Origin of the sequence: Mycobacterium sp. 134 (assembly GCF_048282715.1) — a bacterium.
Classification (GTDB): Bacteria; Actinomycetota; Actinomycetes; order Mycobacteriales; family Mycobacteriaceae; genus Mycobacterium; species Mycobacterium septicum.
The window spans coordinates 2946971-3061215 of record NZ_JBLVUN010000008.1 but is presented as its reverse complement, the minus strand read 5'-3'; the positions used below and the strand labels follow the sequence as shown (position 1 = coordinate 3061215).

General features: G+C 67.8%; 106 protein-coding genes, 3 pseudogenes and 2 riboswitches (2 of these 111 running past the window's edge). Of the genes and pseudogenes, 53 read left to right on the top strand and 56 right to left on the bottom strand.

Annotated elements, in window-relative coordinates; all coding sequences use genetic code 11:
* A protein-coding gene (locus ACNQVK_RS19415; RefSeq protein WP_418030796.1) for a cytochrome P450 crosses the window boundary here: on the top strand, window positions 1-482 show its end. Its footprint begins 799 nt before the window's first position; 482 of the gene's 1281 nt are visible here — the last part of the coding sequence; its start codon lies beyond the left edge, outside the window; the stop codon is at window positions 480-482.
* A gap of 4 nt (window positions 483-486) precedes the next feature.
* Here the strand turns inward: ACNQVK_RS19415 and ACNQVK_RS19410 are convergent, their stop codons facing one another.
* The 6 genes from ACNQVK_RS19410 to ACNQVK_RS19385 all read right to left on the bottom strand — a co-directional run bounded on the left by ACNQVK_RS19410 (window position 487) and on the right by ACNQVK_RS19385 (window position 7179).
* Window positions 487-873, bottom strand: a complete 387-nt coding sequence (locus tag ACNQVK_RS19410) for a cupredoxin domain-containing protein (RefSeq protein WP_418030795.1) — start codon at window positions 871-873, stop codon at window positions 487-489.
* A gap of 97 nt (window positions 874-970) precedes the next feature.
* Entirely contained in the window at window positions 971-2197 is a 1227-nt protein-coding gene (locus ACNQVK_RS19405; protein WP_418030794.1) for an acyl-CoA dehydrogenase family protein, read from the bottom strand.
* A complete protein-coding gene (locus ACNQVK_RS19400) occupies window positions 2194-3537 on the bottom strand; it encodes a glutamine synthetase family protein (protein ID WP_418030793.1) in 1344 nt (447 codons plus the stop codon). The genes ACNQVK_RS19405 and ACNQVK_RS19400 overlap by 4 nt, the downstream gene beginning before the upstream one ends.
* Complete coding sequence (locus ACNQVK_RS19395; protein ID WP_418030792.1) at window positions 3534-4961, bottom strand: APC family permease; 1428 nt, start codon at window positions 4959-4961, stop codon at window positions 3534-3536. The genes ACNQVK_RS19400 and ACNQVK_RS19395 overlap by 4 nt, the downstream gene beginning before the upstream one ends.
* Before the next feature lie 109 nt (window positions 4962-5070).
* On the bottom strand, window positions 5071-6177 hold the full coding sequence (locus ACNQVK_RS19390; RefSeq protein ID WP_418030791.1) for a glycosyltransferase: 1107 nt from the start codon (window positions 6175-6177) through the stop codon (window positions 5071-5073).
* An 87-nt stretch (window positions 6178-6264) separates the two neighbouring features.
* On the bottom strand, window positions 6265-7179 hold the full coding sequence (locus ACNQVK_RS19385; RefSeq protein WP_418030790.1) for a dienelactone hydrolase family protein: 915 nt from the start codon (window positions 7177-7179) through the stop codon (window positions 6265-6267).
* Between the two features lie 67 nt (window positions 7180-7246).
* Between ACNQVK_RS19385 and ACNQVK_RS19380 the strand changes: the two genes are divergently transcribed.
* The 3 genes from ACNQVK_RS19380 (at window position 7247) to ACNQVK_RS19370 (ending at window position 10512) form a co-directional block, all read left to right on the top strand.
* The gene (locus tag ACNQVK_RS19380) at window positions 7247-8173 is read left to right on the top strand and encodes an SDR family oxidoreductase (protein WP_418030789.1); all 927 of its coding nucleotides are present in this window, start codon (window positions 7247-7249) and stop codon (window positions 8171-8173) included.
* 100 nt (window positions 8174-8273) lie between these two features.
* Window positions 8274-10064 (top strand): N-acyl-D-amino-acid deacylase family protein, encoded by a 1791-nt coding sequence (locus ACNQVK_RS19375; RefSeq protein WP_418030788.1) that lies wholly within the window; start codon window positions 8274-8276, stop codon window positions 10062-10064.
* Between the two features lie 31 nt (window positions 10065-10095).
* Window positions 10096-10512, top strand: coding sequence for a nuclear transport factor 2 family protein (locus ACNQVK_RS19370; protein ID WP_418034221.1), 417 nt, complete (start codon window positions 10096-10098; stop codon window positions 10510-10512).
* A 13-nt stretch (window positions 10513-10525) separates the two neighbouring features.
* Here the strand turns inward: ACNQVK_RS19370 and ACNQVK_RS19365 are convergent, their stop codons facing one another.
* From ACNQVK_RS19365 to bfr, 5 genes are all read right to left on the bottom strand, one after another.
* Complete coding sequence (locus tag ACNQVK_RS19365) at window positions 10526-10918, bottom strand: VOC family protein (protein WP_418030787.1); 393 nt, start codon at window positions 10916-10918, stop codon at window positions 10526-10528.
* Between the two features lie 28 nt (window positions 10919-10946).
* Window positions 10947-12326 carry a glutamine synthetase gene (locus ACNQVK_RS19360; protein WP_418030786.1) on the bottom strand — a complete coding sequence of 460 codons (1380 nt, stop codon included), beginning with the start codon at window positions 12324-12326 and terminating at the stop codon, window positions 10947-10949.
* Between the two features lie 29 nt (window positions 12327-12355).
* Window positions 12356-12838 (bottom strand): carboxymuconolactone decarboxylase family protein, encoded by a 483-nt coding sequence (locus ACNQVK_RS19355; protein WP_090433273.1) that lies wholly within the window; start codon window positions 12836-12838, stop codon window positions 12356-12358.
* A 41-nt stretch (window positions 12839-12879) separates the two neighbouring features.
* Entirely contained in the window at window positions 12880-14937 is a 2058-nt protein-coding gene (locus ACNQVK_RS19350) for a DHA2 family efflux MFS transporter permease subunit (protein WP_418030785.1), read from the bottom strand.
* 137 nt (window positions 14938-15074) lie between these two features.
* A complete protein-coding gene (gene bfr / locus ACNQVK_RS19345) occupies window positions 15075-15554 on the bottom strand; it encodes a bacterioferritin (protein WP_044518748.1) in 480 nt (159 codons plus the stop codon).
* A 243-nt stretch (window positions 15555-15797) separates the two neighbouring features.
* Between bfr and ACNQVK_RS19340 the strand changes: the two genes are divergently transcribed.
* Both ACNQVK_RS19340 and ACNQVK_RS19335 read left to right on the top strand, forming a co-directional pair.
* A complete protein-coding gene (locus ACNQVK_RS19340) occupies window positions 15798-16433 on the top strand; it encodes a fatty-acid--CoA ligase (protein ID WP_276128762.1) in 636 nt (211 codons plus the stop codon).
* Entirely contained in the window at window positions 16433-16648 is a 216-nt protein-coding gene (locus ACNQVK_RS19335) for a (2Fe-2S)-binding protein (protein ID WP_211154544.1), read from the top strand. Before ACNQVK_RS19340 ends, ACNQVK_RS19335 begins: the two co-directional genes overlap by 1 nt.
* On the opposite strand, the gene ACNQVK_RS19330 is transcribed toward ACNQVK_RS19335, so the two are convergent.
* Both ACNQVK_RS19330 and ACNQVK_RS19325 read right to left on the bottom strand, forming a co-directional pair.
* A complete protein-coding gene (locus ACNQVK_RS19330) occupies window positions 16645-17400 on the bottom strand; it encodes an enoyl-CoA hydratase/isomerase family protein (protein ID WP_418030784.1) in 756 nt (251 codons plus the stop codon). The two genes, ACNQVK_RS19335 and ACNQVK_RS19330, sit on opposite strands and share 4 nt — an antisense overlap.
* A 56-nt stretch (window positions 17401-17456) precedes the next feature.
* On the bottom strand, window positions 17457-18182 hold the full coding sequence (locus ACNQVK_RS19325) for a hypothetical protein (protein WP_418030783.1): 726 nt from the start codon (window positions 18180-18182) through the stop codon (window positions 17457-17459).
* Window positions 18183-18267: 85 nt separating this feature from the next.
* On the opposite strand from ACNQVK_RS19325, the gene ACNQVK_RS19320 reads away from it, so the two are divergent.
* Window positions 18268-20289 (top strand): FUSC family protein, encoded by a 2022-nt coding sequence (locus ACNQVK_RS19320; RefSeq protein WP_418030782.1) that lies wholly within the window; start codon window positions 18268-18270, stop codon window positions 20287-20289.
* 1 nt (window position 20290) lies between these two features.
* Here the strand turns inward: ACNQVK_RS19320 and ACNQVK_RS19315 are convergent, their stop codons facing one another.
* A complete protein-coding gene (locus tag ACNQVK_RS19315; RefSeq protein WP_418030780.1) occupies window positions 20291-20920 on the bottom strand; it encodes a PaaI family thioesterase in 630 nt (209 codons plus the stop codon).
* Between the two features lie 109 nt (window positions 20921-21029).
* Here ACNQVK_RS19315 and ACNQVK_RS19310 point away from each other — a divergent pair, with 109 nt between their 5' ends.
* From ACNQVK_RS19310 to ACNQVK_RS19300, 3 genes are read left to right on the top strand one after another with little or no spacing between them, the layout of a single operon-like run.
* Window positions 21030-22718 carry a tetratricopeptide repeat protein gene (locus tag ACNQVK_RS19310; protein ID WP_418030779.1) on the top strand — a complete coding sequence of 563 codons (1689 nt, stop codon included), beginning with the start codon at window positions 21030-21032 and terminating at the stop codon, window positions 22716-22718.
* Between the two features lie 36 nt (window positions 22719-22754).
* Window positions 22755-23234, top strand: coding sequence for a nucleoside deaminase (locus ACNQVK_RS19305; RefSeq protein ID WP_418030778.1), 480 nt, complete (start codon window positions 22755-22757; stop codon window positions 23232-23234).
* Window positions 23227-24534, top strand: coding sequence for an alpha-amylase family protein (locus ACNQVK_RS19300; RefSeq protein ID WP_418030777.1), 1308 nt, complete (start codon window positions 23227-23229; stop codon window positions 24532-24534). Before ACNQVK_RS19305 ends, ACNQVK_RS19300 begins: the two co-directional genes overlap by 8 nt.
* Here the strand turns inward: ACNQVK_RS19300 and ACNQVK_RS19295 are convergent.
* The gene (locus ACNQVK_RS19295) at window positions 24518-24958 is read right to left on the bottom strand and encodes a DUF1810 domain-containing protein (RefSeq protein WP_418030776.1); all 441 of its coding nucleotides are present in this window, start codon (window positions 24956-24958) and stop codon (window positions 24518-24520) included. The two genes, ACNQVK_RS19300 and ACNQVK_RS19295, sit on opposite strands and share 17 nt — an antisense overlap.
* 61 nt (window positions 24959-25019) lie before the next feature.
* Here ACNQVK_RS19295 and ACNQVK_RS19290 point away from each other — a divergent pair, with 61 nt between their 5' ends.
* The 4 genes from ACNQVK_RS19290 to ACNQVK_RS19275 all read left to right on the top strand — a co-directional run bounded on the left by ACNQVK_RS19290 (window position 25020) and on the right by ACNQVK_RS19275 (window position 31371).
* Entirely contained in the window at window positions 25020-27173 is a 2154-nt protein-coding gene (locus tag ACNQVK_RS19290; RefSeq protein ID WP_418030775.1) for an adenylate/guanylate cyclase domain-containing protein, read from the top strand.
* Window positions 27170-28570 carry a mechanosensitive ion channel domain-containing protein gene (locus ACNQVK_RS19285; protein ID WP_418030774.1) on the top strand — a complete coding sequence of 467 codons (1401 nt, stop codon included), beginning with the start codon at window positions 27170-27172 and terminating at the stop codon, window positions 28568-28570. Before ACNQVK_RS19290 ends, ACNQVK_RS19285 begins: the two co-directional genes overlap by 4 nt.
* Window positions 28571-28732: 162 nt before the next feature.
* Window positions 28733-29728, top strand: a complete 996-nt coding sequence (locus tag ACNQVK_RS19280) for an esterase family protein (RefSeq protein WP_418030772.1) — start codon at window positions 28733-28735, stop codon at window positions 29726-29728.
* Window positions 29729-29805: 77 nt separating this feature from the next.
* Window positions 29806-31371: a molybdopterin-dependent oxidoreductase gene (locus tag ACNQVK_RS19275; RefSeq protein ID WP_418030771.1), complete on the top strand. Its 1566-nt coding sequence runs from the start codon at window positions 29806-29808 to the stop codon at window positions 31369-31371.
* A gap of 9 nt (window positions 31372-31380) precedes the next feature.
* Here ACNQVK_RS19275 and ACNQVK_RS19270 read toward each other — a convergent pair whose 3' ends face one another.
* Genes ACNQVK_RS19270 through ACNQVK_RS19260 form a run of 3 tightly spaced genes read right to left on the bottom strand, consistent with a single transcriptional unit; the run spans window position 31381 to window position 33290 of the window.
* Window positions 31381-31581, bottom strand: a complete 201-nt coding sequence (locus ACNQVK_RS19270; RefSeq protein ID WP_418030770.1) for a hypothetical protein — start codon at window positions 31579-31581, stop codon at window positions 31381-31383.
* A 39-nt stretch (window positions 31582-31620) separates the two neighbouring features.
* Complete coding sequence (locus ACNQVK_RS19265) at window positions 31621-32367, bottom strand: SDR family oxidoreductase (RefSeq protein WP_418030769.1); 747 nt, start codon at window positions 32365-32367, stop codon at window positions 31621-31623.
* Window positions 32364-33290: an NADP-dependent oxidoreductase gene (locus ACNQVK_RS19260; RefSeq protein ID WP_418030768.1), complete on the bottom strand. Its 927-nt coding sequence runs from the start codon at window positions 33288-33290 to the stop codon at window positions 32364-32366. Before ACNQVK_RS19260 ends, ACNQVK_RS19265 begins: the two co-directional genes overlap by 4 nt.
* Window positions 33291-33380: 90 nt before the next feature.
* Between ACNQVK_RS19260 and ACNQVK_RS19255 the strand changes: the two genes are divergently transcribed.
* From ACNQVK_RS19255 to ACNQVK_RS19220, 8 genes are all read left to right on the top strand, one after another.
* Complete coding sequence (locus tag ACNQVK_RS19255; RefSeq protein ID WP_418030767.1) at window positions 33381-34019, top strand: VC0807 family protein; 639 nt, start codon at window positions 33381-33383, stop codon at window positions 34017-34019.
* Between the two features lie 28 nt (window positions 34020-34047).
* Window positions 34048-36375 (top strand): endopeptidase La, encoded by a 2328-nt coding sequence (gene lon, locus ACNQVK_RS19250; protein WP_418030766.1) that lies wholly within the window; start codon window positions 34048-34050, stop codon window positions 36373-36375.
* A gap of 194 nt (window positions 36376-36569) precedes the next feature.
* Window positions 36570-36668: riboswitch (glycine riboswitch) on the top strand.
* A 161-nt stretch (window positions 36669-36829) separates the two neighbouring features.
* Window positions 36830-38296: a D-serine/D-alanine/glycine transporter gene (gene cycA, locus ACNQVK_RS19245; protein ID WP_418030765.1), complete on the top strand. Its 1467-nt coding sequence runs from the start codon at window positions 36830-36832 to the stop codon at window positions 38294-38296.
* A 19-nt stretch (window positions 38297-38315) separates the two neighbouring features.
* A complete protein-coding gene (locus ACNQVK_RS19240; protein WP_211154560.1) occupies window positions 38316-38705 on the top strand; it encodes a nitroreductase/quinone reductase family protein in 390 nt (129 codons plus the stop codon).
* A gap of 1 nt (window position 38706) precedes the next feature.
* A complete protein-coding gene (locus tag ACNQVK_RS19235) occupies window positions 38707-39039 on the top strand; it encodes a TfoX/Sxy family protein (protein WP_418030764.1) in 333 nt (110 codons plus the stop codon).
* A 69-nt stretch (window positions 39040-39108) separates the two neighbouring features.
* Window positions 39109-39333: a hypothetical protein gene (locus ACNQVK_RS19230; protein ID WP_090433230.1), complete on the top strand. Its 225-nt coding sequence runs from the start codon at window positions 39109-39111 to the stop codon at window positions 39331-39333.
* 13 nt (window positions 39334-39346) lie between these two features.
* Window positions 39347-40222: an oxygenase MpaB family protein gene (locus tag ACNQVK_RS19225; protein ID WP_418030763.1), complete on the top strand. Its 876-nt coding sequence runs from the start codon at window positions 39347-39349 to the stop codon at window positions 40220-40222.
* 17 nt (window positions 40223-40239) lie between these two features.
* On the top strand, window positions 40240-40473 hold the full coding sequence (locus tag ACNQVK_RS19220; RefSeq protein ID WP_418030761.1) for a hypothetical protein: 234 nt from the start codon (window positions 40240-40242) through the stop codon (window positions 40471-40473).
* Here the strand turns inward: ACNQVK_RS19220 and ACNQVK_RS19215 are convergent.
* Window positions 40441-41139: a DUF998 domain-containing protein gene (locus tag ACNQVK_RS19215; RefSeq protein WP_418030760.1), complete on the bottom strand. Its 699-nt coding sequence runs from the start codon at window positions 41137-41139 to the stop codon at window positions 40441-40443. The genes ACNQVK_RS19220 and ACNQVK_RS19215 overlap by 33 nt on opposite strands.
* Window positions 41140-41193: 54 nt before the next feature.
* On the opposite strand from ACNQVK_RS19215, the gene ACNQVK_RS19210 reads away from it, so the two are divergent.
* The 5 genes from ACNQVK_RS19210 to ACNQVK_RS19190 all read left to right on the top strand — a co-directional run bounded on the left by ACNQVK_RS19210 (window position 41194) and on the right by ACNQVK_RS19190 (window position 47685).
* A complete protein-coding gene (locus tag ACNQVK_RS19210; RefSeq protein WP_418030759.1) occupies window positions 41194-41775 on the top strand; it encodes a hypothetical protein in 582 nt (193 codons plus the stop codon).
* A 9-nt stretch (window positions 41776-41784) separates the two neighbouring features.
* On the top strand, window positions 41785-42513 hold the full coding sequence (locus ACNQVK_RS19205; protein ID WP_418030758.1) for a DUF72 domain-containing protein: 729 nt from the start codon (window positions 41785-41787) through the stop codon (window positions 42511-42513).
* 11 nt (window positions 42514-42524) lie between these two features.
* Window positions 42525-43751, top strand: a complete 1227-nt coding sequence (locus tag ACNQVK_RS19200; protein ID WP_418030757.1) for an NAD(P)/FAD-dependent oxidoreductase — start codon at window positions 42525-42527, stop codon at window positions 43749-43751.
* 149 nt (window positions 43752-43900) lie between these two features.
* Window positions 43901-44545, top strand: coding sequence for a hypothetical protein (locus tag ACNQVK_RS19195; protein ID WP_418034220.1), 645 nt, complete (start codon window positions 43901-43903; stop codon window positions 44543-44545).
* On the top strand, window positions 44545-47685 hold the full coding sequence (locus ACNQVK_RS19190) for a helicase HerA domain-containing protein (RefSeq protein ID WP_418030756.1): 3141 nt from the start codon (window positions 44545-44547) through the stop codon (window positions 47683-47685). The genes ACNQVK_RS19195 and ACNQVK_RS19190 overlap by 1 nt, the downstream gene beginning before the upstream one ends.
* Window positions 47686-47706: 21 nt before the next feature.
* Here the strand turns inward: ACNQVK_RS19190 and ACNQVK_RS19185 are convergent, their stop codons facing one another.
* Entirely contained in the window at window positions 47707-49194 is a 1488-nt protein-coding gene (locus tag ACNQVK_RS19185) for an acetyl-CoA acetyltransferase (RefSeq protein ID WP_418030755.1), read from the bottom strand.
* 10 nt (window positions 49195-49204) lie between these two features.
* Window positions 49205-49357 (bottom strand): annotated as a pseudogene (locus ACNQVK_RS19180) (aldehyde dehydrogenase family protein); the annotation flags it as partial.
* Window positions 49358-49617: 260 nt separating this feature from the next.
* Here ACNQVK_RS19180 and ACNQVK_RS19175 point away from each other — a divergent pair.
* Both ACNQVK_RS19175 and ACNQVK_RS19170 read left to right on the top strand, forming a co-directional pair.
* A complete protein-coding gene (locus ACNQVK_RS19175; protein ID WP_418030754.1) occupies window positions 49618-51987 on the top strand; it encodes a phosphoketolase in 2370 nt (789 codons plus the stop codon).
* A gap of 52 nt (window positions 51988-52039) precedes the next feature.
* Complete coding sequence (locus ACNQVK_RS19170) at window positions 52040-52804, top strand: CPBP family intramembrane glutamic endopeptidase (protein ID WP_418030753.1); 765 nt, start codon at window positions 52040-52042, stop codon at window positions 52802-52804.
* A gap of 94 nt (window positions 52805-52898) precedes the next feature.
* Here the strand turns inward: ACNQVK_RS19170 and ACNQVK_RS19165 are convergent, their stop codons facing one another.
* The gene (locus ACNQVK_RS19165; RefSeq protein WP_418030752.1) at window positions 52899-53483 is read right to left on the bottom strand and encodes a CGNR zinc finger domain-containing protein; all 585 of its coding nucleotides are present in this window, start codon (window positions 53481-53483) and stop codon (window positions 52899-52901) included.
* A gap of 119 nt (window positions 53484-53602) precedes the next feature.
* Here ACNQVK_RS19165 and ACNQVK_RS19160 point away from each other — a divergent pair, with 119 nt between their 5' ends.
* Window positions 53603-54076 carry a hypothetical protein gene (locus ACNQVK_RS19160; protein WP_044518788.1) on the top strand — a complete coding sequence of 158 codons (474 nt, stop codon included), beginning with the start codon at window positions 53603-53605 and terminating at the stop codon, window positions 54074-54076.
* An 11-nt stretch (window positions 54077-54087) separates the two neighbouring features.
* Here the strand turns inward: ACNQVK_RS19160 and ACNQVK_RS19155 are convergent, their stop codons facing one another.
* The 5 genes from ACNQVK_RS19155 to ACNQVK_RS19135 all read right to left on the bottom strand — a co-directional run bounded on the left by ACNQVK_RS19155 (window position 54088) and on the right by ACNQVK_RS19135 (window position 58812).
* Window positions 54088-55113, bottom strand: coding sequence for a zinc-binding alcohol dehydrogenase family protein (locus ACNQVK_RS19155; RefSeq protein ID WP_418030751.1), 1026 nt, complete (start codon window positions 55111-55113; stop codon window positions 54088-54090).
* A gap of 12 nt (window positions 55114-55125) precedes the next feature.
* Entirely contained in the window at window positions 55126-55428 is a 303-nt protein-coding gene (locus tag ACNQVK_RS19150) for a GlsB/YeaQ/YmgE family stress response membrane protein (RefSeq protein ID WP_418030750.1), read from the bottom strand.
* Between the two features lie 239 nt (window positions 55429-55667).
* Window positions 55668-56693 (bottom strand): APA family fibronectin-binding glycoprotein, encoded by a 1026-nt coding sequence (locus tag ACNQVK_RS19145; protein WP_418030749.1) that lies wholly within the window; start codon window positions 56691-56693, stop codon window positions 55668-55670.
* A 239-nt stretch (window positions 56694-56932) separates the two neighbouring features.
* Window positions 56933-58027 (bottom strand): sulfate/molybdate ABC transporter ATP-binding protein, encoded by a 1095-nt coding sequence (locus ACNQVK_RS19140; protein WP_418030748.1) that lies wholly within the window; start codon window positions 58025-58027, stop codon window positions 56933-56935.
* The gene (locus tag ACNQVK_RS19135; protein ID WP_418030747.1) at window positions 58018-58812 is read right to left on the bottom strand and encodes an ABC transporter permease; all 795 of its coding nucleotides are present in this window, start codon (window positions 58810-58812) and stop codon (window positions 58018-58020) included. Before ACNQVK_RS19135 ends, ACNQVK_RS19140 begins: the two co-directional genes overlap by 10 nt.
* A 178-nt stretch (window positions 58813-58990) precedes the next feature.
* On the opposite strand from ACNQVK_RS19135, the gene ACNQVK_RS19130 reads away from it, so the two are divergent.
* The 3 genes from ACNQVK_RS19130 (at window position 58991) to ACNQVK_RS19120 (ending at window position 62082) form a co-directional block, all read left to right on the top strand.
* On the top strand, window positions 58991-59665 hold the full coding sequence (locus ACNQVK_RS19130) for an SDR family oxidoreductase (protein WP_418030746.1): 675 nt from the start codon (window positions 58991-58993) through the stop codon (window positions 59663-59665).
* Between the two features lie 18 nt (window positions 59666-59683).
* Window positions 59684-60610, top strand: a complete 927-nt coding sequence (locus tag ACNQVK_RS19125; protein WP_418030745.1) for an LLM class F420-dependent oxidoreductase — start codon at window positions 59684-59686, stop codon at window positions 60608-60610.
* Window positions 60611-60708: 98 nt separating this feature from the next.
* A complete protein-coding gene (locus ACNQVK_RS19120; protein ID WP_044518797.1) occupies window positions 60709-62082 on the top strand; it encodes an NAD(P)/FAD-dependent oxidoreductase in 1374 nt (457 codons plus the stop codon).
* On the opposite strand, the gene ACNQVK_RS19115 is transcribed toward ACNQVK_RS19120, so the two are convergent.
* The 8 genes from ACNQVK_RS19115 to ACNQVK_RS19080 form a co-directional block, all read right to left on the bottom strand.
* On the bottom strand, window positions 62079-62747 hold the full coding sequence (locus ACNQVK_RS19115; RefSeq protein WP_418030744.1) for an urease accessory protein UreD: 669 nt from the start codon (window positions 62745-62747) through the stop codon (window positions 62079-62081). The two genes, ACNQVK_RS19120 and ACNQVK_RS19115, sit on opposite strands and share 4 nt — an antisense overlap.
* Window positions 62747-63433 carry an urease accessory protein UreG gene (ureG, locus tag ACNQVK_RS19110; protein ID WP_418030743.1) on the bottom strand — a complete coding sequence of 229 codons (687 nt, stop codon included), beginning with the start codon at window positions 63431-63433 and terminating at the stop codon, window positions 62747-62749. The genes ACNQVK_RS19115 and ureG overlap by 1 nt, the downstream gene beginning before the upstream one ends.
* Window positions 63434-63462: 29 nt before the next feature.
* A complete protein-coding gene (locus ACNQVK_RS19105) occupies window positions 63463-64098 on the bottom strand; it encodes an urease accessory protein UreF (protein ID WP_418030742.1) in 636 nt (211 codons plus the stop codon).
* Window positions 64099-65820, bottom strand: a complete 1722-nt coding sequence (locus tag ACNQVK_RS19100) for an urease subunit alpha (RefSeq protein ID WP_418030741.1) — start codon at window positions 65818-65820, stop codon at window positions 64099-64101. It lies immediately after the preceding gene.
* Window positions 65817-66131, bottom strand: a complete 315-nt coding sequence (locus ACNQVK_RS19095) for an urease subunit beta (protein ID WP_418034219.1) — start codon at window positions 66129-66131, stop codon at window positions 65817-65819. The genes ACNQVK_RS19100 and ACNQVK_RS19095 overlap by 4 nt, the downstream gene beginning before the upstream one ends.
* Window positions 66132-66175: 44 nt before the next feature.
* Window positions 66176-66478 carry an urease subunit gamma gene (locus ACNQVK_RS19090; protein ID WP_418030740.1) on the bottom strand — a complete coding sequence of 101 codons (303 nt, stop codon included), beginning with the start codon at window positions 66476-66478 and terminating at the stop codon, window positions 66176-66178.
* Between the two features lie 60 nt (window positions 66479-66538).
* Window positions 66539-66940, bottom strand: a complete 402-nt coding sequence (locus ACNQVK_RS19085; protein ID WP_418030739.1) for a PaaI family thioesterase — start codon at window positions 66938-66940, stop codon at window positions 66539-66541.
* 156 nt (window positions 66941-67096) lie between these two features.
* A complete protein-coding gene (locus ACNQVK_RS19080) occupies window positions 67097-67867 on the bottom strand; it encodes an iron reductase (protein WP_276128807.1) in 771 nt (256 codons plus the stop codon).
* 224 nt (window positions 67868-68091) lie between these two features.
* On the opposite strand from ACNQVK_RS19080, the gene ACNQVK_RS19075 reads away from it, so the two are divergent.
* The 6 genes from ACNQVK_RS19075 to ACNQVK_RS19050 all read left to right on the top strand — a co-directional run bounded on the left by ACNQVK_RS19075 (window position 68092) and on the right by ACNQVK_RS19050 (window position 75111).
* The gene (locus tag ACNQVK_RS19075; protein ID WP_418030738.1) at window positions 68092-68508 is read left to right on the top strand and encodes a BlaI/MecI/CopY family transcriptional regulator; all 417 of its coding nucleotides are present in this window, start codon (window positions 68092-68094) and stop codon (window positions 68506-68508) included.
* A gap of 14 nt (window positions 68509-68522) precedes the next feature.
* A complete protein-coding gene (locus ACNQVK_RS19070) occupies window positions 68523-69494 on the top strand; it encodes a M56 family metallopeptidase (protein ID WP_418030737.1) in 972 nt (323 codons plus the stop codon).
* A gap of 51 nt (window positions 69495-69545) precedes the next feature.
* Window positions 69546-71000 carry an NADP-dependent phosphogluconate dehydrogenase gene (gene gndA, locus ACNQVK_RS19065; RefSeq protein ID WP_418030736.1) on the top strand — a complete coding sequence of 485 codons (1455 nt, stop codon included), beginning with the start codon at window positions 69546-69548 and terminating at the stop codon, window positions 70998-71000.
* 25 nt (window positions 71001-71025) lie between these two features.
* Window positions 71026-72462: a GuaB1 family IMP dehydrogenase-related protein gene (locus tag ACNQVK_RS19060; RefSeq protein ID WP_418030735.1), complete on the top strand. Its 1437-nt coding sequence runs from the start codon at window positions 71026-71028 to the stop codon at window positions 72460-72462.
* A 236-nt stretch (window positions 72463-72698) separates the two neighbouring features.
* Window positions 72699-74066 (top strand): hemolysin family protein, encoded by a 1368-nt coding sequence (locus tag ACNQVK_RS19055; RefSeq protein WP_418030734.1) that lies wholly within the window; start codon window positions 72699-72701, stop codon window positions 74064-74066.
* Window positions 74059-75111: a hemolysin family protein gene (locus ACNQVK_RS19050; RefSeq protein ID WP_418030733.1), complete on the top strand. Its 1053-nt coding sequence runs from the start codon at window positions 74059-74061 to the stop codon at window positions 75109-75111. Before ACNQVK_RS19055 ends, ACNQVK_RS19050 begins: the two co-directional genes overlap by 8 nt.
* A 9-nt stretch (window positions 75112-75120) precedes the next feature.
* Here ACNQVK_RS19050 and ACNQVK_RS19045 read toward each other — a convergent pair whose 3' ends face one another.
* Complete coding sequence (locus ACNQVK_RS19045) at window positions 75121-75735, bottom strand: helix-turn-helix domain-containing protein (protein WP_418030732.1); 615 nt, start codon at window positions 75733-75735, stop codon at window positions 75121-75123.
* A gap of 136 nt (window positions 75736-75871) precedes the next feature.
* Between ACNQVK_RS19045 and ACNQVK_RS19040 the strand changes: the two genes are divergently transcribed.
* The 5 genes from ACNQVK_RS19040 (at window position 75872) to ACNQVK_RS19020 (ending at window position 83037) form a co-directional block, all read left to right on the top strand.
* Entirely contained in the window at window positions 75872-76945 is a 1074-nt protein-coding gene (locus tag ACNQVK_RS19040; protein WP_418030731.1) for a zinc-binding dehydrogenase, read from the top strand.
* A 132-nt stretch (window positions 76946-77077) separates the two neighbouring features.
* On the top strand, window positions 77078-77935 hold the full coding sequence (locus ACNQVK_RS19035) for a 3-methyladenine DNA glycosylase (protein ID WP_418034218.1): 858 nt from the start codon (window positions 77078-77080) through the stop codon (window positions 77933-77935).
* A 78-nt stretch (window positions 77936-78013) separates the two neighbouring features.
* On the top strand, window positions 78014-80224 hold the full coding sequence (locus ACNQVK_RS19030; protein WP_418030730.1) for a malate synthase G: 2211 nt from the start codon (window positions 78014-78016) through the stop codon (window positions 80222-80224).
* A gap of 55 nt (window positions 80225-80279) precedes the next feature.
* A complete protein-coding gene (locus ACNQVK_RS19025) occupies window positions 80280-82571 on the top strand; it encodes a substrate-binding domain-containing protein (RefSeq protein ID WP_418030729.1) in 2292 nt (763 codons plus the stop codon).
* A 43-nt stretch (window positions 82572-82614) separates the two neighbouring features.
* Window positions 82615-83037 carry an EVE domain-containing protein gene (locus ACNQVK_RS19020; protein ID WP_418030728.1) on the top strand — a complete coding sequence of 141 codons (423 nt, stop codon included), beginning with the start codon at window positions 82615-82617 and terminating at the stop codon, window positions 83035-83037.
* A gap of 35 nt (window positions 83038-83072) precedes the next feature.
* Here the strand turns inward: ACNQVK_RS19020 and gcvP are convergent, their stop codons facing one another.
* From gcvP to secA2, 11 genes and pseudogenes are all read right to left on the bottom strand, one after another.
* On the bottom strand, window positions 83073-85904 hold the full coding sequence (gene gcvP / locus ACNQVK_RS19015; protein WP_418030727.1) for an aminomethyl-transferring glycine dehydrogenase: 2832 nt from the start codon (window positions 85902-85904) through the stop codon (window positions 83073-83075).
* Window positions 85905-86057: 153 nt separating this feature from the next.
* Window positions 86058-86156, bottom strand: a riboswitch (glycine riboswitch).
* Window positions 86157-86271: 115 nt separating this feature from the next.
* A complete protein-coding gene (locus ACNQVK_RS19010; RefSeq protein ID WP_036387126.1) occupies window positions 86272-86892 on the bottom strand; it encodes a MerR family transcriptional regulator in 621 nt (206 codons plus the stop codon).
* A 255-nt stretch (window positions 86893-87147) separates the two neighbouring features.
* Complete coding sequence (locus tag ACNQVK_RS19005) at window positions 87148-87642, bottom strand: bifunctional nuclease family protein (RefSeq protein WP_044518823.1); 495 nt, start codon at window positions 87640-87642, stop codon at window positions 87148-87150.
* A 123-nt stretch (window positions 87643-87765) separates the two neighbouring features.
* Window positions 87766-88511, bottom strand: a pseudogene (locus tag ACNQVK_RS19000) (MerR family transcriptional regulator).
* 3 nt (window positions 88512-88514) lie between these two features.
* On the bottom strand, window positions 88515-88994 hold the full coding sequence (garA, locus tag ACNQVK_RS18995) for a glycogen accumulation regulator GarA (RefSeq protein WP_090433156.1): 480 nt from the start codon (window positions 88992-88994) through the stop codon (window positions 88515-88517).
* Window positions 88995-89183: 189 nt separating this feature from the next.
* Window positions 89184-89579, bottom strand: coding sequence for a glycine cleavage system protein GcvH (gene gcvH, locus ACNQVK_RS18990; protein WP_036449745.1), 396 nt, complete (start codon window positions 89577-89579; stop codon window positions 89184-89186).
* A gap of 37 nt (window positions 89580-89616) precedes the next feature.
* A complete protein-coding gene (locus tag ACNQVK_RS18985) occupies window positions 89617-90564 on the bottom strand; it encodes a DUF881 domain-containing protein (protein ID WP_418030726.1) in 948 nt (315 codons plus the stop codon).
* A 1-nt stretch (window position 90565) separates the two neighbouring features.
* Window positions 90566-90898, bottom strand: a complete 333-nt coding sequence (locus tag ACNQVK_RS18980) for a small basic family protein (RefSeq protein ID WP_003882035.1) — start codon at window positions 90896-90898, stop codon at window positions 90566-90568.
* 28 nt (window positions 90899-90926) lie between these two features.
* On the bottom strand, window positions 90927-91826 hold the full coding sequence (locus tag ACNQVK_RS18975; RefSeq protein WP_044518828.1) for a DUF881 domain-containing protein: 900 nt from the start codon (window positions 91824-91826) through the stop codon (window positions 90927-90929).
* Window positions 91823-92452 carry a CDP-alcohol phosphatidyltransferase family protein gene (locus tag ACNQVK_RS18970; RefSeq protein WP_418030725.1) on the bottom strand — a complete coding sequence of 210 codons (630 nt, stop codon included), beginning with the start codon at window positions 92450-92452 and terminating at the stop codon, window positions 91823-91825. Before ACNQVK_RS18970 ends, ACNQVK_RS18975 begins: the two co-directional genes overlap by 4 nt.
* A gap of 9 nt (window positions 92453-92461) precedes the next feature.
* Window positions 92462-94807 carry an accessory Sec system translocase SecA2 gene (gene secA2 / locus ACNQVK_RS18965; protein WP_418030724.1) on the bottom strand — a complete coding sequence of 782 codons (2346 nt, stop codon included), beginning with the start codon at window positions 94805-94807 and terminating at the stop codon, window positions 92462-92464.
* Between the two features lie 98 nt (window positions 94808-94905).
* On the opposite strand from secA2, the gene ACNQVK_RS18960 reads away from it, so the two are divergent.
* Both ACNQVK_RS18960 and ACNQVK_RS18955 read left to right on the top strand, forming a co-directional pair.
* Window positions 94906-96837: an ABC transporter ATP-binding protein/permease gene (locus tag ACNQVK_RS18960; protein ID WP_418030723.1), complete on the top strand. Its 1932-nt coding sequence runs from the start codon at window positions 94906-94908 to the stop codon at window positions 96835-96837.
* Between the two features lie 32 nt (window positions 96838-96869).
* Window positions 96870-98783 (top strand): ABC transporter ATP-binding protein/permease, encoded by a 1914-nt coding sequence (locus ACNQVK_RS18955; RefSeq protein WP_418030722.1) that lies wholly within the window; start codon window positions 96870-96872, stop codon window positions 98781-98783.
* A 13-nt stretch (window positions 98784-98796) separates the two neighbouring features.
* On the opposite strand, the gene ACNQVK_RS18950 is transcribed toward ACNQVK_RS18955, so the two are convergent.
* From ACNQVK_RS18950 to ACNQVK_RS18925, 6 genes are all read right to left on the bottom strand, one after another.
* Window positions 98797-100284 (bottom strand): FAD-binding protein, encoded by a 1488-nt coding sequence (locus ACNQVK_RS18950; protein WP_418030721.1) that lies wholly within the window; start codon window positions 100282-100284, stop codon window positions 98797-98799.
* Window positions 100281-100775 carry a VOC family protein gene (locus ACNQVK_RS18945; protein ID WP_418030720.1) on the bottom strand — a complete coding sequence of 165 codons (495 nt, stop codon included), beginning with the start codon at window positions 100773-100775 and terminating at the stop codon, window positions 100281-100283. The genes ACNQVK_RS18950 and ACNQVK_RS18945 overlap by 4 nt, the downstream gene beginning before the upstream one ends.
* 104 nt (window positions 100776-100879) lie before the next feature.
* Window positions 100880-101542, bottom strand: a complete 663-nt coding sequence (locus tag ACNQVK_RS18940) for a hypothetical protein (protein WP_418034217.1) — start codon at window positions 101540-101542, stop codon at window positions 100880-100882.
* 188 nt (window positions 101543-101730) lie between these two features.
* Window positions 101731-102339 (bottom strand): LysM peptidoglycan-binding domain-containing protein, encoded by a 609-nt coding sequence (locus ACNQVK_RS18935; protein ID WP_409549651.1) that lies wholly within the window; start codon window positions 102337-102339, stop codon window positions 101731-101733.
* 297 nt (window positions 102340-102636) lie between these two features.
* Entirely contained in the window at window positions 102637-103548 is a 912-nt protein-coding gene (locus tag ACNQVK_RS18930) for a sterol desaturase family protein (protein ID WP_418030719.1), read from the bottom strand.
* A 29-nt stretch (window positions 103549-103577) separates the two neighbouring features.
* Window positions 103578-105140 (bottom strand): carboxylesterase/lipase family protein, encoded by a 1563-nt coding sequence (locus tag ACNQVK_RS18925; RefSeq protein ID WP_418030718.1) that lies wholly within the window; start codon window positions 105138-105140, stop codon window positions 103578-103580.
* 186 nt (window positions 105141-105326) lie between these two features.
* On the opposite strand from ACNQVK_RS18925, the gene ACNQVK_RS18920 reads away from it, so the two are divergent.
* From ACNQVK_RS18920 to ACNQVK_RS18910, 3 genes are read left to right on the top strand one after another with little or no spacing between them, the layout of a single operon-like run.
* Window positions 105327-106577: an acyl-CoA dehydrogenase family protein gene (locus ACNQVK_RS18920; protein ID WP_418030717.1), complete on the top strand. Its 1251-nt coding sequence runs from the start codon at window positions 105327-105329 to the stop codon at window positions 106575-106577.
* A gap of 56 nt (window positions 106578-106633) precedes the next feature.
* The gene (locus ACNQVK_RS18915) at window positions 106634-106969 is read left to right on the top strand and encodes a DMT family transporter (RefSeq protein WP_044518839.1); all 336 of its coding nucleotides are present in this window, start codon (window positions 106634-106636) and stop codon (window positions 106967-106969) included.
* Window positions 106969-107298 (top strand): DMT family transporter, encoded by a 330-nt coding sequence (locus ACNQVK_RS18910; protein ID WP_418034216.1) that lies wholly within the window; start codon window positions 106969-106971, stop codon window positions 107296-107298. The genes ACNQVK_RS18915 and ACNQVK_RS18910 overlap by 1 nt, the downstream gene beginning before the upstream one ends.
* Here ACNQVK_RS18910 and ACNQVK_RS18905 read toward each other — a convergent pair.
* From ACNQVK_RS18905 to ACNQVK_RS18895, 3 genes are read right to left on the bottom strand one after another with little or no spacing between them, the layout of a single operon-like run.
* Window positions 107242-108504 (bottom strand): MFS transporter, encoded by a 1263-nt coding sequence (locus ACNQVK_RS18905; RefSeq protein WP_418030716.1) that lies wholly within the window; start codon window positions 108502-108504, stop codon window positions 107242-107244. The genes ACNQVK_RS18910 and ACNQVK_RS18905 overlap by 57 nt on opposite strands.
* A 30-nt stretch (window positions 108505-108534) precedes the next feature.
* The gene (locus tag ACNQVK_RS18900) at window positions 108535-109443 is read right to left on the bottom strand and encodes an SDR family NAD(P)-dependent oxidoreductase (RefSeq protein ID WP_418030715.1); all 909 of its coding nucleotides are present in this window, start codon (window positions 109441-109443) and stop codon (window positions 108535-108537) included.
* Window positions 109440-110048 (bottom strand): TetR/AcrR family transcriptional regulator, encoded by a 609-nt coding sequence (locus ACNQVK_RS18895; protein ID WP_418030714.1) that lies wholly within the window; start codon window positions 110046-110048, stop codon window positions 109440-109442. Before ACNQVK_RS18895 ends, ACNQVK_RS18900 begins: the two co-directional genes overlap by 4 nt.
* Window positions 110049-110126: 78 nt before the next feature.
* On the opposite strand from ACNQVK_RS18895, the gene lysA reads away from it, so the two are divergent.
* From lysA to ACNQVK_RS18875, 4 genes and pseudogenes are all read left to right on the top strand, one after another.
* Window positions 110127-111404 (top strand): diaminopimelate decarboxylase, encoded by a 1278-nt coding sequence (lysA, locus tag ACNQVK_RS18890; protein ID WP_418030713.1) that lies wholly within the window; start codon window positions 110127-110129, stop codon window positions 111402-111404.
* A gap of 33 nt (window positions 111405-111437) precedes the next feature.
* Window positions 111438-113578: pseudogene (malQ, locus tag ACNQVK_RS18885) on the top strand (4-alpha-glucanotransferase).
* 79 nt (window positions 113579-113657) lie between these two features.
* Entirely contained in the window at window positions 113658-114068 is a 411-nt protein-coding gene (locus tag ACNQVK_RS18880; protein WP_418030712.1) for a hypothetical protein, read from the top strand.
* A gap of 97 nt (window positions 114069-114165) precedes the next feature.
* On the top strand, window positions 114166-114245 hold the beginning of the coding sequence (locus ACNQVK_RS18875) for a metal-dependent hydrolase (RefSeq protein ID WP_418030711.1). Its footprint extends 820 nt past the window's final position; the window shows 80 of its 900 coding nt (coding positions 1-80); the start codon lies at window positions 114166-114168; its stop codon lies off the right edge, out of view.

The following is a 114245-nucleotide window of genomic DNA, read 5'->3' as shown; positions in this document are numbered from 1 at the left end:
CCACGCGCAACGCCATCAGCCACGGTGTGCTCGCACTCACCCGGTTCCCCGAACAGCGCGAGAAATGGTGGTCGCGGTACGAGGAACTGGCCCCGACCGCGGTGGAGGAGATCGTGCGCTGGGCCTCGCCGGTGAGCTACATGCGCCGCACGGTCACCCAGGACACGGTGCTCGGCGGGACACCGTTGCCGGCCGGCGCCAAGGTGACGCTGTGGTACGGATCAGCGAATCGGGACGAGTCGAAGTTTGCCGATCCGTGGATGTTCGACATCACCCGCCATCCCAATCCCCATCTCGGATTCGGCGGCGGCGGTACACATTTCTGCCTCGGAGCAAACCTGGCACGTCGGGAGATCACCGTGGCGTTCGAGGAGTTGCACCGCCAGTTGCCCGACATCGTCGTGACCGAGGAACCCGACCGATTGCAGTCGCAGTTCATCCACGGCATCAAGCGCATGCCGGTGGCCTGGTCCCCCCGCTGAGGTTCTACCTGACCGTCAGCGTGCCCAGCATCGCCGGGTGATAGAGACAGTAGAAGGCGTACTCCCCCGCGTCCTGCGGAGCCGTCAGCGTCGCCCGCCCCTTGCCCTCGACGTGGACGTCGAACAGGCCCTTGGTCCGCGACGTCACCGAATGCTCGACCTCGTCGTTGTTGATGATCGTGATCTCGGTCCCCGGCGCGACGGGCCCGAGAGCGCTGAATCCCATGCCCTCGATCACGATGACGGGGCCCGTCGGGACCGACGTACCCGGGCTCGCGGTGACCGTCTCCGAATGCCGGTCGTGGCCGGCAGGCGAATTGGCTTGCCCGCACGCAACAGTCGTGCCGGCGAGCAAGACCACCGTCACGGCCAACACTGCAAGTCGAAACATCCGGACCCCCCTGAGATTCGTCCTGATTCAGGCAATTATCGGCCCCGTCAGGGCGCGATGTGCCCGAATCTGCCGATCCGGTGTATCGGGAGCAATCTCAGAAGTATCCGTTGGCCGGCGGCCAAACCCCGTTGACCGCGAAATTTCCTGCCGCATATGCCTTGTAGGCCAGCGGGTTATGGCTCGCCACCGTGCGGGCATTGCGCCAGTGCCGGTCCAGGTTGAGCGCCCGGGACGTGGCGGACGCGCCGCCGGTGTCGAACAACCGCTGGGCCGCCGAGAGCGTCAGCCGTTCGGCCACCAACTGCGCGCGGGCGACCGTGATCGCGGCCTCGGCCAGTGCCTGCCCGTCATGCTGGCGTCCACTGTCCACCACCGCGTCGATCGCCGCGGCCGCAGTGAGCACCAGCGCGCCCGCTGCCTCCGCGTCGGCCGCGATATCACCCACCGCCTGCAGGACGAACGGGTCGGTTGAGGCGCGGTCGGACAGGGAGTGCGCCGCGGGCCGGGCCTTGGTCCGCACATACCGCACGGCGTCGTCGAGGACGCCGTATGCGATGCCCGCGGCCACCGCGGCCAGGTACAGCTGCAGGAATGTGGTGCTGTGGCCCAGGTGATCCCCGTCGGACACCGTGGTGACCTCGTCAGGGTGCACCACCACGTCGGTGAACCGGGTACCGCCGCTGGCCGTCAGCCGTTGGCCGAACCCGTCCCAGTCGTCGAAGAGTTCGACCCCGGCGCGATCCGTCGGAACGATCGCCTGCAGGTCACGCCCTTCGGCATCCACCGCCGACACCGCGATGACGTCGGCGAACAACGATCCGGTCGAATAGAACTTGTAGCCGTTCAGACGAAGTACACCGTCCTCGTCCGCCAGCACCGTGGTGTCGGCACTCGACGGTGACCGGCCGGCCCCGTCGGTGATCGCGTTGCCGAACACCAGCCCGGCCTTGATCCGGGCGAACCAACGTAGGCGCTCATCCTCGGTGGCACGGTTGCTCAACAAGCGCTCGGCGTATCCGAAGTGAGCCCGCAGCGCCTGGGCGACATTGGAACTGGCGCGCGCGATCTCGATCACGGCGCCGGTCACGTCACGGACGCTGCCGCCGGGTCCGCCGTAGCGGGAGGGCACCCGCAATGCGAGCAGCCCGGCGGCCCGAAGGCGGTGCACCGCGTCGTACTGCAGCACCCGGTCCCGCTCGGCAGCCACATCACCGCGCCGAAGTTCGTCGACGATATCCGGAAGCCGGCCCAGCCGGTCGGCCACCGAACCGCCAAGCGGCTGTTCGTGTCTGGTCTCGCGTCCGTCCACTGTCGCGGTCATGAGGTGGCCAGATAACGTCGACGTTCCCAGTCGCTGACGTGGCGGGTGTATTCCAGCCATTCGCTGTGTGCGATCGCGGCGAAATCGTGCACGGAGTCGGGCCCCAGAATTTCGGTCACGGTGTCGTCCTGGGTGGCCAGGGCGATCGCCACGCCGAGAGACTCCGGCAGCGCCGTCCCCTTGGAATAGAGGTTGCCACCCTCGGCGACCGGTGGCGTGCGCTGGGCCCGGATGCCTGCGACCACGGCAGCCAGCGCCGAGGCCACCAACCAGTAAGGATTGGAATCCGAAGCACCACTGCGCAATTCGATGCGGGTGGCCGTGGGGTCGGCATCCACCAGGGATCGCACCGCCGCACTCCGGTTGTCCCGGCTCCAGGTCACTGTGGCCGGTGCGAACGAATCCGGCACGAACCGCCGGTACGCGTTGACCGAATGCGCGCCGAACAGGGTGATCGACGGCAGATGCTCGAGCAGCCCGGCGATCGACCACAGCGCCAGCTGATTCTCCTCGCCGCCCTGCGGCGCGAAGGCCGGGTCGCCGTCCCGCCACAGCGAGATGTGCAGGTGCGCCGAGCTTCCCGAGTGTTCGGTGAACGGTTTGGGCATGAAGCTGGCGATCTTGCCGTGTCTGCGGGCCACCTCTTTGGCCGCGTACTTGAGCCGGGCGGCATCGTCGGCGGCTTCCAGCGCGTCGGCGTAGATCAGGTTCGCCTCGACCTGTCCCGGGCCGTACTCGGTTTCGATCCCCTCCAGCCGGGTGAAGTCGGCAAGCGTCTGCTGCAGATCGGTGAGCAGCGGATCGAGGGCGTTCGCGTTCTCCAGTGAGTAGGCGTGGATGTCGGGCTGGAATGCCGACCCGTCCGGGTCGAGCAGATAGAACTCCAACTCGACGCCGACCTTGGCGGTGTAGCCGAGCTCGGCCAGCTGCGCGAGCACCCGCCGCAGTACCGCGCGGGGATCCAGCTGTGACGGGCTGCGGTCATGGGTGACGATGTCGGAGAGGACATGCCCGGTACCGCGGCGCCACGGCAGCGGCCGGAACGTCGACAGGTCCGGCACCGCGTGGACGTCCGGGTAGCCACCATTCCAATTGGTCAGCCGCAACCCGTCGATCACCGTGGCGTCGGTGTTCCACCCCAAAGATGCTTCGCAGAAGGCGAATCCGCTACCGCGGGCCCGGTCCAGGAAGCCCGCGGCCGGGATCCGCTTGCCCTGCGCGTGGCCGAGCGGATCACTCCAGCCGACCTCGACCTCGGTGATCGAGCCGTCCTGAATGCCGTGTACCGCATCGTCCTCGGCGGTCCGCGCCGCCACGCTCACCGCACCGTTGACCGTCATGAGGTGCTCCCGACCCGACGGCCCACGACCACACCGGCCGCGAAGGCGGCGACGAGCACACCGACGATCACCCAGGCCAGCACGCTGGAACCGCCGACCAGATCGTTGAGGTTGGTCAGGATCAGCACCAGCGCACCCAGCAGACCGGCCAGACCGAGCCCTGGGGCGATGCGCACCCGCCACAGTGAATGGCCGTGCCGGTCGCGAGCGAAGTAGACCAGGACCGCGACACTGGTGGCGATCATCAGGAGCACCACACCGACCGTCGTCGCCCCGGCGAACCAGGTGTAGAACTGGGCGGCCGGGTCCAGCCCGAACACCACCGCCAGCAGGACGCTGACCGCCACGACACCGGAGATCCACAGCGAGGCCTGATGCGGCGAGCCGTGCCGGTCGTGCGGTTGGCTCAGCCGCGCGGGGAGCACGTCGCGCTGAGAGAGCGCGAACACGTATCGCGACGCGACGTTGTGGAAGGCCAGGATGCAGGCGAACAGGCTGGTGAAGTACAGCACGGTGATGATGTCGGCGCCGGCCGCGCCGATGTAGCGGTGCGCGGTGTCGCCGAGGAAGGTGGAGCCCGAGTCGGTGGCGTGGGTGATGGCCTGCTCGTCGCCCCAACCCGAGATCAAGGCCCAGCTGGTGACCGCGTAGAACACCCCGATCAGGATCAGCGCCAGGTAGGTGGCCCGCGGAATCGTCCGCTCAGGAGTGCGGGCCTCGTCGCGGAAGATCGCGGTGGCCTCGAATCCGACGTAGCTGATGATCGCGAAGAGCAGACCGATGCCCAGTGACCCGGAGAAGATCGCACTCGGGTTGACGATGCCGGAGGACAATCCGTGGTCGCCGCCGTTGGCCACGATCACCAAATCGAGCACCAGCACGATCGCGATCTCGGCGGTGAGCAACACGCCCAGCACACGGCTGGACAGCTCGATGTTGCGGTAGCCAAGGTAGGTGGTGACGGCGAAGGCCACCGCGGCGAACACCCACCAGGGCAGAGCCGGCCCGCCGGCCAGTTCGACGACACTCGACCCGGCGGGGCCGAGCAGTCCGTACACGCCGGCCTCCAGCGCCACATAGCTCACCAGTGCCACGAAGGCGATACCGATGCCGGTGGGCAACCCGAGCGACTGACGCACATAGGAGAAGAAGGCGCCCGCCTCGTCGACATACGGGGTCATCGCGGTGAAGCCGACCGCGAACAGCAGCAGCACCACCGTGGACGCGATGAACGTGGCGGGGAATCCGGCGCCGTTGCCCGACGCGATACCCAACGGCACCACACCACCGATCACACCCAGTGGTGCGGCCGCAGCCACCACCATGAAGACGATCGAGGCCACCCCGAGGTTGCCGCGCAGCTGCCGGCCGGCCGGCGGCGGCTGGTAGCCCAACGATTCTGGGGCTGTGGTGGTTTCGGACATGCTCGACCGTCCTTCAGGCAGCGTGCGCGTAAATATGACCCGGGGAACATAGGGCCGGGGTGCACCGGCACACCAGGTCTGGCGTCATCGTGCGCAAAAGTCGGGTTGTCTACCGGGCTCCCAGGGCATGGAGCATTCCGGCTGCGGATCGCGGCCAGGTGAACTGCTCGGCACGCTGCCGGGCGCTGCTGCGGCGCAGCGGTTCGGGCCGGCCGATCACCGAGGTGACGGCTTGCGCGATGGCGTGCGCGTCGTTGTCGGCAGTCGCCCCGCTGTCGCAGGTCAGGATCTCGGCCAGCGCCGAGGTCCGCGACACGACCGCCGGGGTTCCGCAGGCCAGCGCTTCCAGGGCGGCCAGGCCGAAGGTCTCGTGCGGTCCCGGCGCCAGCGCCACATCGGCCGAGGCCAGGATGGTCGCCACGGTGTCCCGGCAGCCGATGTACCCGGTGAAAGCCACTGGCAGCCCGTTGGCCTGCCGTTCCAGCCGCGCCCGCAACGGCCCCTCCCCGACCACGACCAACCGCGCATCCACACCCGAATCACGCAGGGCGGCAACGGTATCGATACTGCGGTGGGCATGTTTCTCGACCGACAGCCTGCCGCAGTGCACCAGGAGGGTCTGTTGAGGCGCAGCCCATCGGCTGCGCATCTCGGCACACCGGCGCCGCGGGTGGAACTGCTCGAGGTCCACCCCGAGCGGCACGGTCGCGACGTTGTCGGCGCCGATCCGGTCGAATTCCTCACGCGCGAAGCCCGTGGTACACACCACGGCGTCGTAGTTGGCCGCGGTGCGCCGGTTGGCGAAGTCCGCGACCATGACCGCCGCCGACCGCGGCAGCACCTGTCCCACCAGCCGGTCCAGTCGTTCGTGGGAGATCATCACCGTGGCCACGCCGTGTTTACGGCCCCACGGGCCCAGCGACCTCAGGGTCAACCGGTCCGACACCTCGATGGCGTCGGGACCGAGCTGCTGCAGCAACGCCGTCACCGGACCGGGCAGCACCGCCCGGTAGCCGCCGGTGAACGGGATGAGCCTGGCAGGCAAGGAGATCCGCACGACGCCGCTGGCGAGGACATGGCGCTGCGGGTGCGGACCCGGGACGATGAGATACACCTCGTGGCCCACGGCGCAGTACTCTGCGCCCAGGCGGTCGACCGCGGTCCGGAGACCTCCCGATCGCGGGCCGTAGAAGTTGGCGACCTGGACAACCCGCATGTCATGATCAGAACCGGGCCGCGTGTGCGGTCAACAACGAGGCTGCAACCGCGACCTGAACAGCCGCTGAACAAGCCCGCGCGCAGGTCAGGAGAGATGCGTGGCGAACCAGCTCTGGATGCGGCGCCAGGCATCGGCCGCGGCCACCGGGTCGTAGCGATCGCCGGTGTCGTTGAAGAACGCATGGTTGGCATCGGGTTCGGTGATCAACTCGTGCACCATCCCGGCCTTCTCCAGCGCTGCGCGCACCACCGGTTCGGTTGCGTTGACCCGCTGGTCCAGGGCTCCGTAAAAGGCGAGCACCGCGACATCGCGCGAGCCGCCGAAATCCGGGTCATCGGGCGCCGGACCGTAGAACGGCACCGCGGCTGCCAGCGCGGGAGTACCCGCTGCCAGGAGTCGCCAGACCAGCCCACCGCCCATACAGAAACCGACCGCGGCGACCTTGCGCCCCGGAACGCGCCGTTGCACCTCCTCGATGCCGGATTGCAGATTGGCGATGAACTCCTGCGGTTCGATCTTGCTCAAGGCGGCGGTGGCGTTGGCCGGGTCGGCGAATGCGGCGGTGCCGCCCTGCGCCGAGAGCAGGTCGATGGCCAGAGCCGAATACCCGATGCCTGCGAACCGCCCGGCCACCGAACGGATGTGGTCGGTGAGCCCCTTGTTCTCGTGGATCACCAACACGGCCCCCTTGGGTTCCGGCGCGGCGGCCCAGGCGCCCTGCAACTCACCACCGGGACCCGCCCAACTGACCGGACCGGTGGGCACCGCGCCCTGTAGTCCCGGCGGCTGGGCCGGTGCCGGCGCGGTCCCGGGCGCCGCATTGGGTGTTGCGGTGGTGTCGGACTGCTTCGATTCCCCGCAGGCGGCGATCAGCGCGGTCGCCGCGGCGGCGCCGATTCCCAAGAGTCCCAGTCGACGCAGCGCCTCCCGGCGCGACAACAACCCGTCGAGGTGATCGGTCGCAATTTCCTCGGCGATGTAGCGCTGCAGTGGAGTCACCTCCGCCAGTATGCGCTGAAATCCCGAACCGCAGCTATAGAACTGCGCACGGCGGGATACTCATCGGATGGGCTGGACACCGGACCCGGAGGCGCTGCGGGGATACGTCGCGGTGGTTGCCGGTGCCACCCGCGGCGCGGGCCGGGGCATCGCCGCAGCGTTGGGCGAGGTCGGTGCGACCGTCGTGTGCACCGGGCGCAGCAGCCGATGCGGAAGTCGCGACTCCGACTACGACCGGCCCGAGACCATCGAGGAAACAGCCGAATTGGTCACGGAGCTGGGCGGTTCCGGCATCGCCGTACAGGTCGACCACCTCGACGTGACGCAGGTGCGCATGCTGGCTGGGCGGCTCAAGGCCGACTACGGACACATCGACATCCTGGTCAACGACATCTGGGGCGCCGAGGTCCTCAAGGGGCCGCCCGACACCTGGGGCCGGCCGATGTGGCAGCACGATCTCGACGACGGGTTGCGGATGCTCCGGCTGGGGCTCGACACCCACCTGATCACCTCGCACTGCATCCTGCCGCTGCTCGCCGACCGGCCCGGCGGGCTGCTGTTCGAGATCACCGATGGGACAACCGAATTCAATGCCGAGAACCCGCGACTGTCGGTGTTCTACGACCTGGTGAAGACCGCGGTGAACCGGCTGGCCTTCAGCCACGGGCACGAACTCGCCGCGTTCGGCGCCACCGCGGTCGCGGTCACCCCGGGCTGGTTGCGCTCGGAGATGATGCTCGACAACTACGGCGTCAGCGAGGCGAACTGGCGGTGCGCCCTCGACCTGGCCCGCACCGACGGCTACCCGGCCGCTCCGCCGGGTTTCGCCGAATCCGAGTCACCCAGGTTCGTCGGGCGCGGCGTCGCCGCGGTGGCCGCCGACCCGGACCGGGCCCGCTGGAACCAGCGGTCCGTCAGCTCGGCGGCTCTGGCCCGCCACTACGGGTTCAGCGACCTCGACGGGCGGGTCCCGGACGCGTGGGCCCCGCTATAACCCCAGGTGAACGGGCCCTCATCCCATTCAGTAGACATTTTTCCTAATCTGTTCACTGTTTTCATTGACACTGGCGTTACCGGCCCTGTTCTATGGCTGGGTGAGCTTCGACACAATCCTTCGCAACGGCCGGTGGTTCGACGGCACCGGCGCCCCATCAGCAGTCCGCAACATCGGAGTTCGCGACGGGCATGTGGTTGCCATCTCCCCAGAGCCTCTCGACGAGACCGACTGCCCGCAGGTCATCGACGCGACCGGCAAGTGGGTGCTGCCCGGAATGCTGGACATCCACACGCACTACGACGTCGAGGTGCTCAACGGCCCGTCGCTGTCGGAGTCGTTGCGCCACGGCGTCACCACAGCGATGCTCGGTTCCTGCTCGCTGTCGACCGTGCACGTCGGCGGGGTCGATGCCGGCGATCTGTTCGGCCGCGTCGAGGCGATCCCGCGGGATCAGGTCATCGCCGCGGTGGACGACAACAAGACCTGGACCGACTGCGACGGTTACGTGGCAGCGCTGGAGTCGCTGCCGTTGGGCCCCAACCTGGCCGCCTTCATCGGGCATTCCGACATGCGGACCGCGGTGATGGGACTCGACCGCGCCACCCGCAAGGACGAGCGGCCGACCGCCGCCGAGCAGGCCCGCATGGAGCAGATGCTCAAAGAGGCCCTGGACGCCGGCTTTGTCGGGATGTCGTCACAGCAGCTGCTTTTCGACAAGATCGACGGCGACACCTGCCGGTCCCGCACCCTGCCGTCGACCTATGCCAAACCGCGTGAGCTGCGCCGGCTCAAGTCGATGCTGCGCCGCGCCGGCCGGGTGTTGCAGTCCGGCCCCGACATCCAGAATCCGCTCAACCTGGCCTCACAGGTGGCCCAGTCCCTCGGACTGCTGCGCAACCCGCTGAAGACCAGTCTGCTGTCGGCCGCCGACATCAAGGCCAACCCGTACGCGATCTGGATGATGGGGCCGCTGGCCCGGTTGGCCAACGCGCTCGGCGGGAACTTCCGGTGGCAGCACCTGCCGGTGCCCTTCGAGGTGTACGCCGACGGCATCGACCTGGTGGTGTTCGAGGAGTTCGGCTCCGGCGCAGCAGCTCTGCACCTGCGCGACGAGGTCGAGCGCAATGAACTGCTGCGCGACGAGGAATACCGGCGCAAGTTCCGCAAGGACTACGACAACAAGTTCGGGGTGCGGGTGTGGCACCGGGACTTCTTCGATGCCGAAATCGTCGCCTGCCCTGATGAATCCGTGGTCGGCAAGTCGTTCGGCCAGGTCGGTCAGGAGCGGGGCGAGCTCCACCCCGTCGACACCTTCCTGGACCTGGTGCTCGAGCACGGCACCGCGCTCCGGTGGCGCACCACCATCTCCAACCACCGGCCCGAGGTGCTCAAGAAGCTGGCCCGCGATCCGGGTATCCAGCTCGGGTTCTCGGACGCCGGTGCCCACCTGCGGAACATGGCGTTCTACAACATGGGACTGCGGCTGCTGCGGCATGTCCGCGACGCCGAGCGGGCGGGCACGCCCTTCATGTCGATCGAGCAGGCCGTGCACCGGCTCACCGGTGAGCTCGCCGACTGGTACCGGATCGACGCCGGCCATCTTCGCATCGGAGATCGCGCCGACGTGGTGGTCATCGATCCGCGGTTCCTTGACGACTCCCTCGACGCCTACGCCGAGGAGACCGTCGACCACTACGGCGGGCTGTCCCGCATGGTGAACCGCAACGACGACACCGTCACGGCGGTGCTGGTCGGCGGGCGCACCGTGTTCGCCGACGGCGCGCTGACCGACCTGGTGGGACGCCGGCGCACCGGTCAGTTCCTGCGCGCCGCGCACCACACTCCCGCGCCGTCCGTCGAGAAAGGTGAATTGTCCAGTGTCCGTTGAAGACGCATCGATCGAAGAAACCGTCCACGGTATGTGGAAGGCACTGTCTGAACGCGACTGGGAGCTGCTGAAGACATATCTGTCGGACGACTGCATCTACCTGGACATGCCGGTGGGTCCGGTCGCAGCCGCCAAGGGACCCGAGGACATCGTCAAGCGCCTCAAGATCGGTCTCGCACCCCTGGCGTCGTATGAGAACTTCCCTGGACTGCTCGTGGAGAACGGCTGCGACGCCATGTACGAACATCACGAGGAATGGCATTGGGCCACCGGCGAATCCGCCGTGCTCAAGTTCGTCACCGTGCACCGGATCGAGAGCGGCAAGGTGACACTGTGGAAGGACTACTGGGATATGGGTGCCCTGGCCAACCACGCGCCGCCGGACTGGCTGGAGAACTTCGCGACCGCCGACATGTCGTGGGTGTTCGACGCCACCGGGCTGGTCTGAATCCGGGGATCCGTCAGTCGGTGCCCCACACGAGGCAGAACGGGTGGCCGGCCGGATCCCGGAACACCCGGAAGTTGTCCTCGCCGGCGGCGTCGGTGACCCGGGTGGCACCCAGCGTCAGCACCTGACGCTGGGCCACGTCCGGATCGTCGACCTCGATGTCCAGATGGAGCTGCTGAGACCCCCGCGGATCCGGGAAATCCGGCGGCTCGTGTTCCGGTGAGTACTGACACGCCAGCCGGCGGCCGGCCGGATCCGTCACCACCACCCAGGTGTCGTCCTGGGCGGCGATGTCTCCGCCCAGGAGCCCGGCATAGAACTCGGCCAGGGCCCGAGGATCCCGGCAGTCCAGCACGACGGAGCGAAGTCTTCCGATCATCGCGTCGGTATTGCCTTCGCGGGCCATGCCCAAACGCTCAGATGCGCACGCACACTCAAATACTCCAAGCCATCCGGAACCGCTCGGTGAGCTGCCCGGCGTCCAGATCGCCGAAGTTCTCCTGCTCGTAGTTGCGGACGGCGAGCACCGCGTCCACGGGCGGATCGCCGAGTATTCCCCGGATCAGTGCCGAGCGGTCCAGCGCGGCGAGGTTGTCGGCCTGGCGGTTGGACAGCAGCACGATGCCGTCCCCGGAGCGCTGGGCATCGCTCAGCGAGGCCGGGTCGACCCGCACTTCGGGCCCCAGCGTCAGCCCTTCGGCGATTCCGCGCTCGGCCAGACCGAGGATGGTCGCGGTGGCCAGATACGGGTTGGCCGACGGATCGACGACCTTCACCTCGACATTGGCTCCGTACGGATTGCTCGGACCGCCGATCAGAAACCGCACCGCGGCTTCGCGGTTCTCGGTGCCCCAGCAGTTGTAGGCCCCCGACCAATAGCCCGGCTGCATGCGCAGCCCCGACAACACCGATCCGCACAGGACACCCTGCGCGGCCGGCAGACCGGCGAGAAGGCCCGCGAGGGCAGCTTCGCCCTGAGCCGTCATCCCCCGAACTCCGCTTCCGCCCGAGAACACCGGTGCGTCACCCAGTCTCAACGAAAAGTGTTGGTGGGCACCCGTGCCGACCCCGGTGGCGAACGGCAACGGGGAGAGGCTCACCCGCAGGCCGTGCCGACGGGCCACCCGTGCGGCGATGATCCGCATGAGTACGAGCTGATCCGCGGCCGCCACCGGCGGCAACGGGGCCAGGGAAATCTCGAACTGATTGGACCCGTATTCGGGATGAAACTGCTCGATGGCCACCCCGGACCGGTTGGCTGCGTCGGTGACATCGCGTACGAATCCTTCGAACTCGAGCACCCCGGCCAACCCGTACTGCGCCCACAGCAGCGACGGCAACCGACTGCCGTCCGGCCCGACGAGTACGAATTCCACCTCGTGCCCGACCAGCGCGGTCAGATCGGCCGCCGCCAGGCGGTCCTCGACGCGCTGCAGCACCCCTCGGCTGCAGTACGGATCGGGTGAACCATCCTGGTTGTAGAAAGCGGCAGGCGCCCAAGCCAATCCGTCACCGAGGATGCGCAGCGCACCGAGATCGATCCGGATCCGCTGATCCCCCACCACCCCGATGGCCTCGCTCATCGCGATACCGGTCTGGTCGATGGTGAACGCGTGGAACACCGGGCTGGCCCCCAGACCGGGATCGGCGAAGATCCCCATCCGGCGCAGCGGAACGGTTTTCGCGTGCGTCAACCCGGCCGGGCTGACCACCGTGCCGATCAGCGTCGCGACGCCATCGGCTTCCAGCTGGGCGATGGCCGCCGCGGCCAGCGGTTGCGCCGGCCGGGACGGTCCAGCTGATCCAGCTGTCACAACCACATTGTGCGCCGGGTCGGCACGGCCTAAAGGGTGATCTTGCAGGTTTGCCCGATGTCGAGGGTCCGCAGCATCCGGCCCATTCCCAGCCACATCGCACACGACAGCGCCAGGTCGGTGAGCAGTTCGGCGTCGAACTGCTCAGCGGCGCGTTCCCAGAAGTCCTCGTCGTCACGCAGCCCGGTGTGATCACTGGCGAAGCGCTGGGCGAACTCGGCGGCGACCCGCTCCTGCGCGCTGTAGCCGGGCCAGGTCTGCCACTCGGCGGCGTGATCGTAGAGATCCTCGTCCACGCCCGCCGCGACCCCGTCGGAGTCACGGGTGTTCTGGCACACCACGCATTCGTTGTCGAGCGCGATCACCATGCGGGCCAGTTCCCGCACCCGCAGCGGCAGCCGCCCCTTGGTGTACACCGCATTGGTGTAGTTGGCCATGGCGGTGCCGATCTCTGGGGACCTGAGGATCCAGCCGGCCACGTCGTCGTCGGGAAATTCTCCGATACGGCTCATGGCCGAATCGTACGCGCGACTCGGCCATTCTGGAACAAGTTCTAGTTTTTCGTTCCCGGGCCGGTCAGCTCGGGGGTTCGGTCTTCACCCCAGTCCCGTTGCACCACGACCCGGTGGGCGATGCGCTCGAGCGCGGCCTCCACCTGCGCGCGGTCGGGGCGGCCCTCGAAGGACGGGGATTCGTCCAGCTTGTCGACGATCCGACCGACCAGCGCGGCGGACACCCCGTCGACCTGCCGCACCCCGCTCTGCGTCAACCACAGGCTGTCGCCCGTGCGCAGTACATAACCGTCCTGGACCAGACGGTTGAATGTCGGCTCGAGGACTTCGAAGGGCACGACCAGCCGGTCGGCGATCTCGGTCAGGCGGGCCGAGCCGAATATCTGGCTGTGCCGGTAGATCTTGAGCAGTGCCCACAGTCCGGCCACGTCCAGCTCGCACCCCGGCCCGCCTGCCACGTTTCGCAGCCGGACCTCCGGTGAACTGCGCATCATCCGGCTGACCACGTTCTCCAGCACCTGGTCGGCGGATTCGGAGCTCGGCATGCCGAAGCCCTCCCCCAGATCGGCCGCCAGCGTGGCCTCGGCTTCGAGCAAGGGCACCTCTTTGAGGAACAGCGCGACGATCAAGCCGACCAATGCCACCGGCGCGGCACAGAGGAACACCAGGTCCAGTGCATCGGCGTAGGCGTTCACGATCGGGGCGGCGACCTCGGGCGGCAGCTCGTGCAACGCCTTGGGCGACGCGCCCGCGACGGGTGGCGCACCGCTGGCCGCGAGCGCGCCCGGCAGCCGGTCCGAGAGGAATCCGGCGAACAGCGACCCGAAAATGGCGGCACCGAAAGAACTCCCGATGGTCCGGAAGAACGTCACCCCGGACGTCGCCACGCCCAGATCGGCGAAGTCGGACGTGTTCTGCACGATGAGGACCAGCACCTGCATGCACATGCCGATGCCGGCGCCCAGGATCAACAGGTACAGCGACTGCAGCGGGATCGGTGTCGCGGCATTCATCCGCGACAGCAGCACGAAGCCGACGAGCATGATCGCCGTACCGGCGACCGGGTAGATCTTGTAGCGGCCCGTATGGCCCACCAGGCTGCCGCTGACGGTTGAGGTGATCAGCAGGCCGATCACCATGGGCATCGTCCGCAATCCCGATTCGGATGGCGATACCCCGTCCACGAACTGCATGAAGGTGGGCATGAACGTCAGCGCACCGAGCATCGCGAAGCCGACCACCAGGGACAGCACGCAACACATCGTGAAGACCGGGTTCCGGAACAGGCGCATCGGCAGAATCGGTTCCGCCGCCCTGGTTTCCGCCCGCACGAACATCGCCAGGGCCAGGATCGACCCGATCACCAGACCGATGATGGTCGGTGACGTCCAGGCCAGCTCGCCACCGAGACTGGTGGCGAGGGTCAGCCCGGAGGCCCCGATCCCGACCCAGACGATTCCCGCGTAATCGATCACCGGATGTGCGGGGCGCGATGTCAGCGCCGGGATCGTGGCGGCGGCGACCACGAGCACCACCAGCCCGACCGGAATGCTGAGCCAGAACGCCCAGCGCCAGCCGAGGTGATCGGTGACGAAGCCGCCGAGCAGCGGGCCGGCCACGGTCGTGACACCGAATACGGCCCCGAGCGCACCCTGATACCGGCCTCGGTCGCGCAGCGGGATGACCTCGGCGATCAGGGCCGAGGAGGTCACCATGATCGCGCCGCCGCCGATCCCCTGTAGCGCGCGGGCGGCCACCAGCATGGCCATCGACCCGGACAGTCCGCTGAGAACCGATCCGACGAGAAAACACAGCACGGCCACCTGGTACACCGCTTTGCGGCCGAAGATGTCGCCGACCTTCCCGACGACGGCGGTGACGACCGTGGACGCGAGCAGGTAGCTGGTCACCACCCACGCCTGATGGCCGGCGCCGCCGAGATCCGCCACCACGGTCGGCAGGGCTGTGGCGACGATGGTCTGGTTGAGCGAGGCCAGCAGCATGCCGAGCAGAACAGCGACGAACACCAGGTTGCGTCTGCGCACGCTCAGCAGTGCCGCCCCAGAGGTCTGCTCGACGGTGGTTGATGGGCTCGACATGACTTCCTTTCACCTGTCTGCCAGTTCAACCACAATATCGTTAGATAAGCTATGAAAGTTACAGCACGAACAAAGCCGCCCCGGGCAACCGGCGGTCACCGGGCTACCCAGGGCGGCTTGGGCCGAAACTCCCGGCGCTATTGCGGCGGGCGCGAGACACACTGCGCTGCGTAGAGCGCGTCGCCCAGCTTCTCCATGAGCTCGAGTTGGGTTTCCAGGTAGTCGATGTGGCCTTCCTCGTCGGCCAGGATCGTCTCCAGGATGCGTGCCGACGTCGCGTCCTCTTTTTGGCGGCACATGATTATCCCGGGCTTGAGGCGGGCGACCACCTCGTACTCGATCGCCAGATCGGCCTCGAACTGTTCGCGAAGCGTCTGTCCGACCCGCAGCGAAAACAACCGCTGATAGTTGGGCAGACCGTCCAAGAGCAGGATTCGGTCGGTGATGGTCTCCGCGTGCCGCATCTCTTCGAAAGACTCGGAGCGGGTGTGTTCCGCCAGTTCGGTGAATCCCCAATTGTCCTGCATCTTCGAGTGCAAGAAATATTGGTTAATTGCGGTGAGTTCGCTCGTCAATTGCTCGTTGAGCAATTTCAGAACATCTGGATCGCCTTGCATCGTGACTCCTAAGCACCTTGAGGGCTGGTCAAGTGTTGCCGCGTGTCGTGCCCTTCCAATCTAGTGCAGAAAGCATGGTCGGGCGCAATGATTAACGCCTAATTCGGCGTGTTCGTGCGACATTGTCGGAACCTTCGGGCCACCGGGACCGAGGCGTGGCCACGAGGAGTGGACTGGCTGTCCTAACTAAGGTTAGACTGCGCTAATCTCTTGCCACACCACGAAAGAAAGGCCGGTAACGAAATGAGTGAGTACGATTTGCACTCGCTCATTCTTTCTTGCGATTTCCGCGTCGACGACGTCGAACAAATGTGGAAATGGATGGAGAAACACCGTTCCGGCCTTTTGTCGATCGGCGCCCATCATGTGGTGCTTTACAAATCGATTTGGGAGCCCGGTCGCGTATTGGTGACGATCGGAATTCGGCACGCCCGGTCCATCCGCGACGTGTTGCGTTCACCGGCGATTTTCGAGTGGTTCGATATTTCCGGCGTCGAAGATATCCCACCGATATTCGGCGGCGAAGTGGTGGAGAAAATCGATCTGACCGAACCGTCCCCCGAGGGGCACGTCGCCGGGGTGATCGTGGGCGCGGTGGCCACCGTCGACGACGTCTCCACCCTGATGCGCAAGGTGCACGACGGTCTCGACCGCTTCGAACAGGGCGGCATCCGCAAGATCTGGGTCTACCAGGCGCTCGACGACGGCCAGGAAGTGATGATCCTGCAGGAGGTCTCCGACGAGGTCGCCGCCCGGCAGTGGATCGACCACCCCGACGCGGCCGCCGAGTGGATGACCACCGCCGGATTCGGTGCGTACCCGAGCCTGTTCGTCGGCAAGTTGGCGTACATCATGAACGTCGACGAGCAGGACGACTGATGTTCGTCTGCCTCTGTACCGGGGCGACCAGTCAGGTCGTCAACGAGATCGTGGAGTCCGGGGCCACCACCTCCAAAGAGGTGGCCGAGGCCTGCGGCGCCGGCGCCGATTGCGGGCGATGCCGACGCACCATCCGCGCCATCATCGCCGCCCATCAGGCGGCCGAAGGGAGCCCGTCGGCGTTCAACGGTTGCCCGTCGCGGGCCACCCGCTAGCGCTTGCGATCGGCGAACTCAGCCAGCGCGTCGACGTTGGCCGCGGCACCCACCAGTTCGACGAACAACGCCTTCTCCCGCTCGACGGCGGCCGAGATCGCGTCGCGGATCGGCGCCACCATGGCCTGTTTGACGGCAATCAAACTCGAAATCGGCTTGGCTGCCAGGGTTTCGGCGTGCCGACGGGCCTCGGGCAACAGATCGTCGGGCTCGCACACCTTCCACACCAGACCCATCTCACGGGCCTCGGTCGCATCCACCCACTCCGAGGACATCAGCAGCCAGGCAGCGTTCTGCCTGCCCACCAGCCGCGGCATCAGATACGAGGAGGCCGCCTCGGGCGCCACGCCCAGGCTGGTGAACGGGCACTTCAGCCGCGCCGCCGACGACATGAACGCGAGATCGGCGAACCCGAGGATGGTAGCGCCGATACCTACGCCGACCCCGTTGACCGCACAGATCAACGGCTTCGGGAAATCCGCGAGCACCTCGAGCAGCCCGTAGAACCCGTGCTCACCCGGGGTGGATTCCGGGTTGGTGATGCGCTCCTGCATCTCGACGAGGTCATTGCCCGCACTGAATCCCCGGCCCGCGCCCGTCAACAGCACCACCGCCACGTCGGGATCCTCAGCGGCCGCACGCAGGGCAACCGTCGTCTCGTCATACAGCGCCTCGTTGAACGCATTGAGCGCGTCCGGACGGTTGAGGGTCAGCGTGCGAACCCGATTGTTGTCCTCGATCAGCAGGGTCATCTCTCACTCCTCGCGTTCGCGCCGTGACCGCTGCAGCCTAACTAGAACACGTTCCACTATTGCCGGCCGGGTATGGGGAACCCGGCGGCGAAGGGGCTGGAGTACACATATCGACTGGTCGGAACGGTGTCGATGTTGCTGCTGGCGCCGAAGGCATCCGTGCTGGCCACCATCTTGCGCATACGATCGGCCAGATCGTCGTCGTCGGCAGCGCCGAAGAACGCGTGCAGATCCGATACCGCCGCCTGGCGAAACAGTTCCTCCACGATGCCGTCGATCGCCGGGGCGCCCTCCGTCAGCGCCCGGACCACGGTGTTCTGCGTGTAGCCGAAAGTGTCCTGGGTTTCGATGGCCACCGAGGTGTGGTCGATGTGCCAGCGGTGCAGCCAGGTGGCCCGATCCAGCTCCGCCGGCCGGCGCAGCAGTGCGATGTTGGCCAGGCCGTCGGTCCGCTCCCCCGCCGCGGTCGGCGGCGCCGGCATCGGGACCGATTCGGTGACCAGATACGCCGCGAGCGAATCACATTCGGCGGCAAGTATTTCCAATGCCCTGCCGGCCTGCTCGCCGTAGTACTGCCGGACCCACAGGCTGACCACCGCGACCACCGGCGGATCCAAGGTCGTCAACGTCATCAACGAATCCCGCACCGCGTCGTCACGGACATTGATCGTCAGGCCCGGCAACCCGAGCGCCAGCAGTTCGTCGGCCACGCGGGTGCGCAGTCCCTGACACCACTGCTGATCCGATTGTGCGGCACGCAGCAGAACGATGACTTTCTCCACAGACGGAGAACCTACCGGCGCACCGATCCGCGCCACGCGTGGGCAGTTGTGCCACCGGCGGCCCGCGACGAGTGAGAATGGTGGGGTGCACACGGGTGGACAGGCAGCCGACGCACTCCGGCTGAGTACCCCCGACGCCGGTGCGGTGGCCCGAAGCCTGATCGGCGTCCTGGCGGTGACTGCGGCCGCCCTGGCGTTGGGTTCCGGCGCTACGGCGATGTGGACGCTCAGCAGCGGCGTGATCGCCGGTGCGATCGCCCTGCAACGCAGCCCCGGCGGCCGGGTTCCCCTGGTCGTCACCGGTTCCGTCGAACTGGCCATCGCGGTGCTGCTCGGCACCCTCACCGGCGGGCACAGCCCGGTGTTCATCGCAGCGGTCGCACTGTGGTGTTTCGCCGCGGGTATGCAATGGTCGCTCGGGGCCAATGCCGGCCTGGTTGCCTCGGCGGCGAGCGCATTGCTGGTGCTGGCACCACCGGTCGCACCGACACTGGGCCAGTCCCTGCTCGCGCCCACCCTGGTGGTGGTCGCCGGTGTGGTGCAGGCGGTACTCATCGCGGTCTGGCCACCGCGGCGCTGGCGGGCCCAGCGCGACGGACTCACCCGCGCCTACCGGTCACTGGCCGGCGATTCCCGCAACGTCGCGGCCAACAGCGCAGCCGCCGTCGACGACGCGCCGCTCACCTGGCTGCGTGAGGTGTTCGCCGACAGCCAGGTCAGCCAGCGGCCGCGGGCCTACCACGGCGGGTACCGGCTGCCGGAACGCCTCGCCGGGACCTTGGCCTCGCTGCGCTCCACCGCCGACCGGGACAACAACACCGACGCCGAGCCCGCGGCGGACACCGGGCTGCCGCAACTGCTGACCGCCGCGGCGGTACTCCTCGACGCGATCGCCGATCACGGGCACACCGCACGACGGGACGCCGAGCATGCGCTGGTGCGCGTCCAGACTGCCGCGGCAGCCGTGACAGGTCCCGAAGCGGCGCTGGCACAACGCTTCTGCGAACAGCTGCGCGAGGCCGCGGTGCTGCGATTCGGCCAGCTGCACCGGCCCGACCTGATCGGCTCGCTGGCCTCGGCACCTGCCGTCGTCCGCTCACACCTGACCTGGACGTCACCCATCCTGCGCCACGCCATCCGGCTGTCGGTGACGACGGCGCTCGCGGTGGCGGCGGCCCGCTACGGCGGACTCGAGCACGGCTACTGGATGCCGTTGACCGTCGTGGTGGTGTTGCGGCCGGAAACGGCACACACCTACACCCGGTGCGCCGGGCGCATCGCCGGCCTCTGCGTCGGCATCATCGTCGCCTCGATCCTCACGTTCGTCTGGCAACCCGGGCCGATCGGCTCGGCGGTGTGCGCGCTGCTGTTCGTCGGACTGGCCTACGGTGTCGCGCAGTTCGGCTATCTCGCGGTCGGCGCGGCGGTAGGCGCGATCGTGATGTTCGCCGTCGGAGTGAGCGCGTCGGCACCCTGGGCGGGCAACGCAGACCGACTGGTCGCCGTGTTGATCGGCGGCGCCCTGGCGGTGATGGCCCACGTGGCGCTGCCCGACCATGCGTTGATCCGGTTGCGCCAGCGGGCCGGAGAACTGCTGATGACCGAGATCGACTACGCCGCACTGGTGATCAAGGCGTTCGTCCATGAGGTCGACCACCCGGCCGAGATCCTGTCGGCGGCCTGGCAGCGGGCGTTCCGTGCGCGGGCCGCATTCGAGGCCGCATGGGGCGCCACCAGCCTCGAGCCGCCGATCCTGCGGCGGTGGCTGCGGTCGTACCGCACCGCGCTGAATTCGGTGACCAGTGCGTGCACCACGCTGGAGAACAGCCTGCCGACGCACCCGTCGTCAGCCCTACACGGCGAGTTCGTCGCCGCGGTGGACGATTACGTGGAGGCGCTGCGCGGCGCACCACCGAGCCCCGCCGTGCCGTGGAGCCTGGACACCGCCGAGCTGTCGACCGCGCTGCGGCGCGTGCACAACGTGGCCTCGACACTGTCCGCCGACAACGGCGCGGCGCGCATCCTGATCGGCGAACTGACCACGATCACCCGCAGCCTGGAGGACATCGCGATCGATCGCGTCGAGCCCGCAGGAGACTCGCGCTAGCTCACCCGCGCGCCCATTTCGGCAGGATGAAGACCCCCTCGGCCTCGGCGGTGATCCCCTCGCCATCTGAAACATGGCCGGAGGCAAAGGCTTTGATTCCGTCGGTGCGGGTGATCCGTCCCTCGGCGTGGAGTTCGCCCAGCGGAGTCGCCCGCAGATAGCGGATGGTCAGGGTGCCGGTGAACCGCGGGCGATCCGAGTCGCTGGCGGCCACCTCCCCCAGCACGTGGTCGAGGACCATGGCCACCATGCCGCCGTGCACGTGGCCCGGCGGCCCTTCGTAGGGTGCGCCCAGATGGAAATCGGTGTGGATGGCACCGTCGGGGTCCTTCACCATCACCAGCGGCGGGGCGATCGGATTGCGGATCCCGATCGCCGGGTTGCCCCACGGCATCCGGTCCCCGTCCGAGGTGAACTGGACACCGAACGGCCCGTCGATCTGCTCGGCTCGCAACCGCGCGGTCGCGTCGTCGATCTGGGCCCGCACAGCGGCGACCTCGTCGGCGTCGACCTGCGAACGGATGCTGGCGTCGATCAGTGCCCGCACCGAATCGGCCAGCGGCGCCCACACCGACCGCAGACGCTGAACATCCGCGGAACTGAGACCCTCGACATGGGTGTAACCCGGCATTGGTGAACTAGAACATGCGCGGCGCGGCGGTGTCGAGCCAGCCGGCATTCGACTCAGTGGTTCGTCCAACGGTACGCACCGGCATGGTTGCTGAACTAACGTCAGCAGCGTGACGGATCCCGCGCAGACCGAACCGTACTACCGGCTCGGGACCTATCACCGGCCGACGGAAACCCCCTCGCCGCCGGCGCAGGTGTGGTTCGACCGCGGCATGGTCTGGTCGTATGCCTTCAACCACGAGGAGGCGATCCGGTGCTTCGAGCGGGCACTGCGGCTCGACCCGGACTTCGCGCTCGCCCGCTGGGGTATCGCCTACGCGGTCGGCCCCAACTACAACAAGGCCTGGGACGCGTTCGACCCGGTCGACCTGAGCACATCGCTGGCCCGGGCCCGTACCGAACTCGAGCGCGCCGCCACGGGCCGCGCCTCGACATTGGAATACGACCTGATCACCGCTCTGCACAAGCGATTTCCGACCGCTGATCCCGAGGACGCCGAAGCCCTGACGGCCGGGCACGCCGATTACGCCGATGCGATGGCGGCGCTGGCCACCGCCCATCCCGAGGACATCGACGTGCAGACGCTGGCCGCCGACGCCCTGCTCAACGTCACCGCATGGGCGTTGTGGGACGGCCGCACCGGTGAGCCCGCCCCCGGATCTCGTGTGGTGGAGGCGAAACGGATCCTCGACGCGGCGCTGGGCACCGACGCCGGACGGCAACACCCAGGGGTCCTGCATCTGTACATCCACGCGATGGAGATGTCGACGACGCCACAGGCGGCGCTGCCCGCCGCCGATCTGTTACGCGGGCTGGTGCCCGACGCCGGGCATCTGCAACACATGGCCAGCCACATCGACGTGCTGTGCGGGAACTACCGCAACTCGGTGACGGCCAATCTGGCTGCGGTACAGGCGGACAGAGAATTCGTGGCGCGCGAGGGCGCGCTGAACTTCTATTCGCTCTACCGGGCGCACGACCTTCATTTCGTGGTGTATTCGGCCATGTTCGAGGGCAGTTCGCAGATCGCCCTAGACGCCGCCGAGGAACTGGCCGCGCAGCTCACCCCCGAGGTGCTCTCGGTCACCTCACCGCCGATGGCAGACTGGCTGGAGGCCTTCGTCCCCCTGCGGGTGCACGTGCTGGTGCGGTTCGGCCGCTGGGACGACCTGATCGCCGAACCGCTGCCCGCCGATCCCGAGCTCTACTGCACCACGACCGCGACCATCCACTACGGCCGCGGCGTCGCCTATGCGGCCACCGGCCGGGTCGAGCAGGCCCGTTCCGAGCGCGACAAGTTCCTCGCCGCATACCGGCGCGTACCCGACACGCGCTACCTGTTCAACAACACCAGTCTGGACATCCTGGCCATCGCCGAGCAGATGCTCAACGGTGAAATCGCCTATCGGGAAGGCGATCACGATACGGCCTTCACATACCTGCGCCGGGCCATCGAACTCGACGACGCCCTGCCCTACGACGAACCGTGGGGATGGATGCAGCCGACCCGGCATGCCTACGGCGCGCTGCTGCTCGAACAGGGACACGTGGAGGAGGCCGCCCGCGTCTACGCCGCCGACCTGGGCCTCGACCCCACACTGAGCCGGTCCAGCCACCATCCGAACAACGTGTGGAGCCTGCACGGCTACCACGAATGCCTGCTCCGGCTGGGCCGCGACGCCGAGGCCGTCATCATCGGGCAGCAACTCGAGTTGGCACGGGCCCGCGCGGACGTCGCGGTCAACGCGTCGTGTGCCTGCCGCCTCGAGGTGGCGGACCCGTGTTGCGGCGGCGAGTGAGGGTTCCTGCTTCGGCCCGGGCGTAAACTCGCCTCCGTGGCCATCAGCGAGAACGACCTCGGTCAGCTGCGCAAATGTGTCGAGTTGGCCCGCGAAGCACTCGACGACGGTGACGAACCCTTCGGATCGATACTGGTCGACCACACCGGGACGACGGTGTTCACCGACCGCAACAGGGTCAAGGACGGGGACGCCACCCAGCATCCCGAATTCGCCATCGCCCGCTGGGCCGTCGAACACCTGAGCCCCGAGGACCGGGCCCGTGCCACCGTGTACACCTCAGGCGAACACTGCCCGATGTGCTCTGCCGCGCACGCCTGGGTCGGCCTCGGCCGGATCGTCTACGCCACCTCCTCGGCGCAGCTGAGCGGTTGGCTGTCCGACTGGGGTGCGCCGGGTGGTCCGGTGGCACCGCTGCCGATCACCACCGTGGCACCGGGCATCGAGGTGGACGGCCCGGCGCGGGAACTGGCCGAGACCATGAAGGATCTGTACTCGGCGAAGTTCCGTGCCTGAGCCCGCCTGGGTCGCGCACGCCATCTGGTGGCAGGTCTATCCACTGGGTTTCGTCGGTGCGTTTCCCGCCGACCGGCCACCGTCTGCCGACGAACACCGGTTGCGGCGCATCGTGGACTGGTTGGATCACGCCGTGCAACTGGGCGCGTCCGGCGTCGCGCTCGGCCCGATCTTCGCATCGCGAACCCACGGTTACGACACCACCGACCACTTCCGCGTCGACCCGCGTCTGGGTGACGAGGACGACTTCGATCTCCTGGTGACCGAGGCCCGGCGGCGCGGACTCCGGGTCCTGCTCGACGGCGTGTTCAACCACGTCGGCACCGACTTCGCCCGGTATCGGGAAGCGCTCGACGGCGGACCCGATCATCCCGCATCGAGCTGGTTTCGCCGTGGCGGCAACGCATCTCGATTCGGCACGTTCGAAGGGCACGACGAGTTGATCGCGCTCAACCACGACGAGCCCGCGGTGGCCGACTACACCGCCACGGTGCTGCGGCACTGGTTGAGCCGCGGCGCCGACGGATGGCGCCTCGACGCCGCGTACGCGGTGCCCGACCGGTTCTGGGCGCAGGTGCTGCCGTCGGTCCGCCGGGAGTTCCCCGACGCCTGGTTCGTCGGCGAGGTCATCCACGGCGACTACTCCGCGACCGTCCGTGCCGCCACCTTCGACTCGGTGACCCAGTACGAGCTGTGGAAGGCCATCTGGAGCAGCCTCAACGACGGCAACTTCCACGAGCTGGACTGGGCACTGAAGCGGCACAACGACTTCCTCGAAACATTCGTACCGCTGACCTTCGTGGGCAACCACGACGTGACCCGCATCGCCAGCCAGTTGGAGAACTCCGCGCACCTCGAGCACGCTCTGGTGTTGTTGCTGACCACCGGTGGGACCCCGAGCATCTACGCCGGCGACGAGTCGGCCTACCGGGGTGTCAAGGAGGAACGCCGCGGCGGCGACGATGCCGTGCGGCCGGAATTCACCACTGCACCAGATGATTCCGATGCCCTGAGGCTGCATCAATATCTGATCGGGCTGCGCCGTCGGCATCCGTGGCTGCACACCGCGACGACGTCGCCGTTGCTGCTGACCAACACCGGGTATGTCTACCGGACCAGCGCGGGTTCCGAATCCCTGATCGTGGCACTCAACATCGACGACGCAGCACTGCCGCTGTCACTGCCCGATCTCGTGGCGGGATCGGGACGGGTGATCGCAGGTTCGGGCGCACCACCGCAGGAAGACATCAGCCGAACCGAGGTTCCTCCGCACGGATGGCTGATCATCCAGCCGCACTGAGCATTTCGAGGGTCATCCGATCCTCGAGTCCGTCATAGAATTTGTCCAGCACGGCCTGGAAGTCGGCGCGCTCGGCCGGGTTCGCGGCGGCCTCGGCGAACAGCGTCATGCTGGAGCGCACCTTCAGCCAGTCCGGCCAGCCGAAGATCTGCTCGGCTGTCCGCCCGTCGATCTGCACAACCAGCCGGGTGCATTCCCGCAGCCTCGCCCCCAGCGTCGGGTGGGCCAGGTAGGCCCGCGCCTCCTGGGCTGAGGCGATGCCGTAATGGGCCGCGGTCGGGCTGCGGCCGAGCCCGCGCAGCTGGGGGAAGATGAACCAGATCCAGTGACCGCGCTTGCGGCCGTCCCGCAACTCGCCGCAAACATCGGCGTAGACGCCGGCCTGGGCGTCGACGAACCTCTGCAAGTCGAATGGGTCGCTCATACATCAAGTTTGTCGCGCAACCTCACGCAATACATCGCGACAAGCTAATCTTCGGGATTCAATGACTACAACTGCCGACGTCGAGCGCGTCGCTCGTACCAGAAGCCCGCGTCGGCGCGTTCTGTCGCGGATCAGCATTCAGTCGAAGCTGCTGGTGATGCTGTTGATGACCAGCATTCTGTCGGCTGCCATCGTCGGCGCGATCGGATACCAGTCCGGGCGGTCATCGCTTCGCCAGTCGGTATTCGACCGGCTGACCGAAGTTCGGGAATCGCAGACCCGGCAGTTGGAGTCGAAGTTCGCCGACCTCGAGGATTCCCTGATCGTCTACACCCGAGGGACGACGACCATCGAGGCCGTCGAGGCGTTCTCCGGCGCGTTCGGCCAGCTCAACAACTCGACGATCAATCCGCAGCAGTGGCAGTCGATCGTCAACTACTACAACACCGAGTTCGAGCCGCAGGAACAAAAGCAGACCGGCGACGCCGTAGACGTGTCCCGGCTGCTGCCCACGACCAACGCACAGAAGTACCTGCAGGCGTACTACACGGCGCCGGTCCCCGACCCGGAGAAGGCGATCAGGGTCGACGACGCCCGTGACGGCAGCGCATGGTCAGCCGCGAATGCCCGGTTCAACGACTACTTCCGGGAGATCGTCGAGCGCTTCCAGTTCGAGGATGCGCTCCTGCTCGATACCGCAGGCAACGTCGTCTACACCGCGTACAAGGGCATCGACCTCGGCACCAACATCGTCACCGGACCGTACCGCCAGAGCCTGCTGTCGGACGCGTACGAGAAGACCCTGGCATCGAACGCGGTCGACTATGTCGGGATCACCGACTTCGGTGACTACCAACCGGCCGATGAGCCGACGGCCTGGATGATGGCGCCGGTCGGCCCGCCCGGCCGGGTCGAGGGAGTACTCGCCCTGCAGTTCCCGATCTCCAAGATCAACCGGCTCATGACGGCCGACAAACAATGGGAAACCGCCGGGATGGGTGCGACGGGCGAGACGTTCGCGGTGGGTCCCGACGGTTTGATGCGGTCCGATTCTCGGCTGTTCCTGGAGAATCCGGAGAAGTTCGAACGCGATGTCGTCGATGCCGGCACCCCACCGGCGGTGGCGGCGAAATCACTCCGTCAGCACGGAACCACGCTGGTCCAGCCGGTCGAGACGACAGCGACCCGGTTGGCCCTACGCGGCCAGACCGGCACCGTGATCGAGGACGACTACCTGGGCAACGAGACGCTACAGGCCTATGCACCGGTCAATCTGCAAGGGCTGAACTGGTCGATCATCGCCAAGATAGACACGGCCGAGGCATTCGCTCCCGTCGCGACGTTCACCCGCACCCTGGTGTTGTCGACCGTCATCATCACCTTCATCGTGTGTCTGGCCGCCATGATGCTGGCCCGGCTGTTCGTCCGACCGCTGCGCCGGCTGGAGGCCGGCGCCCAGCAGATCGGCGCGGGTGATTACGACATCTCGCTGCCGGTGCAGTCGAGGGACGAATTCGGTGATCTGACAACAGCTTTCAACGACATGAGCCGCAATCTGGCGATCAAGGAAGATCTGCTCGCCGAGCAGCGCCGGGAAAACGACCGCCTGCTGCGCACTCTGATGCCGGAGTCGGTGGTGCAGCGCTACCGTGACGGCGAGGAGACGATCGCACAGGACCACCACAACGTGACGGTCCTGTTCGCCGACACCGTCGGGCTCGACGAGCTGACATCGGATATGCCCTCCGAGGAAGCGCTGGCCATCGTCAACCGCTTGGTCCACCAATTCGATGCCGCCGCAGATGATCTGGGAGTGGACCGGGTCCGCACCCTGCGCAACGGTTACTGGGCCAGCTCCGGGTTGAGCGTCCCGCGGCTCGACAATGTCCGCCGTACCGTCGACTTCGCCCTCGAAATGCAGCGCATCATCGAACGGTTCAACACCGAAGCCGGGACCGCGCTCGACCTGCGTGCTGGCATCGACACCGGCGCGGTGAGCAGCGGCTTGGTCGGACGCTCGAACCTGGCGTACGACATGTGGGGCTCGGCGGTCAACCTCGCCTACCGGGTTCAGCGGGGCTCACCACAACCCGGTGTGTACGTCACCGAGCGGGTGTTCGAGGTGATGGGCGATACCCGCGACCTCGAACCGGCGGGCACTGTGCTCGTCGACGGCGCCGACGAGCCGATCTGGAAACTGCAGGACCGACGATGACCGGCCTGCTCGACGCCCCCTGGTTCTACTGGGCGATCGGCGTCGCGGTCGGATTTCCCGTCTGCCTGGTGCTCCTCACCGAGCTCCACAACGCGCTCCGGAGACGAGGCAGCTTCCTGGCCGGCCCGGTGCACCTGGTCCGGACCTACATCCTGCCGCTGGGCGCGCTGCTGATCCTGCTGAACCAGGCGATGCAGATCTCCGGGGAAACCACCCCGGTACGCATCGTGGCGACGGTGTTCGGCTTCGTCGTACTGGTTCTGTTGCTGTCCGGACTCAACGCGACACTGTTCCAGAGCGCTCCGGAAGGCAGTTGGCGCAAGCGCATTCCGTCGATCTTCCTCGACGTCGCCCGGTTCGCCCTCATCGCCATCGGCATCGGTTTGATCTTCGCCTACATCTGGGGCGCCAACATCGGCGGGCTTTTCACCGCCCTGGGAGTGTCGTCGATCGTGCTGGGCCTCGCCCTGCAGAACTCGGTCGGCCAGATCATCTCCGGGCTTCTGGTGTTGTTCGAGCAGCCGTTCCAACTCGGCGACTGGGTCGACGCGCCGTCGGCGCGCGGGCGCGTGGTGGAGGTGAACTGGCGCGCAACCCACATCGACACCGGCAGCGGCCTGCAGGTGATCCCGAACTCCGTGCTGGCCGGCGCATCGTTCACCAACCTGAGCCGCCCACCGGGCGCGCACACCATCACGGTGATCACCGTGTTCGCCGTCGACGATGCCCCCGACGAGGTCTGCCGTGTCCTCAACGAAGTGGCCCGCCGGCTGCCCCAATTACGAAGCGACGGAACGGTATCCACCGTTGCGGCCGGCTCGTTGCAGTACAAGACCCTGATCCCGCTGCACTCGCCCGCCGATGATTTCGGCGCGAGATCCACGTTCCTGCGCTGGACGTGGTACGCCGCACGACGCGCCGGTCTGCACCTGGACGAGGCCGAGGACGAGTTCGAGACCACCGAACGCGTCGAACAGACGCTCCGTCTGATCGCACCGACACTCCGCCTGAGCGCCGAGGACCAGCAGGACCTGGCACCGTACGTCCGTCTCACGCGGTTCGGCACGGACGAGATCATCCAGGTCGTCGGTCAGGTTCCCAAGAAGATGACGTTCGTCGTCGCCGGCACGGTGCAGCTGGCCGTGGCCGACGCAGACGATCTGTTCATCCCGGTCCTCACGTTGGAACAGGGTGACTTCCTCGGGCAGACCGCGCTGACCCGCGAGCCGGTCATCACCACGGCATACGCTCTGACAGAGGTCACCGTCGCGCAGTTCGACCGCGAAAGTATCGAGGATCTGGTGGCGCGGAAGCCCGTACTGCTGCAGGACATCGGCCGGGCGATCGAGGAGCGCCGGGCCAGCGTCAGGCAGGCGCTCGGCGCGGCCGCTCGCTGAATGTCGTCGCCGAGGGTCTCGGCGTCGAGTTCCAACCGTTAGTAAACCGCGATCTGCATGAGCGGTGTTGTTACGCGTGTGACTGATGGGACGCGTGTTTCACTACGGAAGCAAGCGGCAAACTGCTTGGGATACGTGCAGAAAGGACGGTTGGTTGCCGTTATGAAGTTCCTCAACAAGATTCGCGGAGCGTGGACGCGCCGACTGGCGGCGGGGGCAATGGCAGCCGCCACCCTGCCCGCGCTGATCGGTCTCGCAGGAGGTTCGGCGACCGCTGGCGCATTCTCCCGCCCGGGCCTGCCAGTCGAATACCTCGACGTGTTCTCCCCGTCGATGAACCGCAACATCCGCGTTCAGTTCCAGGGCGGCGGACCGCATGCGGTCTACCTGCTCGACGGCCTGCGCGCCCAGGACGATTACAACGGCTGGGACATCAACACCGCCGCATTCGAGTGGTACAACGGGTCCGGCCTGTCGACGATCATGCCGGTCGGCGGACAGTCCAGCTTCTACACCGACTGGTACCAGCCTTCGAAGGGCAACGGCCAGGACTACACCTACAAGTGGGAGACGTTCCTGACGAACGAGCTCCCGGCCTGGCTGGCCGCCAACCGCGGAGTGTCGCAGACCGGTAACGCGGTCGTCGGTATCTCGATGGCGGGCAGCGCGGCGCTGACCTACGCGATCTATCACCCGCAGCAGTTCATCTACGCCGGAACGCTTTCGGGCTTCCTCAACCCCTCCGAGGGCTGGTGGCCCATGCTGATCGGGCTGTCGATGAACGATGCGGGCGGCTACAACGCCGAGAGCATGTGGGGGCCGTCGACCGACCCGGCCTGGAAGCGCAATGACCCGATGGTCAACATCAACCAACTGGTCGCCAACAACACCCGCATCTGGATCTACTGCGGCACCGGAACCCCGTCGGACCTCGACTCCGGCGACAATGGCGCCAACCTGATGGCAGCCCAGTTCCTCGAAGGGCTGACGCTGCGTACCAACAAGACCTTCCAGGACAACTACATCGCCGCCGGCGGCACCAACGGGGTGTTCAACTTCCCGGCCAACGGCACGCACAGCTGGGGCTACTGGGGACAGCAGCTGCAGCAGATGAAGCCCGACATCCAGCGGGTGCTCGGCGCGCAGTCGGCCACCTAGAGATCCACCCACCCAGGGAGCCTGTCGTCACCCCTACGGCAGGCTCCCTGCTCTGTGTCCGGAGTACGTTGGTGACGATGACTGAGTCCTCGTCGGGGTCCTCGTCGGGGCCCTCGCCGAATGCCCGGATGCTCGGCGGAGTTGCGGCTGCCGCGGTCTCGCTCGGTGTCGCGGCGGTTGTCGGCATTCCGTTCCCGACTCAGGCCCAACCGCTCGGTGCGGTCGGCGCGGTGATCGTCGACCGCACACCGGGCCCCGTCAAAGAGTTGGTGATCCAAGCCCTCGGCGGCCTGGACAAGCTCTTCCTCGCCGTCGTCGTCCTGGTGGCGATCGCGGCCATCGCCGCCCTCGCCGCGACCTACGAAACCCGGCGCAGGCCGGCCGGCAGCATGATCTTCGTCATCGCAGGACTTCTCGGCTGTGCCGCTGTGCTCTCACGGCCGGGCGCGGCCCTGCCCGACATCGTGCCGACGGTGGTGGGCACCGCATGCGGCGTGGCGGTGCTGCGCCTCCTTGCGCTGCGGCTGTGGACGGTCCCCGAGACCCGTCCCGCCGACAGCGGTGACGAACCCGACGTCACCCGAAGACTGTGGCTGACCACCGGCGGTCTGCTGGTCTTCGGGGCGGCCACCGGGCTGCTGGGTGTCGTCGTCGGCCGCTTGAGCAATTCCGTGGCGGCCGAGCGCGATGTCTCGGTGATCCCGCGTCCACGCATACCCGCTCCGCCGATACCGGCCGGCGTGCAACCGAAAGATGTTGCCCTGCCGAGTTTCATCACCGATGGTGCCGACTTCTACCGGGTGGACATCGCGCTTTCCGTTCCCCAGCTGAGCCGCGACGAATGGCGGCTGCGCATTCACGGCATGGTGGATCGCGAGATCACCTACAGCTTCGCCGACCTGGACCGATTCGAGGCGATCGAGAAGGCGGTGACGCTGACCTGCGTGTCCAATCCGGTTGGTGGCGAATATATCTCGACAGGCATGTGGACCGGCTATCGACTGACCGACCTGCTGGCCGCGGCCGGGGTCTCCCCCGATGCGGACATGTTGCTGTCGACGTCGGTCGACGGCTTCACGGTCGGCACGCCGGTGGAGGCCCTGCGCGACGGCCGGGATGCGATGCTGGCCGTCGGCCTCAACGGGCAGCCGCTACCCGTCATTCACGGCTACCCGGCGAGGCTGGTGGTCGCCGGGCTCTACGGCTATGTGTCGGCCACCAAATGGGTCACCGACCTGGAGCTGACCCGCTTCGACCGGGCAGAGGCGTATTGGACCAGGCAGGGCTGGGCGCCGCGCGGCCCGATCAAGACCGAGTCGCGCATCGACGTGCCGAAACGCGGCCAGCAGATCGCTTCCGGGGCGACGACCTTCGGCGGAGTCGCGTGGGCGCAGAACCGCGGCGTACGCGGCGTCGAGGTCCGAATCGACGACGGCCCATGGCAACCCGCCCAACTCGGGGACGCCTACTCCAACGAGACCTGGCGGTTGTGGAGCTTCGGATGGCAGGCCGACAGCCCAGGGAGACACACCGTCACGGTGCGGGCCACCGACAACAGCGGAGCCGTCCAGACGGAAGACGAAACCCCGACCGTGCCCGATGGCGCCACCGGTTGGCATTCGGTGAACTTCACCGTGGCATGACGCCGATATCTACTTTCGGGAGATCTTGCGCCAACTGGCGACCGAGATCACGACACCGATCACCGCGGTGATCGGGCCGATGACCGACCAGGTGGTGGTGTTGCTCATCGGACTGCCCTGCAGCACACCGAATCCCTGCAAAGCCCAGATCAGGCCGAACAGCGCCACGATCACACCGACCGCGAACGTCACGACGAATCCCCTGTTCATAGTTGGATGCTACGCGCCACGAACAAGGAGATGACGGCATCAACCCTGCACGGTGGGCCGCAGGACGATCTCGCCGATCTCGACATCGGGCGGCTGCTCGATCGCGAATGCCACCGCGCGTGCCACCGCCTCCGGCGCGAGGCCGAATTCGTCCATATCGGACCGTATCCGGGCGCGCAGCGCCGGATCGTCTATCGAACCGTCGAGCTCCGTCCGGACAAATCCCGGTGAGATGGAGGTGGTCCGGATGACACCGTCGGTGGATTCCTGCCGCAGGGCCTCCATGACGGTCCGTACCGCATTCTTGGTCGCCGCGTAGACGCCCATATCGGGCACGATCTTCAATCCTGCGGTCGACACCGTGGTGACGAAATGCCCGTGGCCCTGGCGCCGGAACACCGGTGCGGCCGCTGCGATTCCGTGCAACACGCCGCGCAGATTGACGTCGATCATCGCCGACCAACCGTCGATGTCACCATCGGACAGCGGCCCGATCTTGCTGATGCCCGCATTGTTCACCAACACATCCAGCCTGCCGAACTCGTTCGTCGCCGTCTCGACGAGCGTTTCGACATCACGCCTGCGGGTGACGTCGACAGAAAGCGCGACCGCGCGCGATCCCGCGGCCACGAGTTCGGCGGCGAGCCGGTCCAGGCGGTCTTCGCGCCTGGCGCCTATGACCAGCCTCGCGCCCCGCGCCGCCAGCAGGCGTGCCGTCGCTTCACCGATGCCGCTACTGGCCCCGGTGACCGCGACCACCGTGCCGGCGATCGGGTCGCCGGTCACGGTCGCAGCACCAATTTCCCTCTGGTATGCCGCTTTTCCAGCTCGGTGTAGGCGGCGCGGACGTCGTCGAGGGCGAACACCTCGGCGATCGGCACGTCGAGTTCCCCGGTGGCGGCGAGATCCGCCAACTCGGCGATGATCGCGATGTCAGCCCCCTCGGCGTTGCCGGCACCCTGGACACCGAACTCCGCGATGGCGCCGAAGTCGATGATGGTGTCGACGCGGTCGGGCGCGACGCCCAACTCCTCGACAGCCAGCTTCACGTACCCGCCTCCGAAGAAATCGAGGAAGGCATCGACGCGGCCCGACGGGGACGCGGCGCGCAGCCGGGCCGCCAGATCGTCGCCGTAGTTGACGGGGACGACGCCGTGCGCCGTCAGCCACTCATCGTTTCCCGACCCGGCGATGCCGAGCACGGTGGCGCCGGCGCGCTTGGCAAGCTGCACCGCGATGGTGCCGACACCACCGGCGGCACCCGCGATCGCAACGGTGTCCCCGGGTTGCAGGCGCACGGCCCGCACGGCCGCGTAGGCCGTGGCACCCACGACATAGAGCGATCCGGCGACCTCCCACGACAGGCCCGGCGGTTTGGGAGCCAGCTGGGTGGCGGGCACGGTCACATACTCGGCGTGGCTGGCGCGATCGTCGGTGAATCCGAGCACCTCGTCGCCGACGTCGAATCCGCTCACACCGGGCCCGAGGTCGGCCACCACACCCGCGAGGTCGCTGCCTTCGCCCGACGGAAAGGCGGCCGGGAACCTCTCGTGCAGCGCGCCGCGGCGAATCATGGCCTCGCCCGGGTTGATTCCGGCGGCACGGACCTGCACGAGCACCTCGCCTGCCGCCGGAACCGGCCTCGGCACCTCGCGCACCTGCAGGACGTCGATCCCGCCGTATTCATCGAATTGGACTGCTTTGCTCATGTTTCCTACGACCATTCGATAGGCGGAAACATTCCTGGCCACCTGCCCTCGCACAGGCAGTTCACAGGGTGCGTCCATATCTTCGCGGTGGTGAGCCAAGATCACTCACTGCGCCCCGTCATGCGGGGCATCCTCCTCGATGTCGCCCCTCCACTGATCGCCTACTACGGTCTGCGCGCCGCCGGCGTCTCCGAGTACGCCGCACTGCTGACGGGGACCGTGGTCGCGGGGATCAAGGTCTCCTATGACGCGATCAGGGCCCGCCGGCTCGATCCCTTCGCGGGCTATCTGATGCTCAGCTTCGGTCTGAGCCTCGCGGTGGGCCTGGCCACCTCGGACGCCCGGATGCTGATGGCGGGCAACACCCTCGTCGGCGGCTTCGGCGCGATCGTTTTCCTCGGCAGTTGTTTCATCGGCAAACCGCTGACCCAGATCGTCGCCGAACGGGTCCGGCCCGCCTCCGACGGGGCCGTCGAACCCGGCGAGGCGGCGTTCAGGCACCGGGTCCACGTTTCGCTCTCAGCGATGTGGGGCATCGGCCTGCTGATCGGGATGTTGATCAGCCTGGCGATCATCTTCTCCCTGGCCATAGACGTCGCGAACGGGGTGAACACGGTCGTTTCGCTGGGCTTCACGGCCCTGCTGATGGCGGCGACCGTCATGGTGGCCAAGCGGGCCAGGGCCAAGGGAGAACTCCTCCGGGAACAAACGGGAGCCGGCCAAGGTTGAGCGCATCAGACTGAACTTTGGAGGTTTGATGTCCCAACCAAACGCAGTGCCCGTCTTGTTCCTGAGCGAACCGATCGTCCTGCCCGGAATGGTGGTGCCCGTCGAACTCGACGATGCTGCCCGCGCGGCCGTCGACGCCGCCCAGGCCAGCGAATCCGGCAAGCTGCTGATCGCCCCGCGTCTGGACGACCGCTACCCCACCCACGGCGTGATCGCGTCGATCGTGCAGGTCGGGCGCATGCCCGGAGGTGCCGAAGCCGCCGTTGTCCGCGGTGAACACCGTGCCCACATCGGTTCCGGAACCACCGGACCGGGTGCGGCTTTGTGGGTCGAGGTGGAGGAAGCCGGCGAGCCCGAAGCGGTGACCGACGAGACCAAGGCGCTGGCCGCCGAATACAAGAAGTTGCTGCTGGCCATGCTGCAGCGGCGCGAGGCCTGGCAGATCGTCGACGTGGTCAACAAGATCACCGACCCGTCCGCGCTGGCCGACACGGCCGGCTACGCCTCTTACCTGACCGACGTGCAGAAGCGTCAGCTCCTGGAGACCGAGGATGCGGCCGAACGACTGCGTGTCCTCATCGCCTGGACCGGCGAGCACCTGGCCGAGGTCGAGGTCAACGACAAGATCGCCGAGGATGTCCGGGCCGGGATGGACAAGCAGCAGAAGGAATTCCTGCTGCGCCAGCAGTTGAACGCCATCCGCAAGGAACTGGGCGAAGGCGAGCCCGAGGGGTCTGACGACTACCGGGCCCGGGTCGAGGCCGCCGATCTGCCGGACAAGGTCCGCGAGGCCGCGTTGCGCGAGGTCGGCAAGCTGGAACGCTCCAGCGAGCAGAGCCCCGAGGGCGGCTGGATCCGTACCTGGCTGGACACCGTCCTGGATCTGCCGTGGAACGAGCGGACCGAGGACTCCACCGACCTCAAGGGTGCCCGCGAGATCTTGGACGCCGATCACCACGGTCTGGACGACGTCAAGGACCGAATCGTCGAGTACCTGGCCGTGCGGGCCCGTCGTGCCCAGCGCGGCATGGCCGTCGTCGGTGGCCGCGGCTCGGGCGCCGTGATGGTGCTGGCAGGTCCGCCCGGGGTCGGCAAGACCTCGCTGGGTGAGTCCGTGGCCCGGGCACTGGGCCGCAAGTTCGTGCGCGTCGCCCTGGGCGGTGTGCGCGACGAGGCCGAGATCCGCGGCCACCGGCGTACCTACGTCGGCGCGCTGCCGGGCCGCATCGTGCGGGCCATCGGCGAGGCGGGTTCGATGAATCCCGTTGTGCTGCTGGACGAGATCGACAAGGTGGGCTCGGACTACCGGGGCGACCCGTCGGCCGCGCTGCTGGAGGTGCTGGACCCGGCGCAGAACCACACGTTCCGCGATCACTACCTCGACCTGGATCTGGACCTGTCCGACGTGGTGTTCCTGGCGACGGCCAACGTCATCGAGAACATCCCCTCGGCGTTGCTGGACCGGATGGAGCTGGTGCAGATCGACGGCTACACCGAGGACGACAAGGTCGCGATCGCTCGGGACTACCTGCTGCCACGGCAGTCCGAACGGGCGGCACTGACCGACGCCGAGGTGACGGTGACGGATGCGGCGTTGCGCAAGATCGCCGCGGACTACACCCGCGAGCCGGGTGTTCGTCAGTTCGAGCGGTTGCTGGCCAAGGCGCTGCGCAAGGTGACCACGAAACTGGACGAAGGCGGAATCGTCAACGTCGTCGTTGACGAGCCGGATCTCGTTGAGTACCTGGGTCGTCCACGCTTCACGCCGGAGTCCGACGAGCGCACCGCGGTGCCGGGTGTGGCGACCGGCCTGGCCGTCACAGGCCTGGGCGGTGACGTGCTCTTCATCGAGGTGAACTCGAACGAGGGCGAGCCTGGGCTGAAGCTGACCGGTCAACTGGGCGACGTCATGAAGGAGTCGGCGCAGATCGCGCTGTCCTACGTGCGGGCCCACGCCGACCAGTTGGGCGTCGACCCGAAGGCGCTGGACCGTCAGATCCACGTGCACGTCCCCGCGGGCGCGGTGCCCAAGGACGGGCCGTCGGCCGGCGTCACGATGGTGACGGCACTGGTGTCGATGGCCACCGGGCGGCAGGTGCGCGGCGATGTCGGCATGACCGGCGAGGTCACGCTGAACGGCCGGGTGCTGCCCATCGGCGGCGTGAAGCAGAAGCTGCTCGCCGCGCAGCGGGCGGGGCTGAAGACGGTGTTCATCCCGGCGCGCAACGAGCCCGACCTGGACGATGTGCCGGCCGAGGTGCTCGACGCACTGGAGGTCAAGCCGATGACCGACGTGGCCGACATCGTCGTGGCGGCGCTGGAACCGGCCGCCGAGCAGGCGACAGCAGCCGCGTAAGGAAAAACACCGCGCGAGCGACCGTGAATGTACGCAGGTGACGGCGGGTCACCGTACAGACACGGTCGCTCGGCGTGCGTGGGTGACGCGCGGATGACGCGCGGTCCCCATGGGGGTGCGCGATCCGCACTCGGCTGCTAACGTGACGCGCGGCACACTCCGGGTTCGGGGTGGCTCACAACTCAAGACGCCGTTGAGTCGCGGCGGGAGAGTCCCGCCCCATCCAGCCGGCGGGCGCCGCAGGAGCAAATCCTCCCCAGGAATCTCTCAGGCCCCCGTATCGCCGCGACTAGGCACCTCTGGAAAGCAGTCGGCCAGTCCAGGACCGGCTCACCGAAGGGGCAGGTGAAGCGCCGGTAGCGGCGGTTCGTGAAAACTCTCAGGTTCAAAACGACAGAGCGGGGAGGCGCCCGCAGTCCGCGCTCCCCATGGGGCCTGAGATCCTTAGGTTGCTATGTCCCAATCCAGTGATCTGTCCGCTGATTCAGCGGAATCGCCCGCATCGTCCGGCGAGCCACAGCACCTCTCCCGCCAGCTCTCCAACCGGCACATCCAGCTGATCGCGATCGGCGGCGCCATCGGCACGGGCCTGTTCATGGGGTCCGGCAAGACCATCTCGCTGGCCGGCCCGTCGGTGCTGTTCGTCTACATGATCATCGGCTTCATGCTGTTCTTCGTGATGCGGGCCATGGGCGAGCTGCTGCTGTCCAACCTGCATTACAAGTCCTTCGCCGATTTCGCCGCCGACCTGCTCGGCCCGTGGGCGGGGTTCTTCACCGGCTGGACCTACTGGTTCTGCTGGATCGTCACGGGCGTCGCCGACGTGGTGGTGATCGCCGGGTACGTGGCCTTCTGGTGGCCGGACCTTCCCCTGTGGATACCGGCGCTCGCGACGGTCGTGGTGCTGATCGGGCTGAATCTGCCGACCGTGCGGGCCTTCGGCGAGACCGAGTTCTGGTTCGCCCTGATCAAGATCGTCGCGATCGTGACGCTGATCATCATCGGCCTCGTCATGATCTTCACCAGTTTCCAAGCTCCCACCGGCGCCCAGGCCTCCTTCGCCAACCTGTGGAACGACGGCGGCTTCTTCCCCACCGGCCCAATGGGATTCGTGGCCGGTTTCCAGATCGCGACCTTCGCGTTCGTCGGCATCGAACTGGTGGGTACCACTGCCGCCGAGGCCAAGGACCCGGAGCGCAACCTGCCGAAGGCGATCAACTCGATCCCCGTGCGCGTCATGCTCTTCTACGTCGCCGCCCTGACCATCATCATCGCGGTCACGCCGTGGCGCGAGATCGATCCCAAACTCAGCCCGTTCGTGGCGATGTTCAGCCTGGCGGGCCTGGGAATCGCCGCGTCGGTGGTCAACTTCGTGGTGCTGACCTCGGCGACGTCGTCGGCCAACTCCGGGATCTACTCGACCTCCCGGATGGTCTACGGCCTGGCCACCGAGGGTGATGCACCCCGCCTGTTCGGCCGGCTCACCTCACGGCGCGTGCCGGCCAACGCGCTGTTCCTGTCCGGGGTGTTCCTGCTGTCCGGTGTGGTCATGGTCGCAGCCGGCGACTCGATCGTGGCGGCCTTCACGTTGGTGACGACCATCTCGTCGCTGTGCTTCATCTTCGTCTGGACGATCATCCTGGTCAGCTACCTCGTGTACCGGAAACGCCGGCCGGAACTGCACGAGGCGTCGAAGTTCAAGATGCCCGGCGGCATCGTGATGTGTTACGTCGTCCTGACCTTCTTCGCCTTCCTGATCGTGGCGTTCGCCCTGAAGGAAGACACCCTGCAGGCTGAACTCGTGACGCCGGTGTGGTTCCTGGTACTCGGTATCGCCTGGCTGGTGCTGCGGCGTCGCCCGCAACACCTGGCCCGCGAAGCCGAATTCCGCGCCGAACTGAAGTCGACGGATTCGGACTGACGCTCGGTAGGGTGGCGCCATGGTGGATCTTCGTGATCTGAAGCGACGCATCGTCCATGGCGCCCAACGCCGCATCGTCAATCCGGTCGGCCGCCAACTGCCCGTCACCATGCTGGAGACGGTCGGCCGGAAATCCGGCGAACCACGGCACACCGCCGTGGGCGGCCGGGTGATCGGCGATCAATTCTGGATGGTCTCCGAGCACGGCGACCGGTCCCACTACGTGCTCAACATCAAGGCCAATCCTGCTGTGCGGCTCCGGATCAACGGCCACTGGCGGACCGGGACGGCGCACCTGCTGCCCGACGACGACCCGGTCGCGCGGCTCAAGGAGCTGCCGACGCTCAACAGTGCGGTGGTCCGGGCCATGGGTAGCGATCTGCTCACTCTCCGCATCGACCTCGACTGAGATGGCCTTCGACCCGGACCTGGCCGATCGCATCCGCGAGTTGACGGCAACCGAGACGGGTCTCGACGAGAGACGCATGTTCGGCGGGCTGGCCTTTCTGATCAACGGCAACATGGCGGTCGCGGCGACCCGCGAAGGCGGCCTGATGGTGCGGGTCTCGCGAGACGACGGCGAGAACCTGCTGCGCCGCGATCACGTCGAACCGATGGTGATGGGCGGCCGCGAGATGCGCGGCTGGCTGCGGATCGCCGGCCCCGGCATCAAGACCCGGCGGCAGCTCCAGTCCTGGGTCGCCCGCGGCATCGACTACGCCAAGGGCCTGCCGCCCAAGTAATTTCCGCCGCGAGCGCGGAGAATCACCATTAACATAGAGCGTGCCTGACAACGACGGGGGCCCGCTCACATGTTGACCGCAGTACGTAAGATCCTCGGTTTCCAGATGACCATCGCCGAGTGGATCGGCACCGCCGTCATCCTCGCGGTCCCCTACCTGCTCATCGGCCTGGTCTGGTCGCTCACCCACACCAGCCATCTGGCCGGAATGGACGGGGCCGACGCCGTGGTGTCCTTTCTGGGCTCCATCGTCTCCTGGCCGGTCCTGCTGTTCACCAACGTGTGCATGAGCTGAGAGGAGCCGGCGTATGTCTCTCGGCGACACCACTGGAGCCAACCGCATCTCGATCACCCGACGCACAGCTCGCTGGTCCGACGAGGACGTGACCATCGCCGATGCGATGGATCTGTGGGGCTTCGCCGCCGGCGCGGCCAACGTGATCATGCAGCTGTCCTCGCCGGGTGTGGGCTACGGGGTCGTGGAGAGCACCGTCGATTCCGGCAACCTGCTCAAGCATCCGTGGAAGCGGGCCCGCACCACACTGAGCTATCTGGCGGTGGCGATCCTCGGAAAGCCCGAGGATCGGGCGGCGTTCCGCGACGCCGTGGACGCCGCTCACCGGCAGGTCCGATCCGGGCCCGCAAGTCCCGTGCAGTACAACGCCTTTGACCGTGACCTGCAGCTGTGGGTGGCCGCCTGCCTGTTCGTCGGGCTGGAAGATGTCTACCAGCTGCTGCGGGGTGAGATGACGGACGCCCAGGCCGAGCAGTTCTACCAATCCGCCGCCACGCTGGGCACCACGTTGCAGGTCAGCCCCGAGCAGTGGCCCGCGACGCGGACCGAATTCGACACGTACTGGGACACCGCGTGCAGCCAGGTGCGGATCGACGAGGTGGTCAGACGGTACCTGCACGACCTGGTCGACCTGCGGATGATCAATCCGCTGCTACGGATCCCGTTTCGGCCACTGCTGAAATTCCTGACCACCGGTTTCCTTGCCCCGGTGTTCCGCGACGCCGTCGGCTTCGGCTGGGGCCGTGGCCGGCAGCGGCTGTTCGAATGGCTGTTCCTGGCGGTGGCATTCGGCAACCGCTTCCTGCCGGTGTTCGTCCGCCAGGGTGGCAGCTACCTGCTGCTCGCCGACGTCCGCCGCCGCGTGTCGGCCGACAAGGCCCTGATCTGATGCACCGGATCCGCCGCATGTTGGGCCACAAGGCCAGCGTCGAGCAGGTGCTCGAGACGCTGATGTGGCTGGCCCTGCCCTACCTCATGATCGGACTGGTCTGGACGTTCTTCCATCCCGAACAGGTGCAGCTCATCGAATCGAGCCTGCTGACCAAGTTCCCGGCCGGCGCCGATCTGGTGGCCTTCGGACAAGTGACGCTGCTGTGGCCGGTACTGCTACTGGGCGCCGACGTGTGCGTCGCGCTGTGAGTGCAACAGCCGTGCCGCCACGGCCGCGACGAAAAACCACAACGCCGCACCACTGATCCATGTCGGCACGTAGTTGAACGTCGCCGTCTCTGCGCCGGCGTTGAGGCCCAGATAGACGCCCACCGACAACACCGCGACGCCGACCGCCGCCGACACCGCCATCCAGGGCCGGTCCTCCGTGCGGGCGAAATACCTTGCCAGCGCGAAGCATCCGCAGGTCGCGGCCAGGAAGCCGAGCCCGCCGGCCACGCCGTGGATCTTCGCCGAGGTACTCAGCTCCGCCACCCCGGGATAGCCCTGCGGCGCTCCCGGCGGAAACCCGAACCCGGGGTCGGTCGGATTGAGACCCACCACCACACCGGCCAGCAGCCCGTAGAGCGTCACACACACCGCCGCGACCCGGCCGGACAGCGCACCCGAGACCACACGCCAGATCCCGACCCCGAAGGCCATCAGCAACAGCCCGCACACGATGAAGTTCGCCGTCTGCACCCAGCCCCAATCCCCAAGAACCAGCATGGAATTGGCATGCCGAGCCATGTCGAAACCGGGGCGGGTGAACGCCAGGGTGAGCGAAACCGTCGAGATCAACAATCCGGCCACCACCCCGGCGGCGAGCAACGCCGTGGTGAGCCGGGCGGCCGCGGGGCGGGCATCAGGTGTCACGGAAATTCGACGCTACCGTCCGGGCGGCCGCGGCGATTGACTAGGGTCTGCGTCGTGAAGGCTTGTCTCGTCAGGTGTGCGATCTTAGGAGCCGCCGCGTCCGCGCTTTCCGGATGCGCGTCGGGAACCGTCGTCAATACCGACGATGCCGCGTCGCCGGTGCCCACGAGCACCACCGCGGCGCCACCGGCGTTCGGAACCGCGCATCTGGTCAACGCCGCCGACTACGCGCTCGAGGTCAACGGCCACAAGGCCTATTACTTCAGCACCCCGAGCGGTCGGTGGCAGTGCGCGATCCTGCCCCGCGATCGCGCCGGCTGCCAACCGGCAGGAGGCACATCGGCGATGGCGGTGGCGGGAGCGCCCGAGGAGGTGCCCGACGCGAGCGGCGGGACGGCCGCACCGAATGCCCTTGTGCTCGACCGGGACAACGACGCCCAATTCGCGAACCTGGCACAGCCCGAATTCGCGCAACCGGCCGCCGTCGCGCTGCCGTTCGGGAAGGTGCTGGCGGTGGCCGGATTCCGCTGCAACGTCCAGGAACAGTCCGGGGTCTCGTGTGTTCGGGAGCTGACCGGCCGAGGTTTCACCTTCTCCGCCGAGGGTTACACCCTGCACTACACAGACGTCCCCTAGCGATGGCACATGATCAGGATCGGCACCTCGGGTTGGTCGTACGACCATTGGACCGACGTGCTGTATCCACGGGGCACACCGGCGAAATCCCGGCTGGCCCACTACGCCGGCGAGTTCGGCACCGTGGAACTCAATGGCAGCTTCTACCGCTGGCCCGCTGAGACCACGTTCACCGGGTGGCGCCGGCAGATGCCGAGCGGTTTCACCATGTCGGTCAAGGCGCCTCGTGGCCTGACCCACTACCGGCGGCTACGGTCACCGGAGAGTTGGACGCCGCGGTTCGAGCGCTACTGGCGGTTACTGGGCGCGCACAACGAGGCTCTGCTGGTCCAGCCTCACCCCGCCCTGGAGCGCGACGACGCACTGCTCACCGGTTTCCTGTCCCGACTCCCCCGCCAGATCCGGGTGGCGATGGAGCTGCGCCACCCCTCCTGGCACGACCCTGCGGTGGATGCGCTGTTGCAGCGTTTCGGCGCGGCGTATGTCGTGATGAGCGGCCCCGGGCTGACCTGCCGCCCGGTGGTCACCGGTGACCTGGTCTATGTGCGAATGCACGGTCCGGGTGACGACGGGATGTACGCCGGTTCCTATTCGGATGACGAGCTGCGCAGGTGGGCGCAGCAGATCCTGCAGTGGGACCGCGACGGCCACCGCGTCGTCGTGTATTTCAACAACGATCTCGGTGGTCATGCGGTACACAACGCCCGAAAACTGAAGCAGTTGGTAACGGGCGAGTAGGCTGAGTTGGCATGACAACGTCGTCCACATTCGCGATCGTCGGCGGCGGCCTGGCCGGCGCCAAGGCCGCTGAAGCTCTGCGGGACAACGACTTTGACGGTCATGTCGTGCTGTTCGCCGCCGAAGACCAGCTCCCCTACGAGCGTCCACCGCTGTCCAAGGAATACCTGGCCGGAAAGAAGAAGCTCGACGACTTCACCGTCGATCCGGCGGCCTGGTACCGCGACCACAACGTCGAGCTGAGGTTGGGGACCGAGGTCACCGCGGTCAATGCCGCCGAGCACACGCTCGCGCTGCCCGACGGCACCACCGTCGGTTACGACAAGCTGCTGCTGGCCACCGGGTCCTCGTCACGCAGGCCACCGATCCCGGGATCGGACGCCGCCGGCGTCCACTATCTCCGCACGATCGACGATGCGGCGGCCCTGAGCGCTGCGCTGACCCCGGGTTCGACGCTGGCCGTCGTGGGCGCCGGATGGATCGGACTGGAGGTCGCCGCGGGCGCGCGCGGCCGCGACGTGAATGTCTCGGTCGTCGAGTCCGCACACCTGCCGCTGCTGGCCGCCCTCGGCGCCGAGGTGGGTGAGGTGTTCGCGCAACTGCACCGCGAGCATGGGGTCGATCTGCGGCTGGACCAGTCGGTGAAGGAGGTCACCACCGACAACGGCACCGCCACCGGTCTGCGACTCGGCGACGGCTCCACCGTCACCGCCGACGCGGTGCTGATCGCCGTCGGCGCGGCACCGAACATCGGACTGGCCGAACGGGCCGGGTTGGCCATCGCGGACGGCGGAGTGCTCGTCGACGCATCATTACGCAGCAGCGATCCCGACATCTTCGCCGTCGGCGACATCGCCGCCGCACAACATCCTTTCTTCGGAGTGCGAATCCGCACCGAGCACTGGGCCAACGCGCTCAAACAGCCCGCGGTGGCGGCCGCGGGGATGCTGGGCAAAAGCGCGGAGTACGACGAACTGCCCTATTTCTTCACCGATCAGTACGACCTCGGCATGGAATATGTCGGCCATGCGCCCCGATATCAGCGAGTGGTTTTCCGCGGCGACGTTGCTGGGCGCGAGTTCGTGGCATTCTGGCTCGACGCCGAGAACCGGGTTCTGGCGGGGATGAATGTCAACGTGTGGGATGTCCTTGACGACGTCAAGGCACTGATCCGGTCGGCCGAGCCCGTCGATCCGCAACGTATCGCCGACCCGGCGCAGCCGCTGTCGACCGGGTAGCTGGGGGCACTGCGCCTGCCGCATGCGCGAAAACCGTGCGGCGCAACAACATTCTCGCGCGGTCGGGAGTACGCGCTAACGTGCTTGAGACACGTGCCGGCATCGGCGCCCGCGTGCCGCACCCACGACAGCAGGAAGGTGAGCATCCGGTGAATGTCGCACCCGACGAGCTGTCCGGCACCGAGCAGGCAGTCCTGCTGGTACTGATGGCCGAGTCACGCCCGGTGCCCAACGCCGAGCTGGAGCGGCTCGGGCCCAAACTCGACAAACCGAAGCGCGACCGGCTCAACCGGTTGGGCCTGATCGAGTCCACCGGCACCCGGCCCCTCGTCCACGAACTGACCGACACCGGGTGGGCGCTGTGCCGATCCCTGTTCGAAGCCGACGCGCCACCCCGGTCAACCGGACAGGGCAAGGCCCTGTACACGCTGCTGGGTGCGCTGCACCGCTATTTCGAACACGCCGACCTCGTTCCCGCCGACGTGTTCCTGCCCGCCGACGTGCCCGCCCAGCCGTCCGCGCCGGTTCCCGAAACCGGTCCCGAAATCCAGCTGCGCACCGCCTATGCCGGGCTGACTGCCCGGCCCGGAGGCTGGGTGAGCCTGCTGCGGCTGCGTCAGGCCGTCCCCGGGCTGCCCCGCCCCACTGTCGACGCCGCCCTGATCAGCCTCTATCAGCAACCCGGCGTCAGCCTGATCCCCGAGGAGAACCAGAAGGTGCTCACCCCCGCAGACCGCGAAGCCGCGGTGGAGATAGGCAACCAGGACAAACACCTGATCGCGATCGAGTCCTGATGGAGTTACAGCACCGCGAAGCGCTCAGCGCGCTCCGCCTGACCTGGGCGCCCACCGCCGACGACCTGTGGCACTCGCAGGGCGCGCTGCACGTGCGCGGGCTGCACGACCGGCCGATGGCCGATGTGATGGCCGCCTTCGGCGATGCCGAACGGGAAACCGACTCCAGCCCGCTGGGCGTGGTGGTCCGCGGCCCGGCGGGATCCGGCAAGACCCACCTGCTCGGTCAGGTGCGCGAACAGGTGCAGACCGGCGGCGGTTTCTTCTTCCTCGTCGAACTTCTCGACGCGGCCAGTTTCTGGCAGTCCGCCCGCGCGGGCATCCTGGAAAGTCTGGGCCGGCCGGGCAGCGAGCGCGAAACCCAACTCAAAGATCTGCTCTGGGAACTGTCCTCGGTGGCCCACATCTCCCGGGCCAGTCGTCGCGCCGTGATCGGCGACGACGACCTGACTCCCGAGATCCTCAACGATTTCGTCAACTCGCTGCACAAGGTCCACCGCCACACCGTCAAACGCGCGCACCACACCTTGCGCGCCCTGGTGCTGCTGGGTGCCGGGGACCTCGAGCTGCAGGACGTCGGCGAGGCGTTCCTGACCGGCAGCGGCGAACGGGAGGCCTGGGGGCTGCCCGCACCGGTGCTCACCCCGCAGGAATCGGTACGCGACATCTCCCGGCTGATCGCCCTGGCCGGGCCGTCGGTTCTGGCCCTCGACCAGATCGACACGCTGCTGGCCCAGTCCGTCGATCGCACGGACACCGATCCCAGCGGAACTGCCCAGGCTCCGGGCAACCGCGACCTCGAACACATCGCGCACGGGCTGATGTCGATCCGCCAGACCATGCGGCGCACGGTAGGTGTGGTGGCCTGCCTTCCCGCAGCCTGGGAGGCGATCCAGGACCGGGCCACCGCCACGGTGCAGGACCGGTTCCGGACCACGGCCCTGCTGCAGGGCCTGCCGACGCCGGAGGTCGGCCGCGCCATCCTGGAACGGCGGTTCACCGCGAGCTATGCGTCGATCGGATTCACCGCGCCGTACCCGAGTTGGCCGATCCTGCCCTCGGCGTTCGACGAGGCCACCCAGTACACGCCGCGACAGCTGCTCAAGCGGGCCGACACCCATGTCCGCCGCTGCCTGGACCGCGACACGATCGAAGAGCTGTCCCAACTCACCGGTGAGGTGGCCGAACCACACGAACCCGCTGGGGGCGGCGCCGCCGCCGGCGACACCGGCGAGCTGGACCGCCGCTTCGCCGACTACCGGCGCCGCGCGGTGACCGTCGCCGCGCTCGACCCCGACGGCGAGGACACCACGATGCCCGGCCTGTTGTCGGCTGCATTGGATGCGTGGATCACCGAGCTCGGCGAGGCCGGGCAGGCGTTTCGCCCCGATCCGCTGCCGGGCCAGCGGGTGGTGCTGCACGGGCGGCTTCGCCAGACGCTCGACGCCGCCACCGACGACGAGCGGCACTGGGCATTCCGCGCCATCTCATCCGGCAATGCCGTGGCGGTGCAGAACAGGATTCGGAAAGCCTGGGAAGCAACAGGTTTCAACCCTGACCGGCGCAGGCTGTTCCTGCTGCGCAACACCGCGTGGCCGAAGGGCGCGAAAACCGCGGTGGTGATCGCCGAGTTCGAGGCGGCCGGCGGCCGGGTGTTACCGATGAACGAGGACGACGTGCGCACCATGACGGCGCTGCGCGATCTGATCGACGACAATCACCCCGATCTGCCCGAGTGGCTGCGCCGGCGCCGCCCCGCCCACGGGATCGGCTGGCTGCGATCCGCACTCGGGGACATCGCGGGCGATCCGCCGCCACCGGCCCAGATCGATGTGGAGGCCGAACTCGCGACCGGACCGATCCGGGTAGCGCCGCCCGCACCGGTGATCGAGCATTCGCCCACCGCCGTCACCCTGGGCCTGGACAGCCCCGGCGGGCGCCCGGTTTCGGTCGATCTGGCCGCGCTGCGCAAGCACACCGCGATCTTCGCCGGCTCCGGATCGGGCAAGACCGTGCTGATCCGCCGCCTGGTCGAGGAGTGCGCGCTGCGCGGTGTGTCGTCGATCGTGCTGGACCCCAACAACGACCTGTCCCGGTTGGGCGCCCGCTGGCCCGACACTCCGCCGGGATGGAACCCGGCCGACGACGAACGCGCCGACGCGTACTTCGACAACGCCGAGGTCGTGGTGTGGACACCGGGCCGGTCGACCGGCCGCCCGCTGTCCTTCCAGCCGCTCCCCGACTTCGCCAGCGTCATCGATGACGCCGACGAGTTCTCCGACGCCGTCGAATCCGCCGTCGCCGCACTGGAACCCCGCGCCCTGATCGCCGGCAACACCGCCAAGGCCGAGCGCTCTCGCGCGGTGCTGCGCGAGGCGCTGCGGTTCTACGGTGCGAGCCACTCAGTGTCCCTGGGCGGCTTCATCGACCTGCTCGGCAATCTGCCCCCAGAGGTCAGTGCACTGAGCGGGGCGCACAAACTGGCCACCGAACTGGCCCAGAACCTTCGGGCCGCGACCGTCAACGATCCGCTGTTCGGTGGCTCCGGGACGGCTGCCGATCCGGGGACGCTGTTGACGCCGTCACCGGGCCACCGGGCCCGGGTATCGGTGATCAGCATGGTCGGTCTGACCAGCGATCAACAGCGCGAAGGGTTCGTCAACCAGCTGCAGATGGCCCTGTTCGCCTGGATCAAGCGCAACCCGGCCGGGGACCGGCCGCTGGGTGGGCTGCTGGTGATGGACGAGGCGCAGAACTTCGCGCCGTCCAGTCACACGACCGCCTCCACACACAGCACCCTGGCGCTGTCCTCGCAGGCGCGAAAGTACGGGCTGGGACTGGTGTTCGCCACGCAGTCTCCACGCGGTCTGCACAACCACATCCCGGGCAACGCCACGACGCAGTTCTACGGTCTGCTGAACTCCCCCGCGCAGATCGCCGTGGCTCGGGAGATGGCCCGGGTGAAGGGCGGCCACGTACCCGACATCAGCAAGCTGCGATCCGGCCAGTTCTATGTGGCGTTGGAAGGCAACGCCTTCCACAAGATCCAGACGCCGTGGTGCCTGTCCAACCATCCGCCCAGCCCGCCGACGACCGACGAGGTCCTCGCACTGGCGCAGCGAGAGCCGGCCGCGCGCTGAGCTTTTGACCCGACCCAGGGCTCAGAGCAGGGTCGCGCTGCCGTCGGCGTGCACCTGCACCTTCGCCCCGGCGATGTCTTCGGTCATGGTGGCCGCGGCCTGTGACTCGTCGACGATCCGGGCCAGTGTGCGTCCGTCCTCCGGGGTGCGCACCGCCAGGAACGCCCGTTCCGCGGTGCCGTCGCGACCGACCGGCGTGGTCCAGGATTCCACGGTGCCGGTGCCCGTGTATTCCACCTGCAGCAGCCGCGTCGGCTCGGCATCGACCTCGGGTTGCACATCCTGCCAACGGAATTCGTGTGGCGGCGGCTCGGTGCTGTACACGCCGAAACTGTGCTTGGTGAGGTAGCCGCCGTTGGCGGTGATCAGGCCCTTGGTCCCCGGACTGGCCGCGAGCCGCTCGGCCATGGTGGCGATCGAGTGAGACACGTAGTTGTTCCACGGCCCGCCAGCGAACGTCAACCCTCCGGTGACGGTCAGCGGACGCGACGGATCGGCCAGGGGCAGACCGATTTCGGCCGCGGCCACCTGGACCGCCGACGGGAAGCAGGAGTACACATCGACGAAGTCGACCTCGTCGGCGCCCACACCGGCCAACTCAAGGACCCGGCGCCCGGCGATCCGGATCGCCGGCGACCGGTAGAACTCGGCCCGCTCCCCGATCGCGTACGTGTCGTGCGAGTCCGTCCCGGCATACGGGAAGACCCAACGGTCGGTGGGAATCTGAAGATACGTGGCCTTCTCGACGGTGGTCAGGATCAGCACCGCACCCTGGTCCACCATGTTGTTGGAGTTCATCAACTTGGTGTAGGGCCAGCTGATCATCCGGTTGTCCGGCCCCGGCTGCCAGATCTGCTCGGCGGGCACGGCTTCGCGGCTCCAGGCGTGCGGATTGCCCGCCGCCACGGCACTGAACCGTGACCACAACTCGCCGATCCGCCTGCGATGTTCGTCGCTGGTCTTGCCTGCCGCGATCCGCAGCGCCTGCTCGAACATCGGGTACACATAGGCCGGGCGGTCCAGCTTGATCCGGATCTCGGCCTCACCGGCCATCGGCACACCGTCATGCGCACCCGGGGCCTCCGGCACGGATTCGTCCTGGCTCGTCCAGTCCGGTTTGGCCCCGGCCCGGCGCAGCCGACTGCGGGTACGCCACGTCTCGGCACCGGCGATCAGCACCACCTCGGCCCGGCCACCCTGCAGATCCAGGCAGGCCTCGTTCACCAGTGTCTGCGGCACGTTGCCGCCCACCCCGGTGTAGCGCGTCGCGGCCTGGCCGGCCCTGATGCGCTGGGCCAACAGCAGACCCGGATCGCGGTAGTGCCAGGACAGCAGATTGACGATCCGTACCGAGTCGACCGCTTCCAGAACCCGCGGGTCGGCGGCGGCCCGCGCCGCCGCCACCATCAGATCGACCGGCTCGACGTCCGGCTTCTCCTCGCGCTGGTTGACCTGGCCGTAGCCCACCAGTACCGGGGTCCGCGGGTCGAGAGTCCTGGGCAGGGTCATGCCCACGAACCTAGCCGACGCGGTAGACGGACCTGAGGATCTGGTAGGCGGCCAATCCCTCGGGCCCCGATTCGCGCCCCATGCCACTGGATTTCACGCCGCCGAACGGCGCGCCCATGTCCAGCTGGTAGCCGCTGATCCCCATGGTGCCGGTGTGTACCGCGGCACGCTCGGCCGGCGGCACCCCCGCCAGCCGGTAATGCCGCGCGGACCGCAGCGAACGCCCCATCGACCTCGGATTCGTCTGCTGCGCAGGCGGGAACGCGATCGATGATGGGCTCGGATCTGCACATGTCCTACGGCTGTGAGCAGCACATCGGACCGCGTGCAGCGGGGGTATTTCGCGTGGCGTTGGTTGACCGGTACGAATTCGGGTACCCGGATCGCGGGCGCCATTCACCGACACCGGCCACTATGGAGAACATGAGCGACGCGACCCTCTCAGCGGCACTGACCGACACGGAACTCGAGCAGCTCAACGCCTACTGGCGGGCGGCCAACTATCTGTCCGTCGGCCAGATCTATCTATTGGACAATCCGTTGCTCCATGAGCCGCTGGCCGCGGAGCACGTCAAACCGCGGCTGCTGGGTCACTGGGGTACCACCCCGGGGCTGAACCTGCTGTACGCGCACCTCAACCGGATCATCCGCGAGCGCGACGCGAACGTCATCTACGTGACCGGGCCCGGCCACGGCGGTCCTGGCCTGGTGGCCAACGCCTATCTGGAGGGCACCTACAGCGAGGTCTACACCGGAATCGGGCAGGATACCGACGGCCTGCGGAAACTGTTCCGCCAGTTCTCGTTTCCCGGCGGGATTCCCAGCCACGTGGCCGCCGAGACACCCGGCTCCATCCACGAGGGCGGCGAACTCGGGTACGCACTGGTGCACGCCTACGGCGCCGCGTTCGACAATCCGGATCTCGTGGTGGCCTGCGTCGTCGGCGACGGCGAGGCCGAGACCGGCCCGCTGGCCGCCAGCTGGCATTCGAACAAGTTCCTCAACCCCGTCGTCGACGGTGCGGTGCTGCCGATCCTGCACCTCAACGGCTACAAGATCGCCAATCCCACAGTGCTGGCCCGCATTCCGGCCGAGGAACTCGAATCCCTGTTCTACGGCTACGGCTATCGGCCCATCACCGTCGACGGTGACGACCCGGACAACGTGCACCAGCAACTAGCCGCTGCCATGGACGAGGCGTTCGACCAGATCGCGGCGATCCAGCGCGCGGCCCGCCTCGACGGCGAACCGGGCCGTCCGCTGTGGCCGATGATCATCCTGCGCACACCCAAGGGCTGGACCGGACCGCACGAGGTCGACGGAAAACTCGTCGAGGGCACTTGGCGGGCCCACCAGGTGCCGCTGTCCGAGACCCGGACCAACCCGTCGCACATGGCGCAGCTCGAAGAGTGGCTGCGCAGCTACCGGCCCGAGGAACTGTTCGACGCCACCGGGGCGCTGCGGCCCGACCTGCGCGCGCTGGCACCCGCCGGCACCCGGCGGATGAGCGCCAACCCGCATGCCAATGGCGGGTTGCTGCTGCGTGACCTCGACCTGCCGGACTTCACCGACTACGCGGTCACCGTCGAGAGTCCCGGCACCGGGACCGCGGAAGCCACCCGGGTGCTCGGCACGTTCCTGCGGGATGTCATCGCCGACAATCCGGACCGCTTCCGGCTGATGGGCCCGGACGAGACCGCCTCGAACCGCCTGGCCGCGGTGTTCGAGAAGACCGACAAGGCCTGGCAGGCCGAGACCCTGCCGGTCGACGAGAACCTGGCCCCCGACGGCCGGGTGATGGAAGTCCTCTCCGAGCATCTGTGCCAGGGCTGGCTCGAGGGTTATCTGCTGACGGGCAGGCACGGATTCTTCAGCTGCTACGAGGCCTTCATCCACGTCGTCGACTCGATGTTCAACCAGCACGCCAAGTGGTTGTTCAGCAGTTCCCACCTGACCTGGCGCCGCCCGATCGCGTCGCTGAACTATCTGCTGACCTCTCACGTGTGGCGCCAGGACCACAATGGCGCGTCGCATCAGGATCCCGGCTTCATCGACCACGTCGCCAACAAGCGGCCCGAGGTGGTGCGCGTCTACCTGCCGCCGGACGCCAACACCCTGCTGTCGGTGGCCGACCACTGCCTGCGCAGCCGTCAGTACGTCAATGTCATCGTGGCGGGCAAGCAACCGGCCTTGACGTATCTGACGATGGACGAGGCGGTCTCGCACTGCACCCGCGGGCTGGGGATCTGGGAATGGGCGAGCACGACGACGGGTGAACCCGACGTGGTGCTGGCGTGCGCGGGCGACATCCCGACGCTGGAGACCCTGGCCGCCGCCGACATCCTGCGCCGCAAGCTTCCCGACCTGTTGGTCCGGGTCGTCAACGTGGTCGACATCATGCGGCTGCAACCGGAGTCCGAACATCCGCACGGGTTGTCCGATCGAGAATTCGACTCGATCTTCACCACCGACAAACCGATCATCTTCGCCTACCACGGCTACCCGTGGCTCATCCACCGGTTGACCTACCGGCACACCAACCACGATCAGCTGCATGTCAGGGGCTTCAAGGAGCGAGGCACGACGACGACGCCGTTCGACATGGTGATGCTCAACGACCTGGACCGCTTCCATCTGGTCATGGACGTGATCGACCGGGTCGAGGGGCTGGGAACCCGTGCCGCCGGGCTGCGCCAGGAGATGGTCGACGCCCGGTTGGCCGCCCGCCACTACACCCGGGAACACGGCGAGGACGATCCGGCGATCTCCAACTGGACCTGGACCCCGGTGTGATCAACCCGGTGTGACCTGGGTAATTGCGCCACGCCGGTACGATTGGCGAGTTATGTCTGAGCAGAGCGCCGTCGCCGCGCATCCCCATCCGCTGGTGGCCCAGCTCTCGGCATTGCACCATTTCCGGATCTACGCCGACATCGGGATCGTCATCGTCATCCTGACGGTCACCAACCTGATCGCGCACTTCACCACCCCCTGGGCCAGCATCGCCACCGTTCCGGCGGCGGCTGTGGGCCTGCTGATCCTGGTGCGGGCCCGCGGCCTGGGCTGGGCCGAACTGGGACTGGGCCGCGAACACTGGCGCTCCGGCGCCGGTTACGCGCTCGCGGCGGTGGCGCTGGTCGTCTCGGTGATCGCGATCGGGATGATGTTGCCGTGGACCCGTCCGATGTTCATGAACGACAACTACGCCACCATCTCGGGCGCACTGCTGGCGTCGATGGTCATCATCCCGCTCCAGACGGTGATCCCCGAGGAGTTGGCGTTCCGCGGCGTGCTGCACGGGGCCCTGAACCGGGCCTGGGGTTTTCGCGGTGTCGCGGCAGCGGGGTCATTGCTGTTCGGCCTGTGGCACATCGCCAGTTCGCTGGGTTTGACGAGTGAGAATGTCGGCTTCACCCGACTGTTCGGCGGCGGCATCTTCGGCATGGTCGCCGGTGTGGTGCTGGCCGTCGTGGCCACCGGCGTCGCCGGCTTCGTGTTCACCTGGCTGCGCAAACGCAGCGGCAGCCTGATCGCCCCGATCGCCCTGCACTGGTCACTCAACGGGGTCGGCGCACTGGCCGCCGCCCTCGTCTGGCACCTGTCGACCTGATTCGCGCCTCCGGCACGAGTTCTAATTCGTGCCCCGGCACGAGTTCTAATTCGCGCCCCGGCACGAGTTCTAATTCGCGCCTCCGGCACAGGTTCTAACTCGCGCCTCCGGCACGGCGACGCGCCCGGAACTCCCGGTTCTTCAACTTGTTCCCACACTCGGACATCACGCACCACGTGCCGCCGTGGTTGCGGGACCGGTCGTAGAACGCCCATGTGCACTCGTCGTTCGCACACGCCTTGAGCCGCGCCCAGGTGCCGTCCCGCTGCGCGTCGCGCATCACCAGCAGCAGCTCGAGCAGCCGCTCGTCCACACCCTCGCCGGTGGCCGCCAACCGCACCTGCCCATCGGAGGCCAGCTCGACCCGCGCGGTACATACATCAGTGAGCGCCTGCAGTACGGCAAGGTGTTCGGCCCGCGGCGGTGGGCCGCCGGTGTTGTGGATCAGCAGCGCACGCAACGCTTCGCGCACCCGGCGAATCAGGTCCAGTTCGGCCGCCGTCGGGCGCGCACCGGCGGCGAGCAATCCGTTGGCCGCCAGCCAGGGCGCCGCATCGTCGGGGTCCGCGAGACGGTCGGTTCCGGCAGGCAACTCGATGGTGTTGACCAGAGCCTGAATCCGGGCCAGCGGTTCGGGCGCGGGTTTGGTCTCGGAGTCACCGGCCCACGTCGTCGTCATCACTCCAGCGTACCGCCGTGACCACTAAATTGGTTTGACTAGTCATTCATGACCAGCGTACGGTCATAGATAGTCACGATCTACGGCCTGGGTATACGGGAAAAATACGAGGTATCGCCATGAACGACAATCGAATTTCTGCGACACCAGCGACCACAGTCCGCCGTGCACCTGTCCCCTGCCGCCCGTCGATCCGGGCCCGCCTGACCGCGCGGATCCGGTCGGGCCGCCTGGACGCCATGCTGGCTGTCGGCGCACCGACTCCCGCCGGCAGTGCCATCGCCGCCCGCGCGGCCCGGCTGACGTCGACTTCCGAACGGGATGCCATCGCCCGCGTGCTGCGCCGCTGTGTGCGCGAGGCCGCAACCGACACTGTGCTGTGGTCCTCACGAATCCCATTGCACCGGAAGAACATTGCCGCAGCGGAAGCGACGATCGACGCGATCACCCTGCGGCTGCATTCACCGCTGCCGGTGAGCGCGCGCGGCGTGGCCCGCCTGAACCGGGTTCTCAATGACGGGCTCGGGCCGATGTACGCCTTCGGGCACGGGGACCTGGACGGCAGATTGGGCGCTGCCCTCGCGGCGCTCTGACCAGGGTTCGGCTACAGCTGGAGCACCGCCGCACCAGCGATGCGACCGGCGCTCAGATCGGCCAGCGCCTGATCGGCGCGGTCCAGGCCGTAGACCGGAGTGCTGACCGCCATCCGGTGTTCCCCGGCGAACGCCAGGAAATCGCGGGCGTCGGCGCGGGTGTTGGCGGTGACCGAGCGCATCTCGCGTTCCTGGAACAGATGCCGTTGGTAGTTCAAGGTGGGGATGTCGCTGAGGTGGATTCCCGCGATTGCCAGCACGCCGCCGCGGTCCAGTGCCTCCATCGCGGGCAGCACCAGATCCCCCACCGGGGCGAACAGGATCGCGGCGTCCAGTGGCTCGGGCGGCATGTCGGCGCTGCCCTGTACGGACGAGGCACCCAGTGCCAGCGCGAGTTCTCGGGCGCGCTCGCCCCGGGTCATCACGTGTACACGGGCCCCCTGCGCCAATGCCACCTGAGCCGTCAGGTGCGCGCTGCCGCCGAAGCCATAGAGTCCCAGCCGCCCGCCCGGCGGCAGGTCGGTGCGCAACAACGCCCGATAGCCGATGATCCCCGCGCACAACAGCGGAGCCAGTTCGACGTCGGAGTAACCGGCGGGCAATCGGAGCGCGAATGCCGCCGGGACCGTGGTGAATTCGGCATAGCCGCCGTCGGCATCCCAGCCCGTATAGAGCGAGGACGGGCAGAGGTTCTCACGTCCTCGCAGGCAATATGCGCACCGCCCGCAGGTATGCCGCAGCCAGGCCACGCCGACGCGATCACCTGGCGCGAACCCGCCGCCGGCGTCGGCACCGACCGCGACCACCTCGCCGACCACCTCATGCCCGGGGATCACCCGTGGCCGGTGTACGGCCAGGTCGCCTTCTGCCACATGCAGATCGGTGCGGCACACCCCGCAAGCCAGGACCTTGACGAGCAGTTCGTCAGGCCCGGGCTGCGGGGTGCGAACACTGACCCGCTGCAGCGGATGCGAACTCACCGGCCCCGGGGTGGCGACCTGCCAGGCCGTCATGCTCCCGGCGGTTCCGGAGGCCATCACCCGCTCCGGTCAGCTGCGGTTGCGCACCAGTCCGACGAGCCAGAGCAGGATCACCGATCCGAGGATCGCGGTGAAGAGGGTGAACCACCACCCGCCGCCGGCCGTGTTGAGGAAGAAGCTGAGCAGGAACCCGCCGATGAGCGCGCCGATCACACCGACGACGATGTTCATCAGAATGCCCTGGCCGCCGCCATCGACGATCTTGCCGGCGATCCACCCGGCGATCGCGCCGATGATGATGTAGCCGATCCAGCCGACACTCGTCAGCGTGGAGGAACGAGCCAGGATTTCGGTAGCCGCCATTACGTCCATTACAGGTCTCCTGCCTGTCACTGGCCATGCCCAGCGGGCTCGCTGAGCCTCACCCCAGGTGTACCTCCCGAACGTAACGATTCGGTTGGCTGTTTGGGAACGATCCGCGTTCGCCCATGGGTTTCCCACGGCACGGGCAGGTCACACCTAGGTAGGCAGACGAAATCACCCGACCCCGTAAATGCTGTACGCCGGCCCTGAGAAGGACCGGCGTACAGCAAGAAAGCAACGAACGGTTATCAGGCCGGCGGCTGCATCTCCGGCGGAGCATTGGTGACCGGCACCGGCACCCCGACACCCGGCCGGGCAGGCGGGGCGTTCGGGTCGGCCGGCGGCGGTGCCGCATTGGGATCGCCCGCGGGCGGAGCCGGCGGCGTCCACGGCCGGATCGAGTTCGCCAGCGTCGCGGCGGCGGCCTTGTCCACCGGATGGCTGGCCGAACCCAGCCAGACCACGAACCAGCGTTCCGGTGCGCGCTGCCCGCGCGGGGTTCCCGGGGCAGGCGGCGCTCCGACCACACCGGCCCAGATCTGGCCGTTGGGCTTGTTGGTGTCGGTGAACTTCACCTCGTAGTACGAGGCCACGCCGCTGAGCCCGTTGGCGTCGAGCGGCACGGTCTCCTGGTTCACCCGGGTCCCGGGGAACGGCATGAAGAACTCACCCATGTCCGAGGCGAGCCGGACGGCCGCCTTGGCGTTGTCGGCCTCGGCCCCTGCGAACAGCTTCAGGTCCAGGCGCCCCAGTAGAACGCTGGTGTCGTTCGGCGGCTCGGGCGTGCCCTCCGGCGGAATCTTGGTCAACAACGCCTGCCCGTAAGACAACTGGGTCGCGTCGGACACCTTCCAACCACCGGGCACCACGTAGCTGAACCCGCCCGCGGCGTTGTCCACCCGGCCGGGCTCCGGAGCGGGAGCAGCGGGAGCAGCGGCCGGAGCATTCGGGTCTGCCGGCGCGGGAGCGGGAGCAGGAGGCGCGTTCGGATCCGCGGGAACCGGAGCCGGCGCGGGAGCAGGGGCGGGCGCGTTGGGATCGACAGGCGCAGCCGGGGCCGGGGCACCGGGAGCAGGAGCAGGCGCGGCCGGGGCGGGCGCGGGTGCACCGGGCACGGCTGGGGCGGGAGCCGGCGCCGGGGGTGCCGGCTCGGGATCCGCATACGCCACTGCCGGCAGCGCGACAGCCGCGGCAGTCGCGCCGGTCATGGCAATCAGCGCCAGCTTCTTCGACAGACCTCTGCGCCGATGTGACATCGCATCCGACTCGTCCATGGGGAAGAAACTACCGTGTTACGGCCGTGACGCAAGTGTGAGTTGCTCTTAGAGTGCTCAAAAGTGCGATTGCGACAGATGGGATACATCCAGCTCAACGACACGACGCACAGTTGCTGACACGCGCGTGTGTCGGGCGCCACGCCGGACCTGGCAACCCACCCCCGACACTTGCGGTGCCGGGACCCTCAACACGTGATTCGGACCCGGACGCGCCCGCGTTACGCCGGGTGCGCCAGTCACCGGTGGTGCCCTGCAGGGTGAACGGCAACCTCTTGCGCCTTCACCGAGAAATACACCGTGTCCCCCGGTGCCAGCCGCAACTCGGCGGCCGACTCCGCGGTGATGTCGGCGGCCAGGCCGGGCGCGCCATCGGGTTGCTCATCGGCCCGCACCCGGATGCCGGGCCCCCTACTGTCGAGCTCGGCCACCGTCACCGCGACCGTATTGCGCGGACTGCCGTGCGGCTCGTCGCGGTACACCGACACCGATGCCGGAGAAAACACCGCCACCACCGGCACCCCGGGCAGCACCTCGGCCGCCGGCGTACCGTGCCAGTTCGCCCCCCATGCGGTGGCCACCACCCCGCCGATGGCAGCCGTGCCGCCGATCAGGTTCACGCCGGCGAACCGGGCCGCGAAGTGACTCTTGGGTGTTGCCAACACCTCGGCAGCAGAACCACTTTCGACGATCCGACCACCGTCCACCACGATCACCCGATCGGCCAGCGTGAGTACGTCCAGCAGGTCGTGGGTGATCAGCACCGTGCACCTGCCATCACTGGCCAGCACTCGCCGCAGCACCTTGCGCATGGATGCCGCCACGGCCACGTCCAGACCCGCGAGCGGTTCATCGAGCAACAGCACCTCGGGCTCGGCAGCCAATGCCCGGGCCAGCGCCACCCGCTGTGCCTGACCTCCCGACAGCCGGCGTGGACGCCGGTCGGCCAGTTCCTTGGCATCGACCTCGGACAACCACCGGTGGGCGTTCTCATACGCGGCGCGGTGCCCCAGACCGCGGCCACTGCGCGCACCGAATGCCACGTTGGCCAGCACGCTCAGATGTGGAAACAGCAGGGAGTCCTGCAGCAACAGGCCGACCCGGCGGGCATGGGTGGGCACCTGCACACCGGCGGCGGGGTCGGTCAGCACCCGGTCCCCCACCTGAATGCGCCCGGCATCCAGGCCGACCAGCCCGGCGATCGCGTGCAGCGTGGTCGACTTCCCGGCGCCATTGGGGCCCAATACCGCCAGCACCTCCCCTGCCGGCACGCCGAATTCCAGGTCCAGACCGCGGTTTTCGACGACAGCGCGCACGTGCAACGTCAAGCCCATCCCCCCGCCCGCAGCCGGCGGCTGCCGAGCCCGATAACCACCACCGCGGCCACCACGACCAACAGCACCGACAACGCCACAGCCGCATCGGCGTCGCTCTCGCGCTGCAGGTAGATCTCCAGCGGAAGGGTCCGGGTGACGCCCTGGCGTGAACCCGCGAAGGTCAGTGTGGCGCCGAACTCGCCGAGGGATCGCGCGAAGGCCAGCACCGCTCCCGAGATCAATCCCGGGCCCAACAGCGGCAGGGTCACCCGCCACCACACCGTGGCCGGCGATGCCCCCAGCGTCGCCGCCACGACCTCGTAATCGGCTCCGGCGGTGCGGGCCGCCCCTTCCAGTGAGATGACCAGGAAGGGCAGCGACACGAAGGTCTGCGCCAGTACGACCGCCACCGTGGTGAAGGCGATCTGTATGCCCGCGCTCTCCAGATATCTGCCGACCAGCCCGAGCCGGCCGAAGGCGTACAACAGCGCGATACCGCCGACCACCGGCGGCAGCACCAGCGGGAGCAGGATCAACGGCCGCACGATCCGGGCGACGGGCCCGTCGGTGCGGGCCAGTACCAGCGCGAGCGGGACCCCGAACACCACGCACAGCACGGTGCTGGCCAGCGAGGTCTCCAGACTGAGCTTCAACGCCGCGGTAGACGACGCGCTCGAGATCAGCGAACCGAACTGTGGCCAGTCGACCTTTGCCACCATCGCCACCAGGGGCAGCACGACGAATATCGCGCCCGCCGCCGCGGGGAGGTAGATCCAGCGCGGAAGCCGTGGCGGATTCGTCACGATTCGACCCCGCCGACCACGTCGACGCAGGTAAGAGCGCTGGGTCGAATCATCCCCGCAACCTTATGCGAGCCGGTATTTGGCGCGCCGAGTTTCGTGTCCTAGCTACTGTCCAGTAACATTGACTGTTGGTCGTCCCCGTCCGGCGCGGCGATCCCCAGGTACACGGAGGTACATCATGGCGGAGGTGCTGGTCACCGGCGGCGACACCGAACTCGGCCGCACGATCGCGGCAGGTTTCCTCGATGCCGGCCACAACGTGATCATCGCCGGCGCCCGCCGCGAAGATCTGGAGCTGGCCGCCAAGCAGCTCGACGTCGCGTCGATCGTGTTCGACAACACCGATCCCGCCAGCGTCGAGAGCGTCCGCGCGCAGTTCCCGCATTACCTGGACACCCTGGTCAACGTTCCGGCCCCGTCGTTCGAGGCCAAGGACCCGCGCACCTTCACGCTGACGGATCACGCCACCTCCTGGCGCAACGCGCTGGACGCCACTGTGGTCTCGGCCGTGCTGACCGTGCAGATCGTCGGTGACCAGCTGCGCTCGGGCGGTTCCATCATCAACGTCGTGCCCGCGAGCCCGCGTGAGGGCAGTATCGAGGCCGCCGTCAAGGCCGCCCTGGGAGATTGGACCTCCGGTCAGGCGGCGTACTTCGGCACCCGCGGAATCACCGTCAACGCCATCGCCCCCGGCCTGTCCGCCGAGCCCGGCTACGACGGTCTCGGTAGCACGCCGCCGTCGGTCGCCGACGAGTTCGCCCGGATGTCGGTGTTCCTCTCCACACCGGCCGCCCGCCACATCACCGGACAGACGTTGCACGTCAGTCGCGGTGCGCTCGCCACTTTGGGATAACGCGTTAGGGTCGGTGGAGTGACAATCCGACTCGGACTCCAGATCCCCAACTTCTCCTACGGCACCGGCGTCGCGGAACTGTTCCCCACCGTCATCGCGCAGGCGCAGGAAGCCGAAGCGGCCGGCTTCGACTCGGTCTTCGTGATGGACCACTTCTATCAGCTACCCGGTCTCGGCACGCCCGATCAACCGATGCTGGAGGCTTACACCGCGCTCGGGGGACTCGCCACCGCGACCCAGAACGTCCAGCTCGGCACCCTGGTCACCGGCAACACATACCGGAACCCGACCCTGCTGGCCAAGGCCATCACCACACTCGACGTGATCAGCCAGGGTCGCGCCATCCTCGGCATCGGCACCGGGTGGTTCGAGCTCGAACACGATCAGCTCGGCTATGAATTCGGCACCTTCACCGAGCGGTTCGACAAACTCGGCGAGGCGCTGCAGATCATCCTGCCGATGCTCGCGGGCGAGCGCCCGACGTTCTCCGGCAAGTACTACCGGACAGTCGAGGCGATGGCCAATCCCCGCTTCCGCGAACACATTCCGCTGATGATCGGCGGCAGCGGTGAGAAGAAGACCATTCCCCTGGCGGCCCGCTACTTCGACCATCTCAACATCATCGCCAACTTCGACGAACTCCCCCGCAAGCTCGACGTCATCCGGCAGCAGTGCGACCAGATCGACCGCGACCCTGCCACGTTGGAGACCAGCATGCTGGTGATCGCCCTGATCGGCGAGCAATTCACGGCCGACGCCATCCCGCCCGACTTCCAGCAGCGCGCGGTGTTCGGTAGCGCCGAGCAGATCGCCGAGCAGCTCAAGACCAAGCTCTTCGACACCGGCGTCAACGGCGTCATCCTCAGCCCGGTGACCATGGGCGGATACGTCCCCGGTGGTATCACCGCGGTGGCTGAAGTCTTGAAACCACTGATATCCGGGTAAACATTCGGTTCGGTTGCCCATCTCACCGCACCCGTGGGAATGGCGCCGACTAACCTATCGGTTGTATCGAGTGGCAAACACGTCCGCGAGGAGCAGCAATGAGCCATCCCGGAGCTACGGCATCGGATCGGCATAAGGTAGTCATCATCGGATCGGGTTTCGGCGGCCTGACAGCAGCCAAGACCCTCAAACGTGCCGACGTCGACGTCAAGCTGATCGCCCGCACCACACACCACCTGTTCCAGCCGCTGCTGTACCAGGTGGCCACCGGCATCATCTCCGAAGGCGAGATCGCGCCGGCCACCCGCGTGATCCTGCGCAAGCAGAAGAACGCTCAGGTGTTGTTGGGCGACGTCACCCACATCGATCTGGAGAACCAGACGGTGGATTCAGTGCTGCTCGGGCACACCTATTCCACGCCGTACGACAGCCTCATCATCGCCGCGGGCGCCGGGCAGTCCTACTTCGGCAACGATCATTTCGCCGAGTTCGCGCCCGGCATGAAGTCGATCGACGACGCGCTGGAACTGCGTGGCCGCATCCTCGGCGCCTTCGAACAGGCCGAGCGTTCCAGCGACCCGGTGCGCCGCGCCAAGCTGCTCACCTTCACTGTGGTGGGCGCCGGACCGACCGGTGTCGAAATGGCCGGGCAGATCGCCGAATTGGCCGATCAGACGCTGCGCGGCAGCTTCCGCCACATCGATCCCACCGAGGCGCGGGTGATCCTGCTCGACGCCGCACCGGCGGTGCTGCCGCCGATGGGCCCGAAGCTCGGCAAGCGCGCGCAGGAGCGGCTGGAGAAGATGGGTGTCGAGGTTCAGCTCGGCGCCATGGTGACCGATGTCGACCGCAACGGCCTGACGGTCAAGGATTCCGACGGCACGCTGCGCCGCATCGAATCGGCCTGCAAGGTGTGGTCGGCCGGCGTCTCGGCCAGCCCACTGGGCAAGGACCTGGCCGAGCAGTCCGGGGTGGAGCTGGACCGGGCCGGCCGCGTCAAGGTGGAGCCCGATCTGACCATCCCCGGTCATCCCAATGTGTTCGTGGTCGGTGACATGGCCGCGGTGGACGGGGTTCCGGGTGTGGCCCAGGGCGCGATCCAGGGCGGCCGCTACGCGGCCAAGCTGATCAAGCGCGAGGTTGCCGGCACCAGCCCGAAGATCCGGTCGCCGTTCGAGTACTTCGACAAGGGCTCGATGGCCACGGTGTCGCGGTTCTCCGCGGTGGCCAAGGTGGGCCCGGTCGAGTTCTCCGGGTTCTTCGCCTGGGTGTGCTGGCTCGTGCTGCACCTGGTGTACATCGTCGGGTTCAAGAGCCGGCTGGTGACGGTGCTGTCGTGGGGTGTGACGTTCCTGAGCACCAAGCGCGGCCAGCTCACCATCACCGAGCAGCAGGCCTACGCGCGCACCAGAATCGAAGAACTCGAGGAGATCGCGGCTTCCGTGCAGGAAACCGAGAAAGCGGCCTCCTAGGCCTCTGCGCCTTCTGCTGTCTGAGGCGGCAGCCGGTCACCCTGCCAGGTGGCCAGGCTGCCGCCGCGGGCCAGTTCCAGCAGGGTTCCGTGCGCCTCGAATGACGGTGCGGGATAGCGCAGTTCGCTGATACAGGCCCGGGGCGCGGCCAGCACATCGTCGCCCACGGCCCCACGGCCGAGTTGGATACGATGACGCAACAACGGCCACGAACCCTCCACTGAGTCGACGTCCGCGTGCAATGACGACGACCAGAACCCGTCTCGCTCATCGGATCTGCCGATCTGGATCCGCTCCCGGATGCGCACCTGCGCGGGCTCGGCCAGCAGCAGCCGCGTCGTGGTGTGGTGCACCGAGCCGCCGGCCACCACCGTCGGCTGTGGATCGAGGTCCAATTGCCCGGCCACCTCGAGCTCCCACTGCGCCGCCGACCGCAACGTACGGGCGCCGGGCAGCACCATCGTCGCGGCGGCAGTGCGAATCCGCAGCCGGGCACCGGCTTCCACCACCAGCCGCACCGTGAGGGTGTCGCCGCCGAGCGGGGTGGCCGCTGTGGAGATCAGGTGCACGGTGTCGGGCCCGGTGCAGCGTCCCGCCAGCCCGTCGCGTGCCTCGATCCGGGGCAATCGCCCCGGCGAGGCCACGACGACGACGTTCGCGTGCATCACGCCGACGGCGCCTGCGCGACCTTCAACTGCTCACGTACCCACGCCAGCACCGGGCCCGAGGACGGATCCTCGGTCAGTGAGATCAGCGCCGTCGGCCTGTTTGCGCGGACCTTGGCCGCATCGCGGCGCATCACGTTCAGATCGGCACCCACCAGTGGCGCCAGATCGGTCTTGTTGACCACCAGCAGATCCGAGTACGTCACGCCCGGCCCACCCTTGCGGGGCACCTTGTCTCCGCCGGCCACGTCGACGACGAAGATCTGCACATCCACCAGGCCCGACGAGAACGTCGCGGTGAGGTTGTCGCCACCGGATTCGACGAGGATGAGGTCCAGTGCGGGGTTCGCCTCGATCAGATCGTCGATGGCATCGAGGTTGGCGGTGATGTCGTCTCGGATCGCGGTGTGCGGGCATCCCCCGGTCTGGACCGCGGCGATCCGCTCGTCGGGCAGCACCGCATGCCTGCGCAGGAAGTCGGCATCCTCGGTGGTGTAGATGTCGTTGGTCAAGACCGCCAGCGACAACTCGTCACGCAGCTGCCGGCACAGTGCGGCCACAAGGGCGGTCTTCCCGGATCCGACGGGGCCGCCGACACCGATGCGCAGCGGCTCGCCCGCCTGCCGCACCCGTTTGGGCCGGTGTACATGGGTGTGGGGCTCGCCGTCGAGGAAATGCGGTGGCATGGTGGACCTTTCGAGATCGAACAACAGATTTACGAGACGAACAGCGGCCGGTCGCGTTCGGTGTGCCGCTGCGCCAGGACGTCGAGCAAGGGGTCGGACAGGTCGGCCGGCCCGGTGACCGCCTCGGCCGCCACCGCGTCACACAAACCCGACAGCTCGAAGGTCAGCGCCGCGACATCGGCCGGGTCCAATGCGAGCAACCGCTGGGCGGCGGTGGCCGAACCGGTCATGGTGGTGTACACCACCGACAGCGCGGTCTGGCCCGGATCCAGCTCGGCGGCCGCTCCGACGGCGCCTGCCGCCACCGGCAGATGCGGCCGGGGTCCGAGCGCCCCCCACGATTGCTGCGGCCAGACCCGCCGGGCCAGCCGGATCAAGCCGCGCCCCTGGGCGCGCGAGGCCTCGCGCGCCGCCGGAGCCGGTGTGCGGGCGTCGGTTTCAGCGTCGGCCGTCGCGGGATCCAAGGTCCCGGTGTGGACCGCCACCGCTATCGAGGCGGCGACCAACCCGCTGGTGCGGATGCGCCGGATCAGATAGGCGCGCAACGTGGGGACGTCGGTGAGCAGACCGCTGGTGACCGCCTCCTCGACACCGCCGGAGTGAACATGCCCGCCGGTCGGCAACCGCGAATCGGCCAGGGTCAGAAGTGTTGCCAGGCTGCTCATCTAGAACAGGAAATATCGTTGGGCCATGGGAAGTTCGACCGCGGGCTGTTCCTGCCACACCTGCCCGTCGATCCGAACGGTGAAGGTATCGGGCTCGACCTCGATGCGGGGCAACGCATCGTTGAGCGGCATCTGGGCCTTGCCGACCTGCCGGACGTTCTTGACCGCAGCCAACTTTCGCCGAATGTCGAGACGGTCCGCCAGACCGTCCTCGATGGCCTGCGGTGCGACGAAGTGCACAGAGGTGGCAGCCGCGGAGGCCGGGGCCGCACCGAACATCGGCCGCGGCAGCACCGGCTGCGGGGTGGGGATCGAGGCATTGGCATCGCCCATGGCCGCCCACGTGATCATGCCGCCCTTGATCACCGCGTGCGGCCGGACGCCGAAGAATGCGGGTTCCCACAGCACCAGATCGGCGAGCTTGCCGACCTCGACCGACCCGATCTCGTCATCGAGGCCGTGCGCGACGGCCGGGCAGATGGTGTATTTCGCGATGTACCGGCGGACGCGGTTGTTGTCGGCCTGACCGTCCCCTTCCAGTGCGCCGCGCCTGCGCTTCATCACGTGCGCGGTCTGCCAGGTCCGCAGTACCACCTCGCCGATCCGGCCCATCGCCTGGGAGTCGCTGCCGATCATCGAGATGGCCCCGATGTCGTGCAGCAGATCCTCGGCGGCGATCGTCGACGGCCGGATCCGGCTCTCGGCGAATGCCAGATCCTCGGCCACGCTCGGATTCAGGTGATGGCACACCATCAGCATGTCGAGGTGCTCGTCGAGGGTGTTGACGGTGTGCGGCCGAGTCGGATTGGTGGAACTGGGCAGCACATTCGGGTGCGAGGCGACGGTGATGATGTCGGGTGCGTGCCCACCGCCGGCGCCCTCGGTGTGATACGCGTGGATGCCGCGGCCCTTGATCGCGGCCAGCGTGTCCTCGACGAACCCGGCCTCGTTGAGGGTGTCGGTGTGGATGTTGGCCTGTACCCCGGCGGCTTCGGCGACCGTCAGGCAGGCATCGATGGCCGCGGGCGTGGTGCCCCAGTCCTCGTGCAGCTTGAATCCCGCTGCGCCACCGCGCAACTGCTCCCACATCGCCTCGGCGCTGACGGTATTGCCCTTGCCCAGCAGCGCGACGTTGAGCGGCCAGGTGTCGAGCGACTCCAGCATCCTGGCCAGGTGCCAGGCGCCCGGGGTGACCGTGGTGGCCTTACTGCCCTCGGCCGGACCGGTACCGCCGGCCACGATCGTGGTGATGCCGCCGCCCAGGGCCTCTTCCATGATCTGCGGACAGATCAGGTGCACGTGGCAGTCGATCGCGCCGGCGGTCAGGATGCGACCGTTGCCCGCGATGATCTCGGTGGACGGACCGACGACCAGGTCCGGGTGCACACCGGTCATGATGTCGGGGTTACCGGCCTTGCCGATCGCGGCGATGCGGCCGTCGCGGATCCCGATGTCGGCCTTGATGATTCCCCAGTGATCGATGATCACCGCGCCCGTGATGACGGTATCGGGCGCACCGTCGGCGCGGGTCGCCCTGGATTGACCCATCGACTCGCGCAGTACCTTGCCACCGCCGAACACCGCCTCGTCGCCGGCCAGGCCCGGACCGCCACTGCGGTCCTCGGTGATCTCGATGAACAGGTCGGTGTCGGCCAGCCGGATACGGTCACCGGTGGTGGGGCCGAACAGCGCCGCGTAGCGGGCCCGGGTCAACTCGGTCATGCGGTTCCCAATCGGCCGGGCGGGTCGAGACTTATCCCGTGAACCTCACGGGCGCCGCCGAGCGGCACCAGTGAAACGCGCTGGGCCACACCTGGTTCGAAGCGAACTGCGGTACCGGCCGGGATGTCGAGGCGATACCCTCGCGCGGCCGCGCGGTCGAAGTCCAACGCGGCGTTGGCCTGTGGCAGATGTACATGACTGCCGACCTGCACGGGCCGGTCGCCGGTGTTGACGACGTCGAGAATCAGCCGTGGCGCACCGGAATTGAGCGCGATGCCGCCCTCGCCGAACACGATCTCACCCGGCACGATCGATGCGCGATCCGCCTTCGGCTTCTCGCTGGTCACGGCGCGCCTCACGAGATCGGGTTGTGGACGGTGACCAGCTTGGTGCCGTCCGGGAATGTGGCCTCGACCTGGACGTCGTGCAGCATCTCGGGCACTCCCTCCATGACCTGCTCGCGGGACAGCACATCGCGTCCGCTCACCATCAACTCCGCAACCGTCCGACCGTCGCGGGCGCCTTCCAGCAGGTGATCGGTGATCACCGCGACGGCCTCGGGATGGTTGAGCAGCAAGCCGCGGGCTTGTCTGCGCCGCGCCAGGTCTGCGGCATAGGAGATGAGCAGACGATCCTGCTCATGCGGGGTCAAACGCATAGTGCGCGATCCTGCCATGACGAGCGGGGATCGGCAGCGCTCGCCATCGCGCCGGAGGCGCTACTCGGCGACGTTCTGCAGTCGCACCTGACCGCGAGCCACGAGCTTGTCGTTCTCGTCGGTGATGGTGATCAGCCACAGCTGCTGCCGACGCCCTCGGTGGATCGGCGTGGAAACCGCTGTGACAGTGCCGGATCCGATGGCGCGCAGGAAATCGGTGTTGTTGTTGACCCCGACCACGGTGCCGCCGCCGTTCTCCGACAGCCAGATGTGGCCGGACACGCTGGCCAGGCTCTCGACGATCGAGCAGTACACGCCGCCGTGCACGATGCCCCAGGGCTGCAGCAGCTTGTCGTGAATCGTCAGCTGCGCGCGGCCGCCGTCGGGGGTGAGCTCGAGATAGGTCAGGCCCAGTTCTGTGTCGAAGCCTTTGCCCAGACCTTCGGGGATTTCAGTGGTCACAGCCCTCGTGTCTACACGGCGTATTGACATAAAGATGCGGGCGGGTCCCGCGTGTAAAACGCGGGACCCGCCCTCGAGCGGACCGGGGGTCTCTGCAGCCCTCAGGACTCCGGCGCGGTCCGTTAGTCTCGTACCTACATACTAGGCAAGGCTATCCTAATTTAGCAAGACCTTCCCTGCGCGGCCCGAACCGCGGACCGGCAGACCGAAGCCCACCAGGGCATCGAGCACCGCCTGGCCGCGCCGCATACTGACCACCTCGCTGGAGCCGGCCAACAACGGGACCTGGGTGGCCGCGCCGACCACCGCCGCCCCGACCATGTGCCACATGGCCGCCACCGACATGGCGCCGTCGCTGATCTCGAACAGCCGGGCGAACAGCGGCTCCAGCGCACGATGACTGCGATGAGCCACCCAGGTGGTCAGCGCCGCCTCACTGGGCAGCGCGACGATTCCGTCACGGCACGCGCTGGCGAACCGGGCGACCCGGCCGCAGTAATGAGGATCCTCCGGCAGACCGCGCAGCGTCGGATCGACCACGCCGACCCAGTCGATCGCACCCTCCGAGTCGACGTGGACCCACAGGTTCTCCAGGCCCGTGTCCCAGGCCCGGCCTTCCAGCACCAGCAGCGGGACGACCCGGCCGATCACCACGTGGGTGAAGGTGGCGGCCAACTGCTGGGCGACCGCGGCCCGATTGCCCGTCTCGGCCATCGCCGCGTCGAACATGCCCTGCAGTCGATCCGCGGACAACGCCTCGGCCAGCGGCCACCACCGCCGGCGGGACAGGTCGCCCACCACGGCCACGCCGTAGACCCGCGGACACTCCGGATACAGCTCACGTAAACGCCGACTCGACTCGTGCAGGGGCAGCGTCCGCTCGATAGCCATACCCGCGATCAGCGGATCTTCGATCAAGACCGTCATGTCACCTCCGAAGGCTCCAGTTTGACTTAGGTTAGCCTTACTATAGTCACGTGAAGGATGAGAGCTACCCCCTGTGACTCGATTCACAACGGACCCCATATATGGCGCTGACCTTGCCCTAAACCGCTATGCAGGGCAGTCGGAGCGCCGTCGCCAAAGGCATACGACGCGCGGTAGTAAACCCGTAGTACGCTGGCTTTACTGCTCAGGAGAGTGAACGGAACATGGCCAAAATGACGCGTCTCGGGGAGCTTGAGCGCGAGGTGATGGACCACTTGTGGTCTGCACCCGAACCCCAAACCGTGCGCCAAGTCCATGAGGCGCTGGCCGCCCGCCGCGACTTGGCCTACACCACGATCATGACCGTGTTGCAGCGACTGGCGAAGAAGAACCTGGTCGTACAGCACCGCGATGACCGCGCGCATCGCTATGCGCCCACGAATGGCCGCGACGAGCTGGTCGCCGGCCTCATGGTCGACGCGCTCGACCAGGCCGCGGACTCCGGTAGCCGCCAGGCCGCGCTGGTCCATTTCGTCGAGCGGGTCGGCGTCGACGAGGCTCAGGCCTTGCGCCGCGCACTGGCCGAATTGGAGAACAAGCACCAGCTGCACCCACCGGCTGGTAATTCGGGCCCTGCCTGAGAGACACTTACGGCGTGTCCGCGCTGGCCTTCACTCTCGTCGCACTGGCCCTGGTGGGGCCAGTACCGGCGGTGCTGGCCCGTGCGGCGTGGCCGCTTCGCGCTCCGCGCGCGGCGATCGTGCTGTGGCAATCGGTCGCACTGGCCGCGGTGCTCTCGGCGTTCTCGGCCGGTATCGCGATCGCCAGCCGCCTGTTCGTCCCCGGGCCGGACGGCCGGCCGACCGCCACCATCACCAGTGAGATCAAGGCTCTCGGTTGGCCGTTGTGGCTGCTCTACGTCGTGGTGTTCACCCTGACCCTGTTCATCGGCGGGCGGCTCTGCGTGGCCGTGGTCCAGGTGGCGGTGGCCACCCGGCGCAGGCGCGCCCATCACCGCATGATGGTCGACCTGCTCAGCAAGTCGCGTGACGCGGTCCCGGCCCACCTCTGTACGGCGCACCGCCCGTTCGCCGGCGACGGGCTGCGCATCCTCGATGTCGCGCAGCCACTCGCCTACTGTCTGCCCGGCGTGCGCAGCCGCGTCGTGGTCAGCGAGGGAACGCTGACCACCTTGTCGGACAACGAGGTCGCCGCGATCCTCACCCATGAGCGGGCCCACCTGCGCGCCCGCCATGATTTGGTCCTGGAGATGTTCACCGCCGTCCATGCCGCCTTCCCGCGGTTCGTCCGCAGTGCCAACGCCCTGGATGCGGTCCGGCTGCTGATCGAACTGCTGGCCGACGACGCCGCGGTACGGACCGCGGGTCCCACTCCCCTGGCTCGGGCGCTGGTCGCCTGCGCGAGCGGCCGCACCCCCTCGGGTGCGCTGGCCGCCGGCGGGCCCACCACCGTGATCCGGGTACGACGCCTCGGCGGGAAGCCCAACAGTGTGGCCATGGCGGTCACCGCCTATCTGGCCGCGGCCGCCGTGCTGGTGGTCCCCACCGTCGCCGTTGCCGTCCCCTGGCTCACCGAGCTTCACCGCCTTTTCGCCGGGCTGGGATAAACCCCTGTCCAACAGGCGTTCTCACACAACAAAACAACGAAAGGCTGCTGCATGAGCAAGACCAGCACTTCCGGCACGGCACAGATCGGAGTCACCGGCCTGGCCGTGATGGGCTCCAATCTCGCTCGCAACTTCGCCCACCACGGCTACACCGTCGCACTGCACAACCGGTCGATCGCCAAGACCGATGCGCTGCTGGCCGAGCACGGCTCCGAGGGCAACTTCGTGCGCAGCGAGACGATCGCGGAATTCCTCGACGCCCTCGAGAAGCCACGCCGGGTGATCATCATGGTCAAGGCCGGCGATCCGACCGATGCCGTGATCAACGAGCTGGCCGACGCCATGGAGCCCGGCGACATCATCATCGACGGCGGCAACGCCCTCTACACCGACACCATCCGCCGCGAGAAGGCCATCCGCGAGCGCGGCCTGCACTTCGTCGGCGCGGGCATCTCCGGTGGCGAGGAGGGCGCGCTCAACGGCCCGTCGATCATGCCCGGCGGTCCCGCCGAGTCCTACAAGAGTCTCGGCCCGCTGCTGGAGGAGATCTCCGCCCACGTCGACGGCGTGCCCTGCTGCACCCACATCGGCCCGGACGGGGCCGGGCACTTCGTGAAGATGGTGCACAACGGCATCGAGTACTCCGACATGCAGCTCATCGGCGAGGCCTACCAGCTGCTGCGCGACGGCCTGGGCAAGTCCGCACCCGAGATCGCCGATGTCTTCACCGAGTGGAACAAGGGTGACCTGGACAGCTACCTGGTGGAGATCACCGCCGAGGTGCTCAAGCAGGTCGACGCCAAGACCGGCAAGCCGCTGGTCGACGTGATCGTGGACGAAGCCGAGCAGAAGGGCACCGGACGCTGGACGGTGAAGTCCGCCCTGGACCTCGGCGTGCCCGTGACCGGTATCGCCGAGGCGGTGTTCGCCCGCGCCCTGTCGGGTTCCGTGCCCCAGCGCAAGGCCACCACCGGTCTGGCCTCTGGCGATCTCGGCGAAAAGCCCACGGATGCAGCACAGTTCACCGAGGACATTCGCCAGGCGCTGTACGCGTCCAAGATCATCGCCTACGCCCAGGGCTTCAACCAGATCCAGGCCGGCAGCGCCGAGTACGACTGGGGCATCACCCCCGGCGACATGGCCACCATCTGGCGTGGCGGCTGCATCATCCGGGCCAAGTTCCTCAACCGGATCAAAGAGGCCTTCGACAACAACGCCGACCTGCCCACCCTGATCGTCGACCCGTACTTCCGCGACGCCATCGAGGCGGCGATCGACAGCTGGCGCCGCGTGGTGGTGACGGCCACCCAGCTGGGCATCCCGGTCCCGGGTTTCGCATCGGCGCTGTCCTACTACGACGCGTTGCGCACCGAGCGGCTGCCCGCGGCACTGACCCAGGGCCTGCGCGACTTCTTCGGCGCGCACACCTACGGACGCACCGATGCGGAGCCCGGCCAGAAGTTCCACACCCTCTGGAGCGGCGACCGCAGCGAAGTCCCTGCCTGAGTAAGGTCGGTGGGGTGAGGTTGCAGTGAGATTCCTTAACGGACACACCCCGCCGTACGACCTGACCTACAACGACGTCTTCGTCGTGCCCGGACGGTCGGATGTGGCATCGCGGTTCGACGTCGACCTGTCCACATCCGACGGGTCCGGCACCACCATCCCGGTGGTGGTGGCGAACATGACGGCGGTGGCGGGCCGACGCATGGCCGAGACCATCGCCCGGCGCGGCGGCATCGTGGTGCTGCCACAGGATCTGCCGAGCACCGTGGTCTCCGACACCGTGCAGTTCGTCAAGAGCCGCGACCTGGTGGTGGACACTCCGGTGACCCTGAGCCCGGACGACTCGGTGTCCGACGCCACGGCGTTGCTGCACAAACGTGCTCACGGCGCTGCGGTGGTGGTGTTCGAGGGACGCCCGATCGGACTGGTCACCGAGGCCGGGTGCGCAGGGGTGGACCGGTTCGCCCGGATCCGTGACGTCGCGGTGACGGACTTCGTCACCGCGCCGGTGGGCACCGACCCGAGGAAGGTGTTCGACCTCCTCGAACATGCGCCGATCGATCTCGCGGTGCTCACCGAGGCCGACGGCTCCCTGGCCGGCGTGCTGACCCGCACCGCCGCGGTGCGGGCCGGCATCTACACCCCGGCCGTCGACGCGGCCGGACGGCTGCGCATCGCCGCGGCGGTCGGCATCAACGGCGATGTCGGCGCGAAGGCCCGCGCACTGGCCGAGGCCGGGGTCGACCTGCTCGTCATCGACACCGCCCACGGTCATCAGGTCAAGATGCTCGATGCCATCAAGTCGGTGGCGTCACTGGATCTCGGCCTGCCGCTGGCGGCGGGCAACGTGGTCTCCGCCGAGGGCACGCGCGACCTCATCGAAGCCGGTGCGTCGATCGTGAAGGTCGGCGTGGGCCCCGGCGCGATGTGCACCACCCGGATGATGACCGGTGTCGGCCGGCCGCAGTTCTCGGCTGTCGTCGAATGTTCCGCTGCGGCAAAGGAACTCGGCGCCCACGTGTGGGCGGACGGTGGAGTTCGGCACCCGCGTGACGTGGCGTTGGCGCTGGCCGCCGGCGCGGCCAACGTGATGATCGGCTCCTGGTTCGCCGGAACCTACGAGTCCCCCGGCGATCTGCTGCACGACCGGGAGGAACGGCCGTACAAGGAGAGCTACGGCATGGCCTCCAAGCGTGCGGTGGCCGCCCGTACTGCCGGGGACAGCCAGTTCGACCGGGCCCGTAAGGCCCTGTTCGAGGAGGGCATCTCGTCCTCGCGGATGAGCCTGGACCCGGGCCGCGGCGGTGTCGAGGACCTCCTCGACCACATCACCTCGGGGGTGCGCAGCACCTGCACCTATGTCGGCGCCACCAACCTCGCCGAACTACACGAGAAGGTGGTGCTGGGAGTCCAGTCGGCCGCCGGTTTCGCCGAAGGCCATCCGCTGCCGACGGGCTGGTAATCCGGCGAGTCGCGATACTATTGGGGTTCCTGTATACCGAGCGGACAGTGGCATGTCGCCCTTTCGTCCACTCGGTCAGATCGAACGAAAGGGTTCACGTGCCGTTGGCACCCACCGAGGCCTCCGGTTCTGAACCGGCCTTCGGGGTGGAACACCAGTCACTTCTGAGCGCCGAAGCTGACGACCCCTCTTCTAGTCGGCCGGGCCCCGGCCGGCGTAGCACTGGTGAGAATCTGATGGGCAGCTCAACCGACGTGGTCTTCTCGTTGCTGTCGATCCTCGCGATCGTCCTGCTCACCTTCGGCACCGCGGTGTTCGTGGCCGCCGAGTTCTCCCTGACCGCACTGGAGCGCAGCACGGTCGAGGCCAACGCCCGTACCGGCGACCGCCGCGACCAGCTGGTCCGTCGCGCGCACCGCACCCTGTCCTTCCAGCTCTCCGGGGCCCAGGTCGGTATCTCGATCACCACCCTGGCCACCGGTTATCTCGCCGAGCCCGTCGTCGGGGAGCTGATCCGCCCCGGCCTGGACGCCATCGGCATCCCCCCGAACGTCGCTGGTGGCCTGGCCCTGTTCCTGGCCATCCTCATCGCGACGTCACTGTCGATGGTGTTCGGCGAGCTCGTGCCGAAGAACCTGGCGGTGGCCCGCCCGGTCCCGACCGCCCGCGCGTCGGCACCGTTCCAGCTGCTGTTCTCGATGCTGTTCACCCCGGTCATCCGGCTGACCAACGGCACCGCCAACTGGATCCTGCGCCGGCTGGGCATCGAGCCGGCCGAGGAACTGCGGTCGGCACGCTCGGCGCAGGAACTGGCGTCACTGGTGCGCAACTCGGCCCGCAGCGGATCGCTCGACGCGTCCACCGCATTGCTGGTGCACCGCTCGCTGCAGTTCGGCGAGCGTTCCGCCGAGGAACTGATGACCCCGCGCTCCAAGATCGAGGTCCTGGACGCGGGTGATTCGGTCGCCGACCTGATGTCGGCGGCGATCCGCACCGGCTACTCGCGCTTCCCGATCGTCGAAGGCGACCTCGACGAGACCATCGGTGTGGTCCACATCAAGCAGGTGTTCACGATCCCGCGCGAGGACCGGGAGAAGACCCGGCTGGCCGCCCTGGCACTGCCGGTGGCGACCGTGCCCTCCACCCTCGACGGCGACGCCGTCATGACCCAGATCCGCGCCAACGGCTTGCAGACCGCGCTCGTCGTGGACGAGTACGGCGGCACCGCCGGCATGGTGACGGTCGAGGACCTGATCGAGGAGATCGTCGGCGACGTGCGCGACGAACACGACGACGCCACCCCCGACGTGGTGCCGGCCGGGGCCGGTTGGCAGGTTTCCGGGCTGCTGCGCATCGACGAGGTGGCGACGAGCACCGGATTCCGTGCTCCCGAAGGCGAGTACGAAACCATAGGAGGCCTGGTCCTGCAGGAACTCGGCCATATACCGGAGACCGGCGAGTCCGTGGAGCTGGCCGCCTTCGATCCCGACGGGGACCCCGACAAACCGACGCACTGGCTGGCCACGGTGGTGCGGATGGACGGCCGCCGGATCGACCTGCTCGAGCTGACCAGCCTCGGCCACAAGGGGGACAGCCATGGGTGACATCCTCGGTGTGCTGTTGACCGTGCTGCTGCTGGCCGCCAACGCGTTCTTCGTGGCCGCGGAATTCGCCCTGATCTCCGCCCGCCGCGATCGCCTGCAGGCGCTGGCAGAACAGGGTAAACGCAGCGCTGTCACCGTGATTCGGGCCGGCGAGCACCTGTCGCTCATGCTGGCCGGATCTCAGCTGGGCATCACGATCTGCTCGATCCTGTTGGGCCGGGTCGGCGAGCCGGCCGTCGCGCACCTGCTGGAGAAGCCGTTCGCGCTGATCGGGGTGTCCGACACCGTGCTGCACACGGTCTCGTTCGTCGTCGCGCTGGCCATCGTGGTGATCCTGCACGTACTGCTCGGCGAGATGGTGCCGAAGAACATCGCCATCGCCGGCCCCGAGACCGCTGCGATGCTGCTGGTCCCGCCGTATCTGGTCTACATCCGCGCGGCCCGACCGTTCATCGCGTTCTACAACTGGTGCGCCAACGTCACCCTGCGGGCGTTCCGCGTCGAGCCCAAGGACGAGCTGGAATCGGCGGTGTCGACCGTCGAGTTGTCGGAGATGATCGCCGAGTCGGTTTCGGAAGGCCTGCTCGATACCGAGGAACACGGTCGGCTGACCCGGGCCCTGCAGACCCGCAGCCGCACGGTCGACGATGTCGCGATGCCGTTGAGCGAGATCCATGCCATCCGGGTCGCCGCGCCGGGGTCGGGGCCGACCGTCGGCGATGTGGAACGGGCCCTCACCGATACGGGCTATTCCCGCTTCCCGGTGGCGGATTCGTTCGGCGAGTTCATCGGGTACCTGCACATCAAGGATGTGCTGCCGCACATCAACGACCCTGATGCGGTGCTGGACGTGTCCATGGTGCGCCCGCTGCCGCGGATCCCGGCGTCCACACCGCTGCCCGACGCCTTGTCGCGGATGCGGCGGAGCAACAGCCACCTCGCGCTCGTGACCGGACCCGACGACGCCGTGACCGCGATGGTCGCACTGGAGGACCTGGTCGAGGACCTGGTCGGCACGGTGCGCGACGGCACGCACCGCATCTGAGCGGTAGGGCTACCCCTCGGGTTGATCGAGCATTCCGCGCAGGATCAGATCGGCCAGATCGGCGGCGGCACGTTCGATCTCCCGGGGATCGTCGACCCCGCGTACGCACACGGCGTACAGGGCGGCCCCGCCGATCGCATCCATGATGGTGTCGACGTTGATCTGCCTGCGGGCTCGCCGCGCTGAAGCGGGGTCGGCCAGAAGCGATGCGAGCTGGGTGCGCGCGGCGGCGTCCAGCCGCTCCGTCATGAGCCTGCGGATGTCGGAGTCCGCCCGCAGATCGGTCAACAGGCCCGGAATCGATTCCCGCACAGCGGGATCGCAGAACATCAGAAACGCTCCGCGACACAGCCGGGTGATCTCGGTGGCGATGTCGTCGCTCGGCGCGGCCGGGTCCAGGTCCGGGAACACCGCCTCATGGACCAGCAGCGCCTTGGACTTCCACCTGCGGTAGATGGTCGGCCGACTGACCCCGGCCGTGCTGGCGATCAGGTCGATGGACGTCGCCGCATACCCGCGCTGCACGAGCAGCCGGCGGGTCGTGCTCAGCACTGCCTGGTCGATCGACGGGTCGGGACGAGAGCCCTGCCGCCGATGGCGAGTGCCGGCCGGACGCGTCGCCACGCTGTCTCCTCACATCGCCGGGCAGGTCAGCCGAGTCTGGCACAGCAGTGGCCGCCTAGTGGAACTCACTGTTGCCATGGTGTCACATTTGTTGTTACATCGTGTAATAACAAATGCTCCATGGAGGTGTGAGTCAGTGAACGATATTGCAGCCAAACCGATTTCGGCCGAAGCCTGGGTGGCCACCGCCCTCGGGGATCCGGCGAAGGTCCTGGAACGCCAGACTGTCGAGGTACGTGCACCCGGGCCCGGCGAGGTGCGGGTCGCGGTGCGCGCCTTCTGCCTGAACTTCAACGACATCGACGTCATCCAGGGCCGGTACACCACCATGCCCCTGCAGCCGCCGTTCATCCCCGGCATGGAGGCCGTGGGTGTCGTCGAGAGCGCCGGGCTCGGCGCCGAGCACCTGGTGGGCCGGCGCATCGTGGGTATCCCCTCGATGGCGTTCGGTGGGTACGCCTCCTACGCCATCGTCGACGCGGCGACCGCGCTGGAGCTGCCGTCCTGGGTCAGCGACGCCGACGGCGCCGCCCTGCACTACCCGTTCCATCTGGGCTGGTTCGCGCTGCACGAGCGGGGCCGGCTCAAGCCCGGCGAGACCTTGCTGGTGCACGCGGCGGCCGGCGGAACCGGGTCGGGCGCGCTGATGCTCGGCAAGGCGCTCGGCGCCCGGGTGATCGCCACCGCGGGCAGTGACGAGAAGGTCGAGTTCTGTCGCCAGCTGGGCGCCGATCACGCCGTCAACTACCGCAACGGCGACTGGGTGGAGCAGGTCATGGACCTCACCTACGGCCGCGGCGTGGACGTCGCATTCGACGCGGTCGGCGGCAGCGTGACCACCGACACCTTCCGCTGCATGGGCCTGCACGGCCGGCATCTGATGGCCGGGTTCGCCGAGGACATCGCGCTGGAGGACGGTGACTATCTCTCACCGCGTCCCATCGCCTACGGCAACTTCGACGTGTGCGGCGTCTGCCTGGTCTACGTGACCGACCCGCTGGCGGTCCGCCGCACCCTCGGGTTCAACTGGCCTGCCCGTTCCGAGGGCCTCGACGCCCACGTCAAACTGCTGGAGATGCTGCGCACCGGGGCCATCCGGACCGTCATCGGCGCCGAGGTGGCATGGGCGGACCTGCCCGCGCAACTGGAGCGGATGCAAGCCCGGCAGACCACGGGCCGGCTGGTCGTCACCACCGGAGCACACGACTGAGCCCGCAACTCCACAGGTAGGCTCGAGCCGAACGGCGGCAGCGGGCCACCCGGTGGAGGAGACATGGAAGGACGCGCTGGATCTGGCGCGGCTGGATTGACCCTGCCGGGCGTCGCCGAAGCAGAAGAAGTCATGGCGGCCCCGGACTGGGCGGCACGGGCTGAGTCACACCGGCGACGCGCCGACGAATTCCTCACACCGCACCTGCGCCGCCAACACGCCGGTGAACCGCATCCGGTGTGGGATTTCCTGTTCACCTATTACAGCCTCCGCCCCCGGCAGCTACGGCGATGGCATCCGGGTTTCGGGGTGGTACTCGCGGGCGAGAACACCGGCTCCTATCTGAGCCGTACCGGGTACGGCCCGCACCCGGATGGCGTCACGGTGCGGGCCGACTACCTGAGCTCGCGCATCGAGACGGTCCGATTCGTCGCCCGGTTGATGCGCGCGACCGCCACCCGGGCACCCCGGATGAACTGCTTCGGCCTACATGAATGGGCCATGGTCTACCGGGCTCCCCAGCTACGGCACGACCAGGTTCCGCTGCGCCTCGGCAGCGCCGGAACCGATGCCGTTGTGGAGTCGATGCCGTTGCGGTGCAGTCACTTCGATGCATTCCGGTTCTTCACCGACGCCGCCGTTCCCCGCAACGACCGGCAACTGAGCCGGGAGCACCAGATCGACGCCGAACAGCCCGGCTGCATCCACGCGGCCATGGACACCTACAAATGGGCCTACAAACTGGGTCCTCTGGTGCCTTCGGAATTGGTGATGGACGCACTCGATCTGGCGGCCGACGCGCGGGCACTCGACATGTGTGCCAGCCCATACGACTTGAAGCGCTATGGTTTCGAGCCGATCGCCATCGAAACACCGGCCGGGCGTGCCGAATACGTCAGGGCCCAACAGCGCATCGCCGAACGGGCGGCTCCGTTGCGGGTCACTCTGGCAAACAGGTGTGAGCTGTTGCTCACCAGGCTGGACGGCTGAAAGGCCGACGTTACCAATGGGTAAGCTGGATAAACGGCAGGCATCGCACGGTGCCTGGAGCCGAGGGAGGAAACGCGCATGACCAATCGCGTGACTGTCGGAAACCTGCGCGTCGCGCAGGTGCTGCACGACTTCATCACGAATGAGGCACTGCCGGGCACCGGCGTCGACCCGGACAGCTTCTGGTCCGGCGTGGACAAGGTCGTCGCTGACCTCACCCCGAAGAACCAGGACCTGCTGGCCCGTCGTGACGATCTGCAGGCGCAGATCGACAAGTGGCACCGCGCTCATGTGCTGGAGCCGGTCGACCCCGACGCCTACAAGCAGTTCCTCACCGATATCGGGTACCTGCTGCCCGAGCCCGCCGACTTCACCATCACCACCTCCGGTGTCGACGACGAGATCACCTCGACCGCCGGTCCGCAGCTCGTGGTGCCGATCCTCAACGCCCGCTTCGCGCTCAACGCCGCCAACGCCCGCTGGGGCTCGCTGTACGACGCGCTCTACGGCACCGACGTCATCAGTGAAGAAGGCGGCGCCGAGAAGGGCACGGGCTACAACAAGGTTCGCGGCGACAAGGTGATCGCCTACGCGCGCAACTTCCTGGACGAGGCTGTGCCGCTGGCCGCGGGCACCTGGGCCGAGGCAACCGGTCTGAAGATCGACGATGGGCAGTTGCTCGTCGAGTACGGCGACGGGCTGTCCTCCGGCCTGTCCGCCCCCGAGCAGTTCGTCGGCTACACCGGTGAGCTGGGGCAGCCGCAGTGGTCGGTGCTGTTGGCCAACCACGGCCTGCACATCGAGATCCTGGTCGACCCCGACTCCCCCGTCGGCTCGACCGACCCCGCCGGCATCAAGGACGTCGTGCTGGAGTCCGCGATCACCACGATCATGGACTTCGAAGACTCCGTGGCCGCCGTCGACGCCGACGACAAGGTGCTCGGCTACCGCAACTGGCTGGGCCTGAACCGGGGCGACTTGGCGGAAGACGTCGCCAAGGGCGGCAAGACCTTCACCCGCGTCCTCAACCCCGACCGCACCTTCACCACTCCGGACGGCGAGGGTGAGCTGACCCTGCCCGGACGCAGCCTGCTGTTTGTGCGCAACGTCGGTCACCTGATGACCAACGACGCGATCGTGGATGCGGACGGCAACGAGATCCCCGAGGGCATCCAGGACGCGCTGTTCACCGGCCTGATCGCCATGCACGGCTTGAAGGACTCCGCCGACAACGACGGAGCCAACGGCCCGCTGAAGAACAGCCGCACCGGGTCGGTCTACATCGTCAAGCCCAAGATGCACGGCCCCGACGAGGTCGCCTTCACCTGTGAGCTCTTCGGCCGCGTCGAGGATGTGCTCGGCCTGCCCGGCGGCACCCTCAAGGTCGGCATCATGGACGAGGAACGTCGCACCACGGTCAACCTGAAGGCCAGCATCAAGGCCGCCGCCGACCGCGTGGTGTTCATCAACACCGGCTTCCTGGACCGCACCGGCGACGAGATCCACACCTCGATGGAGGCCGGCCCGATGATCCGCAAGGGCGCCATGAAGGCCCAGCCGTGGATCAAGGCCTACGAGGACAACAACGTCGACGTGGGCCTGGCGACCGGTCTGGCCGGCAAGGCCCAGATCGGCAAGGGCATGTGGGCCATGACCGATCTGATGGCCGACATGGTCGAGCAGAAGATCGGCCAGCCGAAGGCCGGTGCCACCACCGCGTGGGTTCCCTCGCCGACCGCCGCCACCCTGCACGCGATGCACTACCACCAGGTGGACGTCGAGGCCGTGCAGAAGGAACTGGCCGGCAAGAAGCGCGCCACGCTCGAAGACCTGCTGACGATCCCGCTGGCGGATTCCTCGTTGACCTGGTCGCCCGAGGAGATCCACGAAGAGGTGGACAACAACTGCCAGTCGATCCTGGGCTACGTGGTCCGCTGGATCGACGCCGGTGTCGGCTGTTCGAAGGTTCCCGACATCCACGACATCGCGCTCATGGAAGACCGCGCCACCCTGCGGATCTCCAGCCAGCTGCTGGCCAACTGGCTGCGTCACGGCGTCATCACCGAGGAGGACGTCAAGGCCAGCCTGCGCCGGATGGCCGCGGTCGTCGACGAGCAGAACGCCGGCGATCCCGATTATCTGGCGATGGCGCCCAACCCGGATGCCAGCATCGCGTTCGGCGCGGCACAGGAGCTGATCCTGGCCGGAGCTCAGCAGCCCAACGGCTACACCGAGCCGATCCTGCACCGCCGCCGCCGCGAGTTCAAAGCGAGCACCGCCGGGAAGTGATTAGACTTCGGCGGGTCCGGATGACTAGTCGGCGCGAGACGTACAGGGGTTAGGAATGGGCAGGCACAGCATTCCCGACCCTGAGGATGCCCCCGACGAGCCCGACCACGGGCCCGTCGGCGACGCCGGTTACTCCGGTGGGTACGAGCGTCCCCGCGGCGACCAGTCACGGCGCGCCGGAGACGAATTCGACACGCCCGGGCATCAGGCCGATCGCGGGTACCGGGATGCGCCCGGGTACCGCGAAGGGCCCGACTACCGGGACGACCGCGGGTACCGGGCCGAGCCCGATTACCGCACGGCCCAGTACGCCGACGGTGACGACGACTACGAATCCGACTATCGCGATTCGGAGTACGCCGATTACGAAGAAGCGGACTACGACGAAGCCGATTACGCCGAAGACGACGAGGGCTACGAAGACGAGTACGTCGACGGCTACCGCGGCAAGTACGCCGGCGCCGACGACGGCTACGCCGCGGAGTACTCCGACGAGTATTCCGACGGCGACGACTACGCCGATGATCAACCGACCGCGCAGTTCGGCGCGGTTTCCGAACCGCCACCCCCGTCCACCCCGACGAGTCGCCAGCGCGGCGACTGGGACGGCGAGTGGACCGGCAGCCATCGCGCCGTTCAGTCCGGGCGTCGCGGTGTCAGCATCGGCGTGATCGTCGCGCTGTGCACCGTGGTGGCCGTGGTCGGCGCGATGATCCTGTGGAAGTTCTTCGGTGACGTCCTCGCCGGCCGCAGCGACGCCGCGGCCGCCCGCTGCGTCGACGGCGAGCTCGGGGTCGCCGTGATCGCAGACCCGACCATCTCGTCCCGCATCGAGGGACTGGCCAACACCTACAACGAGTCGGTCAGCCCCGTGGGCGACCGCTGCGTCAAGGTGCGCGTGCAGTCCGCCGATTCCGACCGGGTGGTCGGTGGCTTCGCCAACGCGTGGCCGAGCGAGCTCGGCGACCGTCCGGCGCTGTGGATTCCGGCGAGCAGCATCGCCGAGGCGCGGCTGGAGGCGACCGCAGGCGCCAAGACGGTCAGCGACAGCCGCTCCCTGGTCACCTCACCGGTTCTGCTCGCGGTCCGTCCGCAGCTCAAGGACGCACTGGCACAACAGACCTGGGCCACCCTGCCGCAACTGCAGAGCAGCCCGGCCGCGATGAACGCGCTCAAGCTACCCGGTTGGGGCACACTCAAACTCGCACTGCCGACCCACAGCAACGGCGATGCCGCAGCCCTGGCGGTCGAGGCCGTCGCCGCGGCATCCGCCCCCGCGGGCGCACCGGCGACCTCGGGCATGAGCGGTGTCAACAGCCTGCTCCGCGGGCAGCCCAAACTCGACGACTCCGAGCTGGGAACCGCCATGGACGCGCTGCTCAACGCCTCCGATCCGGCGACCGCGCCGGTTCACGCGGTGGCCACCACCGAACAGCAGATCTTCCAGCGGGGCACCTCGCTCGACAATGCCAAGTCCTCGTTGGCCGGTTGGCTGCCGCCCGGTCCGACCGCCACCGCCGACTACCCGACGGTGCTACTGGCCGGAGACTGGCTGGAGAAGGAACAGGTCACCGCGGCCAACGAGTTCGCCCGCTATCTGCGCAAGCCGGAGCAGCTGGCCGAGCTCGCCAAGGCCGGGTTCCGCGCCGAGGGAACGACTCCGCCGTCCAGCGACGTCACCGGGTTCTCCCAGCTCGCGGCGCCGCTGTCGATCGGTGACAACACCATGCGGGTGACGCTGGCGAACTCGACGGCCGCGCCGTCGGGGAATCCGGCGGTCACCATCATGCTCGACCAGTCGATGCCCACCGAGGAGGGCGGCAAGTCCCGGTTGGCCAACGTCGTGGCCGCGCTCGACAGCCGGCTCAAGGCACTGCCGGACACCGCCTCGGTCGGGTTGTGGACCTTCGACGGCACCGAGGGCCGCTCCGAGATCTCGACCGGACCGTTGGCCGAACCGGTGAACGGACAACGCCGCTCCGATGCGCTGACCTCGACGCTGGACGAACAGTCCGCGTCCGGTGGCGGCGCGGTGTCGTTCACCACCCTTCGGATGCTCTACACCGAGGCACTGTCGAAATACCGTGAGGGCCAGACCAACTCGATTCTGGTGATCACCACCGGGCCACACACCGATCAGAGCCTGGACGGGGCAGGGTTGCAGGAGTACATCCGCGGCGCATTCGACTCTGCCCGCCCGATCGCGGTCAACGTGATCGATTTCGGCAGCAGCTCCGACCGGGCCACCTGGGAGGCTGTCGCACAGGCCAGTAGCGGCACCTACCAACACATCTCCAGCTCGGCCTCGCCCGAGTTGACCACCGCCGTCAACACCTTGCTGGGCTGATCCGCGAGCAGGCGATGTCACACGTCACGGTTAACGTGGCGCTGTGACCGCGTACTGGATAAACACGATCAGCCGGGCGCACGTACTGCGGGGCGTCGCCGGCGGCTTCACGCAGGCCAACCACGGAAAGGCCGACGGGGTACGTCGGCTCAGTCGTGGTGACGAGATCATCTTCTACTCACCCAAGTCGGACTACCCCGACGGAGCCGTGCTGCAGACGTTCACGGCCCTCGGAACAGTCACCGACGACGAGCCCTACCAAGTCGAGATGAGTCCCGACTTCCATCCGTACCGGCGCCATGTGGCTTTCGCCGACTGCGTCGAGACACCCATCCGGCCGCTCATCGACGAACTCGATTTCATCGAGGACAAGCGCCGCTGGGGCTACCGGTTCCGGTTCGGCCTGTTCCGCATCGACCAACACGACTTCGAGCTCATCCGTTCGGCGATGACACCGTCACCCTGACAGGGGCCGGGCGCAACCGGCAGCCGCAGGGGCCGTCAGGCGAACGCCTCGACCGGCGGGCATGAACACACCAGGTTCCGGTCACCGTAGGCGCCGTCGATGCGCCGCACCGGCGGCCAGACCTTGGGACGGAATCCCTTGCCCAGCGGGTAGGCAGCCTGCTCGCGGGTGTAGGGGTGGTCCCAGTCGGCCACCAGCAGGCACTCGGCGGTGTGCGGGGCGCCGCGCAAGGGGTTGTCGTCCACCGACCACTCCCCCGAGCCGACCCGGTCGATCTCGGCGCGGATGGCGATCATCGCGTCGCAGAACGCGTCGACCTCGGCCAGGCTCTCGCTCTCGGTCGGCTCGACCATCAACGTGCCGGCCACCGGGAAGCTCATGGTCGGTGCGTGGAAACCGTAGTCCGCCAGTCGCTTTGCCACATCGTCGACGGTCACGCCGGTGGCCTTGGTGATCCCGCGCAGATCCAGGATGCACTCGTGGGCGACCATGCCGTTCTCGCCGGTGTAGAGGACCGGGTAGTACTCGTCGAGCCTGCGGGCCACGTAGTTGGCCGACGCGATCGCGGTCAGGGTCGCCGCGCGCAGACCTTCGGCGCCCATCATCCGGATGTAGGCCCAGGTGATCGGCAGGATCGACGCCGACCCGTACGGTGCCGACGACACGGTGAGCTCATCGGGCAGTTCGTCGGCCAGCGGATGGCCCGGCAGGAACGGAGCCAGATGCGACCGCACCGCGACCGGCCCGACACCGGGCCCGCCGCCGCCGTGCGGGATGCAGAACGTCTTGTGCAGGTTCAGGTGGCTGACGTCACCCCCGAAGCGACCCGGCCGCGCCAGACCGACCAGCGCGTTGAGGTTCGCGCCGTCCACATAGACCTGTCCGCCCACGTCGTGCACCGCAGCGCAGATGTCGGCGACGTCGTGCTCGTACACCCCGTGCGTCGACGGGTAGGTGATCATCAGCGCCGCAACACGATCCGCGTGTTCGGCGATCTTCGCACGCAGGTCGTCGAGGTCGACATCGCCGTTCTCACGGCACGCCACCACCACGACGCGCATGCCGGCCAGTGCCGCCGAGGCCGCGTTGGTGCCGTGTGCGCTCGACGGGATCAGGCAGAGGTCGCGGTCGGTGTCTCCCCGTGAGACGTGGTAGGCCTTGATCGCCAGCAGTCCGGCGTACTCGCCCTGCGAACCGGCATTGGGCTGCAACGAGATCTGGTCGTAGCCGGTGATCCCGGTGAGCCAGTCCTGCAGATCGGCGATCAGTTTGCGCAGTCCCGGATTGTCCGATGCCGGCGCGAACGGGTGCTGACGGCCGAACTCGGGCCAGGTGATCGGCTCCATCTCAGCGGCCGCGTTGAGCTTCATCGTGCAGGAGCCCAGCGGAATCATGCTGCGGTCCAACGCGATGTCCTTGTCCGCCAACGCCCGGAGGTAACGCATCATCTCGGTCTCGGTGCGGTACTTGTTGAACGCCGGGTGCGTGAGGAATTCCGAGGTCCGCGTCACGACGCCCGCCGACACCGGTTCGGCGGCCGAGACGCCGAACGCCTCCAGTACCGCGGCCACATGCGCATCGGTGGTCGCCTCGTCGCAGGACACCGACACGTGATCGGCATCCACGCGCCACAGGTTGATCCCCTTGGCCTTGGCGGCCGCGACCACCGCGTCGGCGCGTCCGGGAACCCGGGCCAGCACGGTGTCGAAGTACTTGTCGTGCACCAGCGCATCGCCCAGCGCGCCGGCGATCGCCGAGGCGTGGCCGTGCACGCGGCGGGCGATCGCAGTCAGTCCTTGAGCGCCGTGATAGCTGGCGTACATCGCGGCCATCACCGCCAGCAGCACCTGTGCGGTACAGATGTTGCTGGTCGCCTTGTCCCGGCGGATGTGCTGCTCGCGGGTCTGCAGCGCCAGGCGGTAGGCCGGCGCGCCGTCGGCGTCGACGGAGACGCCGACGAGCCGGCCCGGCAACTGCCGGGCATGCTTGGCGTGCACGGCCAGATAGCCGGCGTGGGGTCCACCGAATCCCATTGGCACGCCGAACCGTTGGCTCGTTCCGAAGGCCACGTCGGCGCCGATCTCGCCGGGCGGGGTGATCACGGTCAGCGCCAGCAGGTCGGCACCGACGGCGACAAGCGCGCCGTGCTCGTGGGCTGCGCTGATCAGCGCGGACCAATCGCCTACCCGCCCGCTCGCTCCGGGCAGTTGCACGATGACACCGAAGAACTCGCCGTCCGGAAGTCCCTGGCGCAGATCGGCCGTGACGATCTCGATGCCGAGCGGCTCCGCCCGGGTGGCCAGCACGGCCGCGGTCTGCGCGTACACGTCGGTGTCGACCAGGAGTCGATTCGCCTTGGACTTGGTCGCGCGGTGCATCAGCGTCATGGCCTCGGCCGCGGCGGTGCCCTCGTCGAGCATCGAGGCGTTGGCCACCTCGAGGCCGGTCAGATCCGAGACCATGGTCTGGAAGTTCAGCAGGACCTCGAGACGGCCCTGGCTGATCTCGGGCTGGTACGGCGTGTACGCGGTGTACCAGGCGGGGTTCTCAAGAATGTTGCGCCGCAGCACGGCGGGCGTGAAGGTGTCGAAGTAGCCCTGACCGATCATCGAGACCGCGGTGGTGTTGGAGTCGGCCAACGCGCGCAGCTCGGCCAGTGACTCCTCCTCGGTGGCCGGCGCGGGCAGACCCTCCAGGCCCGGGGCGACACCACCGGACGACAGCGCGTCGAGGATGCCTGCCGGAAGCGCCTTGGCAGCGAGCTCGTCGAGGGATGCCACGCCGATCACGTCGAGCATGGTGCTGACGGCGGAGGCGTCCGGGCCGATGTGACGATCGGAGAAACGCGATTGATGCTGGTCGGACACGACACTCTCCTGAGGCGCAGACGTGCTCAGACGTCGTAGCAGTCCCTCTCCCTCTGTCGTCGACCCGGTCCGGGTGCCTGAGAGATTCAGCCCCGGTGCAGGACTTTTCCCCATGGGCGGGTGCCCAGCGGGCACCGCTTTCCAGAGGCATCGGGGCCTGGCGCGGTCCTGGGTGCCTGAGAGGTTGACGGAGAGGTATTGCTCCTTCGGCGTCCGTGGCTGGCTGTCACGAAGCTCTCCCGCGCGAGGGCGATGCGTCCCTCATCTTACCGGGCATCCACTGGCTTCTCCGCATAGCGTGCACCGACGCGCAGGTGCCCCGCATCACCGGATGCGGGGCGCCTAGGTGTCTGGTCGGGAGGGAGGGTCAGCCGATCTTGCGGTCGCGGCTTTTGCGCCGCGACGCCAGCTCATCCTCGGGTGATGCGATGGACTCGCCGCCGTCGGCACGCTCGCCCGGGAAATCGGCGATGGTGCCGGTCAGCTCACGCATGGCGCCGGATACCGCGATGCCGAACACGCCCTGACCGCCCTGCAGCAGGTCGACAACCTCTTCGGCGGACGTGCACTCGTAGACCGTGGTGCCGTCGGAGAACAGGGTGATGTTGGCCAGATCCTGCACGCCTCGTTGGCGCAGGTGGTCGACCGCGACCCGGATGTTGTGCAACGAGATACCGGTGTCGAGCAACCGCTTGACGATCTTGAGGACCAGAACGTCCTTGAACGAGTAGAGGCGCTGGCTGCCCGAACCGGCCGCGCCCCGGATGGAGGGAACCACCAGGGAGGTGCGCGCCCAGTAATCGAGCTGCCGGTAGGTGATCCCGGCGATCTGGCACGCGCTCGGGCCGCGATAACCGACGAGTTCGTCAGGAACCGAATCGTCGGGGAACAGCCCACCCTGCACGGGTTCGCCGGCCGGCCTGACAGGCGGCTCCGCGCCGCTCCCGGTGGTCAGATCCAGCTCTTCCTGCCGTGGCGTGTCACCCACTGTGAATCCTCTCGCCGTTCGAACTCGCCCGCGTCGTACTACTACGTCATGTACCGCGGCCACCTGTGCCGCGGCGGTTTGCTGCGAGCTCGAATGTGTCGAGCATACGCTTCCCGCCGAGCCCTGAATGCCCGCTGCAGAGAAAGTATGGCGCCCGAATTCCCGCCCGATCGGCTCCCGCGCCGCGTGTTGACACCGGTATGCCCACTTGAGACGTATCCGTGATCTGCGACGGCGCAGCGGCGCGGGCGGCGGTCATGTGGCCTTGAAGTCGTCCGGGGAAACGCTGTCCAGGAATTCCTTGAACTTCTCGACCTCGTCCTCGCGGACAGTGCCTGCAGCCTCTTCGTCGTTCTCGTCCGGGATCAGCAGGCCGGCCTCGGCCAGCACCGCCTCCTCCACGTAGATCGGGACGCCGACACGCAGGGCGATCGCCACCGAGTCCGAGGGCCTGGCCGACACCTTGATGTCGCGGTCGAAGATCAGGTCGGCGTAGAAGGTGCCTTCCTGCAGGTCGACGATCCGCACCTCTTTGAGCGAATGCCCAAGGGCGGTAATGACATCTCGGATCAGGTCGTGGGTGAGCGGCCGGGCGGGCTCGACGCCCTGCTGTTCCAGCGCGATCGCGGCAGCCTCCGACTGCCCGATCCAGATCGGTAGGTAGCGATCACCGTTGGATTCCCGCAAAAGCAACACGGGCTGGTTCTGCGGCTGTTCCACCCGAATGCCGACCACGCGAACCTCAGCCATCTGTGCCTGCCCTCCGCACCGCCGTGCCGTTTCGTCGAATCTTCGTCCGTCGCACTGTCCGCCATCACCACATTGCCAGGGGTCCCGACGTAGACGAACTGGCCGTCAAAACGAGTCTAGTCCTCAGCGATCCAGAACGTCGCGTACGGCGGACTTGATGAGCGACGTGTGCAGGGTGATCGCCAGGGCGGCCACCTCACGCGCCAGATCGTCGGCGCGGTCGCGGGCTCCGGCCTTGCTCGCCTTGCCCACGGGGCCCGCGATCTGGGCGATCAGGTCGGATTGCCGGTCCGCCGCGGAGCGGAACGCCCGCAGGTGTCGGGGCTCGACACCGTAGTCACCGAGGGCGCGCGCACACTGCGCGATCACCACGGAATGTTCATCGAAAAGCCCGGCCCGGCGGTGATGATGCCGTTGCGCACCAGCGCCCCCAGCATCTCGTCGTCGATGCCCGACCGGGCCAACAGATCTTCGCGGGACAGCCGGACCTGCGGCGGCGCCACCGCCGAAACACCGGCGGCGCCGTCCGGCGAGCCGTCCCCACCCTCGGATACCGGCACCAAACGCGGCACACCGTAGGCGGATCCCGCCTGTGGCAACTCACCGTCGGGTTGGGCGTCCAACTGGGCCTTGATCACCTTCAACGGCAGGTACTGGTCACGCTGCGCGGTCAGGATGAACCGCAATCGCGCACAGTCGTACGCGGTGAACCGCCGGTACCCCGACGCGGTGCGCTGCGGCGTGACTAGTCCCTCTGCCTCGAGGAATCGGATCTTGGAGATGCTGATGTCCGGAAAGTCGCCCCGCAGCAGGTCCAGCACTGCGCCGATCGACATCCCGGCCAGTGCAGGTCTGTCGGGGGCAGTCATCGGCTAGCTGGCGGAGCCGCTGTCGTCGTCAGAGCGGGGACCGGTGAGGAACACCAGCCGGAACTTCCCGATCTGCACCTCGTCGCCGTTGGCGAGAACGGCCGAATCGACCGGCTCGCGGTTGACATACGTCCCGTTGAGGCTGCCGACGTCGACAACCTGGAACTCGCCGCTCTCCAACCGGAACTCGGCGTGTCGCCGGCTCACCGTCACGTCATCGAGAAAAATATCGCTGTCCGGGTGACGACCCGCCGACGTGGTCGGCTGATCGAGCAGGAAACGCGATCCGGCGTTCGGTCCGCGCTTGACGACGAGCAATGCCGAACCCGCGGGCAGGCCCTCGACACCGGATACGGCGCCTTCGGTACCGGCCGCTGCGGGCGCATCCAGTTCGTTCAAGAAGTCCGCACGGAAAACCGATGTGGTTTCCACCGTCACGTCTTCCGACTGGTCGGCCCCCAAATTGCTGTCCTTGTCCGTCACCCGCTGCTCCTCACTGGCTGCTGTGGCGTTGCCCGGCGTGGCCCCAGCCCATCGTCGGTCTCATGTCGACCGTACCGCGCATCAGGCATCGTTGGGTCCACCACCGCCGGATCCGATGGGGAAGATATCTGCGCGCCGGGCACGGCCCGACCGGTCTTGGCGACCGGCCGTGGAAACCCTAACAATTACTCACTCGGTCACGGCGGCGCGGTAGCCGTCCGCGTCGAGCAAACCGGCCAGCGCGTCCTCGAGCGTGCCCTCCTCGAGCCGCAGATCGACCAGCCAGCCTTCGCCGTAGGGGTCGGAGTTGACCAGCTGCGGGCTACCGTCCAGATCACCGTTGACCGCAACGACTTTCGCTGCCACGGGGGCGTACAGGTCCGACACCGACTTGGTCGACTCGACCTCGCCGAACGCATCGCCCGCGGCCAGCTGGGCACCGACGTCGGGCAGCTGCACGAACACCACATCGCCGAGGGCGGACTGCGCGTAATCGGTGATGCCGACGCGCACCGTGTCGTCACCGGTACGCAGTACCCACTCGTGCTCCGAGGTGTAGTACAGGTCGGCTGGGATCTCGCTCACGGCGCTCCTTTGGTTGTCGGGCGATGGGTTGCTGTACTCACTTGACGGGCTGAGCGTATTGGCGTGGTTTCGGTTGCCGCAAGGCGGTGACGTCGACACGCTCGGCTTGTTGTACCACCATCGTGCCGCCGACGCGTTTGACGCTGTCCATTGCCCCGCCGGGAATGTTCATCGCGGCCGCCAGCGTCGGCGGATCCCCTATCGCCAGAACAGAATACGGTGGCCGCAGGGTCACGTCGTCGGCGGTGAGCGCCCCGGGCGCACCGATTATCCAGGTGTCCAGGCCCACCCGCACCGCGGATTGCTGATCGCCGCCGCGGATCTCGATGGCCTCGGCGCCGGCGGCACGCAGCTCGTTGATCACATCGAGCATCGTCTCGGCAGGCACCCCGGGCGCGTTGTCCTCTATGGTGAGCGTCACTCCCGGACCCGTCGCGGCCACCGTGCCGATCTGGATGGACAACGCCTCCAGCCGGGACTGCGCGTTCTCGATCGCGGCCTGATCGCTGCTGCCGGATGCCTGTAACTGCTGCAGGGTCCGCTGCAGATCGGCCACCTCGGTGTTGAGCGAGCCCTCACGTTGCTGCAGAGAATCCAGCAGCACCAGCAGATCCGCCGGCCGGGCGGTCTCCAGCGAATCTCCGGACTCGTTCTGGCGAACCTGTGTGACGATCGCCATGCCCAGCAGAATGCACAGCAGCACCCCGAGGCCGCCGAACATCAGCTGCGAACGGCTGCGGCGCACGATCCGAAGATTCCGGAACCGGCGTGGCGAGACATCCGCGGGCATCTCGTGGCGGCCGTGGTGCTCGGCATGGTGCTCGGCGTGATGTTCCGGCGCCGGTTCCGGCTGAGCTTGTTCGGCCTGAGCTTCTTCGGCCTGCGCCGCGGGCTGGGCATCAGCCTGCGCCTCGGCCCGGTCCGGCTCGGGGGTGCCGGCCGGCTCGTCCGGCTCGGCCGGGGGCGGAGATTCGGGTTCGCTCATGTCAGGCGCCGAACAACCTGCGCCGCAGCGCCGCGGCGTTGCCGAAGATCCGGATGCCGAGGACCACGATGATCGCCGTCGACAACTGGGTACCGACGCCCAATTGATCGCCGACGTAGACGATCAACGCGGCGACCAGCACGTTGAACACGAACGACACCACGAACACCTTGGCGTCGAATATCCGCTCCAGGTAGGCCCTCAACCCGCCGAAGACCGCGTCGAGTGCCGCCACCACGGCGATCGGAAGATACGGCTCGACGAACTCGGGAACGCTGGGGTGGAACACCAACCCGAGCACGATCCCGACGACCAGTGCGACGATCCCGATCATCTAACGGTCAATCCTGTGCACGTCAGGCCTATCCAATCTGTTTGGCGAAGTTGACATCTCGTACCGACACCGCGGGCACGGTCAGCCCGTCGCCCGCACTCACGTTCACCCCGACCCCGTAGGAGGTCTCCAGCAGCCGCAGCCGCTGCAGACCCGGAGTGCGATCGAAAGTATCGGCCATCCCCTTCGGCGGTCCGATGGCCACAATGACATACGGACTCGTGATCGGCTGGTTGTCGACCAGAATCCCTCCGCCCGCCTGGCGAATCGTGACACCGGCACCGACCCGCACACCGCCCACCGAAACCGCCTCTGCCCCACTGGCCCACAGCGAGTTCACCACCAGCTGCAGATCCCGGTCGAGGATGATCTGCTGACCACCGGCAACCCGCTGTTTGGACACGTCGCTCAGATCTTTGGACAGGCCGGGGTCGGTCACCGTGACGGTCAGCCCGGGACCGATCATCGGAATGGCCGCGGCTTCGATGTTGGCCGTGTCCAGGCTGCCGAGCAGACGCTGGCCGTTCTCGTCCATGCCGAGCCTGCTGCGGCGCTCGGCGTCCACCTGATCCACGAGTGCGTTGCGCTCGGAACTGGCCTTGTCAGCACCGATCTGAGCCGCCCGCACCCGGCCTGCCAGTGTGTGCTGGGCTTCCCGGGCGGCCGGGGCCGCGGTCTGGGCCTGACCGGCCGCCACGGCGAACACCGTGGCGATCGCGCCCGCGCCCACCAACATCCACGCGAAATCGCCGAACCGCCGGCGCGGGCGGTCACCGGCTTCACGAGCCGCGGCCGCCGCGGCATAACCGGGATCGAGATGGTCCGTCAGCAACGACCGCAGGAGCGAGGGCAGCGGAATGCGCTTGGGGGCGTGGGCCTCATGGTCGTTGAGCCCGGCCCCTGACTCGTAGCCGCCCAGGGTGCTCATGACCGGGCGGGGAGTTGTCGCACCACCATCGTCACCTGTATCAGATAAAGCACCGCCGACCACAGATACAGCGCCACGCCCCACAGCAGGAAGGCCCAGCCGCAGGCCAGTGCCACCCGGCTCCATGTCGCGTCCCACTGGCCGAGCAGCACCCACGGGAATCCCGACATCAGCGCGAAGGTGGCAGCCTTTCCCAGATACGTCACCGGCAGGGCGGTCAGTCCCCGGCTGCGCAGCAGCGGCAGCGTCGCCGCCAGCAGCACATCGCGCCCCAGCAGGGTCAGCACCAGCCACCACGGCACCACGCCGTACAAGGCCAGCGCGACCGGGACGGTGACCATGTAGATGCGGTCGACGAAAGGGTCGAGCAGTTCGCCCAGCCGCGAGGACTGGTTGTCGACCAGGCGCGCGATCTTGCCGTCGGCCCAGTCGGAGAAGCCGCTGAACATGAGGACCGCGACGGCCCACCCGTTGGCGTGCGCGCCGAACAGCAGCCACAGGAACACCGGCACCAGCAGCAGCCGCAGCACACTGAGCGCATTGGGCACGGTCAGCACCCGATCCGGCCCGGATGAGGCGGCCCGACTCGTCGCGCTCCTGCCCTCAGGAGCAGGCGCGTGTTCCATGCCTAGAACCTAGCGGAATACACCCGGCAGGCTCAGCGCCGACATCGTGTCGTCGTTGAGCGGATTGTCGTGGACCATGTAGGTCCACGTCGACGTCGGCCGCGCGAGCTTGGACAGATCGATGCCCGGCTCGTCCTCGATCGAGTCCGCCGTGTCGAAGGTCTGCTGGGCAGCCTCGATGGCGTCGGCTGCCAGCGAAGCGAACGCGTCGACGGCCATCCGGTGGAACTCGTCGAGCGGGTTCTGGCGGCCCAGCGCCCGTAGGTGGATGCTCTCCCGGATGTCGGCGAGGAAGGCCAGGTGGTCACACCAGCCCCGGTCCAGGTGATACAGCATGATCAGCCGGCAGATCTTCTCCAGCTTCTCCTCACCGTCGTCGCCGAGGTCCTCGGCCAGCTTGGCGTAGCGCTCCGGTGAGCGGTCTTTCAGCTCCTGACGTGCGGTGTCGGTACGCAGCAGGGTTTCGCGACGGTCCACGATGATGGCGCGCTGCTGCGCGATCAACTGGTTGTAGCGCCAGGTGTTGGCGTGCACGTCGAGCAGCCTGCCCTCGGCGACGCGCTGCGCGTGGTCGAGCAGACCTGCCGCCTTGGGCGCGGTGATCCGGCCGTCCTCGTCGGTCTCGGTGGGCAGCTTGGTGTCGTCCAGGTGAGCGGCCACCACCTCGTCTTCCCAGCTGGAGAAGAACACCGTCGAGCCGGGGTCGCCCTGGCGCCCGGCGCGCCCGCGCAGCTGATTGTCGAGCCGCTCGGTGTGGTGGCGGCCGGTGCCGACGACGTGCAGTCCGCCGAGGTCGGCCACCTTCTCCTTCTCGGCAGAGTCGTCGGCCGCGTCGGATCCGCCCAGCCGGATGTCGGTGCCGCGGCCGGCCATCTGGGTGGACACCGTCACCGAGCCCAGCTTGCCCGCCTCGGCGATCACGGCCGCCTCTTCGGCGTCGTTCTTGGCGTTGAGCACGACGGCGGGGACGCCCGCCTTGACCAGCCTGCGGTGCAGATCCTCGGACTCGGCGACGTCGTGGGTGCCGACCAGCACCGGCTGACCGGTCTCGTGCACCTCGGCGATGTGCTCGACGATGGCGTGGTTCTTGGCCGCCTCGGTGAGGTACACCCGGTCGGTCTCGTCCTCGCGGATGTTGGGCTTGTTCGGCGGGATCGGCGACACCCCGAGTTTGTAGAACTGGCGCAGCTGCTCGCCGGCGGCCAGCGCGGTACCGGTCATGCCGCACACCGTCGGATAGCGGTTGACCAGTGCCTGGACCGTGATGGTGTCGAGCACCTCGCCGGTCTCCGTGGTCTCGATACCTTCCTTGGCCTCGACGGCGGCCTGCAGGCCGTCCGGCCATCGCTGCAGTGAGGCGATGCGCCCGCGGGACGCGTTGATCAGATGGACCGCACCGTCCCGCACGATGTAGTGCACATCGCGCTGCAGCAGCACGTGCGCGTGCAGCGCGACGTTGACCTCGGTCAGCGTGGTGGCGACGTGCTCCTCGGAGTACAGGTCGATGTTGCCCAGCCGGGCCTCCAGCTTGCGGGCACCGGCCTCGGTGAGGTGCACGTTGCGGTTGTCGTCGTCGGTGTCGAAATCCGTTCCGGCGGTGAGGTCGCCGACCATACGGATGACCTCGACACGCGGCTGTTCCCGGTGGCTGGTGCCGGCCAGCACCAGCGGCACCAGCGCCTCGTCGACCAGCACCGAGTCGGCCTCGTCGATCAGGGCCACGTCGGGGTTCGGGGAGACCAGGTCGGCGACGTCGGTGACCAGCTGATCACGCAGCACGTCGAAACCGATCTCGTTGACCGAGGCGTAGGTGACGTTGCACTCATAAGCCTCCCGGCGCTGCTCGGCCGTGGAGTCCGCGGTGATCCAGCCGACCGTGAGCCCCAGCGCCTCCAGCAGCGGGGTCATCCACTCGGCATCGCGTCGCGCCAGGTAGTCGTTGATGGTGATGACGTGGACGTGCCGGCCGCCGATCGCGTAACCGGCCGCCGCGATCGCCCCGGCCAGGGTCTTGCCCTCACCGGTGGCCATCTCGACGACGTCGCCGGCCAGCATGCGCAGCGCCGCGAGCAGCTGCACGTCAAAGGGACGCAGACCGGTGGTCCGTTCGGCGGCTTCGCGCGCCAGCGCCAGGAACTGCGGCATGTCCGCGGACGCGGCCAGGTCCTGCAGCTCGAGCAGCTTGGCGGCCTTGGTGAGCTGTTCGTCGTCGAGTCCGGCAGCCTTGTCCTCGAATTCGGCTGCACCCTTCACCTCTGAGAGCGACCGGGCTTGATTCCGCTCGGTACTGGCCCCCAGTAGCTTCCAGAACTTGCTGCTCACGCGGCCCGGTTTGGCGCTGGACGTCTTCGGCACATGTTCACGGTACGCGGAGGTCAGTGGGCCGCGAACGCGACCGGTCCCGCTGAGCGCTCCGCACCGCCCGTCGCAGCATTGCGGGGTACCTTGCCCGCATGGAGATGTTCAGTCCCACGCTCGATTGGAGCGTCGAGCTCGTGACGTCGCTGGTGTGGATCGCCAAAGGCTGGCTGATCACCGCGGCCTGCACGTTGGTGATCCTGGTCCTGATCGCGAGGTTCACCACCTGGGGCAGGCAGTTCTGGCGGATCACCCGTGAGTACTTCACCGGGCGCGACAGTGTGATCGTGTGGGCTTGGCTGGGGGCGCTGCTGCTGTCGGTGATCACCGGGGTGCGGCTGGCGGTGCTCTTCAGCTACCAGGGCAACGACATGATGACCAGCTTCCAGGTCATCGCCGGTGGCATCTCCAGCGGCAACGAGGCCGTGAAAGTATCCGGTAAAGACGGTTTCTGGCTGTCTCTGGGTGTCTTCGCGTTACTGGCCGCGATCCACATCGCCCGGATCATGCTCGACATCTATATGGCCCAACGATTCATGCTGCGCTGGCGGGCCTGGCTGACCAGCCGGCTCACCGGTGACTGGCTGGACGGCAAGGCTTATTACCGGACGCGCTTCATCGACGACACCATCGACAATCCGGACCAGCGCATCCAGGCCGACATCGACACCTTCACCGCGGGCATCGACTCGCTGCCGAACCGCCCGAGCGCCGGCTCCACGAATACCCTGCTGTTCGGCTCCATCTATTCGGTGGCCTCGATGATTTCGTTCACAGCGATTCTGTGGAACCTGTCCGGTGGAGTCACCTTGCCCCTCGTCGGGATCGAACTTCCCCGGGCGATCTTCTGGATCGGCATCGTCTACGTCCTGTTCGCCACAGTGGTGGCATTCTGGCTCGGCCGGCCGATCATCCGGCTGGCCTTCAACAACGAGAAGTACAACGCGGCCTTCCGCTATGCGCTGGTGCGGCTGCGCGACGCCTCCGAGGCAGTGGCCTTCTACCGCGGAGAGATCGCCGAGCGAACCGGCCTACGGAAGCTGTTCGCACCGGTCCTGTCGAACTACCGGACCTACATCAACCGGATGATCAAGTTCCAGGGCTGGAACAACTCCATCGACCAGGCCCAGGAGCTCATCCCCTACATCGTGCAGTTCCCGCGGTTCTACAGCGGCGAGATCACCCTCGGCGCGCTGAACCAGACTGCCAGCGCCTTTCGAAGCCTGCTCGACGGGTTGTCGTTCTTTCGTAATGCCTACGACCAATTCGCCGGCTACCGGGCCGCGATCATGCGTCTGCACGGGCTCGTCGTGGCCAACGAAGCGGGCAGGGCATTGCCGGAGGTGACCACCCTGCCATGTGTCGACGGCACGGTGAAGCTCACCGATGTCGAGGTCCGCACGCCGGACGGCAAACAGCTCATCAAGCCACTCGACCTGCACCTGCAGGTTGGCGACACATTGGTGATCACCGGCCAGTCCGGCAGCGGCAAGACCACCCTGCTGCGAAGCCTTGCCGAGCTGTGGCCGTTCACCTCGGGCACTCTGACCCGTCCGTGCGGCCCGAACGAAACGATGTTCCTGTCCCAGCTCCCCTACGTACCGCTCGGAGACCTGCGCGCCGTGGTCACCTATCCCGGCGAGGAGTGCACCGTCGACGACGAGACACTCAAGCGGACGCTCGAAGAGGTGGCGCTGGCGCACCTGGTCGACCGGCTCGACGAGGTCCAGGACTGGGCCAAGGTGCTGTCTCCCGGTGAGCAGCAACGGATCGCGTTCGCCCGCATCCTGCTCGTCAAGCCCAAGGTCGTGTTCCTCGACGAGTCGACCTCCGCGCTCGACGAAGGTCTCGAGTACATGCTCTATCAGCGTGTGCGCACCGACCTGCCCAACACGATCTTGGTCAGTGTCAGCCACCGCACGACCGTCGAGCAGCACCACACCCACGAACTGGAACTGCTGGGTGACGGCGAATGGCGGCTCGGCCGAGTCGAGGACGACACGGCCGACCTGGTCAAGCAACCCTGATCAGGCGGTAATTCCCGGTAACTTCCGGGGGTATGGAGATGTTCACCCAGTCGCTGGACTGGGGCAACGAAATCCTTGCGTCGCTGTTCTGGGTCCTCAAGGCGTGGGCGATCGGCGCGGTGGCACTCGTGGCCGTCCTGGCCGTGCTGGCCCGCATCACCACCTGGGGCCGCCAGTTCTGGCGGATCACGGGTGGTTATTTCCTTGGGCGCCAGAGCATTCCGGTGTGGGCACTGCTCGGAGTGCTGCTCCTGTCGGTGATGCTCTCGGTGCGCATGGACGTGTTGTTCAGCTACTACCTCAACGACCAGACCACCGCGCTGCAGGTGGCGTTCTCCGGTGCGGGTTCTGGCGATGAGGCGGTACGCCGTTCGGGAATCGACGGTTTCTGGCAGTCGATCCTGATCTTCGCGATGCTGGTCACGGCCGACATCACGCGCACCCTGCTCGACCTGTATCTGATGCAGTACTTCATCGTTCGGTGGCGGGTCTGGCTCACCAATCGGCTCACCGGCGACTGGCTGGATCAACGCGCCTACTACCGCGGCCGATTCATCGGCGGCTTCGGCGGTACCCCGATCGACAACCCGGATCAGCGCATCCAGCAGGACATCGACGTCTTCACCACCGGTACCGGGCCCGAGACCAACACGCCGACCGTCGCCACGGCGCAGACGCTGCTGTTCGGATCGGTGTACTCGATCGTCTCGGTCGTGGCGTTCACGCCGATCCTGTGGAATCTCGCGGGGCCGTTGACGATTCTGGGCATCACGGTGCCGAAGGCGTTGTTCTGGATCGCGCTGCTGTGGGTGGCGGTCACGACGGTCGTGGCGATCTGGATCGGCAGGCCGATGATCCGGCTGACCTTCCGCAACTCGCTCACCAACGCCGCGTTCCGGTACGCCCTCGTGCGGGTCCGGGACGGAGCCGAGGCGGTCGGCTTCTATCACGGCGAACGCACCGAACGCGCCACGCTGGCGGATCGGTTCGCCAGGGTCATCTCCAACTACCGCAGGCTCGTGCTCCGGGGGGTCGCGTTCCTCGGCTGGAATCGGTCCATCAACCAGATCATCGACCCGCTCCCGCTGATCATCCAGGCGCCGCGGTTGTTCGCGGGTCAACTGACCTACGGCGACGTGCTGCAGTCATCGAGCGCCTTCAACCGGGTGCAGAGCTCCCTGAGCTTCTTCCGCTCGGTGTACGACGCGTTCGCCGGATACCGGGCCGCCATCATCCGCCTCGACGGCCTGGTGGCCGCGAACGAACAGGCAAGGGCGCTACCACGATTGGATACCGGGGTGAGCGCCAACGGCGGGGTCGAACTCGAGGACGTCGAAGTGCGGTCACCCGAAGGCGATCTGCTGCTGCACGACCTCGACATGCAGCTTGCTCCCGGTGATTCGCTGGTCATCACCGGGCCGTCCGGAACCGGCAAGACGACGCTGCTGCGCAGCCTGGCACGGCTGTGGCCGTACGGATCCGGCACGGTGCGCTATCCCGAGCAGGGTGGGGTCATGTTCCTGTCCCAACTCCCCTATGCCCCGCTCGGCGATCTGCGGACGGTGGTCTGCTATCCCTCGCCGGCCGGCGCCTACGGCGACGACGAGATCCGGGCCGCGCTCGACGCAGTCGCGCTGGGAAACCTGACATCCCGCCTGGATGAGGATGCCGATTGGGGAAAGGTGCTGTCCCCGGGCGAACAGCAGCGGATCGCGTTCGCCCGGGTCCTGCTGGCCAAACCGTCGGCGGTGTTCCTCGACGAGGCCACCTCGGCACTCGACGCCGGTCAGCAGCACGCCTTGTACACGACGCTGCGCACCCGGTTACCCGACTGCATCGTGGTCAGCATCAGCCATCGAGACAGCGTCAACCGGCTCCACGACCGTCGCCTGGAACTGCTCGGCGACGGTCGGTGGAACCTCGCGCCGGTCGGCTCGCCGACCTGACGAGTCGCGCCGGCTAGCGGGCCGCCGCGTGGGTACCGGCGCGGCGTCCGAAGAACGACCCTTCGCCGAGCTGCACACCGCTGGCGTACCCCTTGCCGTCCTGGGCGATGTTGGAGGCGCAGGCCCCCGCCGCGTACAGGCCCGCGATGACGCTGCCGTCCTCCCGCAGCACCTCGCCGTCGATCGACACGGTCAGCCCACCCATGGTGAATCCGGAGTACATGGCGATGCCGAGGGACAGGTTGAAGGCCGCGTACGGGCCCGTGTCCTGTGCCGCGATGTAGTCGGGCTGTTTGTGGAAGTCGGGATCCTCGCCGTTGGCTGCGTCCTTGTTGTAGCGCTCCAGGGTCGCGGCGAGGTTCCCGGCCGGAATGCCCAGTGCCTCTTCGGTTTCGGCGATCGTCTCGTAGCCGTCGATGAACTGGATCAGCGGCATGGCGGGCATCTCCATGTGTGCCTCGTCCACGATCAGGTACGCCTGCTGATCGGGCTGTTCCAGGACGAACGCCGACGTACGCGAGTGGTAGGAGTCCTCGGTGACGAAGCGCTGCCCCTGGTTGTTGACGATGACGCCGGTCAGCAGGATCTCCGGAGGGTAGGCCGCGGCGGTGATGAACAGCTGGTCCATGCCGTTGGCGACGCCGCCCGCGGCGACGCCCATCCGGATGCCAAGGCCGTCGTCGTTCGGGTTGCCCAGGATGTAGGGCTCGACCTCACCGTGGTGCTTGGTGCGACGTTTCTTGCCGAGCGCCGGGGTGTATTCGGCGACCATCTCGGGGTTCATCGCGAAGCCACCGGCGGTGATGATGACCGATTTCGCCTTCACACAACCGGTTTCGCCGAAGTGCTTCCACTTGGCGCCGACCACGGTGCGGTCATCCGCACTGCCGTCGACTATCAGATTGGTGGCCCCGACCTCGTAGCGGATGGTGACGCCCAGCGTCTCGGCGCGTTTCAGCAGGAGGTCGATCACCATCGCGGCGCCGCCCAACTCCCCCGGTACGGGCACAGAGTGCCCGCGCGGAGCCGGCTTGGCCTGCTCGGTGAACGGCCACACCTTCTCGTTGCCCGTGTAGGACAGCCCCTCGGTGCCCGGGGGCACCACCACCTTGCCCGGGTAGAAGCTGCGCTCGAACTGGAAGCCCAGCGCCTCAAGCCAATTGAAATGTTCGACGCTGCCGTCGCAGTAGGCGCGGATCTTGTCCAGATCAGGTTCGCGCGAGACCGCGACCAGGTACTTGTACATCTCCTCGGCGGTGTCCGGGTGCCCGGTCGCCTCCTGCACGGCGGTGCCACCGCCGAGGTAGAAGTGCCCACCGGCCATCGCGGTGGTCCCGCCGGCCGCCGCGGCCTTCTCCAGCACCAGGACGCGGGCCCCCTGCGCCGCGGCACTGACCGCTGCGCAACCTCCGGCGATGCCGAACCCGATCACCACGACGTCGAACTCGTCGGACCAGGATTCGACGTCCGCAGCCTCGACGACCTCGGGGATTTCCTTCACTGCTGCTCCTGTTTCACATACTCGAAGAACGCCCGGATCTCGGGCGGTATGTAAGCGATCTCCAGATACGGCACCCCGGCCCCAGCGGCCGACAGGTAGGCGAATCTCATGCCTCCGGGCATCTCGCCCTGGCATACGGCCGGTGTCCCGCCGGCCTCGGCGTCGCGCAGTTTTGCCTCGAAGGCCTGCGCGTCGGCCGTCTCGATGCAGATGTGGTGCAGTCCTGCGCCTTGGCGGTCCAGGAACTCGGTGTAGATACTCTGTCCGCGCACCGGTGCGATGAGCTCCAGCTGGGTGTCACCGGCGTAGCTCAGCGAGATGTCGGCCACGAAATCGGCGGGCCGGCCCCGGTGGCTGCAGGCCTCGGGACTGAAATGCACCGCGGGCATGCGCACCCACCGGCGTGCCCCCAGCAGGGTGGTCAGCGCTTGTTCGGTGGCGTCCAGATCGGCGGTAACCCAGGCGATCTGGACAGGTGTCTGATTAAGCATCGCCATGAGAATATCGCCCACCCGGCGCGAAAGCTAGAACGTGTTCTAGTTCTGGGATCCGCCGGGCCCGGGGCGGGCGAATCCGGCCGTCCGGTTCACACCTGTCAGGGTTGCCCGACCAGGTTCGACACCTCGCCGAGTGGCGCGCCGTCGCTGCGGGCCTGCCCGCTGGCGTTCTGCCACGATACGGCGGCCGGGTAGTTGCCCCACGTGCTGTTGAACATCCCCACGATGGCAGCGCGGCCGTCCGGCGTGACGATGTACACCGGCCCCCCGGAATCGCCCTTCTGGCTGACCACGCCGTTGGCCATGGTGAACCAGCCGTTGTTGACGGCCTCGACGGTGCCACAGGTCTCCCCGGTCACCACCCCGAAGTGGCAGACGGGGGCCCCAGGCGTCGGCACCACCGCCGGATCCTCCACGAGCATCCGGCCACCCGGCAGGATGTTGTTCACCACGACGTCGCCGGCCAGCTGGATGGTCTCCCAGTCGGAGATCATGTGATTGGTATCGACGGTGGCCCCGTCGGGCGTGTTGTCCCGGAACGAACCCATGTGCCCGATGAAATTGCCGTCCCGGTCGTTCACCGGTCCGCCGCCGCGACAATGCCCCGCGGTGAACCCGACCCGGCTCGCCGGGTCCACGAAGCCCAGAGTGCACAGGTTGGTGCCCTGCCGGATCTCCATCCCGGGATACACCAGCGAACCTGCCGCCGCGGCCGTCGGAACCGGAAATACCAGCAGCCCTGCCACCGGCACCCCCGCCATCGCCCGCATCGCCCCACCAAGCCAACTGTTCACGGCCGGCCTCCCTCGTTTTCGGACGTGGTGAAAGTCACCCTACCGACTTCAATATCGGTCGGACGGCAACTTCGTTACCGGGGGTACCCGTATCCATCGGCCGAAAACGACGACGGCCCGGACCACGAAGGTCCGGGCCGTGCATCTGTTCTAGGTCAGGGAATCGTCAGAACCTGGCCCGGGTGAATCAGGTCAGGGTTGGCGATGCCGCTGGCATCGGCGATCTGCTGGTACTTGTTGCCGTCCCCGTAGAACCGCTCGGCGATCGCCCAGAGGGTGTCACCGGAGACCACGGTGTAGGTCCGTGGCTCGGGGGCGGGCGGGGGTGGCGGCGGCGCGGCCGGCTCAGGCGCGGCAACCGGCTCCTCGACGGCGGCCGGGGCAACCTCGACCTCGGGAGCGGCGGCCTCGGGGGCCGGTGGCGGCGGCTCGGAGGTCTCGGTCTTGGACGACCACGCGGGCCCGTCCGCGGCGTACAGCACCAGGTTGCGGTCATCCTGGAGAACGAGCTTGACGTCCTTCTTGCCCTTGGTGTCGGTGTGCCACACCGGCTTCTCCGAGGTGTACAGGACGAAGTTGCCGTCGGTCTGCACCTCCGCCCGCTGCACATCCTGGCCGTTGGTGGAAGTCGACCAGACCGCTTGGCCGCGTGCCTCCAACACGAGGTTGCCGTCATCCTGCAACGTCAGCGTGTACGCGCCGTTGTTGGAGGTGAGCGAACCACCCTTCTCCAGCTTCTGTCCTTCGGTCAGTGTGTCTCCCACGCATTGCCCCTTTCTGAACCGTGATCCGGATTGTGCACCCGGCTCTGTCGACCTTACTGACTTGAAGTTTGCTTTGGTGCCATTCGGCTCGGCCCGAATTCAAACGTCACACAAACTCTGGGAAACACTGGGAATTTCGACGCCGCGAGGCCCCGATCGCCTACTCACGGCGTGTCGCGATTCGGGGCCCGGAGGGCATTCCTCCGGTAGGACGGCCCGGGCGGCGCGAATCGTAGGTCGCGTCAATTCCTGTGCCGGCCAATGAATCTGCCGAAAGACGGGTCTGCGGAGACCGTGCTACCCGACCGGTTGGGCTTCTGACACCTCGGCGGGCTGCCAGCCCGGCGGGCCGAAGATGTAGCCGAGCCGGTCACGCAGCCGGCCGGCCCGTCGCACGTCACGGGCGATCGCCACGTATTCGTGGGTCTGCAGCTTCCAGATGTTGAACGTGTTCACCGGCTTGGTCAGCCCGTAGTGCGGCCGGAACACCTCCGGCTGGAATGTGCCGAACATCCGATCCCAGATGATGAGGATGCCCCCGTAGTTGCGGTCCAGGTACAGCTGGTCGCGTCCGTGGTGCACGCGGTGATGCGACGGCGTGTTGAAGATGAATTCGATTGGCCGCCACAATTTTCCGACCCGCTCGGTATGCACCCAGAATTGATAGACGAGGTTCACCGAGAAGCTGGCGAACACCAGCCACGGCGGGACGCCGAGCAGCGGCAACGGAATCCAGGCCAGAATCTCACCGCTGTTGTTCCACTTCTGCCGCAGTGCGGTGGCGAAGTTGTAGTACTCGCTGGAGTGATGGGCCTGATGCGTCGCCCAGATCAACCGCACCCGGTGGGCCATCCGGTGGTAGGCGTAGAACAGCAGATCCACCCCGACGATCGCGATCACCCACGTGTACCACCGGTTTCCGGGCAGGTGCCATGGCGCCAGGTAGGCATAGATGCCTGCATAACCCAACAGCGCGAGAAGCTTCCATCCGCCGGTGGTGAGGATGGACACCAACCCCATCGAGATGCTCGCCCACGCGTCGCGGGAGTTGAACGCACCGGCGGGCGCCCGTTCGGATTCGATGTGCTCCAGGCGCCGAGCCGCAACCCATTCCACGGTCAGCAAGACCAGGAAGAACGGGATCGCGAAGAACACCGGGTCCCGCATCGGCGGAGGCAGGAAGTCCAGAACGGACCTGATCATGTCCATGTAAATGTCTCTGTCTCAGCGGATTCGTCTCACCGGAAATTGAGTATCTGGCTTCCCCAGGCCGCGTGCAGATGGCGGTCCAGGTCGGCGACGGCCTTGTCCTGCTTGTCGATCACCAGGGCGGCCCGGTCCTCGCGGCGGTACGGCCGCCACACCGGTTCTCCGAGGGCACCCGAGGGTTGCCCCGTGGCGGCGAAGTTGACCCATCGGCGACGCACCCGCTGCGACACCGCACGTCCGTGCTTGAGCCCGCCCAGCTTGAACGTCGGATCCTTTGATCCGGCGACGAGATTGCCCCACACGTAAGGCAACTCGGTGGCGTGGGCGGCGCCGAGCCGCAGCAGGCGCAGCATCGGAGTGGTGAAGTCGAAGCGGTACAGATGCACCGGAGCGACAGCGCTGTGCCCCTCGGCGAACCACAGTGTCGGCATGCGGAATCCGATGTCGCGCGCCATGCCCAATCCGATCGCCTTGGGGCGGAGACCCGCGTAGGCGGAGGTGATCTGGGATTCGGTCGGCAGCTGCAGACCGGGTTGTTCGGCCGCGATCGCGGCGAACATGGACCGCAACGCGCCGGGGGTGATCGGCATCAGTGGCGACTTCATCCAGCGGAAAACCGTGGCTTCGTGCTCGTTGGTTCCGATGATCAGCGGCACCGGGTGGGTCCGCCCCTCCCTTGCCGCCGTCACCGGATAGTCCGGGACAACATCGCCGTCGACGACGGGGGCGAACGCCAGCAGGCCGGGCGTCTGGGTGGGAACCGCGTCGAACACCTCCTTGGCCGCGGCCAGGATGCTGGGCACCGGTGCACCGGTCAGTTGCCCGACGTCGTCACCTTCGATGCCGAGGCGCTTGAGGAACTGGGCGGCCACGGCCCGGGACCGCTCGACGTCGTAGACCGATGTCGCAGGGGAGCTCTGCGCGATCGCAGCGCTGAACAGCCCTTCGGCGGCCGGGCTGGCCAGCAGGGTGGTGACGATCCCGCCGCCGGCCGACTCACCGAACAGGGTCACCCGTTGCGGGTCGCCACCGAACGCGGCGATGTTGTCGTGTACCCAATGCAATGCGGACAGCACGTCACGCAGTCCGAGGTTGGTGTCGAACCGCAGTCCCTTCGCGCCGGGACGCCCGTTGAACTGGGACAGGTCGAGGAAACCGAACGGGCCGAGCCGGTAGTTGACCGTGACGACCACGGCATCACCCTCGGCGGCCAGGACCGCCCCGTTGTAGAGCGGCTGACTTCCCGAGCCCAGGACATAGGCACCGCCGTGGACCCACACCATGACCGGTTTGCCGTCGCCGGCCTCGGTTCCGCTCGGCGCCCAGACGTTGAGCACCAGGCTGTCTTCACCCTGGCGTCCGCCGAGGTCGAGCGGGAGCCTCGGATCGGTGATCTGCGGGCACACCGGCCCCGGTACGGTCGCGTCAGCGATCTCCTGCCGGCGCGCGGGCGGTTGCGGTGACCGCCAGCGCAACTCACCGACCGGTGCCTCCGCGTAGCGAATACCCAGCCACTGATTCACGGTTCCGTCGTCGCTCCCGCGAACCGGGCCGTACCCGGTGTCGACGACCGGACCGCCGGGGGCCGTCACGAGTCGGCCCGCTCGTCGGCACCCGGGAAACCCCTGGTGCAAGCGCGTGTCGGATCGGTCATGCGGGCTCCTCGGTGAATCTGGGCGAACTCCCCCACGGTACTCACCCGCTACGCGGGGCCGGAAAATATTCGCGCTGGTTGCAAACCTCGGCCCGGCGGTGCGGCGGTCGTAGCGTCTGCCGCCATGACCGTCACCGAGATCGATCCAGCCACCACTCCCGCTCTGCTGGGCACGGCGGAACAGGCCCTGGCCGCCGCCACGGCGCTGGCAGGCGAACTCGCCGCCGGCAGCGCCGAGCGTGAGCGTTCCGGAGCCTCCCTGTTGCCCCAACTGCGACAGGTTGCCGAGTCGGGCCTGTTGGGCGTCGTGGTTCCGGCCGAGCACGGCGGACCGGGGCTGTCGGCGGCCGTCAAGGTCGAGGTGCTGCGCCGGTTGTCCCGCGGCGACAGTGCGATCGGCCAGCTGCTGCTGTCGCATTTCGTCATCGGACAAGCGATTTCAGGCCTCGGGCACCAGCAGCCGGCGCCGCGCATCTACGCGGACATCCTGGCCGGTGCGCAGTTGGGCAATGCCACCGCCGAACGCGGCACCGCGACCGCCCTTGACCGGCGCACGACCGTCACCCCGAAGGCTGACGGGACGTGGGTGCTCAACGGCACCAAGTACTACGCGACGGGTGCCCTCGGTGCGACGTGGATCGCGGTGGCCGCCGTCATCGCCGGCCGCGACGGCGAGACCGCCACGGTGTTCATCCGGCCGGATCAGGACGGTGTGACCCTCGATCTGGACCAGTGGTCGGCGTTCGGACAGCGCGGCACCGTCAGCGGCGAGGTGCGACTGGCCGACGTCGTGGTCGCCGGGGAACTGGTGATCGAGGAGGGCGCCGCGCCGGATCCGGTCGACGGGCCGCCCAGTGTGCTCGGCGCCTACGACCAGGCCCTGCACGCCGCGGTAGACATCGGCATCGCCCGCGCCGCGCTCGAGGACGGCGCCGAGTTCGTGGGTACCCGGTCACGGCCGTGGAAGGAGGCGGTGCTGGCCGGGGTGACCCGCGCCGACGAGGAGCCCCACGTGGTGCGCCGGTTCGGTGAGCTGACCGCGCGGTTGTACGCACTGGAGGCCCTGCTGGCCCACGGCACCGCGGTGGTCGACGAGGGACTGGCCGAGGCCGAACTGTCGCGGGACACTGCGGCGCGCGCGTCGCTGCAAGTTGCCGCCGCCAAGGCGCTCGCACAGGAGTACGCGGTCGAAATCGCCAGTGCCATCTTCGAATTGACCGGCACCTCGGGTACCGACTCGGCGGCAAATCTCGACCGGCACTGGCGCAATGTGCGCACCCATTCGCTGCATGATCCGGCCCGCTGGAAGTACGTCCACCTGGGCAACCACACGCTGCACGGCACCCGCCCGCCGCGGCTGGGCCTGGTGCTCTGAGCCGCCCCGCGACAACCGCGACGCCGCACCGACCTGAGCTCGGCTAGGTTTGTCGGGTGCGGACCTGGGCGTTGTTGATCGCGGCCGTCGCCACGGAGGTCAGTGCCACATTGTCGCTGCGCGCTTCCCAGGACCATGCGGGATGGCTGGTGCTGGTGGTGTCCGGCTATCTGGCCGCGTTCGTGTTGCTGACCCTGGTGCTGCGAGCCGGCATGCCCGTCGGCGTCGCGTACGGCATCTGGGGTGCGCTGGGTACCGCGGCGACGGCCGTGCTGGCCGCGGTGCTGTTCGGGGACCCGTTCACCTGGCCGATCGTGGCCGGCATCGGTTTGATCATCGGGGGCGTGCTGCTGGTCGAACTCGGATCGCATCCGCCTCGGGCCGAATCATGATGTGGCTGGCGCTGACCGGGGCGATCCTGGTCGAGGTGTTCGCCACGCTGGCGCTGCGGGCATCGGACGGATTCCGCCGCAAGGTCTGGGTCGTACCGGTCGTCGCCGGGTACGTGATGTCGTTCTATCTGCTGTGGCTGGCCCTGTCGTTGGGCGTGCCGGTGGGGATCGCCTACGGCATCTGGACCGCGTGCGGGGTCGCTCTTGTCGCGGTCATCGCCAAGTTCCTGTTCAAGGACCCGCTGACCCCGGTGATGATGCTCGGCATCGCGTTAATCGTGTCGGGTGTGTTCACGATCGAACTCGCGGGCGTCGGCCCCGCCCACTGAATCGGGTACCGGCGCCGGCCTTCGCGGGAGCACCCCGGCCAGCAGCGCGGCCACCACCCCGGCCACCGGTACGGCCAGCAGACCGGCCCGCAATCCGGCCGCATCGGCGACGAGCCCGACCAGCAGCGGCGCCCCGAAGAAGCCGACCCGCATGAGCCAGGTGACCACGGTCAGACCGGTGCCGGGTCGCAGGCCGGGCAGCTGATCGGCGCCGTGCATGGCGGCGGGCACCAGCGTGGCCACCCCCAGTCCCGCGAGCGCGAACCCGGCGATCGTGGTGGCGATGCTCGGGAAGGCCAGTGCGGCCCCCATCCCGGCGGCCGCGATCAAGCCACCCGCCCGCGCCACCGTGGCCTCGCCGAACCGGTCGACCAGCCGGTCGCCGAGCAGGCGGCCGATGAACATGAACCCGACCAGGGCGATGTAACCGGAGACCGCAAGCGCCGGCGGCGTGTGCAGGGAGTCGCGCAGGTACAGCGTGGCCCACGAGCTTCCGGCGTCCTCGACGGTGGCACCCGCGATGGCAATCAGCACCAGGGCCAGCAGGATCAGGTACGCCCGCGGCCCGGCCCTGGTCCCCGCCGCCGAAGCGTGTGCGGCCGGGTGGTCGTCATGGTCGGGGCCGGGCAGCAGGTAGCGGTAGGCGACAACGGCCACCGCGCTCAGCAGCACTCCGACCACCGAAAGCTGGATTCCGCGCGGTATTCCGAGCGCGATCGCACCGGCACCGATGAGCCCGCCGAGGATCGCCCCGGCGGCCCAGACCGCGTGCAAGGAGTTGATGATGGAGCGCCCGTGTCTGCGTTGCAGCCGCAGCCCGTGTGCGTTCTGCGCGACGTCGACCACCGAATCGCTCGCCCCGGCCAGAAACAGCGCCGCGGCAAGCATCAGCGGTGTGCCCGCGCCGCCGGCAGCGATGACGAAGGCGGAAAGGGCCACGGTGCCGATCACCGCGACCCGCGCGCTGTGGAACCGTCGAATCAGCGTCGCCGCAGTCAATCCCGCGACGAGTGCCCCGCCGGAGAACGAGGCGACGGCCGCGCCGTACACCGCGTTGCTCAGGTGCAGGTCGGTTTTGATCTCCGGATAGCGAGGCAGCAGATTGGCGAAGATCGCTCCGTTGGTCAGGAACAGCGCTCCCACGGCGATCCGGGCCCGGCGCAGCGCGGCGGTGCCGCGTTGTTCTGAGACCGGTCTGGATGCCACTGAGGCGACACTACTGGGCCGCCGGGAAAGCTAGCCGACCGCCGACACCAACCGCTCGCTGACCTGCCACAGATCGGCGGCCAGGGCCGGATCGTACGAATCGCGCGAGGAGCGGATCCGGCGAGTTCCCTCGAAGTACTCCCCCGTGGCGCCGTCGAGGGCGGGATCGTCGACCAGCGCGGCGAGATTGGCTCCGGAACGTCTGGTGCTGTTCACATTGGGCAAGATCCGCAGTACCGGCATGACCAGGCGCCAGGCCAGCCGCTGAACCCTCCCGTAGTCCCTGGCCAGCCCCGAACCCGGCATCAGGCCCGGATCGAATGCGTTGACCGTGACTCCGCGGGCCCCGTGCCCCAGCCGCCGGTCCAACTCGTAGGTGAAGAGCATGTTGCAGAGTTTGGAAGCGGTGTAGCGACGCCGGCCCTCTTCGCCGGTCAGGCCGTCCGCCGGCGGACGCAGTAGTTCATCTGCTGAATTGTATTGCGGCGCAGGCATACCCGTGAACTTGTCCGGATCGTGGGTGCCGCTGCTGACCACGACGATTCGGGCCGGGGCCGTCAGGGCACCGAGCACCTGCTGCACCAGGGCGAAATGACCGAGGTGGTTGACACCGAACGTCATCTCATGGCCGTCCGCCGTCGTCGCCGCACCCGAGACCACCTGCAGCCCGGCATTGCACACCAGCGCGGTCAACGGCGGAACGTCCAGATCCGGCAATCTGCCGGCGAAGTCACGCACCGACCGCAGCGAGGCCAGGTCGAGTTCAGCGACCGTGGTGCGTCCGGGACGGTCGAGCCGAGCCGCCGCGTCGTCCCCACGCCGGGTGTCGCGCACTGCCAGCACCACATGCCAGCCCGGATCCGATTCCAGTAGTGCACGGGCACATTCGAATCCGAGCCCCGTGTTCGCGCCGGTGATGATCGCGGTCTTGCCGGTCACTTTTCCTCCAGGAGTATCGGGATGAGGGCGGTGACGGCCTGCCACAGCCGCAGGTACATGCGCGCCACGTCGGTACTGTCGGGCTCGAGGTGTCCGGCGAAGAACACGCCGTCGGACTGCGCCACGGCGAATGCCGTGAGTTCGGCGACCACCCGCTCCGCACGGCGTGGCGGCAGGTCCGCGGGCAGTTGGCCGCGCACCGCGGCCGAGAAGCGCGAGATGGCCGTGTCCCGCACCCGGCGCACCACCGCTGTCACCGTGGGGTCGTCGCCGCGTTCCAGGGACAGCAGGTAGAGAATGCGGAGAAACTCGGGGCGCTGCGACTGCTGGTCGGCCAGGACCGCCAGCTGGTCGTCGATGCTCCCGCCGCTCGGGATGGCCGCGAAGAACCGCTCGGCTCCGCGTTCCATCACGGCCGCGAGGACTCCGTCCTTGGACCCGAAATGCCAGTAGATCGAGCTGGCCGGCAGGCCGCAGGCCTTGCGGATGTCGCTGATCGAGGTGGCGGCGTAACCGCGCGTGGCCATCAGTCGCTCGGTGGCGTCGAGGATCTGTTCGCGAGAATCCGCGCCCTGCTGTTGTCGTCTCGTGGCCGCAACGGTCATCTGAACCCACCTCTGTAAGGATCGTTACAGACAGGCTAACAGCGCTCGCGGACACTTCGCCAGTGGCACGCTGGACCGGTGACGATCCACAGCGAGGCCACCGCCGGCGATCTGATCGGGCTCTTCCCGCCGGGAACGCAGCAGGACGCCGACGGCACGCTGATGGTCGGCGGCTGCCGGCTGGATGCCATCGCCGATCAGTTCGGCACCCCGGCGATCGTGGTGGACGAGGGTGCGTTGCGGCAGCGGGCCGCCGACTACCTCGCGGCCTTCCGCGGCCGCTGGCCGCGCAGCGATGTCGCATTCGCGTCGAAGTCCTTCCCGTGCACCGCGGTCCAGCGGGTGATGGTGTCCGAAGGGCTGCACCTCGACGTCGCGGGCGGCGGCGAGATCCTGTCGGCGATCAAGGCCGGCGCCGACCCGGCCCGGCTGGTGCTGCACGGCAACGCCAAGACCGACGAAGAGCTCACGCTGGCTGTCGAGCACGGTGTGGGCCTGGTAGTGGTCGACAACTTCGACGACATCGACCGGCTGGAGCGGATCGTGCCCGCCGGCCACCGGCAACCGTGTCTGGTCCGGGTGATCCCCGGCGTCGAGGCTGCCACGCACGCCTCGCAGGCCACCGGCCATGCGGGGTCCAAGTTCGGCTTGATGCCCGCGGATGCCCGGGCGGCAATCGCCCGGATCGAGACCAGCGCTCGGTTACGCCTGGACGGTGTGCACACCCACGTCGGATCGCAGCTGCTCAATGTCGAGCAGCTGGCCGCAGCGGTGGAACCGATCGCCGCGCTGGGCACATTCGAGGTCTATGACCTCGGCGGCGGACTCGGGGTGCGCTACACCTACGGCGAGCACCCGCCCAGCCTGGACGACTACGCCGAGGCGATGGTGACCCAGGCCCGCGAGCTGTTGCCGCACGACAGCCGGATCATCGTCGAGCCCGGTCGCAGCATGGTGGCGACCAGCGCCTGCACGCTGTACCGCGTCACCACCGTCAAACGTGGGGTGATCACCCATGTGGCGGTGGACGGCGGGATGGGCGACAACCTGGAGGTGTCGCTGACCGGCCAGCGGTTCGAGGCCACCATCGCCGACCGCGTCGGCGGCGGCGAGACGGTCAGCGTCGTCGGCAGGCATTGCGAGTCCGGAGATCAGCTCATCGACGCCGTCGCGCTGCGCGAACCGAAGGTCGGCGACCTGCTGGCGGTGCCGGTCACCGGGGCGTACTGCTACACCATGTCGAATCAGTACAACGGCGCCCGTCGGGTTCCGGTTGTGTTCGCGCACAACGGAACTGCCCGGCTGGCGGTGCGCCGCGACACCTGGGAGGACCTGCTGTCCCGCGATGTCGACTGACACGATCGCGTTCTTGGCACCAAGATTGGCAACATGACCGCTTCGTCACCGGCCCTGCTGGAGTTGGCCCGCCGCTACGGCGTGGCCGCCGAGTTCGACGACTGGACCGGCCGGCGCACCGACGTCCCGGAGTCCACGCTGGTGGCCGTGCTGGAGGCGCTCGGCGTGCCGGCGGGAACGGAAGCCGACCGCATCAATTCTCTGGCCGCCCACGACCGCCGGTACTGGCAACGCGCTCTGCCGCCCACCGTGTTGGGCCGGGCGGCGGTGGCGTCGACCTTCTGGGTGCACGTCACCCACGGGGATCCGGTCGACCTGACGCTGTTCCTCGAGGACGGCACCGAACGCAGCGGTCTGCGACAGCTTGAGAACAACCGGCCGCCGTACGACCTCGGGGACCGGTTGGTCGGCGAAGCCACGTTCGAACTCCCTGCGGACCTGCCGCTGGGCTATCACCGGCTGCGGTTGCGGGTCGGAGAGCATTTCATCGAGACCCCCGTGGTGATCTCCCCCGCCACGCTGGAACTGCCCGCCCGGCTGGGCCGGCGGCGATCCTGGGGCCTGGCCGTCCAGCTGTACAGCATTCGCTCGAAAAACTCCTGGGGCACAGGCGATCTCACGGATCTGACCGATCTCGCGGTGTGGTCGGCGGCCGAGCACGGCGCCGGGTTCATCCTGGTCAACCCCCTGCATGCGGCTGCTCCCACCGCACCGATGGAGCCCTCGCCGTACCTGCCCACCTCCCGGCGCTTCGGCAGTCCGCTCTATCTGCGGGTGGAAGCCATCCCGGAGTTCGCCTCGGTCCGGCACCGCGGCCGCATCCGGGCGCTGCGCACCGCGCTCAACAGGCGGGCCGACCGTCACCCGACCATCGACCGCGACGCGGCCTGGCAGGCCAAACGCAGCGCGCTGGAACAGGTGTACCGGGTTGAACGCTCGGCGGGCCGGGAAGTGGCGTACGCCGCCTATCGGGCCCGACAGGGCCGCAGCCTCGAGGATTTCGCGATCTGGTGCGCGCTGGCCGAACAGTACGGCGCCGACTGGCACGGCTGGCCCCACGCGCTGCAGCATCCGGCGAACCCGGAGGTGGCCGCATTCGCGGCGGCCGACCCACTGGCCGTCGACTTCCACCGATGGGTGCAGTGGCTGCTCGACGAACAGCTCACCGCGGCCCAGGCCACCGCGGTGCAGGCGGGGATGGAGCTGGGCGTCATGAGCGACCTCGCCGTCGGCGTCGATCCCGACGGTGCCGACGCCTGGGCCCTGCAGGATGTGCTGGCTCTGGGGGTCACGGCGGGCGCACCGCCGGATGAGTTCAATCAACTCGGGCAGGACTGGTCGCAGCCGCCGTGGCGACCGGACCGCCTCGCCGAGCAGGCCTACGAACCGTTCCGGGCAGTGGTCAACATGGCGCTGCGGCATTCCGGCGGGGTCCGCATCGACCACATCATCGGCATGTTCAGGCTGTGGTGGATCCCGAAGGGTGCCGCACCGACCGAAGGCACCTATGTGCGCTACGACCACGACGCGATGATCGGCATCATCGCGCTCGAGGCGCATCGCGCGGGCGCCCTCGTGGTCGGCGAGGACCTGGGCACGGTCGAACCATGGGTGCGTGACTACCTGCGCGAGCGGGGCCTGTTCGGCACCTCGATCCTGTGGTTCGAGGCCGACGAGTCCGGCGGGCCCCTCCCCGCCGAACGCTGGCGCGAGTACTGCCTGTCGTCGGTGACCACGCACGATCTGCCGCCGACACCCGGATACCTGGCCGGCGAGCACGTGCGATTACGGGAACAGCTGGGGTTGCTGACCCGGCCGGCCGATGAGGAGCTGGCGGCCGACCGCACCGCGCAGGCGGCGTGGTTCGACGAGCTGCGCCGGGCCGGCTGCTCGGACCCGATCCGGATACCGATCAGATCGTGTCGGCGCTCTACCGCTATCTCGGCCGCACTCCCTCCAAACTGCTGGCGCTGTCACTGGCCGACGCGGTCGGCGAGGTACGCACTCAGAATCAGCCCGGAACCACCGACGAATACCCGAACTGGCGGATCCCGCTGGCGGGTCCCGACGGCCGGCGAATTCTGCTCGAGGAGGTGTTCGCGGATCCGCGGGCGGCGGCGTTGTGCGACGTGATGGCGTCGATCACCGCCCGCCCGGGCCGCGACCGGATGTAACGCGCGGGGCGTCTGCTCCGGTTTCACATTCGTCACAGCTGCGATATGTTCGCAAACGCACCCGACTGACGGAGTTCACGTGAAGAAGCTTGTTGTGCTCGGCGGCGGTCTGCTCGCCGCCGGTTCGATCGCCCTGTTGGCCTCAGGCACCGCCACCTCACAGCCGACCGCGGCCTCGATCAACGTCGTCGGCGAGCCCTACATGAAGGCGCTGGCGATCCTGAAGAGCCAGGGCGTCAAGGCCACCTTCGGCGGCTCCTTCGGCAGCGCCCTCCCACAGGCGGAGTGCCTGGTCGATTCCCAGAAGGTCAACTCCAGCGGCAAGATGATCCTGATGCTGGACTGCAGCGAGGCCGCGGCCGAGCAGGGTGCCAATGCGGCCGTCCCTGGCGGCCCCAGGGTGGGCAGCAACGGTGTGACGACGGTGACGCCGACGCCGGTGGTCCCGATCGCAGGAGCCCCGGGCGCGGGCACCCCGCCGCCGGCCTGATGCGAGCCCGGGTTCGCCCAGACGGGTAACCCGGTACCGCTGTTCCCACTTAAATCCGTACACTGCTGAGAGTCCACTCATCCCAGGGAGGCTCTCGATGTTGCGTCCGTTGCGGTTCGACAATGAGATCGATCCGGGCCCGGTACAGATCCAGGCCCGCAAAGTGCACTTCGATCT

Excerpts from the sequence above, each read along its gene's own strand:
- ACNQVK_RS19410 (WP_418030795.1), bottom strand. The coding sequence starts at position 873 with ATGTTTCGACTTGCAGTGTTGGCCGTGACGGTGGTCTTGCTCGCCGGC.
- ACNQVK_RS19405 (WP_418030794.1), bottom strand. The coding sequence starts at position 2,197 with ATGACCGCGACAGTGGACGGACGCGAGACCAGACACGAACAGCCGCTT.
- ACNQVK_RS19400 (WP_418030793.1), bottom strand. The coding sequence starts at position 3,537 with ATGACGGTCAACGGTGCGGTGAGCGTGGCGGCGCGGACCGCCGAGGAC.
- ACNQVK_RS19395 (WP_418030792.1), bottom strand. The coding sequence starts at position 4,961 with ATGTCCGAAACCACCACAGCCCCAGAATCGTTGGGCTACCAGCCGCCG.
- ACNQVK_RS19390 (WP_418030791.1), bottom strand. The coding sequence starts at position 6,177 with ATGCGGGTTGTCCAGGTCGCCAACTTCTACGGCCCGCGATCGGGAGGT.
- ACNQVK_RS19380 (WP_418030789.1), top strand. The coding sequence starts at position 7,247 with ATGGGCTGGACACCGGACCCGGAGGCGCTGCGGGGATACGTCGCGGTG.
- ACNQVK_RS19370 (WP_418034221.1), top strand. The coding sequence starts at position 10,096 with ATGTGGAAGGCACTGTCTGAACGCGACTGGGAGCTGCTGAAGACATAT.
- ACNQVK_RS19365 (WP_418030787.1), bottom strand. The coding sequence starts at position 10,918 with ATGGCCCGCGAAGGCAATACCGACGCGATGATCGGAAGACTTCGCTCC.
- ACNQVK_RS19355 (WP_090433273.1), bottom strand. The coding sequence starts at position 12,838 with ATGAGCCGTATCGGAGAATTTCCCGACGACGACGTGGCCGGCTGGATC.
- ACNQVK_RS19350 (WP_418030785.1), bottom strand. The coding sequence starts at position 14,937 with ATGTCGAGCCCATCAACCACCGTCGAGCAGACCTCTGGGGCGGCACTG.
- bfr (WP_044518748.1), bottom strand. The coding sequence starts at position 15,554 with ATGCAAGGCGATCCAGATGTTCTGAAATTGCTCAACGAGCAATTGACG.
- ACNQVK_RS19340 (WP_276128762.1), top strand. The coding sequence starts at position 15,798 with ATGAGTGAGTACGATTTGCACTCGCTCATTCTTTCTTGCGATTTCCGC.
- ACNQVK_RS19335 (WP_211154544.1), top strand. The coding sequence starts at position 16,433 with ATGTTCGTCTGCCTCTGTACCGGGGCGACCAGTCAGGTCGTCAACGAG.
- ACNQVK_RS19330 (WP_418030784.1), bottom strand. The coding sequence starts at position 17,400 with ATGACCCTGCTGATCGAGGACAACAATCGGGTTCGCACGCTGACCCTC.
- ACNQVK_RS19315 (WP_418030780.1), bottom strand. The coding sequence starts at position 20,920 with ATGCCGGGTTACACCCATGTCGAGGGTCTCAGTTCCGCGGATGTTCAG.
- ACNQVK_RS19295 (WP_418030776.1), bottom strand. The coding sequence starts at position 24,958 with ATGAGCGACCCATTCGACTTGCAGAGGTTCGTCGACGCCCAGGCCGGC.
- ACNQVK_RS19290 (WP_418030775.1), top strand. The coding sequence starts at position 25,020 with ATGACTACAACTGCCGACGTCGAGCGCGTCGCTCGTACCAGAAGCCCG.
- ACNQVK_RS19285 (WP_418030774.1), top strand. The coding sequence starts at position 27,170 with ATGACCGGCCTGCTCGACGCCCCCTGGTTCTACTGGGCGATCGGCGTC.
- ACNQVK_RS19280 (WP_418030772.1), top strand. The coding sequence starts at position 28,733 with ATGAAGTTCCTCAACAAGATTCGCGGAGCGTGGACGCGCCGACTGGCG.
- ACNQVK_RS19275 (WP_418030771.1), top strand. The coding sequence starts at position 29,806 with ATGACTGAGTCCTCGTCGGGGTCCTCGTCGGGGCCCTCGCCGAATGCC.
- ACNQVK_RS19270 (WP_418030770.1), bottom strand. The coding sequence starts at position 31,581 with ATGAACAGGGGATTCGTCGTGACGTTCGCGGTCGGTGTGATCGTGGCG.
- ACNQVK_RS19260 (WP_418030768.1), bottom strand. The coding sequence starts at position 33,290 with ATGAGCAAAGCAGTCCAATTCGATGAATACGGCGGGATCGACGTCCTG.
- lon (WP_418030766.1), top strand. The coding sequence starts at position 34,048 with ATGTCCCAACCAAACGCAGTGCCCGTCTTGTTCCTGAGCGAACCGATC.
- cycA (WP_418030765.1), top strand. The coding sequence starts at position 36,830 with ATGTCCCAATCCAGTGATCTGTCCGCTGATTCAGCGGAATCGCCCGCA.
- ACNQVK_RS19240 (WP_211154560.1), top strand. The coding sequence starts at position 38,316 with ATGGTGGATCTTCGTGATCTGAAGCGACGCATCGTCCATGGCGCCCAA.
- ACNQVK_RS19235 (WP_418030764.1), top strand. The coding sequence starts at position 38,707 with ATGGCCTTCGACCCGGACCTGGCCGATCGCATCCGCGAGTTGACGGCA.
- ACNQVK_RS19230 (WP_090433230.1), top strand. The coding sequence starts at position 39,109 with ATGTTGACCGCAGTACGTAAGATCCTCGGTTTCCAGATGACCATCGCC.
- ACNQVK_RS19225 (WP_418030763.1), top strand. The coding sequence starts at position 39,347 with ATGTCTCTCGGCGACACCACTGGAGCCAACCGCATCTCGATCACCCGA.
- ACNQVK_RS19220 (WP_418030761.1), top strand. The coding sequence starts at position 40,240 with ATGTTGGGCCACAAGGCCAGCGTCGAGCAGGTGCTCGAGACGCTGATG.
- ACNQVK_RS19205 (WP_418030758.1), top strand. The coding sequence starts at position 41,785 with ATGATCAGGATCGGCACCTCGGGTTGGTCGTACGACCATTGGACCGAC.
- ACNQVK_RS19200 (WP_418030757.1), top strand. The coding sequence starts at position 42,525 with ATGACAACGTCGTCCACATTCGCGATCGTCGGCGGCGGCCTGGCCGGC.
- ACNQVK_RS19190 (WP_418030756.1), top strand. The coding sequence starts at position 44,545 with ATGGAGTTACAGCACCGCGAAGCGCTCAGCGCGCTCCGCCTGACCTGG.
- ACNQVK_RS19185 (WP_418030755.1), bottom strand. The coding sequence starts at position 49,194 with ATGACCCTGCCCAGGACTCTCGACCCGCGGACCCCGGTACTGGTGGGC.
- ACNQVK_RS19175 (WP_418030754.1), top strand. The coding sequence starts at position 49,618 with ATGAGCGACGCGACCCTCTCAGCGGCACTGACCGACACGGAACTCGAG.
- ACNQVK_RS19170 (WP_418030753.1), top strand. The coding sequence starts at position 52,040 with ATGTCTGAGCAGAGCGCCGTCGCCGCGCATCCCCATCCGCTGGTGGCC.
- ACNQVK_RS19165 (WP_418030752.1), bottom strand. The coding sequence starts at position 53,483 with ATGACGACGACGTGGGCCGGTGACTCCGAGACCAAACCCGCGCCCGAA.
- ACNQVK_RS19160 (WP_044518788.1), top strand. The coding sequence starts at position 53,603 with ATGAACGACAATCGAATTTCTGCGACACCAGCGACCACAGTCCGCCGT.
- ACNQVK_RS19155 (WP_418030751.1), bottom strand. The coding sequence starts at position 55,113 with ATGGCCTCCGGAACCGCCGGGAGCATGACGGCCTGGCAGGTCGCCACC.
- ACNQVK_RS19150 (WP_418030750.1), bottom strand. The coding sequence starts at position 55,428 with ATGGACGTAATGGCGGCTACCGAAATCCTGGCTCGTTCCTCCACGCTG.
- ACNQVK_RS19145 (WP_418030749.1), bottom strand. The coding sequence starts at position 56,693 with ATGGACGAGTCGGATGCGATGTCACATCGGCGCAGAGGTCTGTCGAAG.
- ACNQVK_RS19140 (WP_418030748.1), bottom strand. The coding sequence starts at position 58,027 with ATGGGCTTGACGTTGCACGTGCGCGCTGTCGTCGAAAACCGCGGTCTG.
- ACNQVK_RS19130 (WP_418030746.1), top strand. The coding sequence starts at position 58,991 with ATGGCGGAGGTGCTGGTCACCGGCGGCGACACCGAACTCGGCCGCACG.
- ACNQVK_RS19120 (WP_044518797.1), top strand. The coding sequence starts at position 60,709 with ATGAGCCATCCCGGAGCTACGGCATCGGATCGGCATAAGGTAGTCATC.
- ACNQVK_RS19115 (WP_418030744.1), bottom strand. The coding sequence starts at position 62,747 with ATGCACGCGAACGTCGTCGTCGTGGCCTCGCCGGGGCGATTGCCCCGG.
- ureG (WP_418030743.1), bottom strand. The coding sequence starts at position 63,433 with ATGCCACCGCATTTCCTCGACGGCGAGCCCCACACCCATGTACACCGG.
- ACNQVK_RS19105 (WP_418030742.1), bottom strand. The coding sequence starts at position 64,098 with ATGAGCAGCCTGGCAACACTTCTGACCCTGGCCGATTCGCGGTTGCCG.
- ACNQVK_RS19100 (WP_418030741.1), bottom strand. The coding sequence starts at position 65,820 with ATGACCGAGTTGACCCGGGCCCGCTACGCGGCGCTGTTCGGCCCCACC.
- ACNQVK_RS19090 (WP_418030740.1), bottom strand. The coding sequence starts at position 66,478 with ATGCGTTTGACCCCGCATGAGCAGGATCGTCTGCTCATCTCCTATGCC.
- ACNQVK_RS19080 (WP_276128807.1), bottom strand. The coding sequence starts at position 67,867 with ATGACGGTCTTGATCGAAGATCCGCTGATCGCGGGTATGGCTATCGAG.
- ACNQVK_RS19075 (WP_418030738.1), top strand. The coding sequence starts at position 68,092 with ATGGCCAAAATGACGCGTCTCGGGGAGCTTGAGCGCGAGGTGATGGAC.
- gndA (WP_418030736.1), top strand. The coding sequence starts at position 69,546 with ATGAGCAAGACCAGCACTTCCGGCACGGCACAGATCGGAGTCACCGGC.
- ACNQVK_RS19055 (WP_418030734.1), top strand. The coding sequence starts at position 72,699 with ATGGGCAGCTCAACCGACGTGGTCTTCTCGTTGCTGTCGATCCTCGCG.
- ACNQVK_RS19050 (WP_418030733.1), top strand. The coding sequence starts at position 74,059 with ATGGGTGACATCCTCGGTGTGCTGTTGACCGTGCTGCTGCTGGCCGCC.
- ACNQVK_RS19035 (WP_418034218.1), top strand. The coding sequence starts at position 77,078 with ATGGCGGCCCCGGACTGGGCGGCACGGGCTGAGTCACACCGGCGACGC.
- ACNQVK_RS19030 (WP_418030730.1), top strand. The coding sequence starts at position 78,014 with ATGACCAATCGCGTGACTGTCGGAAACCTGCGCGTCGCGCAGGTGCTG.
- ACNQVK_RS19025 (WP_418030729.1), top strand. The coding sequence starts at position 80,280 with ATGGGCAGGCACAGCATTCCCGACCCTGAGGATGCCCCCGACGAGCCC.
- ACNQVK_RS19005 (WP_044518823.1), bottom strand. The coding sequence starts at position 87,642 with ATGGCTGAGGTTCGCGTGGTCGGCATTCGGGTGGAACAGCCGCAGAAC.
- ACNQVK_RS18985 (WP_418030726.1), bottom strand. The coding sequence starts at position 90,564 with ATGAGCGAACCCGAATCTCCGCCCCCGGCCGAGCCGGACGAGCCGGCC.
- ACNQVK_RS18980 (WP_003882035.1), bottom strand. The coding sequence starts at position 90,898 with ATGATCGGGATCGTCGCACTGGTCGTCGGGATCGTGCTCGGGTTGGTG.
- ACNQVK_RS18975 (WP_044518828.1), bottom strand. The coding sequence starts at position 91,826 with ATGAGCACCCTGGGCGGCTACGAGTCAGGGGCCGGGCTCAACGACCAT.
- ACNQVK_RS18970 (WP_418030725.1), bottom strand. The coding sequence starts at position 92,452 with ATGGAACACGCGCCTGCTCCTGAGGGCAGGAGCGCGACGAGTCGGGCC.
- ACNQVK_RS18960 (WP_418030723.1), top strand. The coding sequence starts at position 94,906 with ATGGAGATGTTCAGTCCCACGCTCGATTGGAGCGTCGAGCTCGTGACG.
- ACNQVK_RS18955 (WP_418030722.1), top strand. The coding sequence starts at position 96,870 with ATGGAGATGTTCACCCAGTCGCTGGACTGGGGCAACGAAATCCTTGCG.
- ACNQVK_RS18945 (WP_418030720.1), bottom strand. The coding sequence starts at position 100,775 with ATGCTTAATCAGACACCTGTCCAGATCGCCTGGGTTACCGCCGATCTG.
- ACNQVK_RS18940 (WP_418034217.1), bottom strand. The coding sequence starts at position 101,542 with ATGGCGGGGGTGCCGGTGGCAGGGCTGCTGGTATTTCCGGTTCCGACG.
- ACNQVK_RS18930 (WP_418030719.1), bottom strand. The coding sequence starts at position 103,548 with ATGGACATGATCAGGTCCGTTCTGGACTTCCTGCCTCCGCCGATGCGG.
- ACNQVK_RS18920 (WP_418030717.1), top strand. The coding sequence starts at position 105,327 with ATGACCGTCACCGAGATCGATCCAGCCACCACTCCCGCTCTGCTGGGC.
- ACNQVK_RS18910 (WP_418034216.1), top strand. The coding sequence starts at position 106,969 with ATGTGGCTGGCGCTGACCGGGGCGATCCTGGTCGAGGTGTTCGCCACG.
- ACNQVK_RS18895 (WP_418030714.1), bottom strand. The coding sequence starts at position 110,048 with ATGACCGTTGCGGCCACGAGACGACAACAGCAGGGCGCGGATTCTCGC.